The following is an 86,233-nucleotide window of genomic DNA, read 5'->3' as shown; positions in this document are numbered from 1 at the left end:
TGGTTAGGGGTGAAAGGCCAATCAAACTCCGTGATAGCTGGTTCTCCCCGAAATGCATTTAGGTGCAGCGTCGCGTGTTTCTTGCCGGAGGTAGAGCACTGGATGGTCTAGGGGGCCTACAAGCTTACCGAAATCAGCCAAACTCCGAATGCCGGTAAGTGAGAGCGCGGCAGTGAGACTGCGGGGGATAAGCTTCGTAGTCGAGAGGGAAACAGCCCAGATCACCAGCTAAGGCCCCTAAGCGTGTGCTAAGTGGAAAAGGATGTGGGGTCGCATAGACAACCAGGAGGTTGGCTTAGAAGCAGCCATCCTTTAAAGAGTGCGTAATAGCTCACTGGTCAAGTGGTTCCGCGCCGACAATGTAGCGGGGCTCAAGCACACCGCCGAAGCTGTGGCATTCACATATTAACCCCGCTCCAATCTTCGGGTTGGGGTGCAGGTGTGTGGATGGGTAGGGGAGCGTCGTGTGGCGGGTGAAGCGGCGGAGTGATCCAGCCGTGGACGCTACACGAGTGAGAATGCAGGCATGAGTAGCGAATGAAGGGTGAGAAACCCTTCCGCCGGATGACCAAGGGTTCCAGGGCCAGGCTAATCCGCCCTGGGTGAGTCGGGGCCTAAGGCGAGGCCGAGAGGCGTAGTCGATGGATAACGGGTTGATATTCCCGTACCCGCGAAGGAGCGCCCAAGACGAACCTCATTATGCTAACCACGCGATCTGCCGGCGACCTTCGGGTCAAGGGTGGGGAGTCTGGGATCCTGGTGGGTAGTAGTTTAGCGATGGGGTGACGCAGGAAGGTAGCTGAGCCCGGCCGGTGGTTGTGCCGGGGTAAGCGTGTAGGCCGTGTCATAGGCAAATCCGTGACACATTGAGGCTGAGACGTGATGCCGAGCCGATTCAGGTGAAGTCAGTGATCCTATGCTGCCGAGAAAAGCCTCTAGCGATGTTCCGAGCGGCCCGTACCCCAAACCGACACAGGTGGTCAGGTAGAGAATACCGAGGCGACGGGCGAACTGTGGTTAAGGAACTCGGCAAATTGCCCCCGTAACTTAGGGAGAAGGGGGGCCGGACGCGTGAAGCCCCTTGCGGGTGGAGCGTGGTATGGCCGCAGAGAGCAGGGGGAAGCGACTGTTTACTAAAAACACAGGTCCATGCCAAGTCGTAAGACGATGTATATGGACTGACGCCTGCCCGGTGCTGGAACGTTAAGGGGACCTGTTAGCTCTTCGGGGCGAAGCGGAGAACTTAAGCGCCAGTAAACGGCGGTGGTAACTATAACCATCCTAAGGTAGCGAAATTCCTTGTCGGGTAAGTTCCGACCTGCACGAATGGCGTAACGACTTCCCCACTGTCTCAACCACAGGCCCGGCGAAATTGCAGTACGAGTAAAGATGCTCGTTACGCGCGGCAGGACGGAAAGACCCCGGGACCTTTACTATAGCTTGACATTGGTATCCGAATGTAATTGTGTAGGATAGGTGGGAGCCTGTGAAGCTCGGACGCCAGTTCGGGTGGAGGCAATCTTGAAATACCACTCTGTTGGATTTGGGTATCTAACTTGCGGCCCTGATCGGGTCGAGGGACAGTGTCTGGTGGGTAGTTTAACTGGGGCGGTTGCCTCCTAAAAGGTAACGGAGGCGCCCAAAGGTTCCCTCAGCCTGGTTGGCAATCAGGTGTTGAGTGTAAGTACACAAGGGAGCTTGACTGTGAGACTGACAGGTCGAGCAGGGACGAAAGTCGGGACTAGTGATCCGGCACTTGCGTGTGGAAGCGGTGTCGCTCAACGGATAAAAGGTACCCCGGGGATAACAGGCTGATCTTCCCCAAGAGTCCATATCGACGGGATGGTTTGGCACCTCGATGTCGGCTCGTCGCATCCTGGGGCTGTAGCAGGTCCCAAGGGTTGGGCTGTTCGCCCATTAAAGCGGTACGCGAGCTGGGTTTAGAACGTCGTGAGACAGTTCGGTCCCTATCCGCCGTGCGCGTTGGATACTTGAGAAGGGCTGTCCCTAGTACGAGAGGACCGGGACGGACGAACCTCTGGTGTGCCAGTTGTCCCGCCAGGGGCACGGCTGGTTAGCTACGTTCGGAAGGGATAACCGCTGAAAGCATCTAAGCGGGAAGCTCGCTTCGAGATGAGGTATCCCACCACCTTGAGTGGGTAAGGCTCCCAGCTAGACTACTGGGTTGATAGGCCGGAGATGTAAGCCTAGTAATAGGTTCAGTCGACCGGTACTAATAGGCCGAGGGCTTAACTACACCAAACTTTATGCTCGACGCGTCCACTGTGTGATTCACAGCAAACAACCACCCCTTTGCACGCCCGGCAACATCAGGGTGTGTGTCAGAGGGATGTTGGTTGTGTCGCTGATAGCTGTTTCGGTGGTTATAGCGGAGGGGAAACGCCCGGTCTCATTCCGAACCCGGAAGCTAAGCCCTCCAGCGCCGATGGTACTGCACTCGGGAGGGTGTGGGAGAGTAGGACGCCGCCGGACTTAACGTGATAGGAAAGGCCCACCCGGAAACGGGTGGGCCTTTTCTGCGTTTGCGTGGCATCATGACGCGATGCATCGTGTAGCCGGCGCGGGCGGTGGGTAATAGATGCTCATGGCTGTCCGGGTTGGTGCGTTGGCCGTCGCCGTAGGGCTGATGGCGGGCTGCTCGATGGCCGACGGCGGCGGGCGGGATTACAACCCCGACCATCAACCCGGCTATGTGGTTCCCAATCAATCCCCCGGGCCGGCGCCGACCTGGCCGGGCGGCGGGACCGGGCTCGGGCTTCCCGGCATCGGGCAGGCCGAGCCGAGCGAGCCGGATCACGTCGTACGTGGTGGCTCCGCCGACGCCGGCAAGCCGGCCAAATTTGCGCTGGTCAACGCCGCGGACGTCGTTCGCGTGGCGGTCGGTGATCTCGGCGGTGACCTCTACCAGGTCTCCACGCCGGCGGAGTCCAGTGTGGTTCCCAAGGTCGACGTCGATGGTGCGAGCGTCGTCGCCGGGCTGCGGGATGGCGGCCGCGACGGCCTCGCGATCGTCACCGTGGTGCTCAGCGACGATGTCCGCTGGGAGGTCCGCCTCGCCGGCGGGGCCAGCGACCAGGCCGTCGATCTCACCGGGGGTCCGGGAGGGGACGTCGACTTCGCGGCGGGTACCAGCCGTGCCGAAGTGACGCTGCCTGCGGGCCGTGGAACGCAGCGGGTCACGCTCGGGGGCGGTGCGAGCCGGCTGGTGGTGCACCTGACCGGGAACGGGCCGGTCCGGGTCGCCACCGGAAGCGGCGCGGGCGAGGTCACCGTCGACGGGCAGACCCAGACCGGGGTGTCCGGCGGATCGGTGTTCGTCGCGCCGGGCTGGGACGCCGCGGCCGATCGGTTCGACATCGACGCCACCAGCGGAGTGTCGTCGCTGACGGTGGCCCGGGGCTAGCACTGCAAAGGCACTCAGCAGGTAGTGGCGGCGGTTGATGTTGATCGATGGTCTGTGGAGCTGGACCGTGCCCTAGCCGGCCCGGCGGGCACGGAGCCGCTGGGGTGGTACGCCCGCGGCCGTCAGCTGGATCGCTATGGCGGCCGAGGAGTTGTCCATGAAGACGACGACATGGTGGTCATCGGCGAGATCGCACAGGGCGGCCAGTGTCCCCAGGTTGATCGGATCGACATCGGACACGTCGCCCAGGTCCAGGATCAGGCGCGCCGGGCGCACGTGGCGGACGGTGTGCACCAGTACCTGCCGGAAGTGGACGGCACATTCCAGCCCCACCTGACCGTGCGGCTGCACCACCACACTTCCGTCCACGCCCCTGCGGACGTCGACGGCGGTGTTCGACATCGGACTGCCTTCCGTCGCCCTGCGTTCGCCGAGCGGCCAGCGTATGCCGGTTTCCCCGGCCAGGTCGACCCGTACGCTGCGCGAATTCGCGCGGTGCGGGACTTACAAGCCGATGACCTTGCCGGGATTGAAGAGATCCAGCGGGTCCAGCGTGCGCTTCAGCGCCTGCATCATGGACAGTGCCGGCGGGTCCAACTCCTGCCGCATTCCGGCGCGTTTCAGCAGGCCGACGCCGTGTTCGCCGGTGACCGTACCCCCGAGGGCGATCGCCTCGGTGAGTATCTCGTCGAAGGCCTTCTGCGCCGCTTCGCGGGCCGTTTCGTCGCCGGTGCGCGTACGGATCAAAGGGTGCAGATTGCCGTCACCCGCGTGGGCGACTGTCGCGATCGCGATGCCGTGCCGGGCGCCGATCGCCTCGATCGACGCCAGCATCGCCGGCACGGCCGACCGGGGCACGCACACGTCCTCGGTCAGCACCGGGCCGAGGCGTTCCATCGCCGGATAGGCGAGCCTGCGGGCGGCGAACAGCGCCTCCGCCTCGAGCTCGTCAGTGGAGTGCTCGGCCCACTGCGCGCCCGCGTCCCGGAAGACCTGGGCGAGCGCGGCCGCCTCGTCGTGGCCGGCCTCGCCCGGCGTGTCGACCTGGGCGAGGAGCAGCGCCTCCGCGGTCGCCGACAGGCCCAGGTGCTTCCAGTCCTCGACGGCGCGCAGGCACGCCCGGTCCAGCAACTCGAGCGCGGTGGGGAGCAGGCCTGCGCGGGTGGTCGCGGCCACCGCGTTTCCCGCGGCCACGACGTTGTCAAAGGCGCCGACCACCGTACGGGGTGCCGCGGTGCGGGCGGGGCGCAGGCGCAGCGTGACCTCGGTGACGACGCCGAGGGTGCCCTCCGAGCCGACGAAGAGCCCGACCAGGTCGTACCCGGCGACGCCTTTCGTGGTGCGGCGGCCGGCGCGTACCGCCGTACCGTATGGGCCCGCCGGGCCGCCGACCACGGCCTGGAGGCCGAGGACGTAGTCGCGGGTGACGCCGTATTTGAGGCAGCAGAGGCCGCCGGCGTTCGTCGCCACGTTGCCGCCGATGGTCGACCAGGGCGCGCTCGCCGGGTCGGGCGGGTACCAGAGGCCGTGTGCCGCGACCGCCGCCTTCAGGTCGTCGTTGACGACGCCGGGCTGGACGATCGCGATCATGTTGTCCGGGTCGATCTCCACGATCCTGTTCATCCGGGACAGGTCCAGGATGAGGCCGCCGTCGACCGCGTTCGCGCCGCCGGACAGGCCGGTGCCCGCGCCGCGGGCGACGACCGGGATCCGGCGTGCCGCGCAGGCCGCGACGATCGCGGTGACCTCCTCGGTCGTGCGGGCACGGATCGCGCCGACCGGCCGGCCGGTGGGTGCCCACTCGGCGTCGTCGTGGCTGAGCGAATCGAGTACGTCGGAGTCGGTGATCAGGTCGAGGCCCGGCAGGTCGGCGGCGAGCGAACGGTCGCCGGGGTCAATCGTCGACATGGTCCGACCCTAGGCCTTGCCGACGCCGGATCCCGCCGCCGATGCACCATGATTACCGGGTGGCCGAGGGCTATCTGAAGGGTCGGATCCGTCGGGAGGACATCGTCACGGCGGCCGTGGGGGTGTATGCCGAGGCCGGGTATCACGCCTCGTCGCTGCGGGAGGTCGCCCGGCGCGCCGGGATCACGCACGCCGGCCTGCTCTATTACTTCCCGGCCAAGGAGGCGCTGCTCGCAGCCGTACTGGAGCGTCGCGACGCGGAGGACGCCGAGCAGCTCGCGGCGCCGCCCGGCCTCGACGCGCTGTGCCGGCTGATCGAGCTCGCCGGCCACCGCGCCGACGTGTATTCGCGGCTGGCCGGCGAGGCGGTCGCGGCGGACCACCCGGCACACGACTACTTCGAACGGCAGTACGCGGCGGCCCGCCGCGACGCGGTCGACTCGTTCAGGGTGCTCGCCGAGCGCGGTGAGCTGCGCGAGGGCGTCGACCCCGGGTACGCGGGACTGAACCTGGTGGCGCTGATGGACGGCCTGCGGGTCCAGTGGCTTTCCAACGGCGCCGCGGTGGACCTGGCCGGTGCGCTGCGCTTCTACCTTCAGGACCTGCTGACCGTCCCGCTCGACTAGGCGCGGCGCCGGCCCCGGAGCCAGGCGATGCTCGCGGCGGCGCCGAGGACGCCGACGAGGGCCACCTTGAAGCCGATCTTGCTGAAGACCAGGTGGCCGATCGACCGCACGACCGCTCCGCTCCACCAGGAGGGTTCGGACAGGCGTCCCCAGTCGGCGCGGAACTGCCAGCCGACGATCCACCAGCCCAGGGCGATGAGGGCCAGCCCGCCCGCGCCGGCCAGCACGGCGGCGAGGATCAGATGTTTTGGACGAATCTGAGGCTGATTCACCAGGTCAGCGTAGAAAACACCGGACACGCACAGCATCCGTCCATGGACCGAATCCTGCCTATATCGAAAGTGGGTGCACTCTAATCTGATCCTCGTGGAAGGCGTGCAGCTCCTGCTCATCATCGGTGTCGGCATCGCGGTGTCGGCGGTCGCCCGGAAACGGAACTTCGAGCCGGGAATGATCATCGTGGTGCTGGCCGCGGCGGCGTCGTTCATCCCGGCGATGCCGCGGTTCGAGCTCGACAGCGAGTTCATTCTGGCGGTCGTGGTGCCGCCGCTGCTCTACTCGGCGACCCGCGGTGCCTCGTTCGCGGCGTTCGGTGCCAACCTGCGCGCGATCGTGACGCTCGGGGTGCTGCTGGTGGTGCTCACCACGGGCGTGCTCGGCCTGGTCGCCTCCTGGGTGCTGCCGACGATCGGCGCCGCCGCCTTCGTGCTCGGCGCGGTGCTCGCGCCGCCGGACACGATCACCACGGTGTCGCACGGCGACGAGATCGGGCTGCCGAAACGGGTCACCTCGATCCTCACAGGTGAGAGCCTGGTCAACGACGCGACCGCGCTCACCCTGTTCAGCATCGCGATCGGCGTGGTGGTCCGGGGTGAGCACACCTCGCTCGGGCACGGCGCGATGGAGTTGCTACGGAACGCGTTGGTGGGCATCGGCATCGGGGCCCTGTTCGCGGTCGCGACACTGTGGATCCGCAAACGGCTGGGCAATCCGACGCTGGAGACGGCGCTGGTGCTGCTGGTGCCGTTCACCGCGTTCCTGGTCGCCGAGGTGGCGGAGGCGTCGGGGATCCTCGCGGTGGTGGTGGCCGCGTTCTCGATCAGCATCAACCTGACCCTCGACCCGAGACATCAGTACCCGGGCGCGTACCGCACCCGGCTGCAGGAACAGGCGCTCTGGCCGGTGCTGGACTTCGTGCTGGAGACGTTCGTCTTCGCGTACATCGGATTGCAGTTGAGGTTTGTGCTCGAGGAGCTGGCGAGTTCCGCGGAGCCGGGGCTGGTCCGCACCCTGGCGGCGGCCGGCGCGCTGCTGGTCGTCGCGATCGTGTTCCGGCTGGTGGCGGTCTACCTGCTGTTCGGGCGGTGGACGCTGCGCCACCGGATGATCAAGCGGCGGATCGAGCGGGACGCCTCCTTCCGGGCCGCCCACGAGGAGCGCAGGCGGCGGCGGAGCCGGCGCGGCGGCGAGCCGCTCGACCCGCCGACGCAGCGGGAGACGCTGCTGGTCGGCTGGATCGGCATGCGCGGCATCCTCACCCTGGCCGCGGCCGGCTCGGTGCCGGCCTCGGTGCCGGGCCGAAGCGCGATCCTGGCGATCGCGCTGCTCGTCACGCTCGGCACCCTGCTCGTGCAGGGCACGACGATCGGCTGGCTGACCCGGCGGCTGAGGTTCGACCTGAGCGCCGAGTGGGATGAGGAACGGGAACTCCTCCTGCGTGGCCGGCAGATCGTTGCCGAGGCGTCCGCCGAGCCGGCCGCCAGCCCGGACGCCACTTTCGAGGCGCAGCGGCTGGCGCTCGGCCGGGCCGTGAGCGAGCGGCGGCTCACCGAGGAGATCGCCCGCGCGATGATCGAGGACATCGACCTGCGGCAGGCCGCGCGGCACACCATGCCGCCTGCGCACGGCTGACCCCGCGGCCGCGTTACCGCGCGTACGCTGGCCTCGTGGATCAAGAAGAACGCATCGCATTGTTCCTTGACTACGAGAACCTGGCGATCAGCGCGCGCGACCACCTGGGCGGCGTGCCGTTCGAGCTGCGGCCCGTGGCCGACGCACTCGCCGAGCGGGGGCGGGTGGTGGTGCGCCGGGCCTATGCCGACTGGTCGTACTTCGACGACGACCGGCGGATGCTCACCCGATCGCACGTCGAGCTCATCGACATTCCGCAGCGGATGGGTGCCTCGCGCAAGAACGCCGCCGACATCAAGATGGTGGTGGACGCCCTCGAAGTGGCGTTCGAGCGGGCCTACATCTCGACCTTCGTGCTCTGCACCGGCGACAGCGACTTCACCCCGCTGGTGCACAAGCTCCGCGAGCTCAACAAGCGTGTCATCGGGGTGGGGGTCGAGAAGTCGACCTCCGCGCTACTGCCACCGGCCTGCGACGAGTTCCTCTACTACGACCGCCTCGAGGGCGTCGAGGTCCCGCCGCCGCGCTCCCGGCCCGGCCGGTCGGTGAGCCCTCCCGAGGCGGCACCCCAGCCGCCGGTGGTGGAGGCGCCCATGCGCGACGCCGACACGCTCGCCGCCCTGGTCGCCCAGACCGTGGCCGGCCTGCAGAGCAGTTCCAGCGGTACGGTGACCGCGTCGACGCTCAAGCGGACCCTGCTCCGGAAGGACCCGACCTTCAACGAGGCGGACTACGGGTTCCGCGCCTTCGGCGAACTCCTTCGGCACCTGTCCGGGCACAACGTGGTCGAGCTGGGCGGCGGCTCGGCCAAGGGCGACCCCGAGGTCACGCTTCCGGAACACGGCGACCGGGAGGCCGCGTTCGCCCTGCTGCGTACCGTTGTCTTCGACCTCGCCGGCAGCGACGGGTCGACGGCCCTTTCCGGTCTCAAGAATCAGGTACGCAAGGTGGCGCCCGACTTCAGTGAGAAGAAGCTGGGCTACCGCAGCTTCCTCCAGTTCTGCAAGGCGGCGGCGACCGGCGGCGCCGTCGTTCTGAGATGGAGCGCCGACGCCGACGACTACCTGCTCACCACCGGCAAGGCGGATTCCTAACCCCGGTACCAGGTTCGGGTACCGGTGTAGGCCACGTTGCCGAGCTTGTCGTACGCGCGGATTCGTACCTTCATGGTTTTGGGTTGCTTCGTGGGGTTGACGCTGAGCAGGTAGGCCGAGGTGGTGTCCTTGGCGATGACCTTGCCGTTGGTGAGGAGTTCGACGCGGGCGATGCCGCTGGCCTGGACCGCGACCTTGACGGTGCCTTTGACCTTGGCTTTGCTCTTGGGCGCCTTGGTGATCGACAGGGTGGGTGCCGGCACCAGAGCACGGCGCTGGGCCTCGCCTCCAGCCGCGTCCGATCGCGGACGTGGCCAAGCAGCTGGCGTCCGGCATGAGAAGCTGGCAACCGGGTCGCGAAAGCCGCACGACAGCGGACAGGGCAGGAAGCGACGGGCCGCTGTGACGCGGACGGCAGGGAAAGAGGAGGGGCTCGGTCCGCGATGAGCAGGCTCGAATCGTTGCGTCAGCTGCTGCGACAGTCGCACTACGCCCGGGCGGAGGATCTCCCGGAGATGGTGATACGGGTGGCGCCGCTGGTCGATGCCACCGCGCTGGTCATCTACCTGGTGGACCACCAACAGCGGGACCTGAAGCCCTTGCTCGGCGGGTCGGCGCCGCCTCGCCAGGCGTTCGGCGTCGACGGCACCCTCGCCGGCCGGGCGTTCACCATGCTCGCCCCCTGTGCCAGCGAGGCTGCGGCCGACGGGAGCCGGCTCTGGCTCCCGCTGCTCAACGGCAGCGAACGGCTGGGCGTTCTCGAGGTCGTATCCGACACACCGCTACCGGACGACGCCGTCGACGACTGCATCGCGGTGGCGTCGCTGCTGGCCGAGATGGTGGTCACCCGTAGTCTCTACAGCGACACCCTCGAACGCGCGCGGCGCCGCGAACCGATGCAGCTCGCGGCCGAGATGCTGCGCACCCAGCTGCCACCGCTGACGTTCTCCACCGGGCATTTGGTCATCAGCGGCATCCTCGAGCCCGCCTACGACGTCGGTGGCGACGCGTTCGACTATGCCGTCAACGGCGACATCGCCCACCTCGCCCTGTTCGACGCCGTCGGGCACGGCTCCGCCGGCGGTATGCACTCGGTCGTGCTCGCATCCATCGCGCTGGCCGGATACCGCAACGCCCGCCGAAGCGGTATGGACCTGGTAGCGACCTACCACCACATCGACAACGCGGTACGCGACTACGACCGGGCCGGGATGATCACCGCGGTGCTCGCCGAACTCCACCAGCGCACCGGAGTCCTGCGGGTCATCTCGGCCGGGCACCCAGGCGGCATCGTCATCCGGCAGGGCCAGGTGGTCAAGGTGCTACCCACCCCGACCGCGCTCCCCGTCGCCCTCGGCAACCGCCGGCCACCCGTGGTCGTGCAGGAGGTACTGGAACCCGGCGACCGGCTCCTGCTCTATACCGACGGAATCATCGAGGCTCGCTCCGTCGACGGCGAAGAGTTCGGCATCGAGCGGCTCATCGCGTTCGCGACCCGCGCCGCAGCCGACCAGCTGCCGCCGCCGGAGACCACCCGACGACTGGTGCACGCCATCCTCGAACACCAGCAAGACCAGCTACAGGACGACGCCACCCTGCTCATCGCAGAATGGGACGGTCCAGCGCCAGCACCAATCGGACACTGAATCACCGCCCGGCGGGCAACGGACCGTTCACGGCGGACGCGTAGGTATCGCGCCCAGCTGCCTGCGCCGTAGCCGCCAATCCTTCGCCAGTTGTTCAGTCCCGGCCGCGGTGGGCCGGTCGTGCCGTCCCACCCGGCGGCGCCCAGGTTCGGCGCCTCACCGGGATCTGCGCGATCACGGAGGTTCTGCTGCGCCTGCCGATGACGATGATCTTCGGCCGCTTCCCAACTGGACTTCCTGATGAAATCGACTATCGGGAGTCGGTGTCGGGAGGTCAGCTCGATGTAGTTCGGGTGCCGAGCTGGAACGGCGCTTGAGACCCCCGATGACTGAGTCTTTGTCTTACGGATCAGTAGGCAGTCGGCGCGGCGTGCCGGTGCCTACCGCGGTTGTGCCGTTTGACCTCGTACATCCTGGTGTCCGCGGCGGCCATCAGGTCGTCCGCGCCGGTGTCGTGGCCGCCGACGGCGACGCCGATGCTGGCGCCGATGTTCACGAGCTGTTCCGGCAGGTTGAAGGGCAGACTCATGTCCGCCATGAGCTGCCCGGCCCGGGTCCGGGCGTCCGCCACATCGACGACACCGGTCAGGATGGCGGCGAATTCGTCTCCGCCGAGCCGGCCCAGTAGGTCCTGATCCCGCAGGCCGGCCCGCAGCCGTTGGGCGGCGGCCACCAGGAGCGCGTCGCCGGCGGCGTGGCCGTAGTCGTCGTTGACGGCTTTGAAGCCGTCCAGGTCGATGAAGAACAGAGCCACGGAGTCCCCGGCCGGGGCGTCCCGGAGCGCCGATTCCAGCACCCGCAGCACCTCCGCGCGGTTCGGCAGGCTGGTCAGCGGATCGTGCGCCGCGGCGTGGGCGAGCCGGGTCTGCTGGGCGCGCCGGTCGCTGATGTCGCGCTGGTTCGCCACGATGCCACGTACGGCCGCGTGGTCGAGGGCGTTACGCAAGGTGACCTCGTGCCAGTGCCAGGTGCCGTCGCGGTGCGCGACTCGCAGTTCAAGGCGAGCCTGGCTGCCGGCGCCGGCGTCGGCGACTTCGGCCAAGGCGGCGCGGGCCTGCTCCTGGTCGTCCGGGTGGAACAGGCCGAGATAGGCGGTGTTCAGCAGGTCGTCGGCGTCCCAGCCGCTGACCTGTCGCACGGCGGCGCTGACGTGGGTGAGCCGGCCGCCGGCGTCGATGACGGCGAACACGTCCGAGGAGCCCTGCACCAATGCCCGGTAGCGTTCCTCGGCGCGTTCCAGGGTGCGCCCGGCCCGTTCGGCCCGGGCAGCGCTGAGTCCGAGGTTGCTCAGCCCGAAACCGCCCAGGAGCAGAAGAATGGCGGCGGCGACGTGCGAGTGGGCCGCGGCCACCACCGACGGTACGACGCCGAGTTGGACGGCGGCCTGGATCGCAACGGTCGCCAGCACGGTGATCATGGTTGCTGAGCGCCAGGCGTGGGAGCCGGACCAGCCGATGTGGAGGGTGCCGATCAGGATCACGGCGGCGGGCAGTAGGAAGCCCCAGCCGGCCAGGGCCAATACAACGCCGAGCAGGACGGTGCCGTACAGCAACCGAAGTTCGACCCGGTTGTGCAGATAGCCGCCGCCGAGCCGCCGCTGGAACCGTTCGCTGCCGGACGCGCCGAACAGGGTGGCCAGCGTCGCCAGCAGCAGCGGCGCTCCGCGGACGGCACCGTGCTGTTCGCCCCACACCGCTAGTGCCCAAACCGTGAGGAACAGGGTCGGCGCGCCCACCCAGAGCGGGACGACGTCGGTCGTCGGAATCGCGCCGAGTGTCCGCGGCCGCGCTTGCGTCACGTCGCTCCTTCGCCTTGAGGGCTACTCAAACGCCAGTCATCGGACGGCAGGAGCCCGACCTGAGGAATCGGATCGCTGTAGGTCAAGGCGAGGCGGATTGCCAGCGGCCCGCCGGCGTCGCTGTGGGCTCATTCGGCGTTGTAGGCGGTCATCCATGTCCAGTCGGCTCGGCACGGACCGGTACAGGTGGACAAGCACCCTGGTACGCCATGCGGTCCTGACCGGGATGCGCCGTTTTTGGCGCCGCGTCACCTATCAAGAGTTGCCAGACATGAGTGTCGATAGGGCGCCGAGTTGATCTTCGACTCAAGATCGTTCGATCGGACGATGATTTGGCTATGGCTCAATGTCCTGCGTCGTGCACGTGGCGGGCGACCTGGACCCGGTTGGTGACCTCCAGCTTGGCGAACACGCTGCCGATGTGGGTCTTCACCGTGGCGACGCCCATGTGTAGGGCGTGGGCGATCTCGGCGTTGGTGAGGCCCTCGCTGACCGCGACGGCGACCTCGTACTCGCGGCCGGTCAAGCGGGCGACGAGCGCCTTCGCGACGCGACGGCGAGTGTCGCCGCTGTCGCGGGTGACGGCGGCGATCAGCTTCGTCGTGATGCTCGGGGAGAGCATCGGTTCGCCTCGCGCGGCCCGGCGGACGGCGGTGACCAGATCCGCCGGCGTGGTGTCCTTGAGCAGGAAGCCCGCCGCGCCGGTACGCAGCGCGGCGACGACGAGCTCGTCGGTGTCGAACGTGGTGAGGACCATGATGCGCGCGGGGGATCCGCGTTCCCGCAGCCGCCGGGTCGCGGTCAGGCCGTCGGTGCGCGGCATCCGGATGTCCATCAGCACGACGTCGGGGACCTGCTGGGTCACCACGTCGACCGCCTCCCGTCCGTCGGCGGCCTCCCCGACGACGATGATGTCGGGCGCACCGCCGAGGATCATCCGTAGGCCGGACCGGACGAGGGCGTCGTCGTCGGCGACGACCACGCGCAGCGGGCTCACGCCGGCCACGGCAACCTCGCCTTGACCAGGAACATCCCGTCGGGGCGTTGACCCGCGGTCAGCGTGCCACCGGCCATCTCGGCGCGTTCCGCCAAGCCGGCGAGCCCGACTCCGGGCGGCGCCACCCGGGGCGCGGGTGTTGCCGGCGCCCGATTGCTGACCTCCAGCTCCAGGTGGCCGCGGCGGCCCGTGGCAGCGGGCGGTCCGGCGCCGGCGGCACGAGGATGGGCCAGGCGGACGGTCACGGGTGCGCCGGGTGCGTGCCGGCGGGCGTTCGTCAGGGCCTCCTGCACGATCCGGAAAGCGGTGCGGGACAACGTCTCCGGCAGGTCCTGCATCACGACGTCACTGTTCAGCCGGACCTCCGAGCCGGCTTCCCGGGCGTCGGCGAGTAGGGCCGGCAGCTCGGCGAGGGTCGGCTGGGGCGGCTCGACCAGGCTGTCGACGGCTGCGGCGTCACCCGCGCGGAGCACACCGAGGACCTCGCGCAGCTCGGCGAGGGCGAGCTGGGCGTTGCTCTGGATGATCTCGGCGGTGCCGACGGTCTCGGTGCGGGTGAGGTCGCCGCGGTAGGTCAGGGCGCCGGCATGCAGCGCGACAAGCGAGATCCGGTGAGCCAGAACGTCGTGCATCTCGCGGGCGATCCGGGTCCGTTCCGCGTCGCGGGCCGCGCCGGCCGCGAGCGCCTGCTCGCGCTCCGCCGTCATGGCCCGTTCGTGTAGCGAGACGACCAGGTCGCGGCGGACACCGAGGTAGGAGCCGGTGGCAAGGCACACCACGACGAATGCCAGCAGCAGGACGATCGTGCCGGGGGAGAAGCCCGGGCCGACCAGCTCGGCGGTGATTCCGGCGGCGACGGCGACGGCCGCCACCAAGGCGGCCCACTCGCGTCGGCGGCGGGTCGCCATCGCGCCCACCGCGATCGCCGTCGCGCCGACACTGGACGCGGAGAACACGGCCACCGCCGTCGACACGCACGCGACCGCCAGGGGATGGCGGAGGCGCAGCGGCAACAGGGCCAGCATCGCCGCACCGAGCAGCAGATCGACGACAAGCAGCGCGCCGACCAGGTCCTCGGTGGCCGGGGCCAGCGGACTGGAGAGCCGGTCGGCGGCGTGTGCGATCCAACCCGCGGCCCCGGCGGCGACCGCGAGCGCGTACTGCCCGATCCTGGTCCAGGTGGGTGGGGGCGGAAGCATAGGCCAGCGTAGAGAGCTGCCGGGCGCGGCGTCTCCACCCAGGGGTGGAGGCGGCGGAGACCTCGGGCGGAGGCGTCCTGCCGTGCCGGGCCGGAGAGTCAGCGGACATGACCCACACATCCATCACTGAGAACCCGCGGCTCCTCGCGCGGATCGCCGGCCTGCTCTACCTGGCCCTCGCAGCCCCTTGGCGGATGGGCACAGCTCCAGGCACGTGGCAGCGTGCTCGTCGAGGGCGACGCCGTACGTACGACGGCGAACATCGTCGGGCACGAGACGCTTTTTCGGCTCGGCATCGTCGCCGACATCCTGATGGCGACCGTTTTCGTGCTGCTCGGGCTGGTGCTGCACCGGCTGCTGCACCACGTACATGAACGGGCCGCGACGGCGCTGCTGGTGTTCGTCTCCGTCGGCGCCGGCTCGATCCTGGTGAACCTCACCTTCCACGTCGGCGCCCTGCTCGCCGCGACCCGGCCCGGGCATTCCCCCGAGCTGGTCCTGCTGCTGCTCGACCTGCACCAGCATGGGTACGTCCTGGGTGGCGTCTTCTTCGGGCTGTGGCTGCTGCCGATGGGCTTCCTCGCGTGCCGCTCACCGCTGCTGCCGACGTGGCTCGGGGTGCTGGCGATCGTCGCGAGTGTCGCGTGGGTGGCCGACCCGGTCCTCGCGTTCGGGCTGCCGGACGCGCCGGCTCTGATCCGTCATCTGGTGGAGCTGCCGACCTCGATCGGCGAGTTGAGTCTCTTGCTGTACCTGCTGATCTGCGGCATCCGAAGCGGACAGACGGTCAAGGTGCAGATGCCCGAGCCTGGCAGTTGCCGGTGATGCCCAGACGGGTCGACCGGCGGCCGGGACGCGGTTCTGGAACTGCTGCGCGACTGAGTGAACGACCACCCGAAGGGCAAGCGGGCCGTTGTTACCGTGGCCGACGTGAATCCCCGTCAGGCCTGGATGGCGCTGCCCCGCCGGACACGACTCGAAGCGGTCGATCGGGCGAAGCAGGGCCGGGCGCACTCCGCCGCAGGCGTGCGCCTGGCGGCGATGGCGTGGGGCCGGTACGCGCCGCGCCTGATCGTGATGCGCGTGAGCATCGGCCTCGTCGTGGCGTTCGCCGTGTTCCTGGTCCCCCTCGCCAACGACTGGCCATTCCCGGTCGCCGTCCTGGGCCTGCTCCCGATGGTGGCGGTCATGGTGGGCGAGGCGTACGCCCAGCGCCGTTGGGAGGGGTGGCATCGCATGCTCGGCCCGGTCAACGGGCGCAGGGTGCTGCTCGACCAGGCGGGGACGGCGCAGCCGCTCGAGGTGGGTCGGTCGTTCGCCGCCCGATACGCCGTCCCCGGCTACCTGCTGCTGGCCGTCGTGGGCCCTGCCGCGATCGAGCTGACCGGGGGGCACTTCGGTGCCGCGGTCCTCCTCGCGGCGGCAGCGGCCGGGCTGGCGTGGCGGGCGTACCGGCGGTACCGGCGCCTGGCCCAGCCCCCGCTGCGCATCGACGGCAGCGGGGTGACGTTCCACAGACTGGGGTGGACGATCCCGTGGTCGGCCATCGCGTCCTGCGACCTGACGGACGAGGGCGACCGGACGGTGTCCCGTCAGTACGGCGAGAAGAGCACGGGGGTCGCGTGGAAGCTACGCCGAAAGCGCCTCGAAGCGACCCTGGCGACGATCCCCGAGCCGGTGCGCAAGACCGTGACCGTCTGGCTGGAGAACAACGACTACGCCGTCGTCCTCGACAGCGGGCAACTGGCGAAGCCGCCGGAACGCGTGGCGGCCGCGTCGCGGCTGTACCTGGAACGCTCCGGTGGCGGCGCCGAACGCATCGGCCGGTCACGCAGCCGCCGGTGACGAACGGTGACACCTGCACCCGTCTCGCCGCCGGGTTCGGCGTCGGCACCGGCACCGGCAGGTGGTAAGTACGCGAGACGGTCGACGGGACCGGTCACACTCGGTGCGACAGAACGAACTCACGAACACATCCACCCAGCAACCACGGCAGGGCGGCGCCGAGAGCGACCGTTGCCCATCCGTGCGTGCCGAGCAGGAGGCCACACAGGGCTGCCAGGCGAACATCGCCCATCCCGAGTTGTCTGGGTGCGAGCAGCGCCAGGGCCAGCTGGGCCAGCCCCAGTACCACCGCCGAGACTCCGGCGGTTGCCGCGAGCCCCGGCTGGCCGCTCGCCACCGCTGCGGCGGCGATCAGCGACCCCCAGCCGGCGGCAGCAGCTGCGATGGCCTTGCTTGGCAGGCGTTGTACATGGAGATCGATGGCCGCGAGCCAGATGCCGGCGGCGGCGTAGGTCGCCAGCGGCAGGAGCATGCCGACACCGGCGTCGAGCGTGGCGGCCGAAACGGTCGCGACGACGTGCTAGCCCTGCCGATCAATCCGTGGTCCCGAGGCCGGCCGCCAGGCTAATCGCCCTGGGCACGAGCTGAGCCGCCTGTCGGGGTTCAGTCGGTGCAGGTCGAGACCACAGGTGTTGGCACCGCCAAGGCGCACGCCGCTGCCCGGCCCTAGCCGATCTCGTCAGGTAATCTGATGCGCGCGGGCTGCTAGCTCAATGGCAGAGCTGAGGACTTTTAATCCTTAGGTTCGGGGTTCGAATCCCCGGCGGCCCACAATAATATGCTCTTGACCTGCAAAAATAGAGCAGCGTCTAATCGACGTACATCGGTGGGGCGTAGGTCCTTACGCCACCTTGATGGCGAAGTATTTCGCAGCCGGCCGAGGCGTCGCCGCGGCGGGCCCGCGCGGGACGGCTTGCGAGTGGGTCGTGGCGGGATCCGGCAAGCCGTGGCTACCGGGAGGCGGGGACTGCACCGAGCAGAGCGGCCACCAGATACGAGGACACCCCGAGTGTGGCCGGCCCTCAATTTGGATCATCGAATCCTGTCGAGGGATCCGGCACGGTGCCGTCGCGACGGGATGGTCCGATGGCGTGATCCTCGGCCTTGATCAACCGCTTAAGTTCAGGATTTTCTGTGGCGTGACAGGTCTGGTGCCGTAGTTCTTCCCGTCGATATCTATCATTCATGCGTATCATTGAATGTCACGTGCTCGTCACGAACCGTCTCAGCGTAGTGACATCGAGGGGCGTGAAACCCCATGATCCGCGGAGATGTGCCCGTACCCCCGGGCGCCCATCTCCTCGGAGGACCCGTACGTGAGACAACAATCTTCTCGGCGCCGGCGGACCCTCGCGGCCTTGCTCGCCTCGGGCGTGGCCGTCGGCGCAGCGACGCTGAGCGGCCCCACCCCCGCGAACGCCGCACCCGCCCCGGCCCCCGTCGCCGAGGCGGCCACTCCCAAGGACGCGCCGGCAGACGGCCTCGACTCGCACGACGCCGAGCTGCTCGCTGAGGCGCAGAGCAGCGGCGCACGCAGCGTCACCCTGATCATCTCGACCGAGCAGGGCGAGGCGTCTGACGTCGCCGCCGCGGTCGACAAGCTCGGCGGAACGGTCGCCCAGCGCTACGACAAGGTCGGCTACGTGCTGGCCACGGTGCCGACCGCCAAGGTCGTCAAGACGGCGAAGCTTCCGGGCGTGTCCGCGGTGGACCTCGACGAGACGATTCAGCTGCCGGACCCCGAGCTCACCGGAGGTGGCGCCAAGGGCGTGGCCCAGGGCGGCACGCTGTCCGGCCCAGGCGCGAGTACCCCGGCCGCGAACCCGTACATGCCGACGGACGAGATCGGCTCCGTGCAGTTCAAGCGGAAGCACCCGACCTGGGACGGGCGGGGCGTCACGATCGGCATCATGGACTCCGGCGTCGACCTGGACCACCCGGCGCTGCAGCGGACCACGACGGGCGAGCGCAAGATCGTCGACTGGGTCACCGCGACCGACCCGGTGACCGAGGGCGACGGCTCCTGGCGGGCGATGGTCACCGAGGTGACCGGCCCCGCGTTCAGCTACCTCAACCAGAGCTGGACGGCTCCGGCCGGCACCTGGAAGGTCAACCGTTTCACCGAGGCCATCACCGCCGGCGATGAGGCCAAGGGCGACGTCAACCGCGACGGGGACACCACCGACGTGTGGGGCGTCCTCTACGACCCGACCAGCCACGACATCCGCGTGGACGCCAACCAGAACCGCGACTTCACCGACGACGCTGTGATGCGGCCGTACCGGGAGAAGTACGACGTCGGCCACTTCGGCACCGACAATCAGGCCACCCCGGTCGTCGAGAGCATGCCGTTCGTCGTCGAGTACCGCGAGGACGTCGACGCGTCGCCGCTGGGTATCGGCACGGTCGACTACATCAACATCGGCATCCCCGAGGGTCTGCACGGTTCGCACGTCGCCGGCATCACCGCCGCCAACGACATGCTCGGCAACCGCGACTTCGACGGACAGGCGCCCGGCGCGAAGATCGTTTCTGCCCGGGCCTGTTCCTGGGGCGGCGGCTGCACCGCGGCCGCACTGACCACCGGCATGGTCGACCTGGTCGTCAACCGGCACGTCGACGTCGTGAACGTCTCGATCGGCGGCCTGCCCGCGCAGAACGACGGCAACAACGCCCGCGCCCAGCTCTACGACAAGCTGATCAAGGACTACGGCGTGCAGCTGTTCATCTCGGCCGGCAACTCCGGCCCGGGTGTCAACACGGTCGGCGACCCGTCGGTCGCCACCGACGTCGTCAGCGTGGCGGCCAGCGTCAGCAAGGACACCTGGCTCGCCAACTACGGCTCGGTCGTGAAGAAGGAGAACGCACTCTTCAACTTCTCCTCCCGGGGTCCGCGCGAGGACGGCGGCTTCAAGCCCAACCTCACCGCACCGGGTTCGGCGATCTCCACGGTCAACACCTGGCTGAACGAGTCGAGTGTCCCGGAGGCCGGCTACACGCTGCCGATCGGCTACCAGATGGCGAACGGCACGTCGATGGCCTCCCCCCAGGCCACCGGCGGTGCGGCCCTGCTGCTGTCGGCGGCCAAGGCGACCGACCGCGGCATCACCCCGGCCCAGCTGCGGCGAGCGCTCTACACCTCCGCGAACAAGATCAAAGATGTTTCGGTCGCCGCGCAGGGCAACGGACTGATGGACGTCAACGGCGCCTGGTCGCTGCTGGCCCGCAAGGTCGAGGCGCGCACCTACACCTCGTCCGCGCCGGTCTGCACCCCGTTCTCCGACGGCTTCGCGACTCCGGGGCAGGGCGTCGGCATCCACAACCGGTGCGCGGCCGGCAAGGGCGGCCTCAAGGCCGGTCAGTTCAAGACCTACAACCTCAAGCTCACCCGTACGTCGGGAGCCAAGGCCGCCGTGCTGCACCGGCTCTCCGTGGTCGGCGACAAGCGGGCATTCCACGTCCAGCCGCTGGTCCTGCTGCCGCTGGACAAGACGGTGACCGTGCCCGTGCTGGTCACGCCGGGCCCGGGCCTGAACAGCGCGATCATCGAGGTCGATGACCCGCTGACCTCGGTCACCGACTTCGAGGTGCTCAACACGGTCGTCACCGGCGCCGAGCCGGCGAAGCCCGCGTACGAGATCGACGCCGAGGCCACCGTCGACCGCAACTCGTCGACGTCGTACTTCATCACCGTGCCGGAGGGCGCGACCGCGCTGCAGGTGGACCTGTCGGGGATCGCGACCGGCTCGCAGACCCGCTGGATCGCGATCAACCCGTGGGGTGTCCCGGTCGAGAGCACCTCCAGCCTGGCCTGCTACAGCAACTTCTCCGACGCGGCCGCCTGCAAGCCGCAGGAGCGGGCGTACGAGAACCCCATGCCGGGTGTCTGGGAGCTCGAGGTCGAGTCGCGGCGGACCTCGCCGATGCTGCACAACCCGTACGAGCTCATCGCCAAGGTGCAGGGCGTGACGGTGAACCCGGCGACGGTCGAACTGCCCAGCGTCACGGCCGGTACGGCGACGCCGGTCACCTGGTCGGTCAAGAACAACTTCGGCCCGCTCAACCTCACCGCAACCGGAGGCGCGCTGGGTAGTGCCCTTACCGAGCGGCCGACCATCGCGGACGGTACCGGCCAGGAATACACCGTGGAGGTGCCGGCCGGCGCGCAGCGACTCGACGTGGCCATCGGCAACGTCAGCGACGCGGCAGCCGACCTCGACCTCTCGGTCTACCTCGGCACCACGCGGGTCGGACAGTCGGCGGACGGCGACTCCGAGGAATCTGTGTCGATCCCGAACCCGGCGGCCGGCACCTACACCGTCAAGATCGATGGCTACGCGGTGCCTTCGGGCAGCACCCAGTACGACTACCGGGACGTGTTCCTGAGCCCCGCGCTGGGCGCGATGACCGTGCCGACCACGGTGCTCACCCTCGCGAACGGTGCCACCGGACCGGTCACCGGCACGGTGACCGCGGCGACGGTACCGGTGGCGGGGCGCAGCCTGTTCGGCGAGATGACGCTGCTCACGGACGAAGGCGCAATCGTCGGCCGCGGCACCGTATCGATCGGCAAGGTCGGCTGACAAGCAAGGCAGCGAAGCGCGGCGAGCCCACTCCCGGACATCGGGAGTGGGCTCGCCCTCGTACGGCCCACGAACACTGCAGCAGCAACCTGATCGGGGATGAGGCGACTGTGCGGAGCATCGCCCGGCTGCTGCGCTGCTCGTGGGAAGCGGTCGACGCGATCATCACGCGGGTCGTGTCAGAAGCTGTCCACAAGGGTCGGTCGGTGGCGTGCGGGCCCTAGGCTTGCTGTGCTGCGCCGGGCTTCCGGCCCGCTGCCGCCCGCGAATGGAGCACCCGTGCGCGTCGACTCAGCTCCGTCGTCCCGGCGATCCGGGCGTCGCCGCCTCGGGCTGCTGCTGACCGCGATCCTGGCCGGGGCGCTCGGCGCCGTCGGCCTGTCGCCAGGGGCTGCGCACGCGGTCAGCGGCTGGCGCTCGGTCGCCGCCAGCGAGAGCGTCTCCTGCGGTGTGAAGAATGCCGGGACGCTGTGGTGCTGGGGTTACAACGGCTTCGGCACGCTCGGGCAGGGCGATTCGCTGGACCGGTCGACCCCGACACAGGTCGGCCTCGACCGCGACTGGGCATCGATCACCATCGGCTACTACTTCGCTTGCGGGGTAAAGACCACCGGCATTGCGCTGTGCTGGGGCCTACCTGACTACGGTCAGCTCGGGGTCGGGCACCGGAGCGAGTCCACGCACGAGTCGCCGGAGCGGGTCGCCGGCGATCACCTCTGGACGCAGCTCTCCGCCGGATTGACGCACACCTGCGGGATCGACGTCACCCGTGCCCTCTGGTGCTGGGGCGACAACGGCCGGGGCGAGCTCGGAGTCTCGGGCACGTGGCTGACGCTGGAGCCGGTACGGGTCGGCATGGCGAACATCTGGACGTCGGTCGTCGCCGCCAACCAGTCCACCTGCGCGACACAACGCGGCGGGCGCCGGTACTGCTGGGGTGCGAACAGCGTCGGTCAGCTCGGCCTCGACGACGAGGTCGACCGGGCGGTCCCGACCCTGCGGGTGGGTACCGCCGACCCGGCCGTGGGCCTGCTTGCCGGCCGCGAGGACCACTTCTGTGAAGTCGCCGACGGGGACCGCCTGTTCTGCTGGGGCGGGAACACGTATGGCCAGCTCGGCGTGGGGGACGGACGACGCCGTCGGCTTCCGACCCCGGTCCTGGACACGGGCTGGGACACGGTGACGACGGGGACATCGCACACCTGCGGCATGATCGACGATCTACGGCTGTGTTGGGGCCGCAACCAGTACGGCCAGCTCGGTCTGGGGGACACGGTCAATCGGACCCGTCCGGCCAGCGTGTTTGACGGGCAGTGGACCGCCCTGGCCGCCGGCGACGCCCACACCTGCGGCATCCGCGGCGGCGACCTGTACTGCTGGGGCGCCAACTACTCCGGGCAGTTGGGCATCGGCTCGACCACCGACCAGAGCAGCCCGGTGCAGGTCGGCTAGCAGGAATCAGCTGCCGGCGTCGGCAGCCCAGCCGGGCATGACCCGCGAGACAGAACCGAGGCCGTAGACGGTGACCGCGCGCCAGATGCCGCTGCGGCCGGTGTCTTACTTTCGGTACCAGGTGCGGGTTCCCGTGTACTTGAGGTTTCCGAGCTTGTCGTACGCCCGGACCGTCACCTTCATCGTCTTCGGCTGCTTCTTCGAGTTGACGCTCAGCACGTACGCGGACTTGGTGTCCTTGGCCACGACCTTGCCGTTGACGATCAGCTCGACCCGGGCGATGCCGCTGGCGTCGGAGGCCTTGACGTAGACCTTGACCGTGCCGGTGACCTTGGCCTTGTTCTTCGGCGCCTTTGTGATCGACACCGTCGGGGCCTTGTTGTCCGCGATGACGGTACGGGTGTGGTAGCGGGTGTTGCCGAGCTTGTCCGTCAGCCTCCAGATCAGCTTGACGTTCCCGGAGAAGGTCCCGGTGCTGACCTTCAGGGAGTACGGCGCGGCGGTGTCCTGCCCGACGAACTTGTCGTTCGCCCAGAGCTCGGCCTTTGCGATGCTGGCGGGATCCGCGGCGCCGCTCAGGGTGCTGGTGAAGGTGCCGCGCACTCGCGTGTTCGCCGCCGGGTTGACCGCGGTCGTCGTCGGGCCGGCGGTGTCCACCACGACCGATACCCGCCACTCGGAGTTGTTCCAGGCCTCGTCCGCGGCGAAGACGATGATGTCCGAGGACTGCGTCAGGGTCACCTGTGCCTTCCACAGGTCCGTGCCGGGCACCGGGGTCATGGGCGCGCCGTTGAGGTGGACGTAGTCCAGGTCCTTGTCCGGCGAGGAGAAGACCACCTCCACCGGGCCACGGGTCCGGGTTCCCGGCGCCGGCGAGACGATGGAGCCGCGCGGCGCGCGACCGTCGAACCGCAGCGTCGCCTGCTTGGTGGCCACGTTGCCGCTGTGGTCGTATGCCCGGACGGCGAACTCGACCTCACCGACGAAGTTGAGTGCCGGGGACACCCGGGTGTTGAAGATCGGCCCGAGGATGTCGGCGCGCTCCGTTGTCTGGACGACCTTGCCGTCGAGGAGGAATTCGACCCGGGCGACGGCGACATTGTCGGTGATGGCGGGTTCGATCAGGAAACCGTTCGAGCCGACCAGTTGGCCGTCTGCCACACCGAACGAGCCGAACCTGGGTGGCTCATGGTCGGACCGATCCACACCGGTCACGGCGCCGAGGGCGTCCACGACGCGAGGCTCGTAGGAGTACTGCGTCTTCGAGAGGAGCTTCGCCGAGTCGGCGATGGCTTGCCTGATCTCGGCGGGAGAGAAGGTCGGGTTCGCCGCCAGCACCAGCGCCGCGATGCCGGAAGTCGCGGCTGCCGCCGCGGAGGAGTGACCGTATACGAGCGGCCTGCCCTGCGGGTCCATCGCGCGGATGCCGTTGTACGCCCGAACGTCGATCCAGCGGTCGGTCGGGCCGTTCCGGGTGGTTCCGCCGACCTCGCTCACGGCCAGGACGTCGTCGATGGCCGCAGGGTAGTGCCGGGCGGAGCCGAAGTCGTTGCCCGCGGCGCCGACCACGAGCGCGTTCTTCCGGAACGCGTGTTGGACCGCGTCCCGCAGCAATTGGCTGTCGGCCATGGTGCCCAGCGACAGGTTGATGATCTGCGCGCCGTGGTCGGCCGCCCAGACGATGCCGGCCGCGAGGTTCGCGGTCGAACCCGTGGCGGTGCCGCTCTCCGGAGTCCGCAGCACCCGGACCGGCATGATCCGGCAGCGCGGGCAGATGCCGGTCGACCCGACACCGTTCGCTGGCGCCGCGATGACGTTCGCCAGGAGCGTGCCGTGGATGCCGCCGTCCGCCGGATCGGCGTCGCCGTCGACGAAGTCGTAGCCGGCGGTGAGCCGGTCGGCGCCGAGGTCCGCGTTCGGAGTCACCCCGCTGTCGACCATCGCGACGACGATGTCCTCGCTGCCGGTCGTCACCTCCCAGGCGTCCGGGATCGACATCGTGTTCAGCCGGGCCAGGTTCGCCTGGTCGTACGGGTCGGAATAGGGCAGGACCAGGCCGCCGATCTCCGCGTACCGAACATCGGTCCGTGCCGTGAGCGCGGCGCGGACCGCGGCGCTGCGGTCGGCCGGCACGTCGACGGTGATGGCGTCCAGGCCCGGCACCGGGTCGCTGTCCAGCACGTCGTCGCCGAGTGCGGCGACCACCGCGGCAGGGTCGGCGAGGCCGGTGAGGCCGACGTCGAGGCGGACCGGGTCGGCGTCCGCCGCGGCGGCGGGAGTGGATATCCCCGCTATCGCCAGCGTCGCGATCAGGCAGGAAGAGATGACACGCACAGCAGCCCCCGTACAGAAGATCATGAATCTTGGTACGGAGGGTACGGCACCGATACGACGTAGTACTCATCCGAAGAGGCAAGGGTCATCAGCAGCGGTAGTCGCCTCTCCTGGTCTGGGGTGCTCGGGCCGCCCGGGTCGTCGGTGTCGGTCCACTTGTACGTGTGGTCGTAGCGGCACCTGGGCTCGTACGTGACTCTCGGGTGTCGCGGTGTCCTGCGGCTCGCTGCTCTCGGAGGGGACCGGCTCCGTGGTGGGCTCGGACGCGACCGGTACGGCGATGTCGGTCGTCAGGACCCGCGACCGGTACGGGGTCCCGCTCGCATCGTCCTCGTCTTCGTCGTCGAGTGAGAGCAGCCCCCGCCGCAGCACAACAGCACGATCGCAAGCGTCGCGCCGACACCCCGCTTGGTCATTGGTGGCTGCTCATTCCAGGCCGTCCCCGTCACTCGTCAACGCCATCGCGATCTCATTCGGCACCGCGCGCAGGGGGTGGGGCCACGGATGTTGACCTCGTCCGAACCAACGATCCTGGCCACGACACGAGGTCGCCCTAGCGGCTGATGATCTAGTGCGACGGATGGCGGACAGGCAGAGGCTGCGGCCATGTCGGGTCGGTTAGCCTGCCGTCATGGCGAGCGTGGAGCTGGATGAGTTGATCGTCGCGGGCGCCGAGGCGCTGCGCGCGTGGTTGTCGGCCAACCACGCCACGTCGCCCGGCGTCTGGCTGGCCCTGACCAAGAAGGGTGGCACGGTCACCACGCTGACCTGGCAGCAGGCGGTCGACGAGGCCCTGTGCTTCGGCTGGATCGACGGGCAGGCCCGGAAACGGGATCAGGAGTCCTCTTGGATCCGGTACACCCCTCGTAGACCCCGCAGCATCTGGTCACAACGCAACGTCGCCCACGTGGCCCGGCTGGAAGTACAGGGTCTGATGCTGCCCGCGGGCCGCGCCGCGGTGGACGCCGCGAAGGCGGACGGGCGGTGGGCCAAGGCCTACGCCCCGTCGTCGGAAGCCGAGGTGCCGGCCGACCTCCTCGCCGCCATCGCCGTCGTCCCGGCCGCCCAAGCCATGTTCGACGTACTCACCAAGGCCAACCGGTTCGCTCTTATCTACCGCCTCAATGCCGCCAAACGGCCGCAGACCCGCGAGCGAAAGATCGACGAGTTCGTCGCCATGCTGGCCCGCCACGAGACGTTCCACCCGCAGAAGGCGCAGCCTCCGATCTGCCCCGACTAAGTGGCCATCGTCAGAGCAGCTCACGCAGCTGCGCGGCGAAGGCGTCCGGGTCGGTGAGGTGGGCGAACGGCCCGGCCGGCGGCCGGCCTCCGGCCCGGCCGGCCAGGGCGGGTTGGTTGCGGCGGGCGGGTGGCTGGTGCAGCCAGCTTCCGTACGCGCACAGCAAAGCCGGATCGGTGCGCGGCCGGGCGTACGGCTGGTAGTGCTCGGGGACGTCGCCGGGCCGGGCCGCCGCGATCAGGTCCTCGACGTCCGTGGCGTCGACGGGCGGCTCGTCGACGGTGACCAGGTCGTGGGTGGCGTGGCCGGCGGCGAACGCGGCGGCCAGCCGGGACGCGCTGGCGTGCCCGACGACGATCGGGGCCCGGTGCAGCCCGAGCTGGTGCACGAGCACGGCGAGCTGGGCGGCGAGGTCCTCGACGCGGCAGTCGTCGCGGGGCGGTGACTGGCCGTGGCCGGGCAGGTCGGGGGCGACGACGGTGCACCGGGGGCCGGCGAGCGCTGCCGCGGCCGGCCACCACATGGTGCGGTCGAACAGCAGCCCGTGCAGCAGCAGGACGGGGCGGCCGAACTGGCCCCACCGGTCGAACATGAGCATCGCCGTGGGGTTTCCGGCGACGTGGGTGGTGCGAAGCGGGGGTTGCGGGTGCATGGTTGGCGCTATACCCGCGGGACTGGGCGCTGTACCGCAGGTTCAGGCTCCGGAGTGAGCGAGGCGGTCGCGGCGGGCGTGGGACAGGCCCGAGTGGTGCTGGCCGCCGGGGTGGCTGTCCGGGTCGACGTGGACGGTGGCGCCCGTCAGGCGGGGGACCTGGTGGGTGAGTTGGTGTTCGGCGTCGGCGGCGATCTCGTGCGCGGCGAGCAGGCTGAGCTGGGCGTCGACGACGACGGTTGCTTCGGCGTGCAGGCGGTGGCCGATCCAGCGCAGCCGTAGCGCGCCGACGTCGCGAACGCCGGGTATCGCGCGCAGGGCCGCCTCGGCCCCGTCGACGATCTGCGGGTCGACGCGGTCCATGAGCCGGCGGTAGACCTCGCGGGCGGCGTCCTTGAGCACGAACGCGATGGCGACGGTGATGGCGAGGCCGACGACCGGGTCGGCCCAGCTCCAGCCGAGCCAGGTGCCGGCCGCGGCGAGCACGACGGCCAGGGAGGTGTAGCCGTCGGTGCGGGCGTGAAGGCCGTCGGCGACCAGCGCGGCGGAGCCGATGCGGCGGCCGACGGTGATCCGGTAGCGGGCGACGAGCTCGTTGCCGCAGAAGCCGATGAGCCCGGCCGCGAGCACCCAGGGCAGGTGGGTCATCGGCCGCGGCTCCAGCAGCCGGCCAACGGCGAACCAGCCGGCGGCGATCGCCGAGCCGGCGATGACCAGCACGATCACGATGCCGGCGAGATCCTCGGCCCGGCCGAAGCCGTAGGTGTACGCGCGGGTGGCGGCGCGCCGGCCGAGCCAGAACGCGATGCCGAGCGGGACGGCGGTCAACGCGTCGGCGACGTTGTGCAGGGTGTCGCCGAGCAGGGCGACCGACCCGGAGGACGCGACGATCAGCGCCTGGAGCGCGGCGGTCACCCCGAGCACGGCGAGGGAGATCCACAGGGCGCGCATGCCGTCGCGGGAGGCCTCCAGCGCCGAGTCGACCTTGTCCGCGCTGTCGTGCGAGTGCGGTGTGATCACATGGCGGACGCGGTGCCACACGCCGCCGTGGTGGTGGTGCGGGTGCTCGGCCATGACGTGATTCTACGTGCGCCCCTTGTCGTGCGACAATGCTGCTATTGCCAATGACCTGCACAAACACGTCTTGGGCAATGGGTTCGCTAGATTGCTCGGATGGAGATCGTTGGCTTGGTCGGTGCCGGCCACATGGGTTCGGGGCTGGGTTGGGCGTTGCGCGAGGGCGGGCATGACGTCATCACCTCGCTGGCGGGCCGGTCGGCCCGGACGGCGCGCCTGGCGCAGGCCGCCGGGCTGCGCGTCGTCGCCCGGCCGGCGGACGTGGTGGCGCAGGCGGACGTGATCCTCGTCGTCACGCCGCCGGGTGCCGCGGTCGACGCCGCCACCGAGATCGCCGCGATGGCCGGGGCGCGCCGAGACCGGCCGCTCGTGGTGGACCTCAACGCCATTTCGCCGGCGACCGCGGCCGAGGCCGCCGAGGTGATCACCGCCGCGGGCTTCGACTTCGTGGACGGCTCCATCTCGGGACCGCCGCCGACGGTACGGCCCGGAGCGGCGCTCTATCTCTCCGGACCCCGTGCCGCCGAGGTCGCGGATCTGCGCTGGACGCACGCCAGGCCGGTGGTGGTCGGCGACCGCATCGGCGCCGCCAGCGCGGTGAAGATGTCCACCGCGTCGGTCTACAAGGGACTGATGGGCCTGATGACGCAGGCGATCCGCTCCGCGTCGGAGCACGGCGTCCTTGAGCCGGTGATGGCCGACCTCGGCGAGAGCTTCGGAACCCCGTACGAGATGGCCCTCGCCGCGACCAAGGCGCACCGCTATGTCGCCGAGATGCGGGAGATCGCGCGGTCGCAGGCCGCGGCGGGCCTCACGCCGTCGCTGTTCGAGGCCTTCGCCGAGGTCTGGGCCGACATCGCGGACCGGCCGCTGGCCGACGGCCAACCCGAGACCCTGCCGCGCGCGATCACCGCCCGCCAGGTGGCAGACGGGCTCCGTCAATAGGCGCCTATCTCATGTGCAGTGCCAGACGGTTGCCTGGTTCGGCTGGCCGCCTGTTGCCCCGGCGACGACCCGCCCGTCCTCGCTGACCACGTTCAGGAGGACGTCCGCCTTCTTGGTGGACCCCGGCGGCAGCGCGTATGCCGTCCTGCCGATGACGACGGACGCCTCGCTGCGTGCGAGATCGAGAACATCGGTTGGCGTGGGAACCTGCCCGGTTCCCGCCGGGTCGTACACCGCCTGCCAGGTGCCGCTCGCGGGTTCATACCGATAGGTCTGCCGGCCGATGGTCAGGCCCGTGGCGCTGTCGGAGAACGCCATCTCGCCGTAGACCCAGCCGAAGTGGAAGGCGCCCGCCTTGAACGTCTGGCGCTTCGCCGGGTCAAGGGACGGCGGCGTAGTGATCTTCTGGATCGATCCGTCGGCGAACCACAGGTAGGTCTGTTCGTGCGCGGGGCCGCCGTCGAGCGTGACGAGGGTCGTCCCTGCCTCGTCGATGTCCCAGGCCCGGCCGCCGGTGTGCCCGTTGATCAGGGGCATCACCTCTGGGCGGTAGGCAGTCGGGGATGACCAGCGTTGCGGGCGCGTCTGGCCGTTGAACTCGTAGGTACCCGCGATCATCCCGGCATCGTTGATGGCGATCGCGGTTCCGTAGTCGTAGCCGCCCAGCCGCCGCACCATTCCCTCCTGATACCAGAGCGCGCTGGGAAACTCTCCGGACCTGCCGCCGACGGCGATGCCTGACCTGTTGACGTCCGTCATCGTGCCCGGATCGCCGCGCTGCTTGACCCGATCGATCAGTTTGCCGTCGCGCCAGACCAGGACGTCCAGCTCGCCGCGCGCGACCGGCTCCGTCCGGCCGACCAGGATCCGGCCGGTGGGGTCGCCGGCGGTGACGTCGGCCGACTTGGCCGTCCCGATCGGCAGGCCCTCGACCTTGCAGGAGGACGGCAGGGGCGGGTCGGGCGGCAGTGCGCGGCCGGGCGAGCCGGTCGGCTCCGGCCGTATCACCGGGTTGGGCGGGGGCTTCGTGTTGTGGTACGGCTCCGGGGGCACGGACGGCGTGACCGGCGGGTCGACCTGGAACGACGAGTGCAGCGGCGCCGGCATCGGTATCGGCTTCCCGCCGGGTGATCCGGCCACCAGCGCTCCGCTCGCCGCCGCGGTCGCGATCACCGCGGTGATCCCGGCCCCCATCGACCAGCCTCGCCACCGGCGGCCCCGCCGGCCGTTCCGCATGGCCTTGACGAAATCCACCCGCATCGGTGTCGGCGGCGCGGTGTCCAGCGACCGCAGCAGCAGCCGGCCGTACTCTTCCTCGTTCATCGCCAACCTCCTTCGCCGTTGGTGGCGGGAATCCGGTCTCCGAGGATCCGGCGCAACTTGTTAAGGCCGTGCGAGGTCTGGCTCTTCACCGTGCCCGGCGAGCAGCCGAGAATTTGGGCCACCTCGTCGACCGGCTTGTCGCAAAGGAAACGCAGCACGAGAACGGCCTGCTGGCGCGGTGGAACCTGGGAGAGCGCGGCCCGGACCACGGTCTGCTCCTCGAACCCGGCAGGCTCCGGAGTCGGCCGGTCGGGTGCCGAGTCGAACAGCCCTACCCGCCACCACCCGCGCCGCTTCTCGTCCAGGAACGACCGCACGATCATCGTGTGCACATAGGCGTCCACGTTCTCGACGCGGCAGATCCGGGGCCAGCGCGCGTACAGCTTGGTGAAGGTCTCCTGTAGCAGGTCGTCCGTCTGGTGGCCGTCCCCGCACAGCAGGAAGGCGAATCTTCGGAGGGCGGTCACCCGCCCATTGACGTACGCCAGATACTCCGCGTCGGTTCCGTCGTCCATCCCGCCCCCGATCCGTGTCAGAAGGTAGACGGGGATTCGTCCGGTCCGGTTGTACCGCCCGGGAATTCAGGGCGTTGAGAGCGCCGCGGTGAAGCGGGCCGCGAGCGCGGCGACGGCGCCGCGTAGTTCGGGGCCACCTTCCACGGTGAAGTCGAACGGGATGACGCTCAGCCATTCCTGTGCGTACATCGCGGGGTTCTGGGTGCTGCCGACGAGTACGCAGCGGTCGCCGTCCGGGTCGAGGCGGCCCATGGGCGGGCGGATCCAGGGTGCGACCTTGTCCCGCGGCGCGTGGAACAGCACGCGGGTGGGGTACCGCCAGCCCTTGCCCAGGTTCTCCTCGAGCGCGGCGACCGGATCCAGGTCGGCGGGCGGAGCGGCGGCGTGCGGCAGCCGCCGCACGGCACGGATCCGGTCGATGCGGTACGTGCGGATCGCGTCCGCGCGGTGCGAGTGGCACAGCAGGTACCAGCGGCCGTACCGCACCACGACCGCCCACGGGTCGACCTCGGCGTCCCACTGATCGCCGCTCTCGCCCCGGTAGGTGAGCAGGACGCGACGCCGGTCGGCGACGGCGGCGACCAGGGTGCTCGTGGTGGCGGGGTCGGCGCGGGCCGAGTGCCGGTCGGGGGTGGCCGCGGCGTGGTCCCGCAGCGCGGCCGCCTGCCGCCCGACGCCGTCGGGGAGTGCCCGGATGACCTTGCTGAGCGCCGCGCCGACCGGGTCCTCGGCGTCGATGGCGGCCGGCTGCCCGTCGAGCACGGCCATGACCAGGCCGAGGGCCTGCTCCTGGGTGAAGACGACCGGCGGTAGCCGGGTGCCGCGGCCCAGCCGGTAGCCGCCGTAGGGGCCGCGGCTCGACTCGACCGGGATGCCGGCCTCGCGGAGGATCCCGACGTAGCGTCGCGCGGCCCGCTCGGTCACGCCCAGCAGCGCGGCGAGCTGATCGGCGGTGGTGCCGGGGCCGGCTTGCAGGATTTCGAGCGTGCGCAGTGCACGGGCGGTCGGGCTCGGACCGGTTCGCACATCGAAAACTGTACCGGAAGCAGATCGTCCGGAATCGGCTCTAGGTTGACGTCATGACAGAACAACAGCTGGTGCTCCTGGGTGGCCTCTGGCTCGACGGGTCGGCGTGGGCCGGCGTCGTGTCCGAGCTGGCACCCGGCCGCCACGCGGTGGCGGTGACGCTGCCGGGCCAGGGCGACGGGAACACGTCGGCGACGCTGGCCGACCAGATGACCGCGGTGCTCGCCGCCGTTGACGCGGGCGCCGGCGAGTCGGTGGTCGTCGGGCACTCCGCCGCCTGCAGCCTGGCCTGGATGGCGGCCGACGCGCGACCCGGGCGGGTGTCCAAGGTGGTGCTGATCGGGGGGTTCCCGTCGGCCGACGGGGAGCGGTACGCGGACTTCTTCGAGGTCATCGACGGCGCCATGCCGTTCCCCGGCTGGGCGCCGTTCGAGGGTGCCGACGCCGCCGACCTCGACGAGCCGGCCCGGCGGGCGTTCGCGGCGGCGGCGATCCCGGTTCCCGAGGGCGTGGCCAGGGGTGTGGTGGCACTGAGCGACGAGCGGCGGTTCGACGTCCCGGTCGTCCTGGTCTGCCCGGAGTTCACGCCGGCGCAGGCGCGGGAGTGGATCGCCGCGGGCGACGTTCCCGAGCTGGCCCGGGCCAAGCACGTCGACCTGGTCGACATCGACTCCGGGCACTGGCCGATGGTGACGCGGCCGGCCGAGCTGGCCCGGATCCTCGCCGCGGTCTGACGGGTACGGCGAGGCCGCCGGCCGACCTGCCGTCTGTCAGCAGGTCGGCCTGGACGGCCGCGCGAGCGATGCGGCGGGAGATCAGCCGACGGTGTACGCCCGGTAGATCGTCACCTGGGCGTACTCGCCCTTCGTGGTGGTGATCCGGCTGCGCAGCGCGACCGCGCCGCTCGCCGGGTTCTGGATCGTGGCCTGCCAGCGACCGCCGACCTTCTTGACCGGTAGGGATCGCCAGGTCCTGCCGTTGTCGAAGGACACCTGTGCGGTGACCTTCTTGGCGGTGACCTTCGCGAGTTTCAGGTCGGGGGTGTTCCGGCGGCGGTCCGGGCGGATCTCGAGGACCGTGCTGGAGCCCGCCCTCGCCCGGTTGTTCATGTCCAGGCCGGCGGGCACCATCCGCGGCAGGATCACGTCGGCGTGGCGGGACTTCGCCTTGGGGTTCAGCTTCATCCCGAAGATCGCCTGGGCGCGCGGCGAGAGCATGTCAGCCGGGTGCGTGATGCCGGGCCGGTACCGCCGAGCGTCGACCTCCAGCCGGTACCAGCCCTTTTTCTTGATCTTCGCGCTGAACTCGGGGCCCTTACCCTCCCAATCCGTGCGCCACTGCGCCTTGAGCACCTTGTTCGCGCTGTTGTACAGCGTCACCCGTGATCGCTCGCTGGCCTCGGAGTACTCGTCGTACGAGGGGTCGGTGAACATCAGCGACGTGTCGAACCTCAGCGTGCTGGAGAACATGAGGGGCAGGCTCCGGCCGGGTCCCCAGGCGGCGCTGAAGAAGCTGCGGGAGTACGACTTGCCCGCGGCCAGGGTGAGATTGCGGACGTCGAAGCCCATGTGGGCGCTGCTGCCGCCGCTCTCCGCACCCCACCAGTCGGCCTCCAGGCGCCATCTGCCCGGACTGGCATGGATCTTGGCGACGACCGGGCTGATCCCGGAGAAGGCGGAGGCGCCGTACCCGGCGTGGCACGGGGTGTTCTCCTCCAGGCTCAGGCTGACGTTGTCGCTGCCGGCCGGGCCGCGCTTGACCCATCCGGTGACGGTGGCGAGCGAGGCGGCGCGGTAGGTGCGGCTGACGCCCGCGGGCACGGCGGACTTGGTGGCACCGGCGACCATCCACAGGTTGCCCATCGCCCCGTCCGACCAGTTGGAGCTGTAGGCGAACTGCAGGCGCTTCGACGAGTTGGGGATGACGAACAGCTTGCCGGGCACGTTCCAAGCACCGATCTCGGTGCCCGAGCTGTCCGAATCGGCGCAGATCTGTGCGCGCAGCTCCTGCCGGAACGCGTCGCCCGGGTTCTTGTCCAGGGCCAGCTTGACCGGCTTGCCGCGGCGGGCGTCGATCGTCGTGGTGGTCCTGCCCGAGACCTTGAGCACCCGCGCGCCGAGCGTGTCGGTGCCGTCCTTTGTCGAGTAGACGTCGGTGAGGACCGCGTATTTGCCCTTTTTCAGTTTCTTGGCCTTGAGGCTGGTGCCCTGGTACTCCTGGCCGTTGTCCAGGTTGATCAGGTGCAAGGGCGCCTTGAGCTTCGCGCCGCTGCGGTCGTACGTGATGACGGTGAGGTACGCGGTCGCGGCCGCGGCCGAAGCGGGCGCGCTCACCAGGGTGACCGGTAGCAGCACCGTGGCCGCGGCCAGTAGCGCGGTAAGTCTTCGCATGATCGCCCCCGTTGAAGTAGATCAATGGGCGGCGATACTAACCGACGCGCCGCCCACCGCGGGTCCGCGGTGGGCGGCGCGGGGCTTCAGGAGATGGCTACGTCGCTGTAGTAGTGGCGCAGGATCGCCTGGTAGTTCTTGCCCGCGTTCGCGAGATCACGCGAGCCGTACTGCGAGAGCCAGTCCCCGTCGACCCAGCCGCCGCAGGCGGTCGTGGTCGCGCAGTAGTGCGCCCGCAGGATGTTGCCGTTCCGGGTCATCCGGGCCGACCAGGTGCGGTCCACCGCGGAGGACGTCGACGCCAGCGCCGACGACGGCCGGTAAACCTGGTCGCCGGTGTCGTCGCGGACGTCGTAGCACTGGCCGCCGGACGTCTTCCGGGTCGAGTGCAGCGCCCAGTACCAGCCGTAGCTCTTGACGGCCATGGCGCCGGCCTCCAGCGAGGCGTCCGGCCAGCTCGTGATCCATTCGTTCGGGAGGACGTTCTTGACGTACGTCTTGAAGTCGACCCGGTCGACGCGGCCGAGACCGACCCGGTAGACCAGGATGGTGCTCGGCAGCTTGCTGTTGGTGCCGTCGGTGGTGCAGCCCGCCGGACCACCCGTGCTCAGCAGCTCGTGCGAGGCGTTGTTGTTCTTCAGCGTGGCGTTGAGGTTGCCCTTCGCCCCGGACGCGAAGTCCTGGCCCGCGCCGGCGAAGTTGCTGTTGAAGTAGACCCGCACGGTCCGGCCGGTGCGGTTCCAGACCGACGCGGCGTTGTTCTTCACGCACACGCCCTGGCCCTCACCCGCGCCCTTGAACTCGTAGCACGACGGCTGGGTCGTGCCGTAGTCGTCCTGCGACTCGGTGAAGTCGGAGACCGAGCCGGCCTGGTTGCTGTTGAAGTAGTAGCAGAACTCGCCGCTGTCGCAGGCACCGTCCCGGGCCGCGGCCGATGCCGGCGAGGAGACGCTCAGGATGGAGGTGGCGACGGCGAGCGCGGCGCCGGCGACGGCCAGGCTCTTGCGGATGTTCATGATGCCCTCTCATCAGGGAATGGCTGGTAGCTCCCGCCGCGCTCTACCTCTCGTTGTATCCCTGCGAGTTCCAGAACGAGGTCGGATCCGAGTTGTCCAGGGTGGAGTCGCCGACGCTGACGGCCGCATGGGTCTGGCGCCCGGCCCGGACCTCGACGTGGGTGTGTGCGCCCGAGCTGGAGGACACGCCGTGCCACGACTCGTCGGCGATGACCTCGCCGCGGCTGATGGCGTCGCCAACGCTCACCGCGGACTTCGGCGCCGTGTGCAGGTAGATGACCGTCTTGTTCGCCGCGGAGTTGTAGACGGCGATCGTGGAAAGGCCGCCGCTGCCGGTGCGGCCGGACGCGACGTAGGTGACCGTTCCGGCCACCAGGGCGTGCACGTCCGAGCCGACGTTGCGGGCGATGTCGATGCCCTCGTGCCGGCCGGGGGTGCTCTCGTACCCGTCGAAGCCGCACGTGATCGCGCCGCCACCGGCCTGGTACAACGCGTACGACAGGTTCGTGCGCGCCGACGGCGAGAACTGGTGCGAGGCGTTGTTGTTCTTCAGCGTGGCGTTCAGGTTGCCCTTGGCGCCGGCGGCGAAGTCCTGGTGCGCGCCGCCGAAGTTGCTGTTGAAGTGGACTCGGACGGTCGTGGTGCTCCGGTTCCAGACCGAGGCTGCCTCGTTCTTGATGCACATGCCCTTGCCGGCGCCGGCGCCCTTGAAGTCGTAGCACGAGGGCTGCTCGGTGCCGTAGTCCTCGGCCGAACCGGTGAAGTCCGAGATCGATCCCTCGTTGTCGCTGTTGTAGTAGTAACAGAATTCGCCGCTGTCGCAGACCCCGTCCCTGGCCGCCGCCGACGCCGGCGAGGCGAGGCTCAGCAGGGACGTGATCATGGCGAGTGCGCCCCCGGCGACGGCGAGTTTCCTGCGGATGTTCATGGTGTCCTCTCGTGGACGGTGAGTGGTGGTTGCTGGATCGGGGTGGGGTGTGGGTCACTGCCCCCGCTGGTACTGCTCCCAGGTGTTGATCGGGATCCGGGGACCGTCGTCCGGTCCGCGGTTGGCCAGGCCGTTCATGCCGAGGTAGTAGTCGCCGACCTGGTGCTGAGCCTGGCCGGACAGGTCCGTGTCGTTGATCGCCGTGGCGTGGATGTGCCACGGCCAGTCGCCCTGGCTCGGGTCGCGGACCCAGGCGGCGAAGCCGACCTGGCGCAGGGCCCGGGCGGTGGCGGTGCGCCTGGCGGCGGTCATGCCGGTGACCGCGATGTCCACCACGCCGCCGCCGTCGTGCGTACCGGCCGAGGTCGGGTCGCCGCCCGGGTTGTACGAGCCCTGCTCGAGCACCAGGGTCTGGCCGAGCAGGCGCTGGGCCTCGGCCAGCATCGCCTGCGTACGGGCGTCGACGACGAACCCGTCCCGCTGGACCTTCGCGCCCGGGCCGATCGTGTTGCCGACGGTGTACCGGTTCTGCCCGAGCTTGGTCAGCGACGTCGCGCCGGGCAGCCCGTTCGCGGCCAGCCCGGTGTAGCCCAGCGAGCGCTGGTAGGCCGCGTACGCCGAGACGGTCTCGGTGCCGAAGTAGCCGTCGACCCACTGAGCGTTCAGCAGGTTCCGGGCCTGGAGCGCCTGCTCGACCGCGAGCACGGAACTCTTCGCGCCCGGGGTCAGGGTGTGGTCGGCGCGGCGTGGGTCGATCTGTGCGGCCAGGACCGTGGCACCCATGTCAACGACAGGCTGCGCGGCCGTGGCCCACGCATGGGCCGGGCCGCCTACGGCCACGCAGAGCCCGGTGAGCCCGGTGAGCCCGGCGGCCAACCAGGTACGGCGCATGGTCGATCCTCCTCATGGGTATGGAGTCGCGAATGGGAACGGACACCACCCTGCGAGAAGGGGTCTGCTGTTCGGTACCCCCGCCGTTCTGTCAGATCCGTCAGACCGCCCTGACCTCGGCGGATGCGGTGTTGTCAGATTGGTCGAGCGGAACGGTATTGATTGCTCAGGCGGTGACGGTGACCAGGAAGTACACCGGCCGGCGGCTGGGGAAGTAGGGCCGCCCCTGCTCGTCGACCATCTTCCAGGCGACCCAGCACTCGCCGGGCCGGCTCGACGCGGTGACCGGGACGCTGATCATCACCTGCTCGCCGGGCGCCGTGTCGCCGATCGTCACCCGATCCGGCACCAGGCAACCCTCGTCGTCACCGCCGGGGTTCGCCGGTGCCAGGTACCGGCCGTGCCAGGCGACCGATCCCACGTTGGCGATCGCCCACACCTTGACGAAGCGCGCGTTGACCTTCACCCGCGTGCCGTCGGGGATCGTGACGTCGGCGACGAATCTGCTCGCGTCCCCGGGAATCAACGCCTCCGACGGCCCGGAGGACGGCGGCGGCAGGGCGCCGGCGCCGGTACCGTCCTGGGATGCGTTGCCGCGGACGGTGATGCCCAGGACGACGACCATCGCCGCCACCGCGGCCGCGGCGACGAGCCACGGCAGCCGCTGCCGTCGCGCACCGGTGACCTCGTCCCGGTCCGCCGTCTGTAGCGTGCCCCGGTTCACCGGCACCACCACGCCGGACAGGACGGGCCCGTCCGTCACCGGAGGGGTCACCTCGGGCGCCGCACCCAGGGGCTGCGCGTCCTCCCATCGGCGCCGCCACTGGACCTCGTCCGCCTCACAGGCCCGGACGAACTCGCGCGTGGTCTCCCAGGAGGGGAACCGGGTCCCGGCGGCGGCCTCGTGCAGCGTCGTGTGGGAGATCCGGCCCGATCGCCCGGCCATCTTGCGGAACGACGGGTTGCCCACGGCGGTCCGCAGCGTTCGCAGCTGAGCGGCGAACCTCTCGGCGGCGGTGCCATCCTGGTCTTCCATCGGTCTCCCATGTCAGACGTCGTCGTCAGAGCGGGTAAGAGGGTACCGAAAGGGCCTCGGAGATCATCAATGTGATGCACCCTGCGTGACATGTGAAAGGGTCGTACATCACACTGCTGCGCATGGAAAACGTGACTGTGCTCGGTGCCGGCGCCGCCGGCCTCGCCGTGGCCGCTCAGCTCAAGGCCCGCGGCGTGGACTGCGTGGTCCTCGAGCGCGGCCCGGGGGTTGCCACCAGCTGGCGCGGCCGGTACGACCGGCTGCGCCTGCACACCATCCGCAGCCTGTCCGGCCTGCCCGGCCTCCCCATCCCCCGGGAGTACGGCCGCTGGGTCAGGCGGGACGACCTGGTGCGCTACCTGGAGGCGTACGCGGAGCACTTCGGTATCGACGTGCGCACCGGGACGACGGTCGAGAGCGTCAAGCCCGGCGCCGACCGCTGGTCGCTGCGGCTGCACGACGGCTCCGAGCACTCGTCGCGGACCCTGGTCGTCGCGACCGGCTACCTGCACACCCCGGTGGTGCCGGCGTGGCCCGGGCAGGAGGCGTGGACGGGCACGCTGGTGCACTCGGCGCAGTACCGCAACGCCGAGCCCTTCCGGGGCAAGAACGTCCTGGTGGTCGGCCCGGGCAACAGCGGAGCGGAGATCGCAACAGACCTGGCCGAGGGCGGCGCCGCCTCGGTGAGCCTCGCGATCCGTACCCCGCCGCACATCGTGCGCCGCGAGACGGCGGGCTGGCCGGCGCAGCTGAACGGCCTCCTGCTGGGTCGCCTGCCGGAGCGGATCTTCAACCCGATGGCCGCCACGATGGCCCGGATGGAGATGCCGGACCTGCGGCCGTACGGGATCGACCGCCCGGCCGAGGGGCTGAAGACCCGGCTGCGCACCCAGCGCTACGTGCCGTTGCAGGACGTCGGCATCGTCCGGGACGTCGTGGCGGGGCGGGTGCGCCCGGTCGGCGCCGTGCAGAGCTTCACCGAGACGTCGGTACTGCTGGCGGACGGCACGAGCGTCGAGCCGGACGTGGTCATCGCGGCCACCGGATACGGAACCGGCCTGAACGAGCTGTTCGACGACCCGTCGCTGTTCGACGAGACCGGGGTGCCGCTGGTGCACGGTGGTGCGGCCGCGCGCCCGGGCCTGTTCTTCCTGGGGTACGACGTCACGCTGGGCGGGATGCTCCGCCAGGCGGCGATCGAGTCGCGCCGCGTGGCCCGAGCCGTCCCCGCGTGACGGCAGTCGGGCCAAACGGCATCTGGTTCTAATGTGGACACATCGCATCGGCGGGCCCTCGCGGGGCCCGCCCCCGTCATATATTGACCCCGGCCGTTCGGGGCATCGGCGTCGGGCGGGGCCACGGGGGAAACCATGTTCCGTTCACGCGTCCTCACCATGATCTGTGCTCTGGCGGTCGCCGTCGCGACGCTCGCGAGCACGTCGCCCGCGGCGTCCGCGGACGAGGTCTGTGGAGGCACGCTCGCCTTCGGGAAGGTCTTCAGCTGTCCCTCGATCACCGGTGATCGGGAGGACGTCTACTTCTTCAGCACCACCCGGGCCAACGACGTGGCCTACACGATGCTCACCCGGGGCAGCGGCGGCAGCCTCCAGGCGCACATCTTCGGTCCGACCGGCGCGCAGGTCTGCTTCGTCGGCACCGACGCCGGCCAATGCCGGCTCGCCGGCGCGGGCACCTACAAGGTGGTCGTCTTCCTCTACTTCCAGGACAGCGGCGACTACACGTTCTCCGTTGAGTCGCGGCGTACGCCGTCGAGCTGCACCGCGCTGACGAACGCCGACTTCTCGTTCGCCTCGGCGGGGGTCACGCGGGACCTCCAGTTCGGGTCGGCCGGCGACTGCTACCGGTTCAACCAGCCGGTCGGCAGCCTGCTGCACCTCTGGTCGCCGCGCGCGGCCGGCGACGTGCAGGGCTCGATCATCGACGCCGCGGGCGAGCACGTCTGCCAGGTGCGCTATGCCGTTGACTGCACGCTGAACACCGCCGGGCCGTACCGGCTCAATCTGTACGAGAGCTACGGCGCCGCCACCCCGTACACGTTGCGGATGACCCGCCTGTCGAACCCGGCCGGCTGCGAGACCCTGCGCCCGGCACCGTTCGGTGACCCGGGCGCGAACGCCGGAAAAGGCACGATCCCCACCCAGGAGGGCATCGCCTGCCACAAGGTGCGACTGGCGGAGGCCGGCAGCCTCGCCATCCGGATCTACCAGGGGCAGTCGATCAACTGGCGTCTCCTCGACGCCGCCGGGCAGCAGGTCTGCCAGGAGTACAACACGCAGGTGTGCGTGCTGGCGGCCGGGGACTACTCGGTCATCACGAGCAACGACGGCTGGGAAGAGGTCAACTACCAGATCGCCGCCGCGCGGGTGAGCGCCAACGCCGGCTGCGCCCGGGCGACCTCACTGTCCTGGGCGCCGGACCCGCTGGTCGTGCACCAGACCTCGGCAGTGCAGACCAACTGCCAGCCGTTCGCGGCCACCGCGGGTGACCGGGTCATCGTGTACCGGGCGCCCGACCAGTACAACGAGGTGCGCAGCTTCCTGGTGAACGCCGCGGGTGAGCAGGTCTGCACCGAACGCAGCGAGGACGAGGACGGCTGCGTGCTGTCGGCCACCGGCACGTACCGGGTGGTCTCGTACCTCGACACCTTCGACGCCGAGGACACCGACCTCACCTACCGTCTCCAGGTGCGGCGGCTGTCGCAGCCGGCGGGCTGCCCGATGATCCGGCCGGGCGCGTGGAACGGTGCGCCGGCCGGGGCGATCGGCCCGATCCGCTGCCGCATCCTCGCGGTCACCCAGCCCGGCGTCTACCTCGCGCGGGCGTACGACGACGAGAACTACGAGACGGGCGCGTCGGTCTACGACGGCACCGGGCACCGGGTCTGCGTCAGCGGCGGCCACTGTGAGCTCCCGGCGGCGGGGCGGTACACGATGGTGCTCAACGGCGGGGCGGTGAACTCGGTGCTGGGCAACGACTTCGCCTACGCGACGGCGTTCCTGCCGTACACGCCGAGCGGCTGCCCGCAGGACGCCGGCACGTCGTTCACGGCGACCTTCACCGCGCCGGGACAATACCTGTGCCGGCAGCTGACCCTGCCGGTCGGCGCCAAGATGGTCCAGCTCCAGCCCACCGACGCCCGGGACTCGTCCCGGCCGTTCGGGTACGTCGTGGACGCCGCCGGCACCTACCTCTGCGACACGTCGTGGGCGCTGAGCCAGTACAGCTGCCCGTTGACCGGCACTGCGCCGTTCACGGTCGTGCACCGGGAGAACGAGGGCGACGTGCCCGGCACTTTCGCGGCCGCGTACGCCCGGGTCGACGGCCCGCCGTCCTGCCCGGCACTGCCCGGCGGGGACGGCGCGACGTTCGCCACCGGCGGTGGCGACTTCGCGAAGTGCCTCACCATCGCGGCCGACCAGCACGGCGCCCGCGAATCGTTCACCTGGCAGCGCACCTCGGGCGAGGGGACCGGCCGGCTCTCGGTGTACAGCGCCGACGGGATCCGCTACTGCGGCCCCGGCCCCACCGCCGCGGAGCGCACGGTGACCTGCACGCTGCCGGACGGCCCGGTCAGCCTGATCTTCGAGGCCGGCAGCACCGCCGCGGAGTACCAGCTCCGGCACCAGGCGGCGTAGACCGCCCGGTCAGTCGACCAGGACGTACTGGTCGTGTTCCAGGCTCAGGTCGAGGGCGGCGAGCCGGTGCAGGGTGGCGGCGCTGTAGGCGATCGACGCGGTGGAGACCGAGACGTCGCCGTCCTCGTCGCGGTCGCCCTGCATCTCGATGAGGATCATGATGCCCGCGCGCAGGCCCAGGCCGTCGCGGGCCGCGGCGAGGCCTTCGGCGTACGGCTCGACGGCGTCGAGCAGGTCCGAGAGGACGTGCTCGGTGACGTGGGTTTCGCGGGCCGGAAGCTCGTAGTGCCAGCCGCTGAAACGCCGCGGCGTACGGAAGCGGGGATGTGGGTCACCGCGCCGCCACGTGGCGGTCGGCCGCAGACCGGCGAGCCGGGTCACCTCGTCCGGCTCGAAGGCCATCAGCTCCAGCTCGTCGGCGGTGTACGGCGGATCTCCGGTGGCGACGTCACGCTCCAGGTACAGGTACGCGCGCTGGGTGCAGCGGACCGCGGCAGCATCGGTGTCAATCATTGCGGCGAGGGTAACGCCCAGCACCCCGCGTCGGCGATCCCGTCCGAAAAGGCCGTTGTCGTGGCGGCCATCAAAATAGTTAAATTCGTCAGCCGGTGTGCGCGGGTACGGCCGGTCAACGGGGAGGAAGACAATCATGAAACGAGCCTGGCCACGTCGTGGCCTGATCGCGGGGCTTGCGCTGACGCTCGGCGTCACCGGCCTGACCGTCGTCACCGCCGGGGCCGCCGCCGTCGCGGCGCCGCACTACGACAGACCGCCCTCCGTCCAGATCGGATGGAACGACTCCGCCACGCCGGGAAAGGCCTATGAGGCCGCCGAGGAGCATTTCCCGCTGGGCACCTGGGTGGACGACGCCGGCAAGAGCCACACCTCGCGGGTCTACGCCACCTTCGACCTCTCCGGGTTCGAGGGCAAGACGGTCTACGGCGGCTCGGTCTTCATCCGCGAACAGTCCGCCGCCGACTGCACCAAGCGGGCCATCGAGATCTGGCGGACGAAGCCCGTCGGGGCGACGCCCACCTGGCGCAAGACGCCTGACCCGATCGCCAAGCTGGACGAGATCCTGACGCCGGAGTACTGCCCCGGTGCGTCCATCTCCTTCGAGGTCGGCGCGGCCGTCAAGGACGCCGTTGCGCACAAGCAGCGGCGGATCACGTTCGAGCTGCGGGTTCCCGCGCAGTTCGAGAGCGATGCCGCCTACGGTCGCCGCCTGAACTGGTACAACACCGTCCAGCTCTCCATGCAGTACAACTCGGCGCCGAAGATCGATAGCGACCACCTCTACAACGGCGGTTTCGCCTGTACCCAATTGAAGCCCCCGCCGCGGTTGGGCGGTTTCGCCAACGTTCTACAGGCGCTGGCCACCGACGCCGACGAGAACGACGCGCACAGCCTCACGACGGAGTTCGCCGTGTGGCCGCGGGAGGATCCCGAGGCGAGAAGCGTCCACACCCAGGAGCACGGTACATCCGGCCGGGTGAACACGGTCAATCTGCCGGAGGGTGTGCTTGTCGACGGCAAGACCTACGGGTGGCAGGCCCGCGTCGGTGACGGCGCCGAGCTCTCGGCCTGGTCGAAGAAGTGCTTCTTCACCTATGACAGGACGAGGCCGTCGACGCCGGTGGTCACGTCCGCGAACTACCCGGTCGACGGGGCCGCACCGCCCGGTGTGCCGGCCGTCTTCACCTTCTCCGGTCACGGCGACAAGGACGTCGCCGGGTTCCAGTACAGCTGGAACGGCCTCGGCGTCAACAGCTGTGGCGGGGGCGGCGACCTCGGAGAGTTGGTGTGCAGGGATCCGCTGACCCTCCCGGGGACGATCAGGGCCAACGCCCCCGGCGGTACGGCCACGGTCACCATCAACCCCACGGGGTCCGGGCCGCAGCGGCTGACTGTCCGCTCGATCGACCAGGCCGGCAACGTCTCGCCCGAGACGCAGTACGAGACCTTCGTTCCGTGGTCGGCGCCGGAGGTGCGGGTCGAGGGCGGAAAGCCGGAGTGGAACCAGGACGTGCTCCTCAAAATCACTCCCGCAAGCGGGGTGACCGGCGTCCGGGAGTACGAGATCACGCTGGACGGCGGCGAGCCCGAGACGCGGGACGCCGACGAGGACGGGGTGGCCTACTACTCGTTCCGGGCGAGCGACGTGAACGGGCACCGGGTGACCGTGCGGAGCCACAGCGAGAACGGCTTCGTCTCGACCGCGGCGAACTGGTCCGCCTACTTCGATCCGTGGCCGGGCGTGCGGTCCGACGTCTACTTCTACCCGGAGGACGGATCGGCCGTCGGGGGTGTCGGCGTCGAGGGGACCTTCACGTTCTCGCCGCCGCCGGGCCGGACCGACACGGCGTCCTACCGGTACAGCTTCGTCGACGGTGACGAGCTGACCGAGGTGGCCGCCGACGAGGACGGCCGCGCGACGATCAGGTGGACGCCGACCCAGAGCGGCCCGGTCACCCTGACCGTCTACGCCGTCAAGGCCGACGGCACCTGGGGCGACTATCCGAACTGGTACGGATTCCAGGTCGCGGGCGACGCCTGATCCAACGACGAACCGGCCCGCATCGCGTACGCGGTGCGGGCCGGCGTCGATTCAGGCGAAGTAGCTGTTCAGGTAGGTCCAAGACGCGGTGACGTCCTCGGTCGCCTCGTGCGGTCGCCGCAGCTCGGCGGCGTACCCGGCGATGTCGGCGAGCGTCCACCGCAGCCGGAAGAGCGCCGCCGCGGCCGGGTCGCCCTGGTCGTCGTCGACCAGCCAGAGGTCCCGTTCCGGCGGGGCGATCCGCACGGTCTCCCAGTCGACGAGGACCAGGCCGGACCCGGTCCGCATCAGGTTGCCGGGATGCGGTTCGCCGTGGGTCACCACCCATCTCTCCGGCGTGGCCTCCGCCTTGGCGGCGAGCCCATCGTACTCGGCGAGCATGTCGCTCAGGCGTACGGAATTGTCGCTCAGCAGCCGCCACGCCCGCTCGGCGAACGGGCCGCCCGTCCACGGCCGGCCGAGATCGAGGAGCCCGGCCCGGCCCGGCAGGGCCAGGTCGAGGCGCTCGGCGCCGGCCGGCGCCGCGGTGCGGTGCAGCCGCGCCAACAGCCCGAGCACCTCGGGTACGTCCTCGGGCCGGTGCGGTCCGAAGTGGCCGGCCTCGCCGTCGACCAGCGGGTACACCGAGAGGGCGTAGCGGTGGCCGAGCCGCAGCGCCGCCGGCCCGGTCCGCGCCGGCAGCGGCGCGACCACGAACTCCAGCCCGGCCCGGCGCAGGGCCAGCGTGGCGTCGAGCGCCCGCCGCAGCGACGCGAACGCCCGGTCGTCGCCGACCCGGTCGACGGTCAGGAAGTTGTCGTCCGTCGTCCAGTGGTAGCTGCCGAACCCGACCGGCAGGTACCGCGCGGACCGGGCCCGGATTCCCCAGCCCTGCTCCAGCCCGGCCAGCAGTTCGGCGGTATCCAGGCCGTCCGGCTCATCCAGCATGGGCGCGAGTATGTCCCCGGCCCGCGCGGTGGTTCAACGCGATTTGCTGGACACGAGGGCGTTTACGGGACGCCGGACGCATTCGGGGAGTAACGGGATCGCCGCTCGGCGGCTTGTGGCGTTCGCTCCGGCGCGCTACTTTTAACCAGTCGGGACCTGGGCGTAGGCGGCACAGCCGCCCCCGGGAGTCCCAATCAGCCGAGTTATCCGAGACCGGCCCCGGTGTTTTCTTTCTTCTCGAGGCGCAGGGCGTCAGCCCGTTGTTTTCGCAGCCTCGCTCGCGCGTTTCCGCGCACCCCGAAATGAGGAGTACCCCCATGACTGACACCGACGTTCGCTCCGGCGGACGCCGTACCGCACAGACCCGTCGCCGGCCCGCCGGCATCGGGCCCCGCAACCGGCCGGTCGACACCGGTCCCGGTGCGCCGGGCGCCGAGGTCGCGGTCGACGCCCTGCTCGACATCGTCGACGACAAGGCCTGGCTGCGCGCCGAGGGCTATCTGCCCGGCCCCGACGACATCGCGGTGGCGCCCGGCCAGCTCCGGGAGCACGGCCTTCGCCGCGGTGATCACATCACCGGCGTCGCCCGCGTGCCGGGCGGCCGCAGGCCGGCCACGCTCGAGGTGGCGACCATCAACGGCGAGGACCCCAAGCAGGCCGTCCGCCGCCCCGACTTCTACAAGCTGACCGCCCTGTACCCGCAGGAGCGGCTGCGGCTCGAGACCGAGCCGCACATCCTCACCACCCGGGTCATCGACCTGGTCATGCCGATCGGCAAGGGCCAGCGGGCGCTCATCGTGTCGCCGCCGAAGGCCGGCAAGACGATGGTGCTCCAGGCGATGGCGAACGCGATCACCCACAACAACCCCGAGTGCCACCTGATGGTCGTGCTCGTGGACGAGCGGCCCGAAGAGGTCACCGACATGCAGCGCTCGGTCAAGGGCGAGGTCATCGCGGCCACGTTCGACCGGCCGCCGACCGACCACACCGCGCTGGCCGAGCTCGCGATCGAGCGCGCCAAGCGGCTGGTGGAGGCCGGGCGGGACGTGGTCGTGCTGCTCGACTCGATCACCCGGCTCGGCCGGTCCTACAACCTGGCGGCGCCGGGCCGCGGGCGCACCCTGTCCGGCGGCCTCGACTCGACCGCGCTCTACCCGCCGAAGCGGTTCCTCGGCGCGGCGCGCAACATCGAGAACGGCGGCTCGCTGACCATCCTCGCGACCGCGCTCGTCGACACCGGGTCGGCGATGGACACCGTCATCTTCGAGGAGTTCAAGAGCACCGGCAACGCCGAGCTCAAGCTCGACCGGGCGCTGGCCGAGGGCCGGCTGTTCCCGGCGATCGACGTCACCGGCTCCGGCACCCGGCACGACGAGGCGCTCGTCGGGCCGACCGAGCTGGCCCTGATGCACCAGCTCCGCAGGGCGCTGGGCGCTCAGGACCGCAAGCAGAGCCTGCAACAGCTCCTCGACCACCTGCGGACGACCGGCTCCAACGCCGAGTTCCTGCGCCGGGCCGCCCGCACGTAGGGCCATTCACGCGCCGGCCGGATGATCAAATCTGACACGCCGGATGTCCCCCATCGGCGGTCCCGTCCATCGTTGGCACACACCGGACGTTCGGCCAGCTAACCTCCACGCTACGGACATTTCAGCTCACCGCCGGGCGAAGTAACTGGTCATCGCCTATTTCGGCATGCCAGGGTGTTCCTTGTGAAATCCAAGGTGTCCACCCGGGTGTACAACGCCGAGCAGACCGGCGCGGGCTGGCGTTCCATGTCCATGCTGGTCCGGCTCGTGCAGCGCGGCGGCCACCCCGCCGCCGTGGCGCCGACGATCGAGCTGGGCGCCGGGGAGAAGCAGTACGGCTCGTTCCTCGTCGACGTGTCCGCCTACCTCTCCACCAAGGTGGACTACTCCAGCAGCATCTTCGCCAGCGGCGGCCTCTTCTTCACCGAGCACAGCACCGAGAAGCGGGACGGCTGGCGCGGCGACGGGCGGCAGGCCGCGATCGTCACCAGTCAGCGGCTGGTGCTCGCCGGCGCGTCGTACGACTTCCGCTCCCTCATCCTCGTGCAGCCCAACCCGCTCGACTGGTCCGTGAACCTCTACTTCCAGGGCGCCCAGCCGATCATGCTGCGCGGCCCGTGGGTGCCGTGGATGACCGTGGTGATGTGCGCGGAGCTCTACGGCTCGCCCTGGCCGCCCGGGCACGCGCCGGACGTCGATGTTCCGATCAAGGTGATGTGCGAAAACGCGCAATAGCGCTGGCAGTGAGAGCCTGACAGGCTGGTCACTGTGTACGACTACGACCTGTTAGTACTGGGCTCCGGGCCCAGCGGACAAAAGGCCGCGATCGCCGCCGCCAAGCTCGGTAAGCGGGTCGGCATCATCGACCGCCGCGACATGATCGGCGGGGTGTGCATCAACACCGGCACCGTCCCGTCCAAGACCCTGCGTGAGGCCGTGCTCTACCTGACCGGCCTGAGCCAGCGCGATCTCTACGGCAGCAGCTACCGGGTCAAGGAGGAGATCACGGTCAGCGACCTGGCCGCCCGGACCCAGCACGTGATCACACGCCAGACCGACGTCATCCGCAACCAGCTCGCCCGCAACCACGTCGCGATGCTGACCGGCACCGGCCGCTTCGCCGACGCGCACGCGATCTGGATCGACGGCGGCGGTGGCCGCGACACCAAGGTCAGCGCCGACAAGATCATTATTGCCGCGGGCACCCGGCCGGCCCGGCCGGACAGCGTCGACTTCGACGACCGGACCATCGTCGACTCCGACGGCGTCATCAACCTGCAGGCCGTGCCGCGCAGCATGGTCGTGGTCGGCGCCGGGGTGATCGGCATGGAGTACGCCTCCATGTTCGCCGCGCTCGGCACCAAGGTCACCGTCGTCGAGCGGCGCGACAAGATGCTCGAGTTCTGCGACGACGAGATCGTCGAGTCGCTGAAATACCACCTGCGCGACCTGTCGGTGACGTTCCGCTTCGGCGAGGAGGTCGCGGCCGTCGAGCGGCACCAGACCGCCGCGCTCTGCATCCTCAAGAGCGGCAAGAAGATCGTCGCCGACACCGTCATGTACTCGGCCGGCCGGCAGGGGCAGACCGACGACCTGGCCCTGGAGGCCGCCGGGCTGAGCGCGGACAAGCGTGGCCGGATCGAGGTCGACACCAGCTACCGCACCGCGGTCGACAACATCTACGCCGTCGGCGACGTGATCGGCTTCCCGGCGCTCGCCTCGACCTCGATGGAGCAGGGCCGGCTCGCGGCACAGCACGCGTGCGGCGAGCCGGTCCGCGAGATGCACGAGCTCCAGCCGATCGGCATCTACACGATTCCGGAGATCAGCTTCGTCGGGAAGACCGAGGACCAGCTCACCGACAGCGCGACCCCGTTCGAGGTCGGCATCGCCCGCTATCGCGAGCTGGCGCGCGGGCAGATCGTCGGCGACTCGTACGGGATGCTCAAGCTGCTCGTCTCGCCCGAGAACGGCAGGCTGCTCGGCGTGCACGTCTTCGGCACCGCGGCGACCGACATCGTGCACATCGGGCAGGCGGTGATGGGCTGCGGCGGCACGGTCGACTACCTGGTCGACGCGGTGTTCAACTACCCGACCCTGTCGGAGGCCTACAAGGTCGCGGCGCTGGACGCGAGCAACAAGATCCGCAACATCACCCGGATCGACGGCTGACTGAGCCTTTTTCAACGTGGCCAGGGCGGCAACTCCCGGCTGCGGTCAACGGCTCGGATACCTCTGGCCCGAGGCCAGGTTGAAAATTGCTCACTGCTCAGTAGACCCAGACCCGGGTCTTGAGCGGCAGCTCGTCGTTCTTCCAGAGCCAGTTCATGGCCGAGATCGACACCCGCGCGCAGCCGTGCGACGCGGGGTACGGCGGCACGCTGTTCGCGCCGTGCACGGCGATGCCGCCGTTGAAGTACTTCGGGCGCCAGAGCAGGCCGAGCGGCGCGTGCCGCCAGCCGTCGATCTGCCGGGACACCTTGAACTTGCCGCTCGGGGTGTCGGCCAGGAACGTGTTGCCGTTCTGCTCGTAGTGCTCCATCGAGCCCGTGGAGGTGTTGAAGACCTGGCTGACCTCGCCGTCGTCGACGAGCATCAGCAGCTGGCGCTTCAGGTTGATCTCGACGACGCGGCCGCTGGTGCTCTTCGCCTTGGGGCGTACGCCCTCGTCCAGGGCCTTCTTGGTCTTGGGGCCGACCACGCCGTCGCGGCCCAGGCCCGCCGCCTTCTGGAGCGCGAAGACCGCCTGCTGGGTCTGCCCGCCGAACGTGCCGTCGGCCTTGCCGTTCCAGTAGCCGAGCTCGTTCAGCCGCTTCTGGAGCGCCAGGACCTCGGCGCCTTTCGCGCCGCTCTTGAGCTTCTGCGGCTTCGCCGGTGCCGACGGCGTCGGCGAGGCCGTCGGTGCCGCCGGCTCGGCGGACGGCGGCTCGGTGGACGGCGGGGCCGTCGTGGGGGTCGAGGCGGGCGCCGTCGACGGTACGGGTGCGGGCGCGGCTGCCGGCTCGGAGTCGCCGCCGTCACAGCCGGCGGCGAGCGTGGCGATCGTGATCACCGTGGCCGCATACGTCAGAGCTCTCCGCACCAGGTTCCCTTCGACGACGCCATGGTCACACGCGAGAACTTTTCAGTGTGACCATGGCCCCGTCAAGCCCGTCTGCGCGGCGACGACCTAACGCACAGTGAGCCGGAAGCTTTGCGCCGCGGTGCCGTTGCAGGTGTACTGCACGAGTTGCACGCCGTCCGCGGTCGAGGCCGCGGGCACGTCCAGGCACTTGCCGCTGTTGCGGTTCACGAAGTGGTACGCGCCGCCGGCCTCGGCGACCGGCTGCCACTGCTGGTTGAGGCCGCCCGAGTAGGACCAGGTCTGAATCGGCGCGTTGTCGGCGGTCGACACGTTCGTCACGTCCAGCGCCTGCGCGCTGTTGCCCCGGTTGTTGATCCGCACGTAGTTACCGCCCGTCGTGGCGAACTGGTACTGCTGCGCGTTGCCGGCGTTGCCGGCGTTGCCGGCGTTGCAGGCGTACTGCTGGATCGCCGTGCCGTTTGTCGTGCCGCCGGCGCGGGCGTCGACGCACTTGCCGCTGCCCGCGTTGACGATCGAGTACCAGAGGGAGGGGTTGATGGGCCCGGTCGTCGGGGGAGTGGTCGGCGTCGCGCCGCCGAGCCAGAGCAGGCCGTTGATCAGCCACTGGTTCTGCTGTGCGCTCGCGAAGGTCGACGAGGTCCGGGTGTTGGTCTCGTAGTTCATGCCGTTGTGACCGAAGTTCGTGTACAGCATCCGGTAGTTCCTGTTGGTCCAGATCAGCGGGTAGTAGCCACTGCGCCACTGCTGGTTCGGGTCGGTGCCGACCGGGAAGCTGGACGTGTCGACCGAGGCCAGCACGTCGATGTCCGGGTTCTGCCGCAGGTCCCGGCTCCACGAGTACCACTCGCTGACCGCGGAGGTGATCGTCGCGGGCAGGCCCGCGGTGGAGGGGTGTCCACGGTCCTCGATCCGCAGCGTCTCGGCGGTCGGCCCCCAGGTGTTGGTGGCGAAGTTCCCCGAGCCCAGGAACGTGTTGTGGTACCAGCTCCACGAGTTCGCGTCGGTGGTGAACGCGCTGACGTGGAAGCCCATCCAGGCGCCGCCGTTCTGCATGTACTGCTGGAACGCGGCCCGGCGGTCCGCCGGCGGCGCGTCGTCCAGGAACATGATGACCTTGTACTGGGCCAGCTCGCCGGCGTTGAGTCGGCTCCAGTCGGTGGTCGCCTCCCAGGTGAAGCCGTACTGCGCGCCGGCCCGGGGGAACCAGTCGCGGGCCTCGGAGTCGAAGTCGATGTGCGCGGCGTCCCAGGTCCCGTTGTAGAACGCGAGGACCTTGAACGGTGCGGCCGCGGCGGCGTCGGCGACGGCGATGCCGACGGAGCCGGCCGTGAGGATTCCGAGCGCGGCCACGAGGGCGCGCCTGAGCAGTTTTCGAGCCACGGGGTGTCCTTGGGGATGGGAGCGGTGGGGGGCGGCGCCGCTGCTATACATCCTCAGTCATCGATGCCTCGCGGCACAAGGTTAAGAACCCTAATAGTTAATATAAGTAGTGATTGACTCTTGATCAACAATGGGTCAGCACGCCAAGACGCTGCGTGGACGCGCCGGTCAGGCGACCGGTGGATGCTGGTGTGAAAAAGAATCAAGTACTCTTCGCCTATGTCATGGAAGGCAAGCGCCCGGCACGGGGTGCGCGAGGCGCCCGCCGGCCTCGCCCTCCTGCAGGATCTGTTGAACACTCGGGCGTCCATGTCATACGCCCCGGACCTGCTCGGAACCCCGGACGACGCGCAGCGTTGGCTGACCGACGCGCTCGCCACCTGGTCCCGGGTCGTCGGCCTGCCGGCGCCGGTCCTCCTGCTGTCGTCGACCGACATGCGCTCGCTGCGCCGGCTGCGCTCGACGTTCGAGGGGGTCATCCTGGCCGGCGGCCGCAAGCCCGAGCCCGACGGCGCGCTGCCCCCGGCCGACGTGCCGGTCAGCCTGGTGCCCGACGCCGACGGCTGGGTCCGGATGGTGCCCAGCGGCCGCGGCACCCGCTGGCTGGCCTCCGCGCTGTGGGCCGAGACCCTGCTCGCCCAGCAGGCCGGCCTCTGGTCCCGGCTCAAGCTCTGCCACAACATCGACTGCCGCGCGGCGTTCTTCGACACGTCCCGCAACAACAGCGGGGTCTGGCACGACGTCAGCACCTGCGGCAACACGGCGAACCTGCGGGCGTTTCGGGAGCGTAAGCGGCTGATGGGCGGTTCCGGCAGCCAACTCGGCGGCCCCAGCGTGCAGCGCCCCGATCTGCACTGACCCGCGCGGGAACCAATGCCCCCCGCCGGGCGACTATGGGGGTATGGCGTGTGAGCGGTGGCGCGAGATGCTGTCTGCGCAGCTGGACGGCGAGGACGATCCGGCCGATCGGGCCCGGGTCGACGAGCATCTGGCCGGGTGTGCGGGCTGCCGGGAGTGGCTTGAGCGGGCGGCCACGGTCAACCGGCTGACGAGTACCGGCCTGGCCGCGGACGTGCCCGACCTGAGCGCCGCCATCGTCGCGGCCCTGCCGGCCGAACCCCGGCGCCGGCGCCTACTGGCCCTCGGGCCGCTCTACGTCGCGCTGGCCGCGGTCGGCGCCGTGCAGCTCATCCTCGGTCTGGCGCAGGTCGGCGGCGGCGCGAGCAGCCTGCACGTGCACTCCGGCCTGGACGCGACCCCCGGCCACCTGTGGCACGAGTCGGCGGCCTGGAACGTGGCCGTCGGTGCCGGCTTCCTCTTCATCGCCCTGCGCCGCAGTCGGCCGACCGGCCTGGTCCCGATGCTCACCGCGTTCGTGGGGATGTTGCTGCTGCTCTCGGTCAACGACCTGTCGGCGGCCCGGGTGGACAGCGAGCGGCTGATCAGCCACGGCTTCGTGATCCTCGGGTACCTGATCGTCGTGGCCCTGTCGCGGGCCGCCGGCGAGTCGGCCCGCCCGCCCGGCGACCGGGCGGCGGGTGGCGGCGGCTGGCACCTCGTCGAGGAGGGCGAGGCCGGCGATCCGGCGTCGACCGGGCTCCGCCTCGTGCCGCGCGGCCCGCTCACCGCCTCCGCGGCGGCCCCGCCGGGCGGCGGGCGCCGGGCCGCCTGACCGGCCGTCAGCGGGAGGGCGGGCGGACCGACAGCTCGCGCCACTCGTCCGGGCCGACCAGCAGCGCGCGGACCATGTCGAGCGCGGCGTCCTCGCTGTCGTACTCGAAGAAGTGCGAGACGCCGTCCGCGCCGCCGGCCCGCTGCTCGACATACCACTGGTCGCCGCTGGTTCGCAGGTAGACGTCCTTACGCGCGACGTTTCCCCATCTGCCGTTCCACCAGTGCTTCCGCTGCTCCATCCCGGCACTGTATCGAACATCTGTTCGAACAGTGCCGGGCGGGGTTGATCTTTTCGAAGTCAGCGCCGCGGCGGGTCCTGCTGCTGGTGCCGGCCGAGGAGGTCGTCGGCCGCGCTCGGCGAGATCCGCTGCTGTACCAGCGCGTCGCGGATCTCGGTGAGCAGCCGGATCTCCTCGCTGGGGTTCTCCGGCGGCGGCTCCTCGCCGCGCTTGCGGCGCTCGGCGAGGCGGTTGAGCGGGTAGACCACGAGGAAGTAGAGGACCGCGGCGGTCAGCAGGAAGGTGATGACCGCGTTGACGAAGGCGGCCCACTGGAACTCGACCTCGCCGACCTTCCAGACGCCGGCGGAGGCGCTGCTGTTGCCGCCCATCAGCTGGATGAGCGGCTTCAGGAAGGCGTTGGTGAACGAGGTGACGACGGCGGTGAAGGCGGCGCCGATGACGATGCCGACCGCGAGGTCGACGACGTTGCCCCGCATGATGAAGTCTTTGAAGCCTTTGACCATAGACAAGAGTCACTCCTGCGCGCGTGGGCCGAGGGGTTGCCGGCAGGAGGTTTCCCGCTGCCGGTCAGCGACAAACTACGCCGATCGGCTCACACGCGAAAATGACGGGTATGCGCTCAGTCGAGCGCGGGCTGCCCGGCCGTAACGGCCTCGTCCACGGACGGATAGGTGTGCAGCACCTCGACCAGACCGCTGACCTCGAGGATGCGCAGCACCCCGCGCTGCGGGGCGGCGAGGCGTACGACGCCGCCGGCGTCGTCGGTGCTGTTCTTCGCGCGCACGAAGACGGACAGCCCGGTCGAGTCGCAGAAGGAGACCTCGGCCAGGTCGAAGACCAGCTGCGTGCGGCCCTTTTCCAGGAGGTCGCTGATCTGGTCCTGAAGCTGTGGTGCGGTGGCCATGTCGAGCTCGCCGGCGACCGACACGACGACCATGTCGCCGCGCTGTTCCGTTTGTACCGTCAGGGACATTCAGGACCTCCAGTTATGCCACGAACGCTACTCCACGCCGGGAGGCGAGTGTGGAACGGGAGCGTGGTTGTGCCCGGGGATTTTAGTTGACGCACGGCAAGTAATGAAAGGTCCGATGGGAGGAGGCCTTGACCCGGCTATTCACTCAGTGAATAGTGGTCGGCATGTCAACGTCGCACGTACTGCTGGGCCTGCTGTCCGCCGGCCCCCAGCATGGTTACGAGCTCAAGCGGGTGCACGACGAGCGACTACCCAGGGCGAAGCCGCTCGCGTACGGGCAGGTCTATGCCACGCTCGGGCGCCTCGAGCGGGACGGGCTCGTCGAGCAGTCGGGCCAGGACCAGGAGGGCGGGCCCGAACGGACCTCCTACGCCCTCACCGACGCCGGCCGGGACAAGCTCGGCGAGTGGCTGGCCGCCGTCGAGCCGCCGGCACCGTACGTGACGAGTGACCTCTTCGCCAAGGTCATCGTCAGCCTGCTCGCCGCCGGCACCACCGCCGCGACCGACTACCTCGTCGCCCAGCGCGCCGCGCACACCACCCGGCTGCGCGAGCTGACCGCGGTCAAGACGGCACCCGACTCGTCCGCCGGGGACGTCGTCGCCGCCGACTACGCCATCGCCCACCTGGACGCGGACCTGACCTGGTTGCAGACCACGTTGTTGCGCGTCGCCGAGCTGCACCGAGAGGTGAACGCATGAACGCGCTACTCAAGGGAACCGGGCTGCACCGCTCGTACGGGCCGACCCCGGCCCTGCGGGGCATCGACATCGAGATCGGTGCGGGTGAGATCGTCGCGGTCACCGGGCCCAGCGGTTGCGGCAAGTCGACCCTCCTGCACTGCCTCGCCGGGATCCTCAAGGTCGACGCCGGCGAGGTGCACTACCGCGAGCAGGACATCGGGCTGTGGAGTGAGGCGGCCCGCTCCCGCCTGCGGCGCACCGACTTCGGGGTGCTGTTCCAGTTCGGCCAGCTGGTGCCCGAGCTGACCGCCGCCGAGAACGTCGCCCTTCCGCTGCTTCTCGCCGGCTCGGGGCGGCGTGAGGCGCGCAAGGCCGCGACGCTGTGGCTCGGCCGCTTCGGCGTCGGCGACCTCGCCGACCAGCTGCCCGGCAGGATGTCCGGCGGCGAGCAGCAGCGCTGTGCGGTCGCCCGGGCGCTGGTGACCGAGCCCAAGGTGCTCTTCGCCGACGAGCCGACCGGCGCGCTGGACGTGCTCACCGGCGAGCAGGTGCTGACCGAGATCGTGCACGTCGCCCGTGAGCAGGGCACCTCGGTCGTGCTTGTCACCCACGAGCCGAAGATCGCCGCGTACGCGGACCGCGAGATCGGCCTGCGCGACGGCGTGCTCGACCCGACCGGCCTGGGTCTCGAGGTCGGCTCATGAGGCCGGCGACGCTTGCCCGCCTGGCGGTCGCGGGAGGCCGCACCGACGTGCTCCGGATGCTCTTCACCGCGGTCAGCTCCGCGCTGGCCGCCGTGGTGCTGCTCTGCGCCGCGGCCGTGGTCGCGATCCCCGAGCTGGGCGACCCGCACGGTGGTTCCGACTCGTGGAACCAGCAGTACGCCAGCCAGCTCCTCGCCGAGCCCGGCCTGCGGCCCGGCGTGGTGACCACCCTGCTGCTGCTTGCCATACCGGTGCTGTTCCTGGCCGGGCAGAGCATCCGCTTCGGCAGCCCCGCCCGCGACCGCCGGCTCGCCGCCATGCGGCTGGCCGGCGCGACCCCCGGGCAGGCCGTCCTCGTGGCGGCCGCCGAGACGGCGGCCGCGGCGCTGCTCGGCTCGGTCCTCGGCACCGGCGTCTTTCTGCTGCTGCGGTCGCTGCTCGACAGCCGCAGCGCATCCGGCCTGCTGCGGCTGCCCACCGACGTGCTGCCGTCCGCGTTCGCCTTCGCACTGGTGCTGCTGCTCGTGCCGCTGCTCGCCGGGCTGATCGGCGCGTTCCTGCTGCGCCGGGTCATCATCACCCCGCTCGGGGTGGTCCGCCGCACCAGGGAGAAGTCGCCGCGCCTCTGGCCCGGCGTGCTGATCATCGTCGGGGTGTTCGCACCGATCGTCATCCGGCCGCTCGGCAGCTTCCTGGCCCGCACCGGCGGCCGGATCGGTGGCGACCTGATAATCATCGCCGGCTTCGTCGTGGTCCTGCTCGCCGTCGTCGGCGTCGTCGTCGGCACCGGCTGGATCAGCTACACCGCGGGCCGCCTCCTGCACCGCTTCGGCCGCCGGCCGGCGACCCTGCTGGCGGGCCGGCAGCTCATGGCCGATCCGTGGAACGGCAGCCGCACCCTGTCGGCCCTGCTCGCCGCGCTGGTCATCGGCGCCGGGGTGCTCGGTTACCGCACATACATGACCACCGAGTTCGCCGCCACCGACGAGGCCAACCGGCGGGGTGGTGCCAACAGCGGCTTCGCCGAGTCCGCCGACTTCTATCTGAACTCCGTGGACCTGGTCCGGGTCGCCGTCGTCGTCGGCCTGGTCGTCGCGGCGGCCGGGATCATGATCGCGCTCGGCGAGGGCATCGTGTCCCGGCGCCGGACCTACGCGGCGCTGGTGGCGGCGGGCGTCCCCCGCCGGACCCTCGGCGAATCCATCGCCTGGCAGACGCTCACGCCGCTGGTGCCGGCCATCCTGGTGGCGCTCACGGTCGGGCTGAGCCTGCTGCGCGGCCTGGGAACGGAGGTCACCGGCGGCGGGGGCGGAAGCTGCAACGGGACCGCGGAGCAGTGCACCGACCCGAACTCGCCGTACTGGCACATGGATCCCGTGGTGACGATGCAGGTCCCCGTACCCTTCGGCGATCTTCTCGTGCTCGGCGCCGGCGCCTTCCTGCTCATGATGCTGGTGGTCGGCGTGGGTCTGATCTTCCTGCGCCGAAGCACCGACCTCGACGAGCTGCGGATCGTCTAGGGCTCGTGGCCCGGCCGGAATCCGGCCGGGCCACGGCGCCTCAGGCCAGGCCGACCCGGTCGAGGATCCAGGCGATCACGAACGCCTCCTCTTTCCAGGCGTCGTAGCGGCCGCTCGGGCCGCCGTGTCCGGCGCCCATCTCGGTCTTGAGCAGGTACGAGCCGTCGGGCGCCACCGAGCGCAGCCGCGCGATCCACTTGGCCGGCTCGTGGTAGAGCACGCGGGTGTCGTTCAGGCCGCTCACGGCGAGGATCGCGGGATACTTCAGCTTCGCGATGTTCTCGTACGGGCTGTACGACTTCATGTACGCGTACACGTCGGCATTCTCGAGCGGGTTGCCCCACTCCTCCCACTCCGTGACCGTCAGCGGCAGCGACGGGTCCAGAATGGACGTCAGCGGGTCGACGAACGGCACCTGCGCGACGATGCCCGCGAAGGCCTCCGGCGCCAGGTTCGCGACCGCGCCCATGAGCAGACCGCCGGCCGAGCCGCCGCGGGCTACCAGCCGGTCCGGCGCCGTCCACGCCGCCGCCACCAGCGCATGCGCCGCGGCGACGAAGTCGGTGAACGTGTTCTTCTTGGTGAGCATCTTGCCCTCTTCGTACCAGCGCCGGCCCATCTCGCCGCCGCCGCGAATGTGCGCGATGGCGTAGACGACGCCGCGATCCAGCAGCGAGAGGCGGGCGATGGAGAAGTACGGGTCCATGCTGATCTCGTACGAGCCGTAGCCGTACAGCAGCAGCGGCGCGGTGCCGTTGCGCGGCGTGCCCTTGCGCGCGACGACCGAGATCGGCACCCGGGTGCCGTCGGCCGCGGTCGCCCACTCGCGGAACTGCTCGTAGTTGCCCGGGTCGAACTCGCCGAGCACCGGCTTCTGCTTGCGCAGCACCATCGCCCGGGTGATCAGGTTTACGTCGTAGACCGAGTCCGGCGTGATCATCGAGGTGTAGCTGATCCGCACGATGTTCGTGTCGTACTCCGGGTTTCCGGCGAGGCTGACGCTGTAGATCGGCTCCGGGAACTCCATGTCGTAGCTGTCGGTGCTGCCGTCGGCCATCACCCGCAGGCCGGTGAGCCCGTCGCGGCGCTGCGAGATGACGATGTGCCGCAGGAACGCGTCGACCGACTCGAGCCGGGTGCCCTGCTGGTGCGGGATCAGCTCCACCCAGTCGCCGGGATTGTCCACCGACGTGCACGCGACGGCGAAGTCCTCGGCGTTCTCGTTGTGCAGGATGAGGAAGCGGTGCCCGTGGTGCTCGATCGAGTACTCGACGCCCTGCACCCGCTCGCGGATCAGCGCCGGCTCGGCCGTCGGCGCCCCGGCGTCGATGACCCGGACCTCGCTGGTGACCTTGCTGTTCGAGTCGATGATGAGGAACTTCTCGCTGCGACTCAGCTCGACGCCGACCCAGAAACGCTCGTCCTGCTCCTCGTAGACCACGACGTCGTCCGCGGCGGGCCGGCCGATCGTGTGCCGCCAGACCTTGCTGGGGCGCCAGGCGTCGTCGACCGTGGTGTAGAAGAGCGTCGAGCCGTCCGCCGACCAGGCGCTGCCGTAGAACGTGTCCGGCACCTCGTCGGCGAGCACCTCGCCGGTGCGCAGATCCTTGAACCTCAGCGTGAACCGCTCGTCGCCGTCGAAGTCCACCGAGTACGCCAGGCGGCCACCGCCCGGCGACACGTCGAACGTGCCGAGCGCGAAGAACTCCTTGCCCTCGGCGAGTTCGTTGCCGTCGAGCAGCACCTCCTCGCCGGGCAGCGGCGCGCCGTCGCCGGTGGCGGGCGGGTCGACGTCGCCGGGTGCCACCGCGACGCGGCATTGGATGCCGTACTGCTTGCCCTCGACCGTGCGGGTGTAGTACCAGTAGCCGCCCTTGCGGCTCGGCACCGACAGATCCGTCTCCTGGGTGCGGCCCTTGATCTCCTCGAAGACTGTGGAACGCAGGCTGGCCAGGTGTACGGTCGCCGCCTCGGTCCAGGCGTTCTCGGCCTCCAGGTACGCGATCGTCTCCGGGTCGTCCTTCTTGGCGAGCCAGGCGAATTCGTCGGTGACGGCGTCGCCGTGGAAGGTGCGCTCGGAGGGCACCTGACGGACCGCGGGCGGGGTCGTGGGCATGTCGGTGGTCACGCTGAACCACGTTACCGGGAGGTCACTGATCACCGCCCGGACATGCGCCTCTCCCCAGGCTATTCGAACATGTGTACGATATGCCAGAGTGGACGATCTTCAGGGGTGTAACCAGGTGAGGGGTAGCTGATGGTGACTGCTCTGCCCGGCCGGGAGCCCCTGCTCCGCGCGCTGATCGACATCTGCGGTCCGGACTTCGCCCGGGAGGCGGGCGCCGCCGACATGGTCGCCGGTCATCTGGCCAGCTTCGTCGCGGCGCCGGCCACGACGCACGCGGCGATCGACACGCTGCGCCTGGCCGCGGAGCGCGGTCTCGCCGTCGTCCCGCGCGGCTCCGGATCCAAACTCGACTGGGGCGCGCCGCCGCGCGGCATCGACATGGTGCTGGACACCGGGCGGCTGGACGGCATCTGGGACCACCACCCCGACGGCCCGACGGCGGAGATCGGATCGGGCACTCCGGTCCGGGCGGTGCAGGCGGCGCTGGCCCTGCGCGGCCAGCGGCTGGCAGTGGACCCGCCGTCGGAGGGCGCGACGATCGGCGGCATGCTCGCGGTCAACGAGTCGGGCCCGCTGCGCCACCGCTTCGGGACGCCGGCGGCGCAGGTCGAGAGGATCACCTACGTCGACCGCGAGGGCGTGGCCGGCGAGTCCGACGGCGAGGACGGCAGGCCGGGCATCGCCGAGGTGGACGGCGTGATCCTGTCGGCGCGGGTGCGGCTGCGGCCCCTGCCGGCGGCCCGCCGCTGGGTGCTGGTGCCGGTCTCGACGCCGCTACAGGTGCACCACCTGGTCGAGGAGGCCCTGTCGCAGCGGGCCGAGCCGAGCGCGATAGAGGTCGACCTGCCGACGCCGGCCGGCGCCGGTCGTCCGGGCGCACAGCCGCCGGGCTCGGTGGCCGTGCTGCTGGAGGGCGGCGCGGTCGACGTGGCCGGCCGGGCGGAACAGGTGGCGAAGGCGCTGGGCGACACGGCGACGGTCACCCCGACGGCGCCGCGGTGGTGGGGCCGCTACCCGTTCGGGCGCGAGGACGTGGCGCTGCGGATCACGGTCGCGATCGCGGACCTGCACGCGGCGGTCTACGCGCTGCGCGACGCGACCGGCGCGTCGGTGCCGGTGCGGGGTTCCGCGGGCCGGGGCACCGTGCACGCGGTGCTGCCGGGAACCCTGACGGCCGAGCGGGTCGAGGGGATACTGGACGCGGTCCGCGGCGTGCTGCTGGCCCGGGGCGGCCGGTGCGTGGTGATCGCGGCGCCCTCGCCGATCAGCACGAACATCGACATGGCCGGCCGCCGGGATCTGTTCTAGCGCTCAGCCCGTGGCAGCGACCCGGCTGCGGGCCAGCGCGTCCGCTGCCATGTGCCGGCCCAGCGTCACCAGCGAGCCCACCGCGTAGGTGAGGTATGCGAACGAACCCAGCTGCGCGACGTGGGTCAGCGCCATCTGCCGCGAGGTCAGGCGCCGCGGCAGCAGGGGAGTGCCATCGCCCAGCAGGACCGGAGCGACGGCCAGGATGATCTCGTCGAGCAGTCCGGCGTCGGAGAACTCGGCCACCAGCTCGCCGCCGCCGGCCAGCCAGACGTTGCGGCCCTGCGCGGCGACGAGCATCGCCTCGTGCACGGGCCGCACGTCGCCGCTGACCATGAAGATGTTGGCGTCCGGGACCAGCGGCAGCTCGCGGTGGGTGAAGACCCAGCACGGAACGTCGCCGTACATCTCGTGCCAGTTCGCCGGCTCCGCCAGGACGTTGTCGTTCTTGAGCACCCATTCATAGGTGGCCGCGCCCATCGCGAACGCGCCGACGCCGGAGAAGAAGGCGCCGAACGGATTGTCCGTGCCCTCGTCGACCTCGAACAGCCAGCCGAGCGAGTCGTCCACATCCGCGGTGAAGCCGTCGACGCTGGTCGCCGTGTAGTACTGCGTCTTTGCCACGACCATCAGGTTGCCACGGCTCAGCCGGCAAAAAGGGGCGTATCGCCGAGGTGGGCTGCTAGGCGGGTGCGCCCACCGCGTAGGTCAGGTAGGCGAACTGGCCGCGCTGCTCGACCCCGGTAAGCGTCAGCCGCGACGACTCGATCCGCCGCGGCAGCAGCGGCGCGCCCGCGCCCAGCGCCACCGGCGCCACCCCGAGGATGATCTCGTCGAGCAGGCCCGCGTCCGCGAACGCTCCCGCTAGCTCGCCCCCGCCGACCAGCCAGATGTTCTTGTCGCCGGCCGCCGAGACCATCGCCTCGTGCACCGGGCGGACGTCGCCCTGCACGAAGGTCAGGTCGGCGCCCGGAACCGGCGGCAGCGTGCGGTGGGTGAAGACCCAGGCCGGCACGTCGCCGTAGTAGTCGCTCCACTTGATCGGCTCCTGATCGAGCCGGTCGTGCTCCATCACCCACTCGTAGGTGGTCGCGCCCATCGCGAACGCGCCCACCTCGGCGAAGAAGGCGGTGAACGGGTTGCTGCCGGGGTCGCTGTCGGCCTCGAAGAGCCAGTCCAGCGAGTTGTTCTCGTCGGCGATGAATCCGTCGATCGTGGTAGCGGTGTAGAACTGGGTCTTTGCCACGGAGACCACCTTGCCACTGCGGTACGACAGAATCAGGCGTCGTTGCGGAGCACCAGGATGGCGATGTCGTCGCGGGGCTCCTCGACCGAGAAGTTGATCGTGGTCGAGCGCAGCCGGGCCGCCATCACGTCCGCCGGATAGCCCGCGAGCGGCTTCGCCGCGTCGCGCAGGCGGCCGGTGCCGAACAGCTCGCGGCCGCGGCGTCGCTCGGTGACGCCGTCGGTGTAGAAGATCAGCGAGTCGCCCGGGAACAGCGTTACCGGCGCGTCCGGTGAGGTGATCGTCTCGAGCAGGCCGAGCGCCGTCCCGCCCTCGCCGACGAAGGACGTCTTGCCGTCCGCGCGTACCAGGACGGCCCGGTCGTGGCCGGCCAGGTGCAGGCAGACCTCGAGGTTCTGGCCGGCCTGGACGACCGACGCCATGGCCAGCGTGCAGTAGCGGCCGCCGCCGCGCTGCACCAGCGTGCGGTTGACCCGGCAGAGGATCTCCGTCATCGGCTTGCCGTCGTCGACCAGGATCCGGATCACGTCACGGACCAGGCCGGTCACCGTCGCGGCCTGCACGCCCTTGCCGGAAACGTCGCCGACGACCACGATCCAGCTGTCGTCCCCGGCGCTGACGACGTCGTAGAAGTCGCCGCCGACCTCGGCGCCCGTCGGGACGTACTCGGCGGCGAAGCCGATGCCGGGCACGTGCGGAAGTGCCGGCGGCAGCAGCGAGGCTTGCAGCGTGCGGGCGACCTTGCGCCGCTCGTCGTGGATCCGGGCGTTGTCGATGGCCAGCGCCGCGCGCCGGGCGACGTCCTCCAGGACGGCGACCTCGTCCCCGTCCTGCCGGTGCCGCAGGTGCCGGCCGACCGCGAGCGTGCCGAGCGGCTGCCCACGCGCGACCAGCGGCACCGCGAACCCCTCGGACGGCGTGCCGAACATGGCCTGCTGGCCGAGCCGGGACGCCTCCTCGAGCCGGGCCAGGATCGAGTCCGGCCCGGTCTCGGCGAGCGCGGCGTGCAGCTGCGGCACCGCCTCCTCGTCGGCGTGGGTGGCGGCGGCGAGCTGGAGCCGGCCCCAGGCGTCCGTGGTGTGCACCGCGCACCACTGGCCGAGTCGCGGCACCACCAGCCGCGGGATCAGCGCCATCGTCAGGTTCACGTCGAGAGACTGTGCGAGCAGCTCGCTGGCCTCGGCCAGGAACGTCAGCCAGGTCTGCCGGCGCAGGTCGGCGCGGCGCAGCCGGTCGTTCTCCAGGTGCAGCGAGAGGCGCTCGGCGACGATGATCGCCAGCGGCTGTGCGTAGCCGGCGGGGGAGGCGTCCAGCTCGAGCTCGCCCGAGTACGGCCGCTGGACGGTCAGCGGCACCCGGATCGTCTCGGCGTCGTCGCGGGGTGCGCGGCCGTGCCGGGCCAGCAGCTGCCGGCCGCCGCCGTCGCCGTGGTCCAGCCTGACGACGCCGCCGGTCGCACCGGTGAGCCTGGCCAGCCGGGCCAGCAGCTCGGCGGCGAACTCGGCGAGGCCCTCCTCGGTCTGCCGTTCGGGTCCGATCTGCAGCAGCGTGGTCAGCTCGCCGACGGTCGGGGTGACCTCGCCGCCGTCGGTGGCGAGCTCGGTGCCGGGTGGGCCTTTACGCACCAACCGGAACCAGACGCCCTTGCCGCTGCCCTCGTGCACGGTGCCCCAGCGGCTCGCGAAGTGGTCGACCAGCAGGAGGCCGCGACCACGCTCCGCTACCTCGCCGATCTCCGTCTTGTCGTTGCGCGGGCCGACCGCCAGCTGCTCGACCGGGCCCGGCGCGAAGTCGGTGACCGTGACGGTGAGCCCACCGGTGTCGGCCTCCACCTCGATGTCCAGCTCGGTTCCGGCGTGCACGACCGCGTTCGTGGAGAGCTCGGTCGTCAGCAGCAGCGCCTCGTTGACCAGGGCGTCCAGCCCGGCCTCCTCGAGCACCGTGCGGACAAGGGCGCGCGCCGCCGCGGGCGTACGCCGGTCGTTGGGCAGGCGGACGCGGCGCACGAGGGCGCTCGAAGCATGGCCCGCCTCCACCGACACGCCTGCATCCTCCCCCGCCGCGGGTGGATGCACAAAGCCGCACCTCGCGTTGACCTACCGGTACGAGGGATGATGGAGCGCCCCAACCGTTGGACAGCGAGTGAGGACAGCATGACTGCGACCAAACCGGTCAATGTCGGCGCGCCCGACGAGACCGCCGTACTGGGCGAACTGGCCGAGGCTCTGGGCCGTGTCCGACGCGGCGATCTCAAGGTGCGCCTGCCCCGGCGCGGCGGAATCGCCGGGGAGGTCGCGGACGCGTTCAACGAGGTCGTGTCGCTCCAGGAGCGGCAGAACCTGGAGGTGCGGCGGATCAGTCGCATCGTGGGACGCGACGGCCGGCTGACCGAGCGCCTGGACGAGGAGGGCCTCGACGGCGCCTGGGCGGACAGCGCACGGTCGGTCAACTCGCTGATCGACGACCTGGGCCGGCCGACGACCGAGATTTCCCGGGTCATCGTCGCCGTCGCGGACGGCGACCTGTCGCAGCACATGGCGCTGGAGATGGACGGGCGACCCCTCAGGGGTGAATTCCTCCGGATCGGGCGCGTCGTCAACACGATGGTGGACCAGCTGTCGTCGTTCGCCGACGAGGTGACCCGGGTGGCCCGCGAGGTGGGCACGCAGGGCGAGCTGGGCGGCCAGGCCGACGTCCGCGGCGTCGCCGGCACCTGGAAGGACCTCACCGACTCCGTCAACACGATGGCGTCCAACCTGACCCACCAGGTCCGGTCGATCTCGCAGGTCGCGACCGCGATGGCCCGCGGCGACCTGTCGCAGAAGATCACGGTCTCCGCGCGCGGCGAGGTGGCCGAGCTGGCCGACACGATGAACGGCGTGACCGACACCCTGAGGCTCTTCGCCGAGCAGGTGACCCGGGTGGCCCGCGAGGTCGGCACCGAGGGCAAGCTCGGCGGCCAGGCCGACGTGCCCAACGTGGCCGGCACCTGGAAGGACCTCACCGACTCGGTGAACTCGATGGCGTCCAACCTGACCAGTCAGGTCCGCAACATCGCACAGGTCTCGACCGCGGTGGCGAAGGGCGACCTGTCGCAGAAGATCACCGTGGCCGCCCAGGGCGAGATACTCGAGCTGAAGGACACCGTCAACACGATGGTGGATCAGCTGTCGTCGTTTGCCGACGAGGTGACCCGGGTGGCCCGCGAGGTGGGCACCGAGGGCCGGCTGGGCGGTCAGGCGCAGGTCCGCGGCGTCTCCGGCACATGGCGCGACCTCACCGAGAACGTCAACCAGCTCGCCGCCAACCTGACCGACCAGGTCCGCAACATCTCCCAGGTGTCCACCGCGGTGGCGAAGGGCGACCTGTCGCAGAAGATCACGGTCGACGCCCGCGGCGAGATCGCCGAGCTGAAGAACACCATGAACACGATGGTGGATCAGCTGTCGTCGTTCGCCGACGAGGTGACCCGGGTGGCCCGCGAGGTGGGCTCGGAGGGCAAGCTCGGCGGCCAGGCCGAGGTCAAGGGCGTCTCCGGTACGTGGCGCGACCTCACCGACAACGTCAACTACATGGCCTCCAACCTGACCAGCCAGGTCCGCAACATCGCCTCGGTCACCACCGCGGTGGCGAAGGGCGACCTGGGCCAGAAGATCACGGTCGACGCCCGCGGCGAGATCCTGGAGCTGAAGTCGACCGTCAACACGATGGTGGATCAGCTGTCGTCGTTCGCCGACGAGGTGACCCGGGTGGCCCGCGAGGTGGGCACCGAGGGCAAGCTCGGCGGCCAGGCGCAGGTGCGCGGCGTGGCCGGCACCTGGCGCGACCTCACCGACAACGTCAACTCGATGGCGTCCAACCTGACCGCCCAGGTCCGCAACATCGCGCAGGTCTCCACCGCCGTCGCCCGCGGCGACCTCTCGCAGAAGATCACGGTCGACGCGCAGGGCGAGATCCTGGAGCTGAAGTCGACGGTCAACACGATGGTGGACCAGCTGTCGTCGTTCGCCGACGAGGTGACCCGGGTGGCCCGCGAGGTCGGCTCCGAGGGCAAGCTCGGCGGCCAGGCGCAGGTGCGCGGCGTGGCCGGCACCTGGCGCGACCTCACCGACAACGTCAACTACATGGCCTCGAACCTGACGGCCCAGGTCCGCAACATCGCCTCGGTCACCACGGCCGTCGCGAAGGGCGACATGTCGCAGAAGATCACCGTCGACGCCCGCGGCGAGATCCTCGAGCTCAAGGACACCGTCAACACGATGGTCGACCAGCTCTCCTCGTTCGCCAACGAGGTCACCCGGGTCGGCCGGGAGGTCGGCATCGAGGGCAAGCTCGGCGGCCAGGCCGAGGTCAAGGGCGTCTCCGGTACGTGGCGCGACCTCACCGACAACGTCAACCAGCTCGCCTCGACGCTCACCATCCAGCTGCGCGCCATCGCGCAGGTGTCCACGTCCGTGACCCGCGGCGACCTGACCCAGAGCATGGCCGTCGAGGCGCAGGGCGAGGTGGCGGAGCTCAAGGACAACATCAACCAGATGATCGTGACGCTGCGGGAGACCACCAAGACGAACGCCGAGCAGGGCTGGCTGGACTCCAACCTGGCCCGCATCGGCGGCCTGCTACAGGGCCAGCGTGACCTCGGCGAGGTCTGCCGAATGATCATGACTGAGGTGACGCCGCTGGTGGACGCGCAGCTCGGCGCGTTCTTCATGGTGGACCACGAGGAGGCCGTGATGCGGCTGCGCCTCACCGCCTCGTACGGCTACGTCGCCCGCAACCACGAGGTGACGTTCGGGCCCGGCGAGGGGCTCGTCGGCCAGGCCGCCGTCTCCCGCCGCACCATCCGGGTCCGGGCGACACACGACGGCATCCTGACGATGCGCTCGGGTCTCATGTCGATGCCGCCGAACGACCTGGTGGTCCTGCCGGTGCTCTTCGAGGGCGAGATGCTCGGCGTGATCGAGTTCGCGTCGGTCGCGGCGTTCTCGGGCCTGCACCTGACGTTCCTCGAGCGGCTGGTCGCGACCATCGGCGTCGTGCTCAACACCATCCAGGCCAACCGGCGCACCGAGGAGCTGCTGTCGCAGTCGCAGCGCCTGGCCCGCGAGATGCAGGACCAGTCGGCGGAGTTGCAGCGCACCAACGCCGAGCTGGAGGACAAGGCGCAGCTGCTCAGCGAGCAGAAGGCGAACATCGAGACGAAGAACCGCGAGATCGAGCTGGCCCGGCTCGGCCTGGAGGAGAAGGCGCAGCAGCTGTCCCGGGCGTCGGCCTACAAGACCGAGTTCCTGGCGAACATGAGCCACGAGCTGCGCACGCCGCTCAACTCGCTGCTGCTGCTGGCCCGGCTGCTGGCCGACAACTCCGACCACAACCTGACCGAGAAGCAGATCGAGTTCGCCCGGACGATCCACAGTGCCGGCTCGGACCTGCTGTCGCTGATCGACGACATCCTGGACCTCAGCAAGATCGAGGCGGGCCGGATGGACGTCGAGCCCGACCAGGTCGACTTCGACGGCGTACGCAGCTATGTCGAGCAGGCCTTCACCCCGCAGGCCGAGGAGAAGGGCCTCGAGTTCCGGGTCGAGGTCTCGGCCGACCTGCCGGACTCGATCGTCACGGACGCGCAGCGACTCCAGCAGATCCTGCGCAACATGCTCTCCAACGCGGTGAAGTTCACCGACCAGGGCTCGGTGACGCTGAGCATCTACCCCGCGCCGGAGCACCTGGACTTCGACATCCCGGGCCTGGCCGCGGCCGGGCAGGTGGTGGCGTTCGCGGTGACCGACACCGGCATCGGCATCTCGGACGAGAAGCTCAGCCTGATCTTCGAGGCATTCCAGCAGGCCGACGGCACGACCAGCCGCAAGTACGGCGGCACCGGCCTGGGCCTGTCGATCAGCCGCGAGTTCGCGGCGCTGCTCGGCGGCACGATCGTGGTCTCCTCGGCACCCGGCGAGGGCTCCACCTTCACGCTCTACATGCCGGACGCGCTGGTCGCCGACGTGATCCCGGCACCGACTCTGCCGCACCTGTCCCCGGCCCCGGCAACGCCGCCGCGCCGCGCGACGATGACCTCCCTGGACATGCCGCTGATCACCTCACACCCGGAGGGGGAGAGCCACCAGGTCAGCCCGGCGAGCCGCCAGCTCGACGGCGCAACGGTGCTGATCGTCGACGACGACGTCCGCAACGTGTTCGCGCTGACCAGCGCCCTCGAGATGCACGGCCTGAACGTGCTCTACTCCGACAACGGCGTCGACGGTGTCCGGCTGCTGGCCGAGCACCCCGAGGTCGACATCGTGCTGATGGACGCGATGATGCCGGAACAGGACGGCTACGAGACGACCCGGGGAATCCGCCGCAACCAGCGCTTTGCGGACTTGCCGGTAGTGTTCCTGACGGCGAAGGCGATGCCCGGCGACCGTGAGTCGGCGCTCGCCGCGGGCGCGAGCGACTACATCACCAAGCCCGTCGACCTCGACGAGCTGATCGAGCTGATGGCCCGATGGGTGAACGCGTCCGATACCTCCGGGACGGAGAGCGAACATGGCCTCTAGCCGAGTCAACGGCGGCGGCGGGAAGGTTGGACGGGGTGGCTGAGCGAGCCAAGGCTCTACTTGTCGACGACCGCCGCGACAACCTGCTGGCGCTGGAGGCGATCCTCCAGGGCCTTCCGGTGCAGGCGGTCGCGGTGGAGAGCGGCGAGGCGGCCCTGAAGCAGCTGCTGGTCGACGACTTCGCGGTGATCCTGCTGGACGCGCAGATGCCCAATATGGACGGTTTCGAGACGGCCGGCCACATCAAGCGCCGCGAACGCACCCGGCACGTGCCGATACTGTTCCTGACGGCTGCGGATCGTGACGCCCAGTTGGCGCTGCGTGGATATGCGGTCGGCGCGGTGGACTACCTGACCAAGCCGTTCGACCCGTGGGTCCTGCGCGCGAAGGTGTCCGTCTTCGTCGAGCTGTGGACCAAGACCCAGCAGCTCAAGGCCCAGGCCGAGGCGAGCCGCGAGCGCGACGCCCAGTGGCAGCGCCTGACCGAGTTGGTGGACGAGGCGGCCCGCACCCTCCGCGTCGGCGGCGACGACGCCGCGGCCGAGGCGCTCGAACTGCTCGAGAAGGCCCGCTGGGGCAACTAGCCCGCCTCGCGCAGCAGATCGATGACCGGGGCGAACTGCTCCATGAACAGGCCGCTGACTCCGATGTAGGAGATGCCCAGCTCAGCCCTGCGGCGCAGCAGCGTCTCGGCGATCTCGCCGGGCCCGCCCAGCAGGAACGCGATGCCGCCGGCCCGGGCCATCTCGCGCGGGTCGCCACCGACCATGCGCGACAGCCACTCCGGGACGTCGTCGGCCGTCTCGGCCACGGCCGCGACATTGACGTGGAGCTCGACGGCGCCGGCGCGGTCGCCGAGCGTCGCGACCATCGCGGCCAGCTCGTCCTCGGACGACTGCGGGGGCAGCCCGAGCGCGACGATGTCGGCCTGATCGGCGGCGAGCCGGAGCATGCCAGGCCGGCTCGCCGCGACCAGGATCGGCGGCGCGCCGGCGCCTTCCCGGACCGTGCGAATGGTGTCCGCCACCCGCCGCAGCCGCTCGCCGGGCGTCCCGAAGTCCCCGCCCAGCGCCGCCGCGTCCCGCTCGGCGCCCGGTCGGCCGCCCCCGATCCCGAGCTCGAAGCGGCCGCCGCTGAGCAGTTGCAGGCTCCGGGTCTCCCAGGCGACCAGGCCCGGCGAGCGGTTGGGCGCGCTGAGCACGTAGGTGCCGAGACGCAGCGTGGTCGTGCCGGCGGCAGCAGCGGCGAGCGCCGCGAACGGCGACAGCGTGTGCAACGTGTCCGGCACCAGCAGCGTGTCGTACCCGAGCTCCTCCGCCCGCCGCGCGGTGGCGACCCACTCTGTGCCGGTCCGCGCATTGCCGGCGACGAGACCGAATCGAAAGTCCATACCCGCATCATGGCGCCGCCGCGTGGCGGGGACGTCGTCCCACGGGCGGCCTTCGCGCTACGACGGGTGACGTAGTCAGGTCACGGGTACGAAAAGGCGGCCGCGGGTGGGTACCCGGCGGCCGCCGTTCCGTGCCTGATCCTGCGGTGGGTGGCGCCGGGCTTACCGAACGATGCTGTCCGATACCCTGCCGACAGGCTCGGCGGGGTATCGGCGTCTCCGCCGCCGACCCCTCAGCGGTTCATCACGGCGCGGCGTCGCTGCGGACCGGTCCGGCTGAGGAGATCATCAGGGCGCTGCGGAGGCCGGTGATGTCCAGGACGCGGAGTAGGAAGTCGCCGACGTTGGCGAGGGCGAGGACCGCGCGGGCATGCTGGGCCTTGCGGCTGAGCACGACCAGCGTGCCGAGGCCCTGTGAGTCGCAGAACGTCACGCCCGACATGTCCAGGGTGATCCGGGCCGGTGGTTCGAGGAGGATTTCGTTGACCATGGCCGTCAGATTGGTCACCGTGAGCACGTCGATCTCCCCGGCGAGTTGGAAGACCACCTCGTCGGGGGCGCGCTGAACCGCGATGGACAGCTCCGGTCGCTCCACCGGGCGAGCCTATCGCGAGCGGAGAAATCCGGCTTGTGGGACACGGTCCGGTGCGGGCGCCAGGCCCCCGATCGTGACCTGTACAACCCGGCTCCGGGGCTGCTAAGGCGGTCGCCGGAGGGCGCTGACAGAATAGGATCCACCGTGACCACCTCATACCGCACCGCGGGCAGTCCCTACCCGGACGAGGCCCCGGTCTCCCAGGCATTGTTCGACCGCGCCAAGGCCATCGTTCCGGGCGGGGTCAATTCACCCGTGCGTGCGTTCCAGGCCGTGGGCGGGACGCCCCGGTTCATGGCGCTCGGCGAGGGCCCGTGGATGGTCGACGCCGACGGGCGCCGCTACGTGGACCTGGTCTGCTCGTGGGGGCCGCTGATCCACGGGCACGCGCACCCCGAGATCGTCGCCGCCGTGCAGGCCGCGGCCGCGCGGGGGACCAGCTTCGGCACGCCGACCGAGGGTGAGGTCGAGCTGGCCGAGGAGATCGTCCGGCGTACGCCGGTGGAGCAGGTGCGCCTGGTCAGCTCGGGCACCGAGGCGACGATGACCGCGATCCGGCTGGCCCGGGGCTTCACCGGGCGCAGCAAGATCGTGAAGTTCGCCGGCTGCTACCACGGGCACGTCGACGCGCTGCTGGCCGCGGCCGGTTCCGGCGTCGCCACCCTCGGGCTGCCGGACTCGCCCGGGGTGACCGGCGCGGCGGCCAGCGAGACCATCGTGGTGCCCTACAACGACGTCGCCGCCGTCGAGGCCGCGTTCCGCGAGAACGACGACATCGCCGCGATCATCACCGAGGCTGCGGCCGGCAACATGGGTGTGATCGCGCCGCGTGACGGCTTCAACCAGCGGATCGCCGAGATCGCCCACGCGCATGGTGCGCTGCTGATCGTCGACGAGGTGATGACCGGTTTCCGGGTCTCCGCCGGCGGCTGGGCCGGGCTTGAGCCCGTCGACGCGGACCTTTTCACGTACGGGAAGGTCATGGGTGGTGGTCTGCCCGCCGCGGCCTTCGGCGGCCGCACCGAGATCATGTCCCGGCTGGCGCCGGCCGGGCCGGTCTACCAGGCCGGCACGCTCTCCGGTAACCCGCTTGCCTGCGCGGCGGGGCTGACCAGCCTGCGGCTCGCCGACGCCGCGGTGTACAAGCGGCTGGACGAGCTCTCGGCGACCATCGGCGCCCTCACCTCGGACGCGCTGAACACCGCGGGTGTGCCGCACCGGCTGTCGTTCGCCGGCAACATGTTCTCGATCTTCTTCGCGGACGTCGACGTGGTGGACTACGACTCGGCGAAGACGCAGGACACGGCCGCGTTCAAGGCGTTCTTCCACGCGATGCTCTCCCACGGCGTCTACCTGCCGCCGAGCGCGTTCGAGTCGTGGTTCGTGTCGACGGCGTTGGACGACGCCGCGTTGGAGCAGATCGGCGCGGCGCTGCCGGCGGCGGCGCGGGCGGCAGCGGCGGCGGGGGGAGACAAAGCATGAGCAAGCCGACCAGGACGACGGTGCATGTGCTGCGGCACGGCGAGGTCCACAACCCGGCCAAGATTCTGTACGGCCGGTTGCCCGACTTCCACCTGTCTGAGCTGGGCGTGCAGATGGCGAAGGCGGCCACCGAGGCGCTCGCCGACCGCGACATCACCCACGTGGTGGCGAGCCCGCTGGAGCGCGCGCAGGAGACGGCCGAGCCCTTCGCGGCCCAGTTCGGGCTGGAGACGGCCACGGACACCCGGCTCATCGAGAGCTCGAACTACTTCGAGGGCAAGAAGGTGTCCGTCGGCGACGGCGCGTTCACCAATCCGCGTCACTGGTGGGTGCTGCGGGACCCGATCACCCCGTCCTGGGGCGAGGCCTACCTGGTCATCGCGCAGCGGATGTTCGCGGCGGTGCAGGCCGCCCGGGTCGCCGCGGAGGGACACGAGGCCGTCTGCGTCTCGCACCAGCTGCCGATCTGGACCCTGCGCCGGTACGTGGAGAAGAAGCGCCTCTGGCACGATCCGCGCCGCCGCCAGTGCGGCCTGGCCAGCCTGACCTCCTTCGTCTTCGAGGACGCCAAGATCGTCGGCATCGAGTACGCCGAGCCCGCCGCCGCCCTCATCGCGATGTCGCCCGGCGCCCGCACGGCCAAGGGGGCGTGATGCCGCGCCGGCTCGCCGCGGTGAGCGCACTGTTCGCCGTCGCGGCCGGCGTGCTGGCCGGCTGCGGCGGCGAGAGCTGGGAGAAGCAGTGCACCACGAACGCCGAGGGTGTGATCGAGTGCACGCCGGATCGGCGCCCGGAGGCCCGCGAGGTCACCGGTGAGCTGCTCGCCGGCGGCACGTACGACGTGTCGCAGGACCGGGGCAAGGTCGTCGTCGTCAACTTCTGGGGATCGTGGTGCAACCCGTGCCGCGCCGAGGCGGACGACCTCGAGCAGACGTACCAGGCGACCAGGGCCAAGAACGTCACCTTCATCGGGGTCAACTCGCGCGACGACCGGGACTCGGCGAAGGCGTTCGAGCGCGGCCGGGTCACCTACCCGAGCATCTTCGACGACGACGGCAGCGTCGCGCTGAAGTTCGACGTCACCCAGGTCGGCACCCCGGCGACGCTGATCCTGGACCGGCAGGGCCGGATCGCGGCCGGCATGCGCCGGGCCACGACGGTCGGCGAGTTGCAGCCGCTGGTCGAGCGGATCGCCGCCGAACGGAACGGCTGATGGGCGCCACCTTCGCCGACGTGGCGAGCAACGGGCCGCTGCTGCTGGCCATCGGCGCCGCCGCGCTCGCCGGGCTGGTCAGCTTCCTGTCGCCGTGCGTGCTCCCGCTGATGCCGGGCTACCTGTCCTACGTGACCGGGCTGGCGGGGGCGGACCTCGACGCCGCGCTAGGCGTCGCGCCGAAGCCAGAGCCCGCGGGCGGTTCTGTCGCGGTGGCGACCAGGCCGCCGCGGGTCAGGGCCGGCCGCGGCCGGGTGCTCGCCGGCACCGCCCTGTTCGTGGTCGGCTTCGCGGTCGTCTTCATGCTGCTCGCCACGCTTGTCGCGAACATCGGCCTGGCGCTCAAGACCCACGAGCGCACCCTGAACATCGTGCTGGGCGTGCTTGTCATCGTGCTCGGCCTGATGTTCCTCGGCGTGGTGCCCGGCACGCAGGGGCAGGCCCGGATCACCTGGCTGCCGAACGCCGGCCTGGCCGGCGCGCCGCTGCTCGGCGCGCTCTTCGGGCTCTCCTGGCTGCCGTGCACCGGGCCGACGCTGGGCGCGGTCCTCGGCCTGGCGACCACCAGCGGGCAGACCGACCGCGCGGTGGTGCTCGCCCTGGCGTACAGCCTGGGCCTTGGCATCCCGTTCGTGCTGTTCGGGCTCTTCTTCCGGCGGCTGCTCGGCGTCTTCAAGGCCGTCCGGCGCAACAGCCGGTGGGTGACCCGGATCGGCGGCGCGCTGCTCATCGCCGTCGGGATCGCCCTGGTCACCGGCGGCTGGAACACCTTCCTGATCTGGCTGGTGACCACCTTCAACTTCGACGCGGGGACCCTGCTGTGACCGTGGTCGAGGAGCGCCCGGCGCCCGCCGCCGAGCCGCCGCGCCGGCCCTTCCGCGCCTGGGCCCTGCTGCGCAACTCGTGGCGGCAGCTCACCAGCATGCGTACGGCGCTGGTCCTGCTCTTCCTGCTGGCCGTCGCGGCGATCCCGGGCTCGGTGCTGCCGCAGCGCGCGGTCAACGCGGAGAAGGTCGCCGGCTACTTCCGCGAGCACCCCGACCTGGCGCCGTTCCTGGACCGGCTCGGCGGGTTCGACGTCTACGCCTCGCCCTGGTTCGCGGCCATCTACCTGCTGCTCTTCACGTCGCTCGTGGGCTGCGTGGTGCCGCGCCTGCTCGAACACCTGCGCGCGCTGCGCACCGTACCCCCGGACGCTCCTCGCCGCCTGGAGCGGCTGCCGCAGCATGCGGCGCCGCTCGCGGGACCGGACGACCCGGCCGCCGCTGCCGCCGCGGCGGCGGCGGTCCTGCGCCGTCGCCGCTTCCGCACGGTCGTGCGCGAGCGGCCGGACGGCACCTGGACGGTCTCCGCCGAGAAGGGCCACCTCAAGGAGACCGGCAACCTGCTCTTCCACTTCGCGCTGCTCGCGGTGCTGGTCGGGGTCGGCTTCGGCCACTGGTACGGCTGGCACGGCAACCGCCTGCTGGTGCAGGGCGCCGATCGGGGCTTCTGCAACTCGGTGACGCAGTACGACGAGTCCTCGCTCGGCCCGCGCATCGACGCGTCGGACCTGCCGTACTTCTGCCTGCGGCTGAACGAGTTCGACGCGAGCTACCAGGACAGCGGCATGCCACGGTCGTTCGGCGCGCACGTCGACGTGCAGACCGAGCAGGACGGACCGTGGCGGCCGGAGGAGTTCACGGTCAACCACCCGCTGCGCCTGCCGCAGGCCAACGTGCATCTGCTGGGCCACGGGTACGCGCCGATCCTGCGCTTCACGGACCGCTACGGCGAGCAGCAGACCAAGATCGTGCCGTTCCTGCCCCGCGACCAGATGCTGACCAGCGAGGGTGTCGTCCAGTTCCCGGACGTCAACATCGACCCGAAGACGAACAAGCGGGACGAGGACCTACAGGTCGCGTTCGAGGGTGTCTACCTGCCGACGGTCGACCCGAGCGGCGGCCCGACGTCAGTGTTCCCGGCGGAGCGCTCGCCGGCGCTGTTCCTGACGGCGTACCGGGGCAACCTGGGCGTCGACGCCGGGCTGCCCGGGTCGGTGTACGCGCTCGACCGCGCGCAGCTCGCCAACGGCCAGCTCAAGCAGGTCAGCGGCGAGCGGCCGCAGCGGTTGACCGCCGGTCAGTCGTGGACGCTCGACGACGGCAGCAAGCTCGAGTTCCTCGGCACCCTCCAGTTCGCCACCCTCGCGGTCCGCTACGACCCCACTCAGCCGCTGGTGCTCGGCGGCGCGGCCATCGGGCTGCTGGGGCTGATGCTGTCGCTGGCCGGGCATCGTCGCCGGGTGTGGTTCCGGGTCTCGCACCCTGAGGCGTCCGAGCCGGGCGGCGGCGGTAGTTTGATGGAGGCCGGTGGCCTGCCACGCACCGACTATCCGGGCTTCGCCGAGGAGTTCGAGCAGGTCGTGGCCGCGGTGCGGGATGAGAGGACGCCGTGATGGCGGATTGGTCCAACCAGTTGATGGCGCTGACCGTGGTGGCGTACCTGGCCGCGATGGTCTGTTACGCGGCCGAGTACGCGTTCGGTGACCGCAGCCACATCGGCCGCGCCGCCGCGCGCCCGGCCCGGCAGCTGGTCGGCGCCGGCGCGCCGGCCGAACCGCCCGCGGACGACGCGGCGGCCGAGGCCGCGCCGAGGCGCGACCGGGGCGTCCTGTTCGGCCTGATCGGCGTCGGGCTCAACTGGCTGGCGTTCGCCCTGCACCTGGGCACCACGGTGACCCGCGGCCTCGCGGCGGACCGCATGCCCTGGGGCAACATGTACGAGTTCATCCTCGCGGTGACGCTCGTCGGCTCCGCGGTCTGGCTGGGCGTGCTGACCCGCAAGCCGGCGATCCGGCACCTCGGCCTGTTCGCGACGCTCGCGCTGGTGGTGCTGCTCGGCGCGGCCGGGCTGATCGCCTACACGCCGGTGGGTCCGCTGGTGCCGGCGCTGAACTCGTACTGGTACATCGTTCACGTCTCGACGATCATCCTGTCCTCGGGCATCTTCCTGATCGGTGCGGTTCCGGCGGCGATGTTCCTCATCAAGACGGGCCACGACCAGGGCAAGCGCCGCTTCCCGTACCCGCTGGGCGCCAAGGTTCCGGCCGCGGCGGCGCTCGAGCGGCTGACGTTCCGCCTGCACGCGTTCGCGTTCCCGCTCTTCACCTTCGGCGCGCTGATCGCCGGCCCGCTGTGGGCCGAGGCGTCCTGGGGCCGCTACTGGGGCTGGGACCCCAAGGAGGTCTGGGCGTTCATCTCGTGGGTGGTCTACGCGGCCTACCTGCACGCCCGCGCGACGCCGAGCGTCAAGCGCACGACGGCGACCTGGATCGCGCTCGTGGGCTTCGCGACCATGCTGATGAACCTCTTCGGCGTCAACCTGTTCTTCGAGGGTCTGCACTCCTACGCCAACGCCGGCTGACCGGGCCGGTTCACTCGCCGTCGGGCGCCAGCGCCTCCTGGATCAGGCTGATCTCGCGGGACTGCGCGTTCCAGCCGCCGATCGACTCGCTCGCTGGCGCCGCGCGGCCGGACGGTTCGATCTGCATGTGCCATCCGGTGTGCAGGGCCGTGTCGACCACCCAGCTCCCGCATTTCGGGCAGGTGTAGCCGGTCCGGGTGGACTCGGCCTCCGCGGTGCCGGGAGCGTCCGTGCCGCGGCGCAGGGTGTTGGCGGCGGTCCAGAGATGCAGCCACTCCTGCACGACGGTCTGCGGCGGCACCCGTAGCGCGACGGCCAGGTTCTCGACGAGCGGCCAGGACGGCACCATCTTGCCGGCGAACACCTTGGACAGCGTCGCCTTGCTGTAGTGCACGGCCTCGCCCAGCGCGCCCAGCGCTGGCTTGCCCGCGTTCACGTGCGCGAACGTCAGCCGCTCGGCCAACTCCCGGGCCGCGGTCTCCGGGTCCATCAGCTTGGCCCGCATCCGCGCCAGCTCGTGCTCGCGGGCGAGGGCGGCGTTCGACGGGCGCCCCGTCGTGCCGGGCGGATCGGTCTGCGGTCCGGTGGTGGTGGAGGCGCACTCGGCCCGGTGCCGGCCGCCGCGGGTCCCGCCCGGTCCGTCGGCTGCGCGGGTCATCATGCCCGCCGTCCGGATCGCGGCGCCGGTCGTTTGTCAATGTAACTACAAGTCACCGATGAGCCTCTTTCGGCAGGTGGTTCGAATGGTGTGGTCTCGGGCCTGGCGCGTGGGGAGTGATGCGGCCTGATGGTGGGCAGATCGCATCGTCGAGATTGATTGTGCCCCAGGGTGTCGAGGTATTCCACCACTCTCCGTCGTCGTAATGCGAGGATCCGAAGGGTGGCCAGTAGATGCAAGTTGCACGTACGGGTCGCGGTGAAGTTTGTTTACCGAAATCGTTACCCGCGGGTAGGTCCACCGGGGAATCGACGAAGGGGCCGGAGTCGCGTCGTTGAACGCGTCGCCGGCCCCTCAATCGCTTCCGGAAAGACCGCCACCATAGCCGCTTCCCGGGTCCTGCTGATCCGATATCGGCCCGAGACCAACCAGACGCAACATCGGGCGGAAATTCTAGGACCTCCGCGTGACAACCGTACCGGTCGCCCGGATCGTGCTCCAAGACCAGCGATGGAACGTGCGCCATCTGTCCGGGTCGCCGTACGGAGAGGGTGCTTGCAGGTCGCGGCGGGCGCTACCCCTGCGCAACATCAGGAAACACCGTGCTGTATCTACCGTCCCGACCTGGGCATTGGTGACCACGAAGATCATCAATTGCGAAACGCTGGGAAACCGGCCGATGAGTGATCACTCGGCCGAGGTCCGGCGGGTCCGGACGGGTAGCCATTTCCCTTGATCTGGGCTGCCCGATCAAGGGAGTGATTCGAGATCAATTGCCGAAGCGCTGTCGTCGCCGATCCGTATTGGTCGCGCCGTCAGCCGGGACGATCGCCAATAAATGCAGATCTCTCGGTATCCACAATGACCGGCGTTATTGATTCCGCGTTCCCGTCCGAAACCTTGAGCGCATGAATGCCTTGCTGTTTCGGGTCCTCCGAGGGTGGAGCGGGAAAGTCCGCTTTGAACGGTATAGTCCTTATGAAGATCTAATACCTAATAGTGCGGCTCAACATCACTCAGAGTGATGTATTCCGTTCTTGAAGTGAGACCGTTGCGGAAAATTTCCGGTAGGCATGACGAGAGCGCCCGAGTGTCGTATCCCCGACTCTCCGCCCGATACGCAGAGTGTCGCTCAGCCGCCCAGCACGGGGCCGAGGAGGTTCCCGACGACGTTCGGGCTGGGGGAGGTCGCCGGCTCCGGCTCTCCCACGACGTCCGCGTCGGCGGAGGCCGCCGGCTCCGGTTCACCCACCACGTCCGCGCTGCCGGAGGTCGCCGGCGCCGGCTCGGCCACCAGGTCGGTGGCGAGGCCGTCACCGAGGCTGCCGCCGGCGCCGCCCGGGCAGTCACCGGCCCGCCAGGTGTCGTACTGGGTCAGCCAGTCCAGGCAGAAGCCCGCGGAGCGCTGCTGTGCCGTGCCGCCGATCTGGGTGTCGACGTCCTCGCGCCAGTAGCGCGGCGAGCCGTCACCCGGCGCGCGCAGCTGCACGTTGTCCACGGTCACCGGCGGAACCGGCAGCCGCGCCGCCCGGCTCGAGTCGACGTGCACCTCCACGTACTGCTCGACGTACGCGCTCGCGCCGATCGGCAGCCGCTGCGCGGTGAGCAGGTTCCAGCGGTCGTTCCACCAGAGCCACGCCTGCCACACGTTGTCCGAGTCCGTGTGCAGGTCCAGCCAGGCCCGGTCGCCCGGCCTGAGCTGGTACTGGTCGTAGAACTGCCAGGTCTTCGTGTTGGTGTTGAACGTGTAGATGTGCTGCCGTCCGGCGCCCGCCCAGCCGGTCTCGGCCCAGCCGGCCTCCAGCCAGGCGATGCTGCCGCCGCCCATGTCGCGCTTGACCATGAAGCGGCCGGCCACGAAGTCGTACGTGTTCGGCCGGACGCCACCGTCCACGATCGAGATGCGGCCGGAGACGCCGCGCCACTCGCCGGCGGTGCCCGCGCCCAGGTGGTGGTAGCCGCTCGGGGTGGTGGCACCGCGCATCAGGTCGAGCCGCACCGCGGACTCCAGGATCGGCCCGGTCGCCCGGCAGGCGCCGGGCGCGTCCCGGCCGGCGGGTCCGGTCGGCGGTGTGGTGGACGCCGCACCCTCCGGGCACGCCGGCAGCAGGTAGCGGCGGTGCGACGCGGCCGGCGCGGCCAGGGCGAGGGCCGTGACCAGGCCACCGAGGGCGCTCCATCGCGCCACGGACCGGAAATTCACGTCGCCCACCTCGCCCCTGCCCACCCCGGATAACGAATCGCTGGCTCAACGCCGGAGCAGATCTTCCGGTGACGGTTCCCGCCCGGTGATCACTGCCCGTTCCGTGGTGCGAGACTGGGCTCATGGCTTCGAAGGGCTTTCCGTACCACGACCTGCAAGGCTTCATCACCGCCCTGGAGCAGGCCGGCGAGCTGCGCCGGGTCGGCGTGCCGGTCGATCCGACGCTGGAGATCAGCGAGGTGGTCACCCGCACCGTCCGCGCCGGCGGGCCGGCCCTGCTCTTCGAGCGCCCGACCCGCGGCGAGATGCCGATCGTCGTCAACCTCTTCGGCACGGAGAAGCGGATGGCCATGGCGCTCGGCGTCGACTCGCTCGACGAGGTCGGCGACCGGATCGGCTCGCTGATCCAGCCCGAGCTGCCGGTCGGCTGGTCCGGCATCCGCGAGGGCATCGGCAAGGTGCTCCAGCTCAAGTCGGTACCGCCCCGCAAGGTCAAGAGCGCGCCCTGCCAGGAGGTCGTGCTCAAGGGCGACGAGGTCGACCTGAACAAGCTGCCCGGCCTGCGGGTCTGGCCCGGTGACGGCGGCATCTTCCACAACTACGGGCTGACGCACACCAAGCACCCGGAGACCGGCAAGCGCAACCTCGGCCTCTACCGGCTGCAGCAGCACTCGAAGAACACGCTCGGCATGCACTGGCAGATCCACAAGGACTCGACCGCGCACCACGCGGTCGCCGAGCGGCGCGGCGAGCGGCTGCCCGTCGCGATCGCGATCGGCTGCGACCCGGTGGTCAGCTACGCGGCCAGCGCCCCGCTGCCGGGCGACATCGACGAGTACCTGTTCGCGGGCTTCCTGCGCGGCGAACGGGTCGAGATGGTCGACTGCCTGACCGTGCCGTTGCAGGTACCGGCGCAGGCGCAGGTCGTCCTCGAGGGCTACCTCGAGCCGGGCGAGCGGGTGCCCGAGGGGCCGTTCGGGGACCACACCGGCTTCTACACACCGGTCGAGCCCTTCCCGGTGCTGCACATCGAGTGCATGACGATGCGCAAGCAGCCGATCTACCACTCGATCGTCACGTCGAAGCCGCCGCAGGAGGATCACGGCCTGGGCAAGGCCACCGAGCGGATCTTCCGGCCGCTGCTCAAGATGCTGATCCCGGACATCGTCGACTACGACATGCCGGCCGCGGGCGTCTTCCACAACTGCGTGATCGTCTCGATCCGCAAGCGGTACCCGAAGCACGCGCAGAAGATCATGAACGCGATCTGGGGCGCGCACCTGATGTCGCTCACCAAGCTGATCGTGGTCGTCGACGAGGACTGCGACGTGCACGACTACCACGAGGTCGCCTTCCGGGCGTTCGGCAACGTCGACTACGACCGCGACCTGCTGGTCACCCAGGGGCCCGTCGATCACCTCGACCACGCCTCCTACCAGCAGTTCTGGGGCGGAAAGGCGGGCCTGGACGCCACCCGTAAGCTGCCTGCGGAGGGCTACACCCGGGGCTGGCCGGAAGAGATGACCATGGCACCGGAGGTGACCGCCCTCGTGGACAAGCGCTGGAAGGAGTACGGGATCTCGTGACCGCCGTCGCGTCCGCACCCGAGCAGCCGGGCCGGGTCAAGGCCTTCCTGCGCCTGGTGGCCATCGAGCACTCCGTCTTCGCGCTGCCCTTCGCGTACCTGTCCGCGCTTGTCGCGATGGACCGCGAGGGCACGGGGGTGCACTGGGTCGACCTGTTGCTGATCACGATCGCGATGGTGTCCGGTCGCACGTTCGCCATGGCGGCCAACCGGATCCTGGACCGCCGGATCGACGCGCAGAATCCGCGTACCGCCAATCGCGAGCTGGTCACCGGCGCGGTGAGCGTCCGCACGGCCTGGACCGGCGCGGCCGTCTCCCTCGTCGTGCTGTTCCTGGCCGCGGGCCTGCTCAACTGGCTCTGCCTGGTGCTGTCGCCGCTCGCGGTGATCCCGCTGATCGTCTACCCCTATGCGAAGCGGTTCACGAACTTCCCGCACTACGTGCTGGCGCTCGCGCAGGCCGTGGCGCCGGTCGGCGCCTGGCTCGCGATCACCGGCACGTTCGCCGGGTCCGGACCGGCGTGGGTGCTCGGCGTCGCGGTCGGGCTCTGGATCGGCGGCTTCGACATCATCTACGCCTGCCAGGACGTCGAGGTCGACCGGCGGATTGGCGTGCACTCGACGCCGGCCCGCTTCGGGGTCCGCACCGCGCTGCACATCTCGACCGCGACCCACGTGGTGACGTTCGCCCTCTTCGTCTGGTTCGGACAGCTTGTCGGCCTCGGCTGGCTCTGGTGGGTGGGGCTGGCGCTGACCGCGGTGGCGTTCGGCTATCAGCACGTCGTCGTCACCCCCGACGACCTCTCCAAGGTCAACCGGGCGTTCTTCACCGCGAACGGCTTCGTGGGCATCGCGCTGTTCGCCTTCGCCGTCCTAGATCTGCTCCTGGGCTAGGCCGAGATGCGGAACCCCTGGATCGTCGGCGTCTCGGGAGCCTCCGGCACGCCCTATGCGAGGGCCCTCATCCGCGCGCTGCTGGACGCCGGCGAGCCGGTGGACCTGATTGTCTCCAGGGCCGCCCGGCTGACCCTGCTGGACGAGACGGGCGCGACCGTCCGGGACGCGCACTGGAAGGACGACGTCGCGGCCTGGCTGGGCCGGGATCTGGACGACCTGGCCTACTGGCCCGTCGGTGACCTCGCGGCCGGGCCGAGCAGCGGCTCGTATCCGGCGCGGGGCATGGCGGTCGTGCCCGCCAGCACGGCCGCCTGCGCGGGCATCGCGATCGGGCTCTCCAAGGATCTGCTCCAGCGGGCCGCCGAGGTCAACCTCAAGGAGCGCCGGCGAACGGTGATCGTGCCCCGCGAGACGCCGGTGACCCGTAGCCATCTCGAGCATCTGATCGCCCTGCACGACGCCGGGGCGGTGGTCCTGCCCGCGAGCCCGGGCTTCTACGGTGCCGGTGCGCGGGCGACCGCGGGGCAGTTGGTGGACTTCGTGGCGGGCAAGGTACTCGACGCTCTCGGCGTACCCCACGAGCTTTTTACCCGCTGGACCGGTGATCTCGGGTCCGGACGCCAGGACTAGCTGCCTTAAATGGGGTATTAATGCCCTATGCGAAGCTTCAGCGCAGTCCGTTCGGCGGTCCGTAACTGGAGCCCGGGTTCGCCGGGCCACCGTTGCGCGGTCGGTTCGCGGCGTCGTCCTCGCGCATTTCCTCGACCACTCCGTCGCCCTCGAGCAGCGCACGGACCTCTGACTCACGGAACCGGCGGTGTCCACCCGGAGTGCGGATGCTGCCGATACGTCCGGCGGCCGCCCAGCGTGTGACCGTCTTCGGATCCACCCGGAACAGCGCGGCCACCTCCCCAGGCGTAAGCAGTCGATCTCCTGTGTCCACGGCCCTCTCCTCGCGTCGTGTTGGAGCGCCGGTGGTCACGGTGAGTGTCGGCGTGCTCGATCGGGACGTAGTGCCATTAGAGCATCGCCAAAAACAGCAAGTCGTTGAAATGCGGAAAAAGCCCCGATTGCGACGTTGACCATTATCCTTGCCCCCGTCATGGCATCCGCGCTCGCTACCGGGCGTGAGATACCCGGACGTGTCGCACTAACCTCTGAACCCATGGACGCCATCGACCTGCGCCTGATCGACCTGCTGCGGGACAACGCCCGCTCGTCGTACGCCGAACTCGCCCGGCAGGTGGGCCTCTCGGCACCCGCGGTGCACGAGCGGGTCGGCAAGCTGGAGGCTGGCGGAACGATTCGGGCATATCGCGCCGAGATCGATCATGACGCGATCGGGCTCGGCGTGACCGCGCTCATCGGCATCGTCGAGGACTCCGGCGCCGACACCGACGACGTGCTCGCCGCGCTGCGGGTGATGCCCGAGATCGAATCCTGCTATTTCATGGCAGGCGTCGAGTCGTACCAGCTCACGGTCCGGGTGGGCACCATCGCCAAACTCGAGCAGCTGATCGTCCGGATCAACCGCACGCCGGGGGTCGCCTCGACCCGCACGGCGATCGCGCTCTCCACAAAGTGGGAGAACCGGCCGCAGCCCGGCCTCGATCCAGCGGTAGGTTGAACCATGGAACAGCTCGACCGCTGCGACGACGCAGCCCGCGAATGGGAGCGCGACGCCGTCGCGCTGGTGGAGGCCGACGCCAACCGCTCGGCCGACACCCACCTGCTGCCGTTTCCGCTGCCGCGGTCCTGGGGGATCGACCTCTACCTCAAGGACGAGTCCTCACACCCCACCGGGTCACTCAAGCACCGCCTGGCCCGCTCGCTCTTCCTGTACGCCCTCTGCAACGGCTGGATCGGCCCGAACACCCCGATCGTCGAGGCGTCCTCCGGGTCGACGGCGGTCAGCGAGGCCTACTTCGCCAGGATGCTCGGGCTCGAGTTCATCGCGGTCATGCCGGCGAGCACGTCGCCGGAGAAGATCTCGCTGATCGAGTTCCAGGGCGGCAAGTGCCACCTGGTTGACGACCCGACGGCCGTCGTCGCCACGGCGCGCACCCTCGCCGCCGACCTCGGCGGGCACTTCATGGACCAGTTCACCCACGCCGAGCGGGCCACCGACTGGCGGGGCAACAACAACATCGCGGAGTCCATCTACGCGCAGCTGGCACTCGAGCGGCATCCCGTACCGGCGTGGATCGTCGTCGGGGCCGGCACCGGCGGCACCAGCGCGACCATCGGGCGGTTCACCCGCTACCGGCGCTACCCCACCCGGCTCTGCGTCGTCGACCCGGAGGGCTCGGCGTTCTGGCCCGCCTACGTGGCCCGCGACTGGACGCTCTCGACCGGCCGGGGCTCGCGGATAGAGGGCATCGGCCGGCCCCGGGTCGAGGCGTCCTTCCAGCCCGCGGTCGTGGACCGGATGATGGCGGTGCCCGACGCGGCGTCCCTGGCGGCCATGCGGTCCGGCTCGGCGGTGCTCGGCCGTCGCGTCGGCGGCTCCACCGGTACGAACCTGTGGGGCGCGTTCGCCCTGATCGCCGAGATGCTGGCCGCCGGGCGTACGGGATCGGTGGTCACGCTGATCTGCGACGGCGGCGAGCGGTACGCGGACACGTACTACTCGGATGCCTGGGTGGCGCGGCAGGGCCTGGACCTCGAGCCGTACCGCGCCGTCCTCGACGCCTTCCTGGCGACGGGCCGGTGGCAGGGCTCGTGATCGGGGGCAGCGCGGGGAGCGTAGACCTGCCAAAATCGAAGCGGTAGCGAACGGGACTCGGGTTCGCTTCGGGCTCAAGGAGCACAGTGCGCGACGCCGAAGAATACCCAGCCCCCCAGGAGTTCCCGGCCGTCCCACCCGGCCCGCTGATCCCGCACCAGCGCATGCCCGTCGAGTACGGCCAGCTGCCGCCGCTCGTCCTGATGCCCGGCATGCAGCTGCCCCCGCCGCCCCCACGCCGAGGACGCACCGCCCTGCTAGTCGGCGGCGTGCTGGCGCTCGTCGCGGTGCTCTGCGTCGGTGCCGGCTTCGTCTACGTCGTCGCCGCCCGTGACGCGCTGGCCGAGCGCGCGGAGGCCACGGACAAGCCGAAGGCCAACGCGCTGCCGCTGACGCCGTACGACGCGGCCAACGCCACGCTGGAGGCCCAGTCGGCGGCCCTGCTGCGCGGCGAGGAGAAGGGCTGGATCGCCGCCCTGGACCCGAGCCAGTCCAAGCTGCGCACGAAGTACCACTCGATGTACAAGTCGCTGCGGGCCCTGGGCGTCAGCCGCTTCGAATACCACACGGGCTCGAGCCCGAAGAGCGGTAAGAACGGCACGATCGCCCTGACCGCGCATGCCGAGTACTGCTTCAGCACGGACCGATGCCCGGAGGCGGAGTCCGAGGGCCAGCCCTGGATCAAGCAGGAGCTGACCTTCAAGTCCGTCAACGGCAAGTGGCTGATCACCGCGGCAAGCGTGAAGAAGAGCCGCGAGGAGCAGCAGCCGACCCCGTGGGAGTCCGGCGAACTGTTCTTCCAGCAGGGCAAGCGGGTGACGCTGATCGCCGGCAGCAGCGAGCGGAAGTACTTCAAGCTGATCATGCCGGTCGCCGAGAAGGCCGCGGCCGTCAACGACCGCTTCGCGGGCATGGTCGGCAACCCGCAGAAGAAGTACCGCATCTACCTGGCCGGCGCGAAGCAGTGGAAGAGCTGGTACGGCGGCGTCGACGACGACTGGGTGATCGCCTACGCGATGCCGCTCAACGAGGCGGGCAGCGACGTGGTGGTCAACGTCGCCCAGGTGAAGAACGACAAGACGGTCATGGCGAGCACGATCCAGCACGAGCTGGGCCACGTCGTGACGCTCGGCGGCGCCGCGCGCTCCGGCGACGGCGGCGACATGTGGCTGGAGGAGGGCATCGCCGAGTACATCGGCTGGTACCCCAAGCCCGCGACCGCGAGCTGGCGGCGCTCGAGCGTGCGCGCGGTGGTGCAGAGCGGCAAGCGGCCCAAGTCCATCGCGGCCCGCGCCCTCGCCGGCGACGCCAGCCCGGACACCAGCGACGCCTTCTACGGGCTGGGCCACTTCGCCGCCGACTGCATGGCCCGCAAGTACGGCCAGCGCGCGCTCTTCGACTTCGTCCGGCTCTACCTGCGGGAGGACCGCGACCTCGAGCCCGCCTCCCAGGAGGCGTTCGGCAAGCCCTTCGCGACCGTCGACAAGGCCTGCGTCGCCTGGATCCGCGACCAGGTCTGACCGGCCGGGCCGGTGAAACGCCGAAGGCCCCCGGCGGGGGAGCGCCGGGGGCCTCGTCTAACAGGCGTCGATCAGTGGGTGTGTGCCGGACGACCGGTCGAGTAGCGGTCGTTGCGGCCGCCCTCGCGCCGGAAGCCACCGGGCCGCTCGCCGTAGTTGCGCGCCGGGCGGTCGCCGAACGAACGCTGGTCGCCGCCGCCGGTGGGGCGGCCGCCCCCGCCGGTGGGACGGTCGCCGTAGGAACGGTCGCCGCCGCCGGCAGGCCGGTCGCCGTAGGAACGGTCGCCGCCGCCGGCAGGCCGGTCGCCGTAGGAGCGGTCGCCGCCGCCGGTGGGGCGGTCGCCGTAGCCACGGTCGCCGGTGGGGCGGTCGCTGTAGGCGCGGTCGCCGGTCGGGCGGTCGCCGTAGCTGCGCGCCGGGCGGTCGCCGAACGAACGCTGGTCGCCGCCGCGCGGGCGGTCGCCGTAGCTGCGCTCGCCACCGCCGAAGGAGCTGCGGGGGCGGTCGCCGAACGAGCGCTGCTCGCCGGTGC

The 86,233-nt window shown here is 70.2% G+C and carries 73 protein-coding genes, 1 tRNA gene, 2 rRNA genes and 1 pseudogene (2 of these 77 cut by a window edge); 41 read left to right on the top strand and 36 right to left on the bottom strand.

The genetic code is table 11. The annotated features are described in order from the left end of the window. The 3 genes from BJ971_RS38235 to BJ971_RS38225 all read left to right on the top strand — a co-directional run. Positions 1-2,257, top strand: a 23S ribosomal RNA gene (locus BJ971_RS38235) (it extends 853 nt beyond the left edge of the window). A gap of 119 nt (positions 2,258-2,376) precedes the next feature. Then, positions 2,377-2,493 (top strand): 5S ribosomal RNA (gene rrf / locus BJ971_RS38230). Between the two features lie 133 nt (positions 2,494-2,626). Next, positions 2,627-3,424 (top strand): hypothetical protein, encoded by a 798-nt coding sequence (locus BJ971_RS38225; RefSeq protein ID WP_184998164.1) that lies wholly within the window; start codon positions 2,627-2,629, stop codon positions 3,422-3,424. A 72-nt stretch (positions 3,425-3,496) separates the two neighbouring features. On the opposite strand, the gene BJ971_RS38220 is transcribed toward BJ971_RS38225, so the two are convergent. Next, positions 3,497-3,826 (bottom strand): hypothetical protein, encoded by a 330-nt coding sequence (locus tag BJ971_RS38220; protein WP_184998163.1) that lies wholly within the window; start codon positions 3,824-3,826, stop codon positions 3,497-3,499. Between the two features lie 102 nt (positions 3,827-3,928). Further along, the gene (locus BJ971_RS38215; RefSeq protein WP_377885245.1) at positions 3,929-5,323 is read right to left on the bottom strand and encodes an FAD-binding oxidoreductase; all 1,395 of its coding nucleotides are present in this window, start codon (positions 5,321-5,323) and stop codon (positions 3,929-3,931) included. A 68-nt stretch (positions 5,324-5,391) separates the two neighbouring features. Between BJ971_RS38215 and BJ971_RS38210 the strand changes: the two genes are divergently transcribed. Further along, entirely contained in the window at positions 5,392-5,958 is a 567-nt protein-coding gene (locus BJ971_RS38210; RefSeq protein WP_184998161.1) for a TetR/AcrR family transcriptional regulator, read from the top strand. Here BJ971_RS38210 and BJ971_RS38205 read toward each other — a convergent pair. After that, entirely contained in the window at positions 5,955-6,230 is a 276-nt protein-coding gene (locus BJ971_RS38205; RefSeq protein WP_184998160.1) for a hypothetical protein, read from the bottom strand. The two genes, BJ971_RS38210 and BJ971_RS38205, sit on opposite strands and share 4 nt — an antisense overlap. Positions 6,231-6,324: 94 nt before the next feature. On the opposite strand from BJ971_RS38205, the gene BJ971_RS38200 reads away from it, so the two are divergent. Then, positions 6,325-7,869 carry a cation:proton antiporter gene (locus BJ971_RS38200; RefSeq protein WP_184998159.1) on the top strand — a complete coding sequence of 515 codons (1,545 nt, stop codon included), beginning with the start codon at positions 6,325-6,327 and terminating at the stop codon, positions 7,867-7,869. Between the two features lie 35 nt (positions 7,870-7,904). Next, positions 7,905-8,963: a PIN domain-containing protein gene (locus BJ971_RS38195; protein WP_184998158.1), complete on the top strand. Its 1,059-nt coding sequence runs from the start codon at positions 7,905-7,907 to the stop codon at positions 8,961-8,963. On the opposite strand, the gene BJ971_RS38190 is transcribed toward BJ971_RS38195, so the two are convergent. Then, positions 8,960-9,226: an Ig-like domain-containing protein gene (locus tag BJ971_RS38190; RefSeq protein ID WP_184998157.1), complete on the bottom strand. Its 267-nt coding sequence runs from the start codon at positions 9,224-9,226 to the stop codon at positions 8,960-8,962. The two genes, BJ971_RS38195 and BJ971_RS38190, sit on opposite strands and share 4 nt — an antisense overlap. A gap of 180 nt (positions 9,227-9,406) precedes the next feature. On the opposite strand from BJ971_RS38190, the gene BJ971_RS38185 reads away from it, so the two are divergent. Beyond that, complete coding sequence (locus BJ971_RS38185) at positions 9,407-10,609, top strand: PP2C family protein-serine/threonine phosphatase (RefSeq protein WP_184998156.1); 1,203 nt, start codon at positions 9,407-9,409, stop codon at positions 10,607-10,609. A 349-nt stretch (positions 10,610-10,958) separates the two neighbouring features. On the opposite strand, the gene BJ971_RS38180 is transcribed toward BJ971_RS38185, so the two are convergent. From BJ971_RS38180 to BJ971_RS38170, 3 genes are all read right to left on the bottom strand, one after another. Next, positions 10,959-12,407 (bottom strand): sensor domain-containing diguanylate cyclase, encoded by a 1,449-nt coding sequence (locus tag BJ971_RS38180; RefSeq protein WP_184998155.1) that lies wholly within the window; start codon positions 12,405-12,407, stop codon positions 10,959-10,961. Positions 12,408-12,750: 343 nt separating this feature from the next. After that, positions 12,751-13,404, bottom strand: a complete 654-nt coding sequence (locus BJ971_RS38175) for a response regulator (RefSeq protein WP_184998154.1) — start codon at positions 13,402-13,404, stop codon at positions 12,751-12,753. Continuing rightward, a complete protein-coding gene (locus BJ971_RS38170) occupies positions 13,401-14,603 on the bottom strand; it encodes a sensor histidine kinase (protein WP_184998153.1) in 1,203 nt (400 codons plus the stop codon). Before BJ971_RS38170 ends, BJ971_RS38175 begins: the two co-directional genes overlap by 4 nt. 126 nt (positions 14,604-14,729) lie before the next feature. Between BJ971_RS38170 and BJ971_RS38165 the strand changes: the two genes are divergently transcribed. Beyond that, complete coding sequence (locus BJ971_RS38165; protein WP_260416062.1) at positions 14,730-15,428, top strand: DUF4386 domain-containing protein; 699 nt, start codon at positions 14,730-14,732, stop codon at positions 15,426-15,428. A 105-nt stretch (positions 15,429-15,533) separates the two neighbouring features. After that, on the top strand, positions 15,534-16,448 hold the full coding sequence (locus BJ971_RS38160; RefSeq protein WP_184998151.1) for a hypothetical protein: 915 nt from the start codon (positions 15,534-15,536) through the stop codon (positions 16,446-16,448). Positions 16,449-16,542: 94 nt separating this feature from the next. On the opposite strand, the gene BJ971_RS38155 is transcribed toward BJ971_RS38160, so the two are convergent. Further along, the gene (locus tag BJ971_RS38155; protein WP_184998150.1) at positions 16,543-16,920 is read right to left on the bottom strand and encodes a prepilin peptidase; all 378 of its coding nucleotides are present in this window, start codon (positions 16,918-16,920) and stop codon (positions 16,543-16,545) included. A gap of 227 nt (positions 16,921-17,147) precedes the next feature. Between BJ971_RS38155 and BJ971_RS38150 the strand changes: the two genes are divergently transcribed. The 3 genes from BJ971_RS38150 to BJ971_RS38140 all read left to right on the top strand — a co-directional run bounded on the left by BJ971_RS38150 (position 17,148) and on the right by BJ971_RS38140 (position 22,483). Then, positions 17,148-17,219 (top strand) — tRNA-Lys (locus BJ971_RS38150). Between the two features lie 545 nt (positions 17,220-17,764). Next, positions 17,765-21,031 (top strand): S8 family serine peptidase, encoded by a 3,267-nt coding sequence (locus BJ971_RS38145; protein ID WP_184998149.1) that lies wholly within the window; start codon positions 17,765-17,767, stop codon positions 21,029-21,031. A 279-nt stretch (positions 21,032-21,310) separates the two neighbouring features. Next, entirely contained in the window at positions 21,311-22,483 is a 1,173-nt protein-coding gene (locus BJ971_RS38140; RefSeq protein WP_184998148.1) for an RCC1 domain-containing protein, read from the top strand. A gap of 105 nt (positions 22,484-22,588) precedes the next feature. Here BJ971_RS38140 and BJ971_RS38135 read toward each other — a convergent pair whose 3' ends face one another. Next, a complete protein-coding gene (locus BJ971_RS38135; RefSeq protein WP_184998147.1) occupies positions 22,589-24,817 on the bottom strand; it encodes a S8 family serine peptidase in 2,229 nt (742 codons plus the stop codon). A 631-nt stretch (positions 24,818-25,448) separates the two neighbouring features. Here BJ971_RS38135 and BJ971_RS38130 point away from each other — a divergent pair. After that, positions 25,449-26,057 (top strand): YdeI/OmpD-associated family protein, encoded by a 609-nt coding sequence (locus tag BJ971_RS38130; RefSeq protein ID WP_184998146.1) that lies wholly within the window; start codon positions 25,449-25,451, stop codon positions 26,055-26,057. Between the two features lie 10 nt (positions 26,058-26,067). Here the strand turns inward: BJ971_RS38130 and BJ971_RS38125 are convergent, their stop codons facing one another. Both BJ971_RS38125 and BJ971_RS38120 read right to left on the bottom strand, forming a co-directional pair. Next, positions 26,068-26,709: an alpha/beta fold hydrolase gene (locus BJ971_RS38125; RefSeq protein ID WP_184998145.1), complete on the bottom strand. Its 642-nt coding sequence runs from the start codon at positions 26,707-26,709 to the stop codon at positions 26,068-26,070. 42 nt (positions 26,710-26,751) lie between these two features. Further along, positions 26,752-27,783 (bottom strand): cation diffusion facilitator family transporter, encoded by a 1,032-nt coding sequence (locus tag BJ971_RS38120; RefSeq protein ID WP_184998144.1) that lies wholly within the window; start codon positions 27,781-27,783, stop codon positions 26,752-26,754. A gap of 99 nt (positions 27,784-27,882) precedes the next feature. On the opposite strand from BJ971_RS38120, the gene BJ971_RS38115 reads away from it, so the two are divergent. Further along, a complete protein-coding gene (locus BJ971_RS38115; RefSeq protein ID WP_184998143.1) occupies positions 27,883-28,731 on the top strand; it encodes an NAD(P)-dependent oxidoreductase in 849 nt (282 codons plus the stop codon). 9 nt (positions 28,732-28,740) lie between these two features. On the opposite strand, the gene BJ971_RS38110 is transcribed toward BJ971_RS38115, so the two are convergent. From BJ971_RS38110 to BJ971_RS38100, 3 genes are all read right to left on the bottom strand, one after another. Then, entirely contained in the window at positions 28,741-30,054 is a 1,314-nt protein-coding gene (locus BJ971_RS38110; protein ID WP_184998142.1) for a hypothetical protein, read from the bottom strand. Further along, positions 30,051-30,569: a SigE family RNA polymerase sigma factor gene (locus tag BJ971_RS38105; protein WP_184998141.1), complete on the bottom strand. Its 519-nt coding sequence runs from the start codon at positions 30,567-30,569 to the stop codon at positions 30,051-30,053. The genes BJ971_RS38110 and BJ971_RS38105 overlap by 4 nt, the downstream gene beginning before the upstream one ends. 66 nt (positions 30,570-30,635) lie before the next feature. Further along, positions 30,636-31,595 (bottom strand): helix-turn-helix transcriptional regulator, encoded by a 960-nt coding sequence (locus BJ971_RS38100; protein WP_184998140.1) that lies wholly within the window; start codon positions 31,593-31,595, stop codon positions 30,636-30,638. 53 nt (positions 31,596-31,648) lie between these two features. Between BJ971_RS38100 and BJ971_RS38095 the strand changes: the two genes are divergently transcribed. Beyond that, positions 31,649-32,329 carry an alpha/beta fold hydrolase gene (locus BJ971_RS38095; RefSeq protein ID WP_184998139.1) on the top strand — a complete coding sequence of 227 codons (681 nt, stop codon included), beginning with the start codon at positions 31,649-31,651 and terminating at the stop codon, positions 32,327-32,329. Between the two features lie 81 nt (positions 32,330-32,410). Here BJ971_RS38095 and BJ971_RS38090 read toward each other — a convergent pair whose 3' ends face one another. The 5 genes from BJ971_RS38090 to BJ971_RS38070 form a co-directional block, all read right to left on the bottom strand. Next, positions 32,411-33,985 carry a hypothetical protein gene (locus BJ971_RS38090; protein WP_184998138.1) on the bottom strand — a complete coding sequence of 525 codons (1,575 nt, stop codon included), beginning with the start codon at positions 33,983-33,985 and terminating at the stop codon, positions 32,411-32,413. A gap of 86 nt (positions 33,986-34,071) precedes the next feature. Continuing rightward, positions 34,072-35,001 carry a peptidase inhibitor family I36 protein gene (locus tag BJ971_RS38085; RefSeq protein ID WP_184998137.1) on the bottom strand — a complete coding sequence of 310 codons (930 nt, stop codon included), beginning with the start codon at positions 34,999-35,001 and terminating at the stop codon, positions 34,072-34,074. A gap of 43 nt (positions 35,002-35,044) precedes the next feature. Further along, entirely contained in the window at positions 35,045-35,929 is an 885-nt protein-coding gene (locus BJ971_RS38080) for a peptidase inhibitor family I36 protein (RefSeq protein ID WP_184998136.1), read from the bottom strand. A gap of 54 nt (positions 35,930-35,983) precedes the next feature. Next, the gene (locus tag BJ971_RS38075) at positions 35,984-36,820 is read right to left on the bottom strand and encodes a peptidoglycan-binding domain-containing protein (protein ID WP_184998135.1); all 837 of its coding nucleotides are present in this window, start codon (positions 36,818-36,820) and stop codon (positions 35,984-35,986) included. A gap of 166 nt (positions 36,821-36,986) precedes the next feature. Beyond that, positions 36,987-37,856: an NBR1-Ig-like domain-containing protein gene (locus BJ971_RS38070; RefSeq protein WP_184998134.1), complete on the bottom strand. Its 870-nt coding sequence runs from the start codon at positions 37,854-37,856 to the stop codon at positions 36,987-36,989. A gap of 122 nt (positions 37,857-37,978) precedes the next feature. Here BJ971_RS38070 and BJ971_RS38065 point away from each other — a divergent pair, with 122 nt between their 5' ends. Together BJ971_RS38065 and BJ971_RS38060 are read left to right on the top strand one after the other, a co-directional pair. After that, positions 37,979-39,091 (top strand): flavin-containing monooxygenase, encoded by a 1,113-nt coding sequence (locus BJ971_RS38065; protein ID WP_184998133.1) that lies wholly within the window; start codon positions 37,979-37,981, stop codon positions 39,089-39,091. A gap of 135 nt (positions 39,092-39,226) precedes the next feature. Further along, a complete protein-coding gene (locus tag BJ971_RS38060) occupies positions 39,227-41,512 on the top strand; it encodes a hypothetical protein (protein ID WP_184998132.1) in 2,286 nt (761 codons plus the stop codon). A 9-nt stretch (positions 41,513-41,521) separates the two neighbouring features. Here BJ971_RS38060 and BJ971_RS38055 read toward each other — a convergent pair whose 3' ends face one another. Continuing rightward, on the bottom strand, positions 41,522-42,025 hold the full coding sequence (locus BJ971_RS38055) for a DUF4279 domain-containing protein (RefSeq protein WP_184998131.1): 504 nt from the start codon (positions 42,023-42,025) through the stop codon (positions 41,522-41,524). Between the two features lie 136 nt (positions 42,026-42,161). Between BJ971_RS38055 and BJ971_RS38050 the strand changes: the two genes are divergently transcribed. Next, positions 42,162-44,069 carry a hypothetical protein gene (locus tag BJ971_RS38050; protein WP_184998130.1) on the top strand — a complete coding sequence of 636 codons (1,908 nt, stop codon included), beginning with the start codon at positions 42,162-42,164 and terminating at the stop codon, positions 44,067-44,069. A 51-nt stretch (positions 44,070-44,120) separates the two neighbouring features. Here BJ971_RS38050 and BJ971_RS38045 read toward each other — a convergent pair whose 3' ends face one another. Then, positions 44,121-44,996, bottom strand: a complete 876-nt coding sequence (locus BJ971_RS38045) for a phosphotransferase (protein ID WP_184998129.1) — start codon at positions 44,994-44,996, stop codon at positions 44,121-44,123. Between the two features lie 341 nt (positions 44,997-45,337). On the opposite strand from BJ971_RS38045, the pseudogene rho reads away from it, so the two are divergent. The 3 genes and pseudogenes from rho to sthA form a co-directional block, all read left to right on the top strand. Continuing rightward, positions 45,338-46,525 (top strand): annotated as a pseudogene (gene rho / locus BJ971_RS38040) (transcription termination factor Rho); the annotation flags it as partial. 183 nt (positions 46,526-46,708) lie between these two features. Then, complete coding sequence (locus BJ971_RS38035) at positions 46,709-47,260, top strand: hypothetical protein (RefSeq protein ID WP_184998127.1); 552 nt, start codon at positions 46,709-46,711, stop codon at positions 47,258-47,260. Positions 47,261-47,293: 33 nt separating this feature from the next. Then, a complete protein-coding gene (sthA, locus tag BJ971_RS38030) occupies positions 47,294-48,697 on the top strand; it encodes a Si-specific NAD(P)(+) transhydrogenase (protein ID WP_184998126.1) in 1,404 nt (467 codons plus the stop codon). Positions 48,698-48,794: 97 nt separating this feature from the next. Here the strand turns inward: sthA and BJ971_RS38025 are convergent, their stop codons facing one another. Next, complete coding sequence (locus tag BJ971_RS38025) at positions 48,795-49,607, bottom strand: L,D-transpeptidase family protein (protein ID WP_184998125.1); 813 nt, start codon at positions 49,605-49,607, stop codon at positions 48,795-48,797. An 87-nt stretch (positions 49,608-49,694) separates the two neighbouring features. Then, positions 49,695-50,990 (bottom strand): ThuA domain-containing protein, encoded by a 1,296-nt coding sequence (locus BJ971_RS38020; RefSeq protein ID WP_239087573.1) that lies wholly within the window; start codon positions 50,988-50,990, stop codon positions 49,695-49,697. A 219-nt stretch (positions 50,991-51,209) separates the two neighbouring features. Here BJ971_RS38020 and BJ971_RS38015 point away from each other — a divergent pair, with 219 nt between their 5' ends. Together BJ971_RS38015 and BJ971_RS38010 are read left to right on the top strand one after the other, a co-directional pair. Next, positions 51,210-51,848, top strand: coding sequence for a CGNR zinc finger domain-containing protein (locus BJ971_RS38015; RefSeq protein ID WP_184998123.1), 639 nt, complete (start codon positions 51,210-51,212; stop codon positions 51,846-51,848). Between the two features lie 43 nt (positions 51,849-51,891). After that, positions 51,892-52,662, top strand: a complete 771-nt coding sequence (locus BJ971_RS38010) for a zf-HC2 domain-containing protein (protein WP_184998122.1) — start codon at positions 51,892-51,894, stop codon at positions 52,660-52,662. A gap of 7 nt (positions 52,663-52,669) precedes the next feature. Here the strand turns inward: BJ971_RS38010 and BJ971_RS38005 are convergent, their stop codons facing one another. The 3 genes from BJ971_RS38005 to BJ971_RS37995 all read right to left on the bottom strand — a co-directional run bounded on the left by BJ971_RS38005 (position 52,670) and on the right by BJ971_RS37995 (position 53,879). Then, the gene (locus BJ971_RS38005) at positions 52,670-52,903 is read right to left on the bottom strand and encodes a hypothetical protein (RefSeq protein ID WP_184998121.1); all 234 of its coding nucleotides are present in this window, start codon (positions 52,901-52,903) and stop codon (positions 52,670-52,672) included. A 59-nt stretch (positions 52,904-52,962) separates the two neighbouring features. Beyond that, positions 52,963-53,409: a large conductance mechanosensitive channel protein MscL gene (gene mscL, locus BJ971_RS38000; RefSeq protein ID WP_184999314.1), complete on the bottom strand. Its 447-nt coding sequence runs from the start codon at positions 53,407-53,409 to the stop codon at positions 52,963-52,965. Positions 53,410-53,525: 116 nt separating this feature from the next. Continuing rightward, positions 53,526-53,879 carry an STAS domain-containing protein gene (locus tag BJ971_RS37995; RefSeq protein ID WP_184998120.1) on the bottom strand — a complete coding sequence of 118 codons (354 nt, stop codon included), beginning with the start codon at positions 53,877-53,879 and terminating at the stop codon, positions 53,526-53,528. Positions 53,880-54,043: 164 nt separating this feature from the next. Between BJ971_RS37995 and BJ971_RS37990 the strand changes: the two genes are divergently transcribed. From BJ971_RS37990 to BJ971_RS37980, 3 genes are read left to right on the top strand one after another with little or no spacing between them, the layout of a single operon-like run. Beyond that, positions 54,044-54,580, top strand: a complete 537-nt coding sequence (locus BJ971_RS37990) for a PadR family transcriptional regulator (RefSeq protein ID WP_184998119.1) — start codon at positions 54,044-54,046, stop codon at positions 54,578-54,580. Beyond that, positions 54,577-55,266 (top strand): ABC transporter ATP-binding protein, encoded by a 690-nt coding sequence (locus BJ971_RS37985; protein ID WP_184998118.1) that lies wholly within the window; start codon positions 54,577-54,579, stop codon positions 55,264-55,266. Before BJ971_RS37990 ends, BJ971_RS37985 begins: the two co-directional genes overlap by 4 nt. Then, the gene (locus BJ971_RS37980; RefSeq protein WP_184998117.1) at positions 55,263-56,786 is read left to right on the top strand and encodes an FtsX-like permease family protein; all 1,524 of its coding nucleotides are present in this window, start codon (positions 55,263-55,265) and stop codon (positions 56,784-56,786) included. The genes BJ971_RS37985 and BJ971_RS37980 overlap by 4 nt, the downstream gene beginning before the upstream one ends. A gap of 40 nt (positions 56,787-56,826) precedes the next feature. On the opposite strand, the gene BJ971_RS37975 is transcribed toward BJ971_RS37980, so the two are convergent. Then, positions 56,827-58,902 (bottom strand): S9 family peptidase, encoded by a 2,076-nt coding sequence (locus tag BJ971_RS37975; RefSeq protein ID WP_221479957.1) that lies wholly within the window; start codon positions 58,900-58,902, stop codon positions 56,827-56,829. A gap of 141 nt (positions 58,903-59,043) precedes the next feature. Between BJ971_RS37975 and BJ971_RS37970 the strand changes: the two genes are divergently transcribed. Next, on the top strand, positions 59,044-60,222 hold the full coding sequence (locus BJ971_RS37970) for an FAD-binding oxidoreductase (RefSeq protein WP_184998115.1): 1,179 nt from the start codon (positions 59,044-59,046) through the stop codon (positions 60,220-60,222). Positions 60,223-60,225: 3 nt separating this feature from the next. On the opposite strand, the gene BJ971_RS37965 is transcribed toward BJ971_RS37970, so the two are convergent. The 3 genes from BJ971_RS37965 to BJ971_RS37955 are packed head-to-tail and all read right to left on the bottom strand — an operon-like array spanning position 60,226 to position 63,510. Next, complete coding sequence (locus tag BJ971_RS37965) at positions 60,226-60,852, bottom strand: dihydrofolate reductase family protein (protein ID WP_184998114.1); 627 nt, start codon at positions 60,850-60,852, stop codon at positions 60,226-60,228. 52 nt (positions 60,853-60,904) lie between these two features. Then, positions 60,905-61,468: a dihydrofolate reductase family protein gene (locus BJ971_RS37960; protein ID WP_184998113.1), complete on the bottom strand. Its 564-nt coding sequence runs from the start codon at positions 61,466-61,468 to the stop codon at positions 60,905-60,907. 32 nt (positions 61,469-61,500) lie between these two features. Beyond that, positions 61,501-63,510, bottom strand: coding sequence for a SpoIIE family protein phosphatase (locus BJ971_RS37955; RefSeq protein ID WP_184998112.1), 2,010 nt, complete (start codon positions 63,508-63,510; stop codon positions 61,501-61,503). 111 nt (positions 63,511-63,621) lie between these two features. Between BJ971_RS37955 and BJ971_RS37950 the strand changes: the two genes are divergently transcribed. Next, positions 63,622-68,028, top strand: coding sequence for a HAMP domain-containing protein (locus BJ971_RS37950; RefSeq protein ID WP_184998111.1), 4,407 nt, complete (start codon positions 63,622-63,624; stop codon positions 68,026-68,028). 35 nt (positions 68,029-68,063) lie between these two features. Further along, positions 68,064-68,612: a response regulator gene (locus BJ971_RS37945; RefSeq protein ID WP_184998110.1), complete on the top strand. Its 549-nt coding sequence runs from the start codon at positions 68,064-68,066 to the stop codon at positions 68,610-68,612. On the opposite strand, the gene BJ971_RS37940 is transcribed toward BJ971_RS37945, so the two are convergent. Both BJ971_RS37940 and BJ971_RS37935 read right to left on the bottom strand, forming a co-directional pair. Beyond that, the gene (locus BJ971_RS37940) at positions 68,609-69,418 is read right to left on the bottom strand and encodes an LLM class flavin-dependent oxidoreductase (RefSeq protein ID WP_184998109.1); all 810 of its coding nucleotides are present in this window, start codon (positions 69,416-69,418) and stop codon (positions 68,609-68,611) included. The two genes, BJ971_RS37945 and BJ971_RS37940, sit on opposite strands and share 4 nt — an antisense overlap. Before the next feature lie 244 nt (positions 69,419-69,662). After that, positions 69,663-70,013, bottom strand: coding sequence for an STAS domain-containing protein (locus BJ971_RS37935; RefSeq protein ID WP_184998108.1), 351 nt, complete (start codon positions 70,011-70,013; stop codon positions 69,663-69,665). 144 nt (positions 70,014-70,157) lie between these two features. On the opposite strand from BJ971_RS37935, the gene hemL reads away from it, so the two are divergent. Genes hemL through ccsB form a run of 6 tightly spaced genes read left to right on the top strand, consistent with a single transcriptional unit; the run spans position 70,158 to position 76,113 of the window. Beyond that, the gene (gene hemL / locus BJ971_RS37930; RefSeq protein WP_184998107.1) at positions 70,158-71,495 is read left to right on the top strand and encodes a glutamate-1-semialdehyde 2,1-aminomutase; all 1,338 of its coding nucleotides are present in this window, start codon (positions 70,158-70,160) and stop codon (positions 71,493-71,495) included. Continuing rightward, entirely contained in the window at positions 71,492-72,148 is a 657-nt protein-coding gene (locus tag BJ971_RS37925; protein WP_184998106.1) for a histidine phosphatase family protein, read from the top strand. The genes hemL and BJ971_RS37925 overlap by 4 nt, the downstream gene beginning before the upstream one ends. After that, the gene (locus tag BJ971_RS37920; RefSeq protein ID WP_184998105.1) at positions 72,148-72,708 is read left to right on the top strand and encodes a TlpA family protein disulfide reductase; all 561 of its coding nucleotides are present in this window, start codon (positions 72,148-72,150) and stop codon (positions 72,706-72,708) included. Before BJ971_RS37925 ends, BJ971_RS37920 begins: the two co-directional genes overlap by 1 nt. After that, positions 72,708-73,532 (top strand): cytochrome c biogenesis CcdA family protein, encoded by an 825-nt coding sequence (locus BJ971_RS37915; RefSeq protein WP_184998104.1) that lies wholly within the window; start codon positions 72,708-72,710, stop codon positions 73,530-73,532. Before BJ971_RS37920 ends, BJ971_RS37915 begins: the two co-directional genes overlap by 1 nt. Next, positions 73,529-75,145: a cytochrome c biogenesis protein ResB gene (gene resB, locus BJ971_RS37910; protein WP_184998103.1), complete on the top strand. Its 1,617-nt coding sequence runs from the start codon at positions 73,529-73,531 to the stop codon at positions 75,143-75,145. Before BJ971_RS37915 ends, resB begins: the two co-directional genes overlap by 4 nt. After that, positions 75,145-76,113 (top strand): c-type cytochrome biogenesis protein CcsB, encoded by a 969-nt coding sequence (gene ccsB / locus BJ971_RS37905; protein WP_184998102.1) that lies wholly within the window; start codon positions 75,145-75,147, stop codon positions 76,111-76,113. Before resB ends, ccsB begins: the two co-directional genes overlap by 1 nt. A gap of 10 nt (positions 76,114-76,123) precedes the next feature. Here ccsB and BJ971_RS37900 read toward each other — a convergent pair whose 3' ends face one another. Further along, positions 76,124-76,774, bottom strand: a complete 651-nt coding sequence (locus tag BJ971_RS37900; RefSeq protein ID WP_184998101.1) for a helix-turn-helix domain-containing protein — start codon at positions 76,772-76,774, stop codon at positions 76,124-76,126. 1,129 nt (positions 76,775-77,903) lie between these two features. Continuing rightward, positions 77,904-78,974: a hypothetical protein gene (locus tag BJ971_RS37895; RefSeq protein ID WP_239087574.1), complete on the bottom strand. Its 1,071-nt coding sequence runs from the start codon at positions 78,972-78,974 to the stop codon at positions 77,904-77,906. A gap of 122 nt (positions 78,975-79,096) precedes the next feature. Between BJ971_RS37895 and BJ971_RS37890 the strand changes: the two genes are divergently transcribed. From BJ971_RS37890 to BJ971_RS37880, 3 genes are read left to right on the top strand one after another with little or no spacing between them, the layout of a single operon-like run. Next, on the top strand, positions 79,097-80,560 hold the full coding sequence (locus tag BJ971_RS37890) for a menaquinone biosynthesis decarboxylase (protein ID WP_184998100.1): 1,464 nt from the start codon (positions 79,097-79,099) through the stop codon (positions 80,558-80,560). After that, complete coding sequence (mqnP, locus tag BJ971_RS37885; RefSeq protein ID WP_184998099.1) at positions 80,557-81,453, top strand: menaquinone biosynthesis prenyltransferase MqnP; 897 nt, start codon at positions 80,557-80,559, stop codon at positions 81,451-81,453. The genes BJ971_RS37890 and mqnP overlap by 4 nt, the downstream gene beginning before the upstream one ends. Before the next feature lie 6 nt (positions 81,454-81,459). Then, the gene (locus BJ971_RS37880; RefSeq protein ID WP_184998098.1) at positions 81,460-82,086 is read left to right on the top strand and encodes a UbiX family flavin prenyltransferase; all 627 of its coding nucleotides are present in this window, start codon (positions 81,460-81,462) and stop codon (positions 82,084-82,086) included. A 37-nt stretch (positions 82,087-82,123) separates the two neighbouring features. On the opposite strand, the gene BJ971_RS37875 is transcribed toward BJ971_RS37880, so the two are convergent. Beyond that, positions 82,124-82,399, bottom strand: coding sequence for a BldC family transcriptional regulator (locus tag BJ971_RS37875; RefSeq protein WP_184998097.1), 276 nt, complete (start codon positions 82,397-82,399; stop codon positions 82,124-82,126). Between the two features lie 222 nt (positions 82,400-82,621). Between BJ971_RS37875 and BJ971_RS37870 the strand changes: the two genes are divergently transcribed. The 3 genes from BJ971_RS37870 (at position 82,622) to BJ971_RS37860 (ending at position 85,701) form a co-directional block, all read left to right on the top strand. After that, complete coding sequence (locus BJ971_RS37870; RefSeq protein ID WP_184998096.1) at positions 82,622-83,083, top strand: Lrp/AsnC family transcriptional regulator; 462 nt, start codon at positions 82,622-82,624, stop codon at positions 83,081-83,083. Positions 83,084-83,086: 3 nt separating this feature from the next. Next, positions 83,087-84,181 carry an L-cysteine desulfhydrase Cds1 gene (cds1, locus tag BJ971_RS37865; protein ID WP_184998095.1) on the top strand — a complete coding sequence of 365 codons (1,095 nt, stop codon included), beginning with the start codon at positions 83,087-83,089 and terminating at the stop codon, positions 84,179-84,181. A gap of 86 nt (positions 84,182-84,267) precedes the next feature. Then, positions 84,268-85,701, top strand: coding sequence for a hypothetical protein (locus BJ971_RS37860; protein WP_184998094.1), 1,434 nt, complete (start codon positions 84,268-84,270; stop codon positions 85,699-85,701). A 71-nt stretch (positions 85,702-85,772) separates the two neighbouring features. Here the strand turns inward: BJ971_RS37860 and BJ971_RS37855 are convergent, their stop codons facing one another. Beyond that, a protein-coding gene (locus tag BJ971_RS37855; protein WP_239087575.1) for a DEAD/DEAH box helicase crosses the window boundary here: on the bottom strand, positions 85,773-86,233 show its 3' portion. The gene runs 1,435 nt beyond the window's last position; 461 of the gene's 1,896 nt are visible here — the last part of the coding sequence; the start codon falls outside the window, past its right edge; it ends in the stop codon at positions 85,773-85,775.

Source organism: Amorphoplanes digitatis, assembly GCF_014205335.1.
Lineage (GTDB): Bacteria > Actinomycetota > Actinomycetes > Mycobacteriales > Micromonosporaceae > Actinoplanes > Actinoplanes digitatus.
Note: the sequence above shows the minus strand (reverse complement) of the source record. Positions and strands in the feature narration are given on the sequence as shown.

Coding starts and splice junctions, on each gene's coding strand:
- BJ971_RS38075 (WP_184998135.1), bottom strand. CDS start 36,820: ATGCGCCGTACCTGGTTGGCCGCCGGGCTCACCGGGCTCACCGGGCTC.
- BJ971_RS37940 (WP_184998109.1), bottom strand. CDS start 69,418: ATGGACTTTCGATTCGGTCTCGTCGCCGGCAATGCGCGGACCGGCACA.
- BJ971_RS37990 (WP_184998119.1), top strand. CDS start 54,044: ATGTCAACGTCGCACGTACTGCTGGGCCTGCTGTCCGCCGGCCCCCAG.
- BJ971_RS37920 (WP_184998105.1), top strand. CDS start 72,148: ATGCCGCGCCGGCTCGCCGCGGTGAGCGCACTGTTCGCCGTCGCGGCC.
- BJ971_RS38045 (WP_184998129.1), bottom strand. CDS start 44,996: ATGCTGGATGAGCCGGACGGCCTGGATACCGCCGAACTGCTGGCCGGG.
- BJ971_RS38185 (WP_184998156.1), top strand. CDS start 9,407: ATGAGCAGGCTCGAATCGTTGCGTCAGCTGCTGCGACAGTCGCACTAC.
- BJ971_RS37950 (WP_184998111.1), top strand. CDS start 63,622: ATGACTGCGACCAAACCGGTCAATGTCGGCGCGCCCGACGAGACCGCC.
- BJ971_RS37970 (WP_184998115.1), top strand. CDS start 59,044: ATGGTGACTGCTCTGCCCGGCCGGGAGCCCCTGCTCCGCGCGCTGATC.
- BJ971_RS37915 (WP_184998104.1), top strand. CDS start 72,708: ATGGGCGCCACCTTCGCCGACGTGGCGAGCAACGGGCCGCTGCTGCTG.
- BJ971_RS38105 (WP_184998141.1), bottom strand. CDS start 30,569: ATGGACGACGGAACCGACGCGGAGTATCTGGCGTACGTCAATGGGCGG.
- BJ971_RS38050 (WP_184998130.1), top strand. CDS start 42,162: ATGAAACGAGCCTGGCCACGTCGTGGCCTGATCGCGGGGCTTGCGCTG.
- BJ971_RS38065 (WP_184998133.1), top strand. CDS start 37,979: ATGGAAAACGTGACTGTGCTCGGTGCCGGCGCCGCCGGCCTCGCCGTG.
- BJ971_RS38010 (WP_184998122.1), top strand. CDS start 51,892: ATGGCGTGTGAGCGGTGGCGCGAGATGCTGTCTGCGCAGCTGGACGGC.
- BJ971_RS37985 (WP_184998118.1), top strand. CDS start 54,577: ATGAACGCGCTACTCAAGGGAACCGGGCTGCACCGCTCGTACGGGCCG.
- BJ971_RS37880 (WP_184998098.1), top strand. CDS start 81,460: ATGCGGAACCCCTGGATCGTCGGCGTCTCGGGAGCCTCCGGCACGCCC.
- BJ971_RS38110 (WP_184998142.1), bottom strand. CDS start 30,054: ATGAACGAGGAAGAGTACGGCCGGCTGCTGCTGCGGTCGCTGGACACC.
- BJ971_RS38155 (WP_184998150.1), bottom strand. CDS start 16,920: ATGCTCCTGCCGCTGGCGACCTACGCCGCCGCCGGCATCTGGCTCGCG.
- BJ971_RS38115 (WP_184998143.1), top strand. CDS start 27,883: ATGGAGATCGTTGGCTTGGTCGGTGCCGGCCACATGGGTTCGGGGCTG.
- BJ971_RS38125 (WP_184998145.1), bottom strand. CDS start 26,709: ATGCACCCGCAACCCCCGCTTCGCACCACCCACGTCGCCGGAAACCCC.
- BJ971_RS37980 (WP_184998117.1), top strand. CDS start 55,263: ATGAGGCCGGCGACGCTTGCCCGCCTGGCGGTCGCGGGAGGCCGCACC.
- BJ971_RS38130 (WP_184998146.1), top strand. CDS start 25,449: ATGGCGAGCGTGGAGCTGGATGAGTTGATCGTCGCGGGCGCCGAGGCG.
- BJ971_RS37870 (WP_184998096.1), top strand. CDS start 82,622: ATGGACGCCATCGACCTGCGCCTGATCGACCTGCTGCGGGACAACGCC.
- BJ971_RS38080 (WP_184998136.1), bottom strand. CDS start 35,929: ATGAACATCCGCAGGAAACTCGCCGTCGCCGGGGGCGCACTCGCCATG.
- BJ971_RS38120 (WP_184998144.1), bottom strand. CDS start 27,783: ATGGCCGAGCACCCGCACCACCACCACGGCGGCGTGTGGCACCGCGTC.
- BJ971_RS37975 (WP_221479957.1), bottom strand. CDS start 58,902: ATGCCCACGACCCCGCCCGCGGTCCGTCAGGTGCCCTCCGAGCGCACC.
- BJ971_RS38095 (WP_184998139.1), top strand. CDS start 31,649: ATGACAGAACAACAGCTGGTGCTCCTGGGTGGCCTCTGGCTCGACGGG.
- BJ971_RS37925 (WP_184998106.1), top strand. CDS start 71,492: ATGAGCAAGCCGACCAGGACGACGGTGCATGTGCTGCGGCACGGCGAG.
- BJ971_RS38015 (WP_184998123.1), top strand. CDS start 51,210: ATGTCATGGAAGGCAAGCGCCCGGCACGGGGTGCGCGAGGCGCCCGCC.
- BJ971_RS37965 (WP_184998114.1), bottom strand. CDS start 60,852: ATGGTCGTGGCAAAGACGCAGTACTACACGGCGACCAGCGTCGACGGC.
- BJ971_RS38085 (WP_184998137.1), bottom strand. CDS start 35,001: ATGAACATCCGCAAGAGCCTGGCCGTCGCCGGCGCCGCGCTCGCCGTC.
- BJ971_RS37900 (WP_184998101.1), bottom strand. CDS start 76,774: ATGATGACCCGCGCAGCCGACGGACCGGGCGGGACCCGCGGCGGCCGG.
- BJ971_RS38170 (WP_184998153.1), bottom strand. CDS start 14,603: ATGCTTCCGCCCCCACCCACCTGGACCAGGATCGGGCAGTACGCGCTC.
- BJ971_RS37890 (WP_184998100.1), top strand. CDS start 79,097: ATGGCTTCGAAGGGCTTTCCGTACCACGACCTGCAAGGCTTCATCACC.
- BJ971_RS38220 (WP_184998163.1), bottom strand. CDS start 3,826: ATGTCGAACACCGCCGTCGACGTCCGCAGGGGCGTGGACGGAAGTGTG.
- BJ971_RS38060 (WP_184998132.1), top strand. CDS start 39,227: ATGTTCCGTTCACGCGTCCTCACCATGATCTGTGCTCTGGCGGTCGCC.
- BJ971_RS38090 (WP_184998138.1), bottom strand. CDS start 33,985: ATGCGAAGACTTACCGCGCTACTGGCCGCGGCCACGGTGCTGCTACCG.
- BJ971_RS37995 (WP_184998120.1), bottom strand. CDS start 53,879: ATGTCCCTGACGGTACAAACGGAACAGCGCGGCGACATGGTCGTCGTG.
- cds1 (WP_184998095.1), top strand. CDS start 83,087: ATGGAACAGCTCGACCGCTGCGACGACGCAGCCCGCGAATGGGAGCGC.
- ccsB (WP_184998102.1), top strand. CDS start 75,145: ATGGCGGATTGGTCCAACCAGTTGATGGCGCTGACCGTGGTGGCGTAC.
- BJ971_RS38070 (WP_184998134.1), bottom strand. CDS start 37,856: ATGGAAGACCAGGATGGCACCGCCGCCGAGAGGTTCGCCGCTCAGCTG.
- BJ971_RS38055 (WP_184998131.1), bottom strand. CDS start 42,025: ATGATTGACACCGATGCTGCCGCGGTCCGCTGCACCCAGCGCGCGTAC.
- mscL (WP_184999314.1), bottom strand. CDS start 53,409: ATGGTCAAAGGCTTCAAAGACTTCATCATGCGGGGCAACGTCGTCGAC.
- BJ971_RS38005 (WP_184998121.1), bottom strand. CDS start 52,903: ATGGAGCAGCGGAAGCACTGGTGGAACGGCAGATGGGGAAACGTCGCG.